Source organism: Thauera sp. 2A1, from assembly GCF_009469595.2.
In the GTDB taxonomy this organism is placed as follows: Bacteria; Pseudomonadota; Gammaproteobacteria; order Burkholderiales; family Rhodocyclaceae; genus Thauera.
In genome coordinates this window covers 281,686-392,890 of sequence record NZ_SSXV01000001.1, presented here as the reverse complement: position 1 = coordinate 392,890, position 111,205 = coordinate 281,686, and the positions used below count along the sequence as shown (strand labels likewise).

The following is a 111,205-nucleotide window of genomic DNA, read 5'->3' as shown; positions in this document are numbered from 1 at the left end:
GCGCGCGTGGCGCGGGTAAACAACCGGGGAAACTGCGCCAATCCCAGAACTGGATTGGCGGGACGAGGCCGGGCAACGCCATTTTCGTCCCGCCGCCGCCTGAGCAGGTGCCCGACTTGCTTGCGCACCTGGAACGCTTCATTCACGAGCCGTCCTCGGACCTGCCGCCCTTGGTCAGGGTGGCGCTGATCCACGCCCAGTTCGAAACCATCCACCCTTTTCTGGATGGCAACGGGCGCATTGGCCGGCTGCTGATTGCAGCACTGTTCGAGCATTTTGGATTGCTGTCCGAACCGTTGGCGTACCTCAGCGGCTACCTGAAGCAACATCAAGCCGAGTACTACCGCCGACTATCGACCATCCGCACCGAAGGTGACTGGGAGTCGTGGGTGTCCTTCTTTCTTGAAGGAGTTGCGACCGCCGCAGCCGACGCGGAGAAGAACATCATCCAGGTTGCAAGCCTCGTGGCGGCCGACCGCCGGCGACTGTTGCAATCACCCAGGGCCGGCCCTGTCAGCTATCGGTTATTCGAGATGCTGCCGATGATGCCCCGCTTCACCATCGAGCGCGTGCGACAGCAGTTGGCAACCAGTTTTCCCACCGCCACCGCGGCCGTAAAGGCCCTTGAAGCGCTGGGCATCGTGACCGAAATGACCGGGCAGAAGAAGAACCGCAGTTACAGCTATCAGGCGTATGTCGAGCTGCTGAGTCGCTGATACGAGCTTAGCAGATGTACTAATGACGTATATACTTAAGCAGTACATCCAGTATCAAAGGTCGCGCCATGTCCAAAGAAGCCGTCTTCACCATGAAGCTGGAGCCAGAGCTGCGCGCCGAGTTCATGGCCGAGGCAGCGGCCACCCATCGACCCGCATCACAGATACTGCGTGAATTGATGCGCGAGTTCGTGCAGCGCCAACGTGAGGCGCGCGAGTACGACGAGTTCCTGCGCACCAAGGTGGCGGATGCGCGTGAGCAGATCCGTGCCGGTGACTACGCCAGCGCTGACGATGTTGAAGCCCGGTTCGCTGCACGACGCGCGCAGTTGCTCGCCAAAGCAGAAAGTAACGGCGAATGAGGGTGTTCTGGGCCTCTGCCGCTGAGCAAGACCGCGCCGACATCATCGACTACATCAGCCGGGACAACCCGCTCGCAGCCGTCCGGATGGATGAGCTTTTTTCCGACGCAGCCAGGCGCCTGGCTACCCACCCACTCCTTGGGAAATCGGGCCAGATTCCGGGCACTCGCGAGTTGATCCCGCACGAAAGTTACAGGCTGGTGTACGAAGTGCAAGGCGACGCCGTGTGGATTCTGGCGCTGGTGCACACCGCACGACTGTGGCCCCGACGTATGCGATAGCGGGGGCACCGGCTGGGCTGAGGCGACTCAGACACCCCAACCCCGCACCAGTGCCATCCAGCTCGGGACGCCCGTCGGCGCCCGGTCAATCATCCGCCACCAATAGACAAGGACTCGGGGCCCGTCCGGTCACTGCCCCCGCCTGGAGATGCAAGGATGACGAAAAAGCCAACGCGGGATGACGACCGACGATGATCGCCGGCCTCCTCTCCGCGCTCGGCGCCGGCCTGCTGTGGGGGTTGGTCTTCGTCACCCCGCTGGTGCTGCACGACTACCCAGGCCTGATGCTGTCGATCGGCCGTTACCTCGCCTTCGGCGTCCTGGCGCTGGGCCTGGCCTGGTTCGACCGCCGTGCGCTGGCCGAACTTACCCGCGCCGACTGGACCGAAGCGTTCAAGCTCGCGCTGATCGGCAACCTGCTCTACTACGCGACGCTGTCGAGCGCGATCCAGCTTGCCGGCGCGCCGCTGCCGACGCTGATGATCGGCACGCTGCCGGTGGTGATCGCGCTGTGCGCGAACCTGATCGACCGTCGCGCAGGCGACGACGAGGGGGTGCCGTGGCGGAAGCTCGCGCTGCCGCTGGCGGTGATGCTGGCCGGCCTGGCGATCGTGCACGCGGACACCCCCTCGTCAGCCACCTCCCCTGCGGCCGACAGCGCCCGCTATCTATCGGGCATCGCGCTGGCGGTCTGCGCGCTCGCCTGCTGGACGTGGTATCCGATCCGCAACAGCCGCTGGCTGCGCGCCCGCGGCGCCGGCCTGTCGCGCGCGTGGGCAACGGCGCAGGGGCTGGCGACGCTGCCGCTCGCGCTGCTCGGCGGGCTGGCGTACGCGCTGTGGGACGGTCTCGGCGCCGCACCCGGCGGCGGCTTCGACTGGCCGCTGGGGCCAAGGCCGACGGTCTTCATCGGCATGATGGCCTTGCTCGGGCTGTGCGCCTCCTGGCTCGGCACGCTGCTGTGGAACCATGCCAGCCACCGCCTGCCCGCCGCGCTGGTTGGCCAGTTGATCGTGTTCGAGACGCTGTCCGCGCTGCTCTATGCCTTCGTCTGGTATCGCCGCTGGCCCAGCGTCGCCGAGGCGACCGGCATCGCGCTGCTGGTTGCCGGCGTGCTGCTCGGCGTGCGGATCTTCCGGCGCAGTTGAAACGCTACGGGCTGGCGCACGACAGCTCCAGGGCACAGCGATCGACGCCGCGCAGGCGAGGCTCTAATATGCCGCACTGCACCAATCCTCATCCCCACGGCAATCCATGGATCTCATGACGCAGACCATCCTTCAGGCCGGCCGTTCGGCCATCGAACTCGCGCTCTTCGTGCTGCTGCCGATCATGGTGGTGATGCTGACGCTGATGCGCCTGCTCGAGGCGCGCGGCGTGCTCGACTGGATCGTGGTGCGCCTGACCCCGCTGCTGCGCCCCGCCGGGCTCACCGGGCTGGGTGTATTCGCCGCGCTGCAGGTCAATTTCGTGAGCTTCGCCGCGCCGGTCGCCACGCTGACGATGATGGAAGGCCGTGGCGCGTCGGACCGCCACCTCGCCGCCACGCTGGCCATGGTGATGGCGATGGCGCAGGCCAACGTCACCTTTCCGATGGCAGCGATGGGTCTGGCTTTCGGCCCCGCGCTGGCGCTTTCGGCGATCGGCGGGCTGATCGCCGCGGCGGCCACCTACCACGGTTTCGGCCGCAGCCTGTCGGCGGAGGAAGGCCGGCTCGACGAAACACTGCAACACCGTGTCGCCGACGATGCCAAGGGCGTGCTCGACGTGATCAACCGCGCCGGCGCCGAAGCCTTCAAGATCGCCGTCAGTGCGATCCCGATGCTGGTCATCGCGCTGGTGGTGGTGATGGTGCTGCGGGCGTCCGGGGCGATCGACGCCCTGACTGCGGCGCTCACGCCCTTGCTGAGCGCGCTCGGCATCCATCCCGCAATGGTGCTGCTCACGCTGACCAAGACCATCGCCGGCGGCACGGCAATGATGGGCGTGATGGAAGGCATGCTGAAGGACGGTACGGCGAGCGTGGCCATGCTGAACGCCAACGCCGGCTTCCTGATCCACCCGCTCGACGTGGGTGGCGTGGCGGTGCTGATCTCCGCCGGGCGGCGCGTGGCCTCGGTGTGGAAACCCGCCGCGCTCGGCGCGATGCTCGGCATCCTGGTGCGCATGGCCGGCCATGCGCTGCTGTGACGCCGAGAGGGGCTCCGCAGCGCGCCCCTGCCGCGGTAGCCTGCAAGCCTTGCCCTGCACATCCCTGATCTGCCTGGTGGAGTCCCGACCATGATTGCCGCCCTCACCCTGCTCCTCGTCTTCCAGTTGATCGGAGAAGTGATCGCCCGTGCCCTGGCACTGCCGATTCCCGGGCCGGTCATCGGCATGGCGCTGCTGTTCCTGACGCTGCTGGTGCGCGGCGGCCCGGACGAAGACCTGCGCCAGACGGCCGGCAGCCTACTGCAGCACCTGTCGCTGCTGTTCGTGCCGGCCGGCACCGGCATCGTGCTGTACGGCGACCGCCTGGCCAACGAGTGGCTGCCGCTGCTGGTGGCGCTGGTCGCCAGCACTGCGCTGGCGATCATCGTCACCGCAGTGGTGCTGCAAGCGCTGACACGCCGCCGCGCCTCGTCGAAGGGAGCGCAACAATGACGCCGAGGCTGGAAGAAATCTGGGTTTACCTGTCGGCGACGCCGCTGCTCGGGCTCACGCTGACCTTGCTCGCCTACCAGGCGGCGTTCCGCATCTACCAGCGCGCCGGCTTCCACCCCATCGCCAATCCGGTGCTGCTCGCCGTCACCATGCTCGCCAGCGTGCTGCTGCTCACCGGCACGCCTTACCAGACCTACTTCGACGGAGCGCAGTTCGTGCACTTCCTGCTCGGCCCGGCGACAGTAGCGCTCGCCATTCCGCTGTACGCCCAATGGCCGCGGCTGAAGGCGATGGCGGCACCGCTGGCGATCGCGCTCGTGGCCGGCTCGCTGACTGCGGCGCTCTCGGCCTGGGGTATCGGCGCGCTGCTCGGGGCCAGCCGCGAGTCGCTGATGTCGCTCGCCCCCAAGAGCGTCACCACGCCGATCGCGATGGCGGTCGCCGAGCGCCTCGGCGGCCTGCCTTCGCTGACCGCGGTGCTGGTGATCAGCACCGGCATCCTCGGCGCCATCGGCGCGCGCTACCTGTACCGCTGGCTGCACATCTCCGACCCCGCGGTGCGCGGCTTCGCCATCGGCCTCGCTTCGCACGGCATCGGCACCGCGCGCGCCTTCCAGACGGGCGAACAGGCAGGCGCCTTCGCCGCACTGGCAATGGGCCTGAACGGTCTCGTCACCGCGCTGTCCCTGCCATGGATCATGCCCTGGGTCGAGCGTCTGCTGGGGCGCTGATCCTGACTGCAGAGCGGCTCGGGCACCTGGAAACGCCGGCACCCGCCTCCCTGCATCCCCCTCCAGTTCGTCGGGAACACCGCCAAGTGCTGACTACCCTTTACCGCTGGATCGACCGCAACATCCTCGAACTCGGCCGCGAGTTGCGCCTGTCCTACCTGCCGCCGCTGATGGTGTATTGCGCCGCTGGCGTGTCCGGCCTCACCGGCATCGTCGGCACCTTCTTCGTCAAGGACTACCTCGGCCTGTCGGCGGCCTTTCTCGCCGCGCTCGGCTTCTGGGCGGGGATCCCGTGGGCGCTCAAGATGCCGATCGGCCACCTCGTCGACCTGATGTGGCGGCACAAGGCCGGCCTGGTCTACCTCGGCGCGGCCCTGATCGCCACCAGCCTGGCGATCATGATCGGCCTCATCGGCCAACCGGAGGTAATGCGTGCGGTGATGCCGGTAGAAGCCTGGTTCGTGCTCTCCACCCTGCTGTCGCCGGTGGGCTACGTGATGCAGGACGCGGTGGCCGACGCGATGACGGTCGAGGCAGTACCGCGCCTCGACGAGCACGGCAGGCCGCTGCCCGACGACGCAGTGCGGCTGATGCATACGACGATGCAGATGCTGGGGCGCGTCGCCATCATCGGCGGCACCGTGCTGGTGTCGATCGCCAACGTGGTGATGTTCGCGGGCGCAGCCTCTCTGGCTGAGGCGCAGAAGGTGGCGATCTACCTGCGCATCTACGAATACGCCATGATCATCCCGCTGCTGTCGGTCAGCGGCGTCATGCTCGCCGGCATGCTCAAGCGACGCGAGGCGCGACGGCTCGCCGCACTCGGACGCGACCGCGCCGAGATCGACCGCCTGCTGCACGAGCCGCAGGAGAAGACCGCCCCCAACTGGTGGATCCTAGGCGGCAGCGCAGCCTTCATCGCGATCACGCTGGCAGTGGGCCTGTCGGGCATCGACTACGGCGAGGAGCTGATCTTCACCGCCTCGTTCGCCGTCATCGGCTTCATGATCGTGCGCCTGGTGCGTGAGCTCGCGCCCGACGCGCGGCGCATGCTGCTGGGCACCATCATCGTCATCTTCGTGTTCCGCGCGCTGCCCGGCCCGGGCGCCGGCGCGAGCTGGTGGATGATCGACGAGCTTGGTTTCGACCAGTCCTTCCTGTCGCGCCTCGACCTCATCACCAGCGGCCTGACGCTCGCCGGCCTGTTCCTGTTCCGGCGCTTCATGGCGGAAAAATCCATCGCGCAGATCGTCGTGTTCCTGACCGTCACCACCACCTTGCTGTCGCTGCCCATCATCGGCATGTTCCATGGCCTGCACCACTGGACCGCGAACCTGACGGGCGGCATGGTCGATGCACGCTTCATCGCCATCGCCAACACCGCGCTCGAATCTCCGCTCGGCCAGGTATCGATGGTGCCGATGCTGGCGTGGATCGCGAATTCGGCGCCGCCGCACCTGAAGGCGACCTACTTCGCGGTCATGGCCTCCTTCACCAACCTCGCGCTGTCCGCAGCCCAGCTCGGCACCAAGTACCTGAACGAGATCTACGTCGTCAGCCGCGCGGTGAAGGACGCTGCCACCGGCGCGATCACCACCCCGGCGAACTATGGCGAGCTCGGCGCACTGCTGGTCACCGTGACCGTGCTCGGCCTGGTGCTGCCGCTCGCGGCGATCGCGCTCACCCGTCTGCTGGGGCTGCGCAGCGCCTGAACCGCCGAAGTGACAATGGGGCGCCGGACCACGCGCCGACGACGTGCCGGCTTGATCTGATGCATTGCCATCGGCCTGCGGCAGGCGGAAACTTGGGGCGATCGCATACACAAACACAGGGAGCACAGCGATGACACCCAGCTCGGTTCACGACATCCGCAACCTGAGCCTGCTCGGCCATGCGGGCAGCGGCAAGACCACGCTCGCCGAGGCGCTGCTCGCCGCGGCCGGCGAGATCGGCGCGGCCGGCAGCGTCGAGCGCGGCGACACGGTTTCCGACTACGACCCGCAGGAAAAATCGATGGGTCACTCGCTGCACGCCGCCCTCGTCCATCTGGAGTGGGCCGGCCACTGGATCAACCTGCTCGATGCACCGGGCCTGCCCGACCTTGCCGGTCGCGCGCTGGCCACGCTGCCCGCGGTGGAGACGGCCGCGGTGGTGGTGAACGCCGCCGCCGGCGTGGAAAGCGGCACGCGCCGCATGATGACCGCGGCCAGGGGCAAGTGCCGCATGATCGTCATCAACAAGATCGATGCCGCCGGCGCCGACTTTGCCGGACTGCTGGAGGCCATCGCCGCCGAGTTCGGCCGCGAGTGCCTGCCGATCAACCTGCCGGCACAGGGCGGCGGCAAGGTGGTGGATTGCTTCTTCGCGCCGGACACTGCCGCGACGACGGCGATCTCGAGCGTGACCGCCGCGCATAGCGCGATCGTCGACCAGATCGTCGAGCTGGACGAGGATCTGATGGCGAAGTACCTCGAGCAGGGCGAGTCGCTGGACCCCGAGCAACTGCACGCGCCCTTCGAGCAGGCGCTGCGCGAGGGCCATCTGGTACCGGTGTGCTTCGTGTCCGCGCGCACCGGCGCCGGCGTGCGCGAACTGCTCGACATCCTCGGCAAGCTCGCGCCCGATCCCACCGAAGGCAACCCGCCCGCCTTCCTGAAAGGCGACGGCGCCGCGGCCGAGTCCGTCGACGTGGCACTTGACGCCGGGCGCCACGTCGTCGCCCACGTGTTCCAGGTTTCCAACGATCCCTACCGCGGCAAGCTCGGCCTGTTCCGCATCCATCAGGGCCAGGTGAGCCCCAGTTCGCAGCTCTTCATCGGTGACGGCCGCAAGCCCTTCAAGGTCGCCCACCTGTTGCGCATGCAGGGTCGCAACGCAGTCGAGACGCCGCTGGGCGTGCCCGGCGATCTGTGCGCCGTGGCACGGGTGGACGAAATCCACCGTGACGCGGTGCTGCACGATTCTCATGACGAGGACTACTTCCACCTCGCCGCCCCCGCCTATCCTCAGCCGGTCTATGGCCTGGCGCTGATCACGAAGAAGCCCGCCGACGAGCAGAAGCTGTCCGAGGCGCTGGCCCGCCTCAGCGACGAGGATCCCTGCCTCGAAGTCAGCTACGACGTGCGCGGCCGCCACACGGTGGTGCGCGGGCTGGGTGAGCAGCACCTCAAGATCGTGCTCGAGGAGCTTTCCACGCGCTGGAACCTGCAGCTCGACACCGCACCGCCAGCCATTCCCTACCGCGAGACGATCTCTATCGTTGCCGAGGCGCGCTACCGCCACAAGAAGCAGAGCGGCGGCGCGGGCCAGTTCGGCGAGGTCGCCCTGCGCGTCGAGCCGCTCGAGCGCGGCGCGGGCTTGCAACTGGGCGACGAGGTCAAGGGCGGCGCGATTCCCACCAACTTCATGCCGGCGGTGGAAAAAGGCGTGCGCCAGGCGCTTGGCGAAGGCGCCTTTGCCGGCTTCCCGATCCAGGACCTGCGCGTGGTGGTGACGGACGGCAAGCACCACGCGGTCGACTCCAACGAAGTGTCCTTCGCCACCGCCGCGCGCCATGCGCTGATCGAGGCGGTGCTCGCCGCGAAACCGCAGGTGCTGGAGCCGATGCTGGACGTGCAGGTCAAGATGGCCGACGCGCTGTTCGGCGAAGTCAGCGGCGAGCTGTCGGCCCGTCGTGGCCGCCTCACCAGCACCGACAGCCCGTCGGCCGGCTGGATGCTGATCTCGGCGCGCGTGCCGATGTCGGAGATGGACGGCTTCGAGAGCCGACTGAAGGCCATCTGCGCCGGCGAAAGCGAGTTCGTGCTCGAGGCCGGCGGCTACGAGCCCGCGCCACAGGAAGTCCAGGCCGAGCTGTCGCGCAACTTCGCCGCGACGGGTAACGGAAACGGCGGCTGATGCGGCCTGCAGGCGCATCCCGCCCGCCCCGGTGGAAGACGGCCGCAGCGATGGGGCCGCCTTCCACCGGCATCAAGGCTGTGGCGCAATGAAACTGACGGATGGACACCGCGCCTACTGGCGCCGCAACCTGGTCCTGACCTTCAGCCTGCTGGTGGTCTGGTTCTCCGTCACCTTCGTCGCGGGCTACTACGCTCGCGAACTCAACGCCTTCAGCTTTCTCGACTTCCCGCTCGGCTTCTACATCTTCGCGCAGGGCTCGCTGATCGTGTACCTCGCGATCATCGGCATCTACGTGTTCGTGATGAACCGCCTGGACCGGCGCTACGGCGTCGGCGAGCGGCGCTGATCATCGCGACCTGCGCCGCCGTTTCCTCGCTACAGCGGAGCGAACCGTTGGCGGGCCGTGGCAATGGCATTCGATCACCAGCCGCGCAACGACAGATCACGCGATGGCCACCTCGTCGTTGCGGCTCTCCCCGAGGTTGTCGGTCCAGCTAACGCGCACCCGTTCGCCGGGAGCGCCGCCACGGAACTTGAAGACCAGATAGGGATTGGCCGAGACCGACGGGCCGAACTGGGCGCTCAGCACGACGCGGTCGTTATTGAACACGGTGAGATCGGTGATGAAATGGGCGGGAATCAGCGCCCCCGCGGCGTTCTTGCGCATCCCCGTCTCCATGACGTGGGACAGTCGGGCACGCACTTCGGTGATGCCGTCCCTGACGGTGGCGCGGATGCGAGTCGGATTGGTCATGTTCGCGCTCTCCGTGATCAGCCGCAGCCACCGATGGTGACCTGCACGTCCTTCCTGACGCTGTAGAAGCGCCCGCCCGCCTTCACCAGCACATGGATGGGGCAGGATTCGCTCACTTTCACCTCGGTCTGCAAGTCGGCGAGCGTCCCCTCGGGAATGGTGAAGATCGCTGCCAGCGGGCTCGGATTCTTCTCGATCAGGATCGCCACCTGCTCGGTCTTCGGCAGGCGGCTGACGATGCCCAGCCGCACCGCCGCGCCGTTGTCGTTGAGGTCGGGGACGTTGAGCTCGATGTCGGAACTGGCTGCGGGCTTGCCTGCGCCCAGTGCCGACAAGACCGCGTCGAGCGTGTGCGCATCAAAACCGGCGCGCGTCTGTGCGGCCTGCGCAAGTTCAGGGGTGATCAGACCGGCGGCCGTGAGCAGTGCGTAGAGGCCCAGGCCGCCGCCCGCTCGCAGCGCCTGCCTGCGTTGGTGATTCATGTTTCGTCTCCACAAGAATGAGGCCCCGCCGCGCTGGGCTATACTCCTCGCGCCCGATAGAGTGCCGCGCCGGCGAAATCGATGGTGAGGCCACGCCTCCGGCGCAAAAGTTCGCGCGCCCACGCGAAAAAGGAATCCAAGGTGAAATTGTCTCCCATCCTTGCCTCGCTGTGCCTGCTCGGCCTTGGCATCAGCATCGGCGGCGCGGCCGCGGCGGCCGACGCCAATCTTGCACGCAACCTGGCCGCCACCTGCGCCAATTGCCACGGCACCGACGGCCGCAGCGCCGGCGGCATGGACAGCCTGGCGGGGGAAGCGCGCGACCGCTTGATGCAGAAGCTGCTCGCCTTCAAGTCCGGCTCGCGTCCGGCCACGATCATGCACCAGATCGCCAGGGGCTACAGCGACGAGCAGCTCGCGCTGATCGCGGGCTACCTTTCGGCGCAGCGCGCGCACGAGTGAGGAAGGGACGAAATGCTGAATCGACGCAGCTTCATGAAAGGACTTGCCGGCGCTGCCACGTTGGGCGGACTCACTGCGTGCACCGGCACCACGACCCGCGCACGCGCCCATGTGCTGGTGATCGGCGGAGGCTACGGCGGCGCCACCGCAGCGAAATATCTGCGCATGTGGAGCCAGGGCGCAGTCGACGTCACGCTGATCGAGCGCAACGCGGCCTTCGTCTCGTGCCCCATGTCGAACCTCGTGGTGGGCGGCTACCGCGAGCTGGCCGACATCAGCGTGTCGTACGCCGCCCTGCAGTCGAAATGGGGCGTGCGACTGATCACCGACGAGGCGACCGCGATCGACCCCGCCCGACGCACGGTGTCCACCGCGGCCAATGGCGTACTGAGCTATGACCGGCTGGTGCTGTCGCCGGGGATCGATTTCATCACCACCGCGGTTCCCGGGCTCGAAGGCAACTTCGAGCGCCTCCCCCATGCGTGGAAGGCAGGACCGCAAACCGTGCTGCTGCGCCAGCAACTGCAGGACATGCCCGACGGCGGCGTGTTCGCGATGCACGTTCCCAAGTCGCCCTACCGCTGCCCGCCCGGACCCTACGAGCGCGCCTGCGTGGTGGCGAGCTACCTGCAGCGGCACAAGCCGAGGTCGAAAGTGCTGGTGCTGGACGCGAATGCCGAGATCCAGTCGAAGAAGGCCTTGTTCACGAAGGCCTTCCAGAGCTACGGAAAACTGATCGACTACGTCCCCAACAGCGACCTGCGCTCGGTGGATGCCACCAGCCGCAGTGCCGAACTGGAATTCGACCGCGTCCGCGCCGACGTGCTGAATGTCATCCCACCGATGCGCGCCGGCAGCATCGCAGTGCGCGCGGGGCTTCCGCTCGTCAATGGGCGCTGGGTGGACGTCGACTGGCTGACGATGGAAGCAAAAGGCGTGGCGGGCGTGCATGTGCTGGGCGATGCGCTGCTGCCGGCGCCGGGCATGCCGAAGTCGGGGCACATGGCCAACCAGCACGCCAAGCTGGCCGCCGCCGCGGTGCTGAACCTGCTCGCGGGCGAGCCGCCCAGCCCGACGCCGGTGCTGACCAACACCTGCTACAGCTTTGTCGACGAACGCAATGCCATCCACGTGGCTTCGGTGCATCAATACGATGCGGACAAGCGGCAACCGATGCCGGTCGAAGGCGCCGGCGGCCTGTCGACCGCCGCGAGCGACCTCGAAGGTCAGTACGCGTTTGCCTGGGCGAAGAACATCTGGGCCGACATGCTGGCCTGAGCGCGCACCGGGCGAGTGGCGCTGCTCAGCGCTGCCAGCCCAGCTCGAGCATCCAGGGGCCCGGCCCCGCGCGCAGCGCCTCGCGCACATAGGGCACCATGGACTCCGGAAGAGCTGCGCGATCGATCCACTCGAGGCGATCGCACTTCTCCGGCTCGCGGATCGCGGCCTCTCCGCGCCAGCGAGTGGCGCGCAGGAAGAAATCGATGCGGTTGGTGTCGGACAGACGGTGCACCACCCCCATCCATTCCAGCCCGTCGAAATCCAGTGCGAGGCCGGTTTCCTCCCGCATTTCGCGCACCGCGGTGTGCAGCACCGACTCCCCCGGCTCCACATGCCCACCCGGCAAGCTGTAGAGGCCATCGAAGAAGCCGGTGCCCGACCGCCGCATCAGCAGGATGCGGCCATCGCGCTCGCACAGCACATGGACGCCGGTCGGGATGCCCACATGCTGCATCAGTGCTGGCCCGTGCTGCCGAAACCGCCCTCGCCACGCTCGCTGGCGTCGAACTCCTCGACGACGTTCAGCGACACCTGCAGCACCGGCACGACCACCAGTTGCGCGATGCGCTCCATCGGCTGGATGGTGAAGCTGCCACGCCCGCGGTTCCATACCGAGACGAAGATCTGCCCCTGGTAATCGGAATCGATCAGCCCGACCAGGTTGCCTAGCACGATGCCGTGCTTGTGGCCGAGCCCCGAGCGCGGCAGCACCATTGCCGCCAGCCCGGGATCGGCGAGGTGGATCGCCAGACCGCTCGGCACCAGCGTGGTCTCGCCGGGATGCAGGGTGATGGCCGCCGGCAGGCAGGCGCGCAGATCGAGGCCCGCCGAACCGCAGGTGGAATAGGCCGGCGGATGGCTCCTGAGCCGGTCGTCCAGGATCTTGATGTCGATTCGGTGCATGTCAGCCCTCCGTGAGTCCTTGGCGCGTCGCGCTCGGTGGTGTGTGCGGCCGTGCCGATGTCGCCGCTCAGGTCGCGGGCGGCAGCATCGCGGCCAGGTGGTCGACGATGCCGCGCGCCACCTCCGCCTTCGATGCGCGCGGCAGCGGATGACGCCCTGCGTCGTCGTACAGGATCACCGTATTGTCGTCCCCGCCCATGCCGTCGCTCACCAGGTTGCCGACCAGCAGCGGCAGGCGCTTGTTGCGTCGCTTGCCCTCCGCGTAGGCGTCCAGATCACGGCTTTCGGCCGCAAAACCCACGCAGAACGGCGCCGCCGGCAAGGCGGCAACCTCCGCCAGGATGTCGGGATTCTGTGCCAGGGAGATGGACAAGTCCGCGCCCGTCTTCTTGATCTTGTGCTCGGCCGCCTGCACTGGGCGGTAGTCCGCCACCGCCGCCACACCGATGAAGACGTCGGCATCGGGGAGCGCCCGCAGCACCGCCGCGCGCATGTCCCGCGCGCTGGCAGCGGGCACGCACTGCACGCCCAGCGGCACCGGCAGCGATACCGGCCCGCTCACCAGCACGACTTCGGCACCCGCCTGCGCGCAGGCGCGCGCCAGCGCGTAACCCATCTTTCCCGAACTGATGTTGGTGATGCCACGCACCGGATCGATGGCTTCAAAAGTCGGCCCGGCAGTCATCACCACCTTGCGCCCCGCCAGGCGCTTGGGCACGAAATGCCCTTCGAGCAGTTCGAGAAGTTCCTCCGGCTCGAGCATGCGCCCCATGCCGACCTCGCCGCAGGCCTGGTCTCCCGCGGCGGGACCGAAGACCGTCACGCCGTCCTCGCGCAACTGCCGGACGTTGCGCTGGGTGGGCGGCGAATCCCACATCTGGCGGTTCATCGCCGGCGCGACGATGAGCGGCACATCGCGCGCCAGGCACAGCGTCGTGAGCAGGTCGTCGGCCAGCCCATGCACCAGGCGGGCGATGAAATCTGCCGTCGCCGGCGCCACCAGGATCACGTCCGCATCACGGCCGAGATCAATGTGCGCCATGTTGTTGGGCATCCGCGCATCCCACAGGTCCGACCACACGGTGTTGCCCGACAGCGCCTGGAAGGTGACCGGCGTGACGAAGCGCGCGCCGCCCTCGGTCAGCACGACATGCACATCGGCCCCCGCCTTCCCCAACAGGCGCACCAGTTCCGCCGCCTTGTAGGCCGCGACGCCGCCGGTGACACCCAGCACAATTTTCCTGCCCTGTAGACCGTTCATGACATTCGATTAAAATGGACACCCGCGCACCGACCTGACCTACCTCCTCGATGGCGCGAAAACCAAGGAGCCACCATGGCAATCACCGACTGGCCGGCGGACGAACGGCCGCGCGAAAAACTGCTCGCGCGTGGCACGCAGGCCCTGTCCGACGCGGAACTGCTCGCCATCTTCCTGCGCGTCGGCATCCGCGGCCACAGCGCAGTCGACCTTGCGCGCAGCCTGATACATCGCTTCGGCAGCCTCACCCGGTTGTGCAGCGCCAGCGCGGACGATTTCTCCGCCGTCCCGGGAATGGGGCTGGCGAAGTATGCCCAACTGCAGGCAGTGATGGAACTGGCCCGGCGTGCGCTCAGCGAGACGATCCGCGAACGCGCGCTGTTCGATTCGCCGCAGGCAGTGCGCGACTGGTTGCGCCTGCGCCTGGGCCACCTCCCTCATGAGACCTTCTGCGTGATGCTGCTCGATGCACGCCATTGCCTGATCGACGCGGTGGACCTGTTCCGCGGCACGCTGACACAAACCTCCGTCTATCCGCGTGAAGTGGTCAAGCTCGCGCTCGAGTACAATGCAGCAGCGGTCATCTTCGCGCACAACCACCCCTCCGGCGCCTCCGAGCCGAGCACCGCAGACGAGATGCTGACACGCGCCCTCAAGGATGCGCTGGCGCTGGTGGACGTCCGCGTCCTCGACCATTTCGTTGTTCCAGCGCATGGCGCGCCGGTATCATTCGCTGAACGTGGCCTGCTTTGAACACGGCTCGTCCGGCCGGAGTCGCAAGCAGGGCTTGCCATCGCCTGCTCTTCTACAGTATCCTCCACCGTTTCCCGAACTTAGAATTCCCTGGAGCAACGTATGGCTCGCGTCTGCCAAGTCACCGGTAAAGCACCGATGGTGGGAAACAACGTCTCCCACGCCAATAACAAGACCAAGCGCCGTTTCCTGCCCAACCTGCAGAACCGCCGTTTCTGGAGCGAGAGCGAAAACCGCTGGATCCGCCTGCGCGTTTCCAATGCCGGTCTGCGCACCATCGACAAGAAGGGCATCGACGTCGTCGTTGCCGAGCTTCGCGCCCGCGGCGAGAAGCTTTAATCCGCCCGAACTGAACGGAGAACGCCATGGCAAAAGGCATCCGCGAAAAGATCAAGCTGGAATCGACCGCCGGCACCGGTCATTTCTACACCACGTCCAAGAACAAGCGCACCACGCCGGAAAAGCTCGAGTTCAACAAGTACGACCCGGTCGCGCGCAAGCACGTGCCGTACAAGGAAATCAAGCTGAAGTGATGCTCGGGGCGGAGCCTTTCCGCCCTGTCCTTGCCACCCCAGCCGCAACCGCAGGTTGCGCCTGAGGATACGTCGGCGAGCGAAGCATACGGACTCCAGACAGCGAGAAGGCCATCGGTTTACCGATGGCCTTCTCGCTTTCCAAGGCCGGCCGGGGCTTTCGCTCCGGGCGGGCCTGGCTGCATCAAGCCTTTTGAATGTTCGAGGCCTGCTTGCCCTTGGGACCTTGGGTCACCTCGAAGGAAACCTTCTCGCCCTCCTTGAGGGTCTTGAAGCCACTCATGTTGATGGCAGAAAAGTGCGCGAAAAGGTCTTCGCTGCCGTCATCGGGAGTAATGAAGCCGAAACCCTTGGAATCGTTGAACCACTTCACGGTGCCAGTTGCCATATTGCATCTTTCCTTCAAGGTTGCTTGATACGATCGGCCCCCCGGCCGATACATCGGCGCCAGCCCCCTGTCGTTATCTTCGACAAGCCTGAAACCGGCGCACAGCTTGGCTTTTACGCACTTGCCCGCATACCGTCAACGACTTCTTCGGATGCTTTTTTGGCGCGTCGCAGCATTCGGTTAAAAGGACAGTTCTGGAACATGTTAAATAGACAGGCACTTTCCTGGATTCCAGGCATGCCGCACCGCACGAGCCGCTCTTGAAATCACGCAACACTCCCCCATCTGCACACTGAATTCGACTTGTTGCACTCTGCCCGGAGTTCTTTAGAATGAATTTCATGGGTACCCGTAAACAAGACGAATTCCTGCTGGAGGCGAAGCGGACACGCACCAGGCCGCCGCCCCTATATAAGGTGCTTCTGCTGAACGACGATTACACGCCGATGGACTTCGTGATAATCGTGTTGCAGAAATTTTTCGGCATGGATCGCGAACGTGCCACGCGAGTCATGCTCCAAGTGCACAGAGAGGGCATGGGGATATGCGGAGTCTTTCCGCGTGACATTGCCTCGACGAAGGTCGAACAGGTCGTATCCTTTGCTCGTCAGCATCAACATCCGCTGGCATGCGTGATGGAGGAAAATTGAATGATCGCGCAAGAGCTTGAAGTGAGCCTGCACATGGCCTTTGTAGAGGCGCGCCAGAAGCGACACGAGTTCATCACCGTGGAGCATCTGCTGCTCGCCCTGCTCGACAATCCCTCGGCGGCAGAAGTGCTGCGCGCCTGCGCCGCCAACATCGACGAGTTGCGGCGCGAGCTCACCAACTTCATCAACGAGCACACGCCGACCATCGAAGGCAGCGGTGAAATCGACACCCAGCCCACGCTCGGATTCCAGCGCGTGATCCAGCGGGCCATCCTGCATGTCCAGTCTTCCGGCAAGAAGGAAGTCACGGGCGCGAACGTGCTGGTCGCGATCTTCGGCGAGAAGGATTCCCACGCGGTGTATTTCCTGCAGCGCCAGAACATCTCGCGGCTGGACGTGGTCAATTTCATCTCGCATGGCATCGCCAAGACGCCGCAGCAGGGCGCCAACCAGCCGAACCGCAGCGACTCGGAGCAGAACGAGCCCGAGCAGGAGGAGAAGCAACCTGGCGGCGCACTCGAGAACTACACACAGAACCTGAACCAGCAGGCCCTCGTCGGCAAGATCGATCCGCTGATCGGGCGCGAGAAGGAGGTCGAGCGCGTCATCCAGACGCTTTGCCGCCGTCGCAAGAACAATCCGCTGCTGGTTGGCGAGGCCGGTGTCGGCAAGACCGCCATCGCCGAGGGACTGGCGCACCGCATCGTCGAAGGCCGCGTTCCGGAGATCCTCGAGAACGCTCAGGTCTTCGCGCTCGACATGGGCGCACTGCTTGCCGGCACCAAGTATCGCGGCGACTTCGAGCAGCGCCTGAAGGCGGTGCTCAAGCAGTTGCTCGAGAACCCCAATGCGATCCTGTTCATCGACGAGATCCACACGCTGATCGGCGCCGGCGCCGCATCGGGCGGCACGCTGGACGCGTCCAACCTGCTCAAGCCCGCGCTGTCGTCCGGTCAGTTGAAGTGCATCGGCGCCACCACCTACAACGAGTTCCGCCAGATCTTCGAGAAGGACCACGCGCTGTCGCGCCGCTTCCAGAAGGTGGACGTCGTCGAGCCCTCGGTGGCCGAAACGGTGGAAATCCTGAAGGGACTCAAAAGCCGCTTCGAGGAACATCACGGCGTGAAGTACTCGACGTCGGCGCTGTCGAGCGCGGCGGAGCTGTCGGCGCGCTACATCAATGACCGTCACCTGCCCGACAAGGCAATCGACGTCATCGACGAGGCCGGCGCAGCGCAGCGCATCCTGCCAAAGTCCAGGCAGAAGAAGACCATCGGCAAGAACGAGATCGAGGAAATCGTCGCCAAGATCGCCCGCATCCCGCCGCGCACCGTCTCCAACGACGACCGCGCGGCACTGAAGACACTGGAGCGCGACCTCAAGAACGTGGTGTTCGGCCAGGACGCAGCCATCGACGCGCTGGCGCAGGCAATCAAGATGTCGCGGTCCGGGCTCGGAAATCCGCAGAAGCCGATCGGTTCCTTCCTGTTCTCTGGGCCGACGGGTGTGGGCAAGACCGAGGTCGCACGTCAGCTCGCCTACGTGCTGGGCATCGAACTGGTGCGCTTCGACATGTCTGAATACATGGAGCGCCATGCGGTGAGCCGTCTGATCGGCGCCCCCCCGGGCTATGTGGGTTTCGACCAGGGCGGCCTGCTCACCGAGCAGATCACCAAGAAGCCTCACTGCGTGCTGCTGCTCGACGAGATCGAGAAGGCGCATCCGGACATCTACAACATCCTGCTGCAGGTCATGGACCACGGCACGCTGACTGACAACAACGGTCGGCAGGCGGACTTCCGCAACGTGATCGTGATCATGACCACCAACGCGGGAGCGGAGACGATGCAGAAATCGGTCATCGGCTTCTCCGCCAAGCGCGAAGCCGGCGACGAGATGGAAGACATCAAGCGCATGTTCTCGCCGGAGTTCCGCAACCGGCTGGATGCCACCATCTCGTTCAAGGCGCTGGATAACGAAATCATCCTGCGCGTGGTGGACAAGTTCCTGATGCAGCTCGAAGCGCAACTGCACGAGAAGAAGGTCGAGGCGCACTTCACCGAAGACCTGAAAGCCTGGCTCGCCGAAAAGGGCTTCGATCCGCTGATGGGTGCACGCCCGATGGCCCGCCTGATCCAGGACACGATCCGCTCCGCACTCGCCGACGAACTCCTGTTCGGGCGGCTTGCCAACGGCGGCAAGGTCACCATCGACCTCGACGAGGAAGACAAGGTGAAGCTGCTGTTCGAGCAGACCGAGGATGCGACGACCGTCTGAACCGCTCTCGCCAGCCCGTGCATGACGCCTCCCGCACAGGGAGGCGTCTTTCTTTGTACGGCCCGGATCGCTTCAGCGACGCCCCGCCGCCCCGCGCCCGCGCAGGCATGCCGCACTCGGCTATCATGCGCGGGCCCGCAGGTACCCGCCCTGCACGTTTTCAGCGAGGAGCTTCCATGACCATCCAGACCACCGATCTCTGCGACGCCAACGAAGACAAGGTGAGCGTCGTCAGCCCGATGTTCCGCAGCTTTGGCGGCCGTAGCGCGTTCGGCGGGCCGATCACCACGCTGAAGCTGTTCGAGGACAACGCGCTGGTGCGCAAGACGCTGGAGACGGCAGGCGAAGGCCGGGTGCTCGTCATCGACGGCGGTGGCTCGATGCGCTGCGCGCTCGTCGGCGACCAGTTGGCCGAGCTCGGTGTGCGCAACGGCTGGGGCGGCATCGTCGTGTACGGTTGCATCCGGGATTCGAAAGCGATCGGCGGGATGAATATCGGTGTGTTCGCCCTCGGCACCCATCCGCGCAAGACGGTCAAACGCAATACCGGCGAGACCGATCTGCCCGTCACGTTCGGTGGCGTGACCTTCATTCCCGGCCACTACCTCTACGCAGACGAGGATGGGGTCATCGTCTCCCCGACCGCGCTCTTCTGACGCCGGCTGTGCATCAGGTTCCAACAGGGTCGCCGGAATCGGCCTGCAGGGCGCCGCAGCGCAACACACGCCGTACCGCATTCCATTTCACGACGTCGATTCCTTTCTCATATCGTGAAACGAAAAACACAAGACCTTGTTTTTATTGGAAAACTTTTTTCTTATATCTTATATAAGACATATTGCTGCTGCGCACGATGCAGCCTATACTTTCTCTCAACCGCAACACCTCTCTCCCTCGAAGATGTTCCGGCTTGGACCTCTGCCGGCGGGCGCAACGCCGGCGGCTGAGGTTGAATCAACTCCCGAATCAGACAAGGAAGCATCATGACCCTGACCCGCGAACAGCAAATCGCCGCCCTCGAAAAAGACTGGGCCGAGAATCCCCGTTGGAAAGGCATCAAGCGCGGTTACGCCGCCGCCGACGTGGTTCGCCTCCGCGGCAGCCTGCAGCCCGAATACACGCTGGCCCAGCGCGGTGCAAAGCTGCTGTGGGAGCGTGTCAATGGTGGCGCCAAGAAGGGTTATGTGAACGCCTTCGGCGCGATCACCGCCGGTCAGGCGATGCAGCAGGCCAAGGCCGGCCTCGAGGCGGTCTATCTGTCGGGCTGGCAGGTCGCCGCCGACGGCAACACCTCCGAGACCATGTACCCCGACCAGTCGCTGTACGCCTACGACTCGGTGCCTACCATGGTCCGCCGAATCAACAACACCTTCAAGCGCGCCGACGAGATCCAGTGGTCGCGTGGCATCAACCCGGGCGACAAGGAATTCATCGACTATTTCCTGCCGATCGTCGCTGACGCTGAAGCCGGTTTCGGCGGCGTGCTGAACGCCTTCGAACTGATGAAGAACATGATCGCCGCCGGCGCCGCCGGTGTGCACTTCGAAGACCAGCTCGCCGCGGTGAAGAAGTGCGGCCACATGGGCGGCAAGGTGCTGGTGCCGACCCAGGAGGCGATCGAGAAGCTGATCTCGGCCCGCTTCGCCGCCGACGTCATGGGTGTGCCGACCATCATCCTGGCCCGTACCGATGCGGAAGCCGCGAACCTGATCACCTCCGATCACGACGCCAACGACAAGCCCTTCCTCACCGGCGAGCGCACGCAGGAAGGCTTCTACCGCGTCAAGAACGGTCTTGAGCAGGCCATCAGCCGCGGCGTCGCCTACGCGCCGTACGCCGACCTGGTGTGGTGCGAGACCGGCACGCCGGATCTCGGCTTCGCCCGCGAGTTCGCCCAGGCCGTGCATGCCGCCTGTCCGGGCAAACTGCTGTCCTACAACTGCTCCCCGTCCTTCAACTGGAAGAAGAACCTGGACGATGCCACCATCGCCAAGTTCCAGGACGAGCTCTCGGCGCTGGGCTACAAGTACCAGTTCATCACCCTGGCCGGCATCCACATCAACTGGTTCAACACCTTCAAGTTCGCTCACGCCTACGCTCGCGGCGAAGGCATGAAGCACTACACCGAGATGGTGCAGGAGCCGGAATTCGCCGCGCGCGAGCAGGGCTACACCTTCGTGTCGCACCAGCAGGAAGTCGGCGCCGGCTACTTCGACGACGTCACCACCGTCATCCAGGGCGGCTCTTCCTCGGTGAAGGCCCTCACCGGTTCGACCGAAGAAGAGCAGTTCCACTAAGAGACTGCGTCCCCGGATAATAGGGGAGGAGACAGGAAGGCCACCCCACGGGGTGGCCTTCTTCCATTTCGGCAGCCGTCCATCAGCCGCGACAGTTGCTCGAGCCGAGCCGCCTTGCAGGCGCGGTTCGAGCGGATCGCACGCGGGGTGACCGACTGCGTTCTGCGGCTACTCCGCCTCAGCCGCGGCCCGGCCCCATGCCCCGACCAGGCCCCATTCCCTGCCCCGCGCCGTCCGCGGGCCCCTGCCGCATGCCCGGCCCGCGGTCCCCCTTGCCGCCGCGCGGCCCCATGTGGAAGTCGGCGTCGAAGACTTTCTTCTGCGCATCGCTCAGGTGCGGATAGAAGGCCTCCACCGCGCGTCGCGTTTCAGCCAGCTCGGTCTGGTGGATGCGGCTCATCTCCTCCATGCGCTGCAGGCGTTCGGTGGCAGTGGCGGGCCACGGCGCGGCACGGTGCGCCGCCATGCGCTCGCCGACGTCCCTTGCCCGCACCAGCATCGCGCCCTTGAACTGCGACCACGCGCCCTGCTGATCCGGTTTCAGCGCCAGCGCCAGTTCCAGGCGCGCAAGCTGCGTGTCGGCGCGCTGCACGATGCGCTCGCTCATCTGCGCGGGATCCAAGCGCTGCATCATCGGCCCCGGGCTATAACCGTCGCAGTGTCCGCCGCGCGCCATCGCTGCCGATGCGCCGAAGGCCGTGCTGGCAACAAGCGCGGCGGCAAGAGTGCTCTTCATCCAGGTCTTCATGATGTTTCTCCTCGTGGGGCAGTGCCCGTCCGTTCGGGCGACGGAACCATTGAAGCACCCGGGTGTAAGCGGGATTTGTCCGCAAGCCTTCGTTTTGCAGCCTCGTGTCTCTGTGACCGGGCTGGATACGCTGGGATACAAAGCACGTTCGTGTCCGACATAAGATGCCGGCCATGGAGAGATCGCCATGAGCAACCAGACCGACCACATCCTCATCGTCGATGACGATCGCGACATCCGCCAACTGCTGGCCGACTACCTCGAGAAGCAGGGCCTGCGCTGCACGACCGCGGCTGACGGTCGCGACATGAAGGCCAAGCTCGAGACCCACCGCGTCGACCTCATCGTGCTCGACATCATGATGCCCGGCGAGGACGGCCTGAGCCTGTGCCGCAACCTGCGCGCCAGCGGCAGCCTGCAGGCCAACACGCCGATTCTGATGCTCACCGCGCGCGGCGAGGACATGGACCGCATCCTCGGCCTCGAGATGGGCGCCGACGACTACCTGCCCAAGCCCTTCGTCCCACGCGAGCTGTACGCGCGCATCCGCGCCATCCTGCGCCGCGCCCGGGCACTGCCGCCCAACCTGGAGGCTGCGCCGCCGGCCAATGCACGCGAACTGCATTTCGCCCAGTGGCGCCTGGACACGGTGAACCGCCACCTGATCGACGGCTCCGGCACGGTGGTCGCGCTATCGGGCGCCGAATACCGGCTGCTGGGCGTGTTCCTCGCCCATCCGCAGAAGGTGCTGTCGCGCGACCAGTTGATGGAGCTGACGCAGGGCCGGGAGGCGGATGTGTTCGACCGCTCGATCGACCTGCTGGTGAGCCGGCTGCGCCAGCGCCTCGGCGACAACGCGCGCGAACCGGCGATCATCAAGACGGTGCGCAATGAAGGCTATGTGCTCGCCGCCGAGGTCAGCACCGTGGGCGACGAGCGGGGATCCGCATGAAACTGCCCGCGCCGCGCAGCCTCTTCGCACGCCTGATGCTGATCTGGCTGATCGGCATTGCGCTGGTGCTGGCGCTGAGCTTCATGCTCTTCGCGGGCGAACGCGAGCGCGTCGGGCGTGCGGCGCTGCTGGCCGGCATCGCGCAGGAGATCGCCACCGCGGCCGATGTCCTCGATCGCATGCCACCGACCGACCGGGAGCGCTGGATCGACGAGTTCGGCCGCCGCCGGCTGCGCTTCGCACTGCGCGCTCCAGGTGAGGCCATGCCGCCCGAGCAGGCGAGCCACCCGCTCCTGCAGGCCTTGCGCGAAGCCATGCCGGAGCGCACGGTGAGCTTGCATCGGCTTGAGCGTCCCACCATGCCCCACCCGCTGCTGCTGGCGTCGGTGAGCCTCGCCGACAGCACCGCGCTCCTCGTGCGCCTGCCTGGCTTTCCGCCGCCGCCCGGCCTGCGACTGCCGCCCCCGGACCGGCTGTTCGCCGCGCTGTTCGCACTGATCGGCGGCGTCAGCCTGCTTGCCTGGATCGCGGTGCGGCTCGCCACCCGGCCGCTGTCACGGATGGCCGCCGCAGCTCGCGCACTTGGCGACGACCCGGAGCGCGCGCCGATGGAAACGTCGGGCCCGACCGAGGTGGCGCAGGCAGCCATCGCCTTCAATCAGATGCAGCAACGCATCCGCGAGCATGTCGCCGAACGCACCCGTATCCTGGCCGCGATCTCGCACGATCTGCAGACACCGATCACCCGCCTGCGGCTGCGCGCCGAGCTGGTCGACGACGAGGGCCTGCGTGCGCGCATCCAGTCCGACCTCGATGCCATGCAGGCGCTCGTCAAGGAAGGCCTGGCGTATGCACGCAGCCTGGACGAGCGCCAGCCGGCGCAGCCCATCGACCTCGCGGGCCTGCTGTCGGCCCTGCGCGCCGACGCCGAGGACATGGGCTGGCAGGTCAGCGTGGCCGGCAGCACACGGCATCCCTGCGTCGGTCAGCCGACGGCGCTGCGCCGCGCGCTGTGGAACCTGATCGAGAACGGCATCAAGTTCGGCGGACGGGTCGAGATCCTGCTGGTCGAGCGGCGCGACGAATTCGAGATCCGCATCCGCGATCACGGCACCGGCTTGCCCGACGAGGAACTCGAAAAGGTGTTCGAGCCTTTCTATCGCACCGAGTCCTCGCGCAGCCGGGAGACCGGCGGCACCGGACTGGGCCTTGCGATCACGCGCAACCTGCTGCGCGCGCAGCGTGGCGAGGTGAGGCTGCGCAATTACCCCGAAGGCGGTCTCGAGGCCGTGGTCAGCCTGCCGACGGGGCCTGCGGCACACTGAACACGAGCGGTGCCGACACCGGGCCCGCCTGCGGACACAAGGGCTCGGCCAGGTCTGCCGCCACCTCGGCGCGCAGCCACGCGAGAAAATCGGTCAGCAGCGGGGTGTCTGCCTGGCGCTCCGGCAGCACGATCCAGTAGTGCCAACGCGGACGGGCGTCGAAGTCCGCCGGGTAATCGAAGCTGCAGCCACTCTCGCTGTGCGGCGCATGCGCGGCCGGGATACCGATCATGAACGGCCGCGCCAGCTTGCCCGCGCGCAGCGCCAGCGCGGCGAGGCTGCGACGCGCCAGTGCGACGCCGCGGCCCTCGATGGCCGCCTGCACCACGAGGGCGGAGTCCGAGATCATCAGTCCGGTCGACGGCTCGGGCCAGTCCAGGCCGGCCGCGCGAAACCACGGCAGCCAGTCCTCGCCTTCCGAGCGCAGCAACGGCAGGCCGGCGAGGTCAGCCGGCTCGGCGATGCATCGGTTCGCCACCAGGGTCGGGCTGAGGACGGGAAAAAGCTCGTCCTCCATGAGCAGCGCCGCGCGCACTCCCGAATAGCCGCCCGGTCCCCAGCGGATGCAGACATCGACGGCGTCGCGCGCGAAATCCGCGAGTTCGTTGGTGGCGGTGATGTTCACTTCGGCATCGGGATGGCGATCGATGAAATCGCCGATCCGCGGCGCCAGCCAGCGGCCGGCAAACGACGGCATCGTGCTGACGGACAGGCGGTTCCGATTCATTCGTCGACGCAGCGCAGAGACCGTGTCCGACAACTGTCGCAGGGCCGCGTTGGTGCCCTGCAGCAGTTCCATTCCAGCCGGCGTCAGGCTGACCTGCCGCCCCTGCCGCAGGAACAGCGGGAAGCCGAGTTGCTCCTCCAGCGCGCGGATCTGGTGACTGACCGCCCCATGCGTGACGAACAGTTCGTCGGCCGCACGCGAGAAACTGCCCAGCCGCGCAGCGGCCTCGAACATGCGCAATGCGGATAGCGGCGGGAGCCTGCCAGGACGTTCCATTTGTTAGCCCTACTCACAAATCCGAGAGATTTCATCGTTTTGAAGTCGCCGGCCGCTCGACCACAATGAATCCACACAACCGATCGAGGAGAAGCGACATGGAAGCCAGACTAGCATCGTTGGTGCAGACATTCGAGGTCGATCGGCTGCTGTCCGTGCGCGACGCGGAAGGCTGGACGGTCATCTGCGAAGCCGGGCGCGCCTGGCTGACGCTTGAGGGTCATTCACAAGACAAGTGGCTGGCAAGGGGCGAGCGTTTCGTCTTGCCCGGCAGCGGGCATGTGCTCATCGAGGCCGATGGCGCCGCCCGCATCAGGCTGCAGCCGCCACGCGAGGGCAGCACCGGGCGGCTGACTGCAGACGCATGGTCGCGCGGCCGGCAATGGCTGCAGGCCGTAGCCAGCACCGCGATCGTACGACCCGAGGCGCTGGGCTGCGCGGGACGAAGCTGAGGCGCGCGCCGCCGCCGCACCCGACAACGGCGGCGACGCCCGACGACGGCTACACACCCATGCCCAGGTCGCGATAGCGCGCCGCCAGCGCGGCAAAACGCGTGCATTCGGCCGCGCACCAGTCGGCGCCCACGCCCCGCTCCTGCGCGAGGATGGACGCCACCGCGGGGGCGGCCGCAGCCGCCAGCGTGGCATCGAGGAAAAGCGCCCGATGCCGGCGGGCGAGCACGTCGTCCACCGTACGGGCGAACTCGGCGCGAAACGCGTAGCGCACCTCGGCCTCGGTCAGCGTCAGCCCCTCGACCAGACGGCGGCCTGCCCCCGCGAGGCGATCCACCTGGTCACGGTCGGTTCCGTAGCAATCCGATGCGGACGCGGCGCCATGTGTCGAAGGCGCGCCATGCAGCGGCAGGCATGCGGTCTGCGAGTCGCGCCGCGGCAGCCCGGCCACCGACTGCGCCGCGTCCACCGCGTCAGCCGCCATCAGGCGATACGTGGTCCACTTGCCGCCGGTCACGCTGACGAGCCCGCGCGACGACACCTCGACGACATGCTCGCGCGACAGATTGCGTGTGGCCGACGCATCGCCGGCACCGATCAGCGGCCGCAGGCCGACGAAGGCGCTGCGCACGTCGGTGCGCGTGGGCGCACGGGCCAGATGGCGCGCGGCGGTGGCGAGGATGAAGTCCACCTCGCCGGGCAGCGGGCGTGGTTCGAGCGGGGTGTCCCGGCGCGGCGTATCGGTAGTGCCGAGCAGCACCCTGCCCTGCCACGGAATGGCGAACAAGACCCGCCCGTCGGCGGTGCGCGGCACCAGCATTGCATCGGAGCCGGGCAGGAATTCGTGGTCGACGACCAGATGCACGCCCTGGCTCGGCCGCAGCAGCGGCGGGACGGCGGGATCGGCCAGGCGGCGGACGGCATCCGCCCACACGCCGGTGGCGTTGATCACCACTCGCGCAGCCACCCGGCATGCCTCGCCCGTTTCGCGATCACGCACGCGCACGCCGCGGACGCGGCCGTCCTCGACCACGAGTTCGCAGACCTCGCAATGGTTGATCGCAGTGCCGCCAAGGTCGAACACCGTGCGCGCGAGCGCCAGCGCGAGGCGTGCGTCGTCGAACTGCGCATCCATGTAGGCGATGCCGCCGCGCAGACCTGCCGTATTGACGTTGGGCAGCGCCGCTACCGTGCGCGCGACATCGAGCGACCGGCTGCGGCCAATCGCACTGCTGCCGCTGGCCAGCAGGTCGTACAGGCCCAGCCCGACGCCCATAAGCGGCCGGTCGTACCAGCGGTAAGCCGGCACCACGAAGCGCAGCGGGCGCACCAGATGCGGTGCGTTCTTTAGCAGGTGGGCACGTTCGGCGAGCGCTTCGCGCACCAGCGCGAGCCGCCCCTGCGCCAGATAACGCACCCCGCCGTGGACCAGCTTGGTGGCGCGCGAACTCGTGCCGGCGGCGAAGTCCTGCGCTTCGACCAGCAGCACGGAATGGCCGCGTGCAGCCGCATCGACAGCGCAGCCCAGGCCGCTCGCGCCACCGCCGATGACGACCACGTCCCAGATGCGGGCCTCGCGCAGGCGCGCGATCAGCGCCGGCCGGGAAAGATCCGCTGCATGCATGCCCGCTCCCGCCGGATCGCGCCCTCCCTCGTCACGGCTGCGCCCAACCCGCCGCCCGCTCCACCGCGCGCTGCCAGCGAGCGCACGCCGCCTCACGCGCGTCGATCGGCAGCGACGGGGAGAACACGCGGTCGACCTGCCACTGCGCGGCCAACTCGTCTTCCCCGGTCCACATGCCGACACCCAGGCCGGCAAGAAAAGCGGCCCCCAGCGCAGTGGTCTCGAGCATGCGCGGCCGCAGCACCGGCACGCCAAGCAGGTCGGCCTGGATCTGCATCAGCAGGTCGTTCGCCGCCGCGCCGCCGTCGACGCGCAGCTCGCGCAGCGGCGCGGCGCCGTCGCGCTTCATCGCGTCGACGAGATCCACCGTCTGCAAGGCGATCGCCTCCAGTGCCGCACGCGCGATATGGCCGGCACCCGTGCCCCGCGTCAGCCCGATCAGGGTTCCTCGCGCGTAAGCGTCCCAGTGCGGCGCCCCCAGGCCGGTAAAGGCCGGCACCAGGACCACACCCCCGCTGTCCGGCACGCTGGCGGCGAGCGCCTCGATATCGGCTGCGCGCTTCACCAGGCCGAGCGCATCGCGCAGCCACTGCACCGTGGCGCCCCCCATGAACACGCTGCCCTCGAGGGCATAGCGTGTCGCGCCCCGCCCGGCCCATGCGATCGTGGTAAGCAGGCGGTTACGCGAGTCCACCGGCACGTCGCCGATGTTCATGAGGAGGAAGCAACCGGTGCCGTAGGTGTTCTTGGCCATGCCCGAAGCGAAGCAGGCCTGGCCGAAGGCGGCTGCCTGCTGGTCGCCCGCAATTCCCGCAATCGGCACTGCAGCGCCGAGCACCGCGGCATCGGTCTCGCCGCAGATGCCGCTGCTGTCCACCACCACCGGCAGGAGCTGCGCCGGAATGCGGAAGCGCTCGAGCAGCAGCGGATCCCAGTCCCGCGTGTGGAGGTTGAACAGCAGCGTGCGCGACGCATTGGTCGGATCGGTGACATGCAGCCGCCCGCCGGTCAGGTGCCACGCCAGCCAACTGTCCACGGTGCCGAAGGCGAGCTCGCCGCGCTCCGCACGCTCGCGCGCACCCGGCAGATGGTCGAGCAGCCAGGCCAGCTTGGTGGCGGAGAAGTACGGATCCAGCTCGAGGCCGGTGCGCGCGCGAAGATCGTCCGCCCAGCCTTCTGCCCGCAGGCGGTCGCAGTCGGCCGCGGTACGCCGGTCCTGCCAGACGATGGCGGGCGCCAGCGCACGACCACTGGCACGCTCCCACAGCACTGTCGTCTCGCGCTGGTTGGCGATACCGAGCGCGGCGAGCCCGCTGGCGTGCACACCCGCATCGGCAAGGGCCGCACGGGCACACTCGAGCTGCGTCTGCAAGAGCTCGTGCGCGTCGTGCTCGACCCAGCCGGGATGCGGGTAGTGCTGGGCAAAGCCGCGCTGCGCTGCGCCGCGCAGTCGGCCCTCCGCATCGAACACCATCGCCCGCGAACTCGTCGTCCCCTGGTCCAGCGCCAGCAGGTAGCTCATCGCCTTCTCCCGTCATGTGGGTGCGCCATGCGGGCGTCAAGCCTAACCCGATTCGACGCTGTCGCGCGACCGGCCGGCAGCGCGATCTCGGATGGTCCCTAGCGCCCGGCCAGAACCTTGCAGTGGCGCGGCGCTGCGATTGAGCCGCACCGGCGCGAAGGCTATAGTGGTAAGCACCTCATTGCCGAGCGGAGACTGCCATGATCACCACCGACCACAGCGATAAACGCGTTGCCGTCACCGTATTCGGCGAATTCACGCTGTCGGACTACAAGGAGTTCGAGGAGCTCGTGAACTTCAAGGTCCAGTTCGAAGGGCAGGTCGACCTGCTCATGGATCTGCGCGAGATGGTCGGCTTCACGCTCGATGTAGCCTGGGAAGAGATCAAGTTCTCTCGCCAGCACGCGCACGATTTCCGCCGCATCGCCATCCTCACCGAAGACCAGTGGCTGACCTGGAGCGCGTGGGTATCACAGCTCTTCGTCGATGCCGAAGTGCAGGTCTTCAGCGAGGAAGCCGAGGCACGCGACTGGCTGGCGGAAACGGCCGAGGCCGCACCGTGAACGCTTCGTTCGCCACGCTGATCGGTGCGCTCGACCTGGCGCAACGATTGCGCGACGCCGACTGGGTGGTCATCGACTGCCGCTTCGACCTGGCGAATCCGGATTTCGGCTACCAGGCCTGGCGCCGCAGCCATATTCCCGGCGCGTTCTTCCTCGATCTCGATACCGATCTATCGGGCTTTCGCTCCGGCACCAACGGCCGTCACCCGCTGCCCGATCCGGCGCAGCTCGCCGCCCGCCTTGGCGAGTGCGGCATCGACAACCACAGCCAGGTCGTCGCCTACGACGACACCGGCGGAATGTTCGCCGCACGCCTGTGGTGGCTCATGCGCTGGCTTGGTCATCACCGCGTGGCGGTGCTCGACGGCGGCCTGCAGGCATGGTGCCGCGCCGGACAGGCCCTCGACGCCGAAACGCCCGAACCGATACAGCGCAGCTACACGTTCTCGCTGCAGCCCGGACGGGTCGACGCCGATTACGTTGCCGCGCATCTGGGCGGGACGGACATGCTGCTGCTCGATGCGCGCAGCCCCGACCGCTTCCGCGGCGAAAACGAGATGCTGGATCCTGTCGGAGGCCACATCCCCGGCGCAATCAACCGTTTCTTCCGCGACAACCTCGTCACGGACGGCTGCTTCAAGCAGGCCTCGGTGCTGCGCGAGGAGTTCGGCGCCCTGCTCGCCGCGCGCAACCCGCATCAGGTCGTGCATCAGTGCGGGTCGGGCGTCACCGCCTGCCACAACCTGCTCGCGATGGAAGCGGCCGGCTTTCACGGCTCGCGCCTGTACGCCGGTTCGTGGAGCGAGTGGTGCGCCGACCCCTCGCGTCCGGTCGCGAGCGGTCCGGCCTGAACGCCCTACCAGTCGACTTTCTCGACCTGCCCCAGAGAGCGGCCGAGGAAGCGCTCGCCTATCGTCTGGAAGCGCAGCGGCACGTCGCTAACCACATAGTGGTAGCTCGCCGGCGCACCGCCACGCTGCGCCAGCCCTTCATGATGCAGACGCTGCGCAGCAAACTCCGCCGTGGTCACGGCGGAATCGATGAGCTTCACCGCCGGTCCGGCGACGTCGCGCAACAGCGGCTTGAGCAGCGGGTAATGCGTGCAACCAAGCACCAGGCTGTCGACCTCTTCCGCCAGCACCGGCCGCAGGTATTCCTGCGCAGTCAGGCGCGTGACCTCGTGGTCCAGCCAGCCCTCTTCCACCAGCGGCACGAACAGCGGGCAGGCCTGCGAATACACCCGTGCGGTCGGATCGAGCGCATGGATGCGACGCGCGTAGGCATTGCTGTTGATCGTGGTGGGCGTGCCGATCACGCCGATGCGTCTGCCCGACGACTCGGCCACGGCAGCGCGCGCGCCGGCCTCGATGACGTCCAGCACCGGTACGTCCCGCGCCAGCCGGTGCACCACATGCGCCGCCACCGCCGCCATGGTGTTGCAGGCGATGATCAGCATCTTCACGTCACGCTGCAGCAGGAAGCGGGTGATCTGCTCGGTGAACTGCTCGATCGTGGCAACCGACTTCACGCCGTAGGGCACGCGCGCGGTATCGCCAAAATAGATGATGTTCTCGAGCGGCAGGCGCTCCATCAACGCCCGCACGACGGTCAGCCCGCCGACGCCGGAATCGAACACGCCGATCGGGCGCGCGGCATCGGCCGTCGTCAGCATGCAGCCCCCCTGCCCGTGCGCGGCGCGGCCTCGCTCATTCCAGCACCACTGCCGCGAACTTGCGCTTGCCGACCTGCAGCACGACCGTGGCACCGGCCGCCAGCACCTGGCCCTTGTCATCCACCCGCTCGCCGTTCAGCTTCACCGCGCCTTGCTCGATCATGCGCATGGCTTCTGAAGTCGATCCGGTGAGGCCGGCCTGCTTGACCACCTGGAACACCGGCAGCCCCTCGGCGCCCACCTGCACGCGCACTTCGGGCAAGTCCTCGGGAATGGCATTGCGCTGGAAGCGCGCCTCGAAGTCGGCGAGCGCCTCTTCGGCGGCCTTCTGGCCATGGAAGCGGCCGACGAGTTCCATCGCCAGCATGACCTTGACGTCGCGCGGATTGCGCCCGCCCTCGACCTCGCTCCGCAGTTGCGCGATCTCGGCCGTCGAGCGGAAGGACAGCAGATCGTAGTAGCGCCACATCAGCGTGTCGGACACCGACATCGTCTTGCCGAAGATCTCCTTGGGCGCCTCGGCGATGCCGATGTAGTTGCCGAGCGACTTCGACATCTTGTTGACGCCATCCAGGCCCTCGAGCAGCGGCACCATCACCACGCACTGCGGCGCCTGCCCGTAGTGCTTCTGCAATTCGCGGCCCATCAGCAGGTTGAAGCGCTGGTCGGTGCCGCCGAGCTCGACATCGGCCTTCATCGCCACCGAGTCGTACCCCTGGCACAGCGGGTACAGGAACTCGTGGATCGCGATCGACTGGTTGTTGGCGTAGCGCTTGGAGAAATCATCGCGCTCGAGCATGCGCGCGACCGTCTGCTGCGCCGCGAGCCGGATCATGCCGGCCGAGCCGAGCCCTTCCATCCAGGCGGAGTTGAAGCAGATCTCCGTCTTCGCGGGGTCGAGGATCTTGAACACCTGCTCCTGGTAGGTCTTCGCGTTGTCGGCGATCTGCTCACGCGACAGCGGCGGCCGGGTGGCGTTCTTGCCGCTGGGGTCGCCGATCATGCCGGTGAAGTCGCCGATCAGGAACATCACATGGTGCCCCAGCTCCTGGAAATGGCGCATCTTGTTGATCAGCACGGTGTGGCCCAGATGCAGGTCGGGGGCGGTGGGGTCGAAACCGGCCTTGATGCGCAACGGACGCCCGCTCTTCAGCTTCTCGATCAGTTCAGCCTCGATCAGCAGTTCATCCGTGCCACGCTTGATCAGGTCGATCGCGGCCTGAACATCACTCATTCGACTTCTCCAAAAACCTTTTCAGGGCAGGGGAAATATTTGTTAGAATTCAACGCGTTTTTTTGTCCACTTCTGGAGCCGGACGCCCCGATGCAGACCAGAAAGACCCGAATTCTAGCCGATCTACCGACCCAACTCCTCACCCGGCCGCGTGCCTGGGCGTTGACCGGGGTCGTCGGCCTCTCCCTGATGGGCGTCGTGGCCGCCGTCGCCGTTCCCCAGCAGGGCCCCTCACAGGTTCCCACCGTCGCCGTCATCGAGACCCTGCCGCCGCCGGTCGCGGTGTCCTCCGCCGCCACCGACCTGCCCTTCGTCAGCGAATTGCGCGTGCAGGGCGGTGACACCGCGCAAACCCTGTTCCGCCGCCTGCGCATCGACGATCCGCAAGCGCTCGCGATGCTGACCGAGTCCCCTGACGGCCGTCAGGCCCTGCGCCAATTGCGCGCTGGCCGCACGGTCACCGCAGTGGTGCATGGCGACGGCAGCATCTTGTCCTTCCGCCTGCCGGTCGGCCAGGACGGCGAGCGGATCGTGCTCGAGCGTGGCAACGACGGACGGCTCACGCTGCGCACGGACCGCGAGGCCACGACGACGACGCTGGTGGAGATGCGTTCCGGCGTGATCCGCAGCTCGCTGTACGCGGCGACCGACGCTGCAGAATTGCCCGACGAGGTCGCGAACAAGCTCGTCGAGTTGTTCGGCACCGAGATCGACTTCCACACCGACCTGCGCAAGGGTGATCGCTTCAACGTGATCTATGAGGCGGTCTACGACCGCGGCGCACCAGTACGCGCCGGCCGCGTGCTGGCGGCCGAATTCGTGAACCAGGGTGAGAGCCACGTCGTCGTGCTGCACCAGCGCGCCGACAAGGAGCAGTACTACACCGCCGACGGTCGCAGCCTGGGGCAGGCCTTCCTGCGTTCGCCGCTGGAATTCTCGCGCGTCACCTCGGGCTTTGGCGGGCGCATCCATCCCATCCTGAACCGCGCGCGCGACCATAAGGGGGTCGACTTCGGCGCCCCGACCGGCACGCCGGTCAAGGCGACTTCCGATGGCGTCGTCGAATTCGCCGGCACCCAGCGCGGCTACGGCAACCTCATCGTGCTGCAGCACCGCGGCAAGATTTCCACCGCCTACGCGCACCTCAGTGGTTTCGCCTCCGGCCTCAGGCAGGGCCAGGCGATCAGCCAGGGGGATCTCATCGGTTACGTCGGCACCACCGGCATGTCCACCGGCCCGCACCTGCACTACGAAGTGCGCATCGACGGCGAAGCACAGGACCCGATGTCGGTCGAGCTGCCGATCGCCAACGCACTCGAAGGGCGCGAACTGCAGGCCTTCAGGCGCGACACGGCGCCGCTGCTGCACCGCTTCGCGCTGCTCAATCGCGACACGCAACTGGCCCGCGCCAACTGAGCCGGGCTGGCGCCACGATCGGCGCGCACCAAAAGACGCGGGGCGCCGATGGCGCCCCGCTTTTCATTCCACGCTGCCGCTGAGAGAATCAGACGGAGAAGGAAGAACCACAGCCGCAGGTGCTGGTGGCGTTAGGATTGCGAATCACGAACTGCGAGCCTTCCAGGCCTTCGGAGTAATCGATCTCGGCACCCAGGAGATACTGGTAGCTCATCGGATCGATGAGCAGCGTGACGCCGTTCTTCTCGTAAGCCGTATCGTCCTCGTTCACTTCCTCGTCGAAAGTGAAGCCGTACTGGAAGCCGGAGCAGCCACCGCCGGACACGAACACACGGAGTTTCAGACCGGGATTGCCTTCCTCTTCGATCAGCTCGCGAACCTTGTTCGCGGCGTTGTCGGTAAAGACGAGAATTTCGGGGGTTTCGGCTACAGCGTTCATATTTTCTCCTCTGCAGGGGTATGGGGCGGATGATGCGCCATCCGACCCTTTATCGTCAAAATCTGATTGTCCCGGACGTGACAAGTTCCCGTCACGGGCTGACCGGCACGATGTCGAGCGCGGTGCTCTCTTCGAAGCCGAACATGATGTTGAGGTTCTGCACCGCCTGGCCCGCCGCGCCCTTCACCAGGTTGTCGATCACCGACAGCACCACCACCGTGTCCCCGCCCTGCGGCCGGTGCACCGCGATGCGGCAAAGGTTGGAGGCGCGCACCGAGCGCGTCTCGGGATGGCTGCCCGCCGGCATCACATCGACGAAGGGCTCTCCGGCAAAGCGCTGCTCGTAGAGCGCCTGCAGGTCGATGTCCTGCGTCAGGCGGGCGTACAGCGTGGCATGGATGCCGCGGATCATCGGCGTGAGGTGCGGCACGAAAGTCAGCCCCACCGGCTGGCCGGCGAAGCGCGTCAGCCCCTGGCGGATTTCGGGCAGATGGCGGTGGCCCGCCACGCCGTAGGCCTTGAAGCTGTCCGCCGACTCGGAAAAGAGGGTGTGCACCTCCGCCTTGCGCCCGGCACCGGATACGCCCGACTTGGCGTCGGCGATGAGGTGGGAAAGGTCGACCGCACCGGCCTCGACCAGCGGCAGGAAGCCGAGCTGCACCGCAGTCGGATAGCAGCCGGGGTTGGCCAGCACACGCGCATTGCGGATCTGCTCGCGGCTGGTCTCGGGCAGGCCATACACGGCCTCGGCGACGAGTTCGGGTGCGGCATGCTTCATGCCGTACCATTTTTCCCACTCGGCAATGTCGCGAATGCGGAAGTCTGCCGCGAGGTCGATGATACGCACGCCAGCCGCCACCAGTTCAGCCGCCTGCTGCATGGCGATGCCGTTGGGCGTGGCGAAGAACACCGCGTCGCACTTGTCCAGCGCCGCTTCCTGCGGCGTGACGAACTTCAGATTCACGCGTCCGCGCAAGCTCGGGAACATGTCCGACACCGCCATCCCGGCTTCGCCGCGCGAAGTGATCGCCACCAGTTCGACCTGTGAATGGCGTGACAGCAGTCGCAGCAGCTCAACGCCGGTGTACCCCGTCCCGCCAACAACGCCAACCTTGATCATGTCGCTTCCTTGCCTGAGTCGAGAACAGAGCCGCGATTATCGCATCCCGCGACCGGCAGGGGAGCATGCACCGGCGCTCAGTGCATGCGACCGAGCTTGCGATAGAGCGTGTTGCGGCTGACCCCCAGGCGGCGCGCGGCCGCCGAGATGTTGCCGCCGACCTCGCGCATCACCGAGGTGATCGCCTCCAGCTTGATCTCGTCCAGGCTGCGCGGCTCGGCTTTCAGCCGGCCTCCCGCGTGTTCCGGCTCCTCGACGGGTGCCGGCTGTGCGGCACCTGCGCCACTGCGGGGACGCGCCGGCGCGTCGTCGAAGGGTTCGCTGCCGAACAGGTCCTCCGGCAGATGGATGGCGCGCAACTCGTGCTCGTCCTCGTCCATCAGCGCCACCGCCAGGCGCAGCACGTTGTGCAACTGGCGCAGGTTGCCGGGCCAGGCGTAGCGCTCGAAGAAGTTCATCACCTCGTCGCTGATCGAAACCCCGGAACGCCGCACTTCCGCCAGTTCTGCGCCGAAGATGCTCTCCACCAATGGCCGGATGTCGCTGCGCTCGCGCAGTGGCGGCAGCGTGACGGTCAGGCCGTTGATGCGGTAGTAGAGGTCTTCGCGGAACTCACTTGCCGCCACCGCTTCGCGCAATGCACGGTGCGTTGCGCAGACCAGCGAGATATCCACCGGGATCGACTTCGTCGAGCCGATCGGCGTCACGCAGCGCTCCTGCAACACGCGCAGCAGCCGTGTCTGCATCGCCAGCGGCATGTCACCGATCTCATCCAGAAACAATGTGCCGCCGTGCGCCAATTGCACCTTGCCGACGCCGCCTTCGCGACGGGCTCCGGTAAAGGCGCCGCCCACGTAGCCGAAGAGCTCGGACTCGATCAGGTTCTCGGGAATGGCCGCGCAGTTGACCGCCACGAAAGGACCGTCGGCACGCGGGCCGCTGTTGTGGAATGCGCGCGCGAAGAGTTCCTTGCCCACGCCGGATTCGCCCTGGATCAGCAGCGGGATGCCCTTTCCCTCAATGCGCATCGCCCGGTCCAGCGCACGCTGCAGCCGTTCGTCGCCAGTCGAGAGGCTGGCGAGCGAGACCTCGCCGCTGCGCTTGCCACCGCCTGCCGCCTTGCCCCTCGCAGCCGCCTCGGCCACTGGTGTCGGAGCGGTCACGGAGGCCATCGCCTGCATGCCGGGATTCGACACCATCAACGGACGCAGCGAACGCACCTGGAGATAGAGCTCGCCGCCCTGGCGCAGGTCCAGCTTGAGCAGCGCATTGGGCGCCATCGATGCGCGGTCGAGGATGGCACCAAAGCCGATCTTGAACAGGCTCGCGAAGCTCGACACCGGCGCGCTGCGGCCCGCCCGCGCCAGCCACTCGCGCCCTGCACCATTGGCGCCCAGGACGGCCCCATCCGCACCGAGCGCGATGAGGCCCTCCTGCAGGCTGCCGAGATACTCCGGGCGCGGATGAAAAGCGATCAGGATGTCGTTCGGATAACGCGCCTCGAACAGGCGCTTTTCCAGCAACTGCACCGACAGCCGCACCAGCCCCAGAGTGTGGCGCTGCGGGTTGCGAAAATCGCCCGAGATGTCGAGTACCCCTGCCAACTCGCCGTCGGCGCCGATGATCGGCGCCGCACTGCAGGTCAGGAAGCTGTTGCGGTCGAGGTAGTGCTCCGAGCCCAACACCTCCACCGCCAGGCGTTCCTCGATCGCAGTGCCGATGCCATTGGTGCCGCGCAAACCTTCGCTCCAGCATGCCCCGGGCTGCAAGGCAACCCGGCCGGCGCGATCGACAAAGGACGGATCGCCCAGGCTGTGGATGATCGTGCCGTCCACATCGGCCAGCAGCACCATGCTGCCCGAGGCCCGGATCTGGTCGAACACATGCTCCATGACGCCGCCTGCGTGCGCCAGCAGCGTGGCGTTGCGTTCCCGGGACTCCGCCAGTTGCAGACGCCCCACCGGCTCCATCGGCCGGCCATCCTGATGGTCGAGGCCGCTGTCCATGCAGCGCTGCCACGAGCGCACAATGAGCGGTGGAACGTCTTCTTCCGGAACGATTCCCTCATCGAAGAACTTCTGGCGCGCGATCACGATGCCGTGATGCCGTGAATCCTTTGGCTGGAGCAACACCCTTCTCCTCCTTCCCTCGTCGTCTGCCGCGACGCTGCGAAAGCCCTGTTTCAGGCCTTGCTTATAGTGATGTCCCAAAAACTAGCACCTGCACCACATTGAAGCAACTCGTCGGACAACAATCTCCGCATTTTTGACTGGAACGGCATTGCCGAGGTTCAGCCCCGCGCGTTAGCCGCGGACGCGGCCTCGAGATTGTCGAACACCGGCCAGCCCTTCAACTCGGCGTGCCGACGAAGAACGTCGTCTGGAGAGATCGCCACCGGATGGCTGACCGCCCCGAGGAGAGGAAGATCGCTTCCTGAATCGGAGTAGAAGATCGTGCGCGAGAAGTCGCACCAGTCCTCGCCGCCGGATCGCAGCCATGCCGTGACGCGATCGACCTTGGCCGCGCCATGGCACAACCCGCCACAAATCTCGCCGGTGTGGCGATTCCCGGGACCTTGTTGCGCCTCGCTGGCGACCAGGTGCTCGATGCCGAACAGCTCGGCGAACGGGGCGGCGATCGCGCGCGTCGTGGCGGTGACGATGCAGCACACATGACCCGCGTCCCGATGCCGCGCCACCAGCGCATGCGCCGCGGCGGGCACCACCTCGGGCAGGGTCGCGGCGAAGCGGTGTTGCCAGGTGGCGAGCTCGTCGGTCTGCAGCCGCGTCAGGCTGCGCAGCACGAAACGGTGCAGCGTTGCCGCATCGCCCTCCCCCGCGACATAGCGCTGGCAGAGCGCGAGATAGGCCTCGTCGACGCCAGCTTCCAACACGCCGCCGGCGATCAGGAAGCGGAGCCACTGCATGCCGCTGTCGAACGGCACCAAGGTGAAGTCGAGATCAAACAGCGCGAGCGCGCGCTCAGCCGGCAAAACCCGTCCTCCGCTCGACCAACCGCGCCTCGCGCGCCCCGCGCAAGGCGTTGCACACCACGATGCGCTCGGCGCGGAAAAGATCAGCCAGTGTCACCCGCGCCTCGCGGGCCTTCCAGGACGCATCCTCGAGCAACACGCTGCGCATCACGCCCGGCAGCACGCCAGTGGCAAGCGGCGGCGTCACCCACTCGCCGTCGAGCAGCAGGAAGACATTGCTCCGCCCGCCCTCGGTCAGCTCCCCCGCGCGATTGTGGAACAGCATGTCGAATGCGCCCTGTCTCGTCGCCTCGGCCACCGCGGCGTCGTAGCGGTCGCGCAAGGTCGTCTTGTGCCGCAACAGGGGGTCGGCCTCGTCCATCGCGTCGGCAGCGACGATCAGCGACACCGGGCCGTCGGCCAAGGCATCGAGCGGTGCGACGACGAGGTCGAAATGTCCGTCCTTGCGCAGCGCCAGCCGCAGCCGGAAGGCCCGACCGGCAGCCAGTGCGGCAGCCTGGCCGACCAGATCGGCACGGATGTCGTCGGCGGGCAGCGCGAAGTCGAGCTCCGCGGCGCTGCGCGCGAGACGCGCCAGATGGCGCTCGAGATGACGAACGCCCTCCTCGCGCGTCGCGTGCATCGTCTCGATCAGACTGAAGCCGGGGTCCAGCCCGGTGAGGAAGCGCGCCTTCAGCCGACACTCCTCGTACTCGTCGTCGGCGCGGCTGTCGATCACGATGCCGGCGCCGATGCCCAGCCGCCCCCGGCGCAGGCCCCCTGGGCCCGCGGCATCGAGGGTCAGAGTGCGGATCGCCACCGACAGGCAGAAGTCGCCGCATGCTGCATGCGCCCGATCGCCGGCCGGCGCATCGATCCAGCCGATGCTGCCGGTGTAGAGGCCACGCGGGGTGGTCTCCAGGCCGGCGATGAGCTGCATGGTGCGATGCTTGGGCGCGCCGGTGATCGAACCACAGGGAAACAGCGCACGCAGCAGATCGGCGAAGCCGACGTCATCGGGCAGTTCCGCCGCGATCGTCGACGTCATCTGGAACACCGTCGGATAGGCCTCGACCGAGAACAGCGCCGGCACTCGGACGCTGCCGGTGCGCGCGATGCGGCCCAGATCGTTGCGCAACAGGTCGACGATCATCAGGTTCTCGGCGCGATTCTTGGTGTCACCGCCGAGCATGCGCGCGATCTCGCTATCGCCTTCGGGCACGCTCGCGCGCGAGGCCGTGCCCTTCATCGGCTTCGCTTCGAGCCGGCCGCCGCGGTTGCGCAGGAAAAGCTCCGGCGAACACGACAGCACATGCGTCGGACCGCCGCCCGCCGACGGCGGCAGCGCGATGAAGGCACCGAAGCTCACCGGCTGGCGCGCGCGCAGCCGCCGATACAGGCTGATCGGCGCGCCGAAGCCGCGCAGATCCAGGCGGTAGGTGTAATTGACCTGGTAGGTCTCGCCTTCGCGGATCGCCGCGTGGATGCGATCGATGGCACGGCGAAATGCGTCGCGATCCACGCTGGGCTGCAGGTCGAGCACGCCCGCCGGCGCGGGCGTCGCAGACGCCGCGTCCAGGTTGAGCGCGGCACGCTCACGTTGCGTCAGCCAGGCATCGACCTGAGCTGCGGACAAGTGTTGCAGCGACTCGAAGAGCAGCACGCGAAGTGCTCCGCCGTCCTCCGGCGCCAGGGCCTCGTCGCCCGCATGCTGCAGGCGCGCGCCCCACTCGTAGTCGGCCAGGACCACCGCATGACGGCCGGCGCGAAGCTCGCGTTCCACCTCGGCCCACGTTTCATCGAGGCGCGCCGGGTCGTCGCAGCGGCATTCGCGCACGAAACCCTTGTAGAGACGGCTCGTCGGCGCCGCCTCGGTGGCGGCGCAGTCGTCGAGCAGGGCGAAGCACTCCATCGCAGCAGGGGGCAGAAGCTCAGCTCCAGTCGTCGTAGTCGTGCTTGATCGTGTGCCGGTTGGCGATCAGCTCGTCGATCGTGGGCTCGTTGTTCAGCGCGCGCTTGATCGCGAGCTTGGTGGCCTCGTAGTTGGTGCGGTACATGTCCTTCTTATCGAGGTTCGGGTCGGTCGCGCAGCGCGGGTCGATCCAGACCAGGCTGATGATGCACAGATCGTCGACGAGGTCTTTCGGGATGATGCCGTCGATCACGCAGTCGAGCACTGCATCGGCTGTGGCCGATTGCACGACACCACCGAACAGCTCGATGTTGGGCATGTCCTTGAGCGTGACCTTGGGCACGGTGATCGTGGCCGGGCGCACCAACTGGTTGCAGGCGCGGATGGCGAACATCGCGGTGTGACCCTTGGTCTGCGCCATCATGTTGGCGAAGGCCTGGCCGACCGGGCCGTCGGTACGGCCGATCAGGATCTCGGGCATCGCGTCGGTGAATTGACCTTCTGCGGCGAGGACGGTGGCTTCGCCGGCATGGAAAACGTACTTGCTCATGAGGACTCCGGAAGAGACGTCTTGAAGAATCGGCCAGGCCGCATTCTAGGGCCTGCCGGGGGAAGAAGGAGTCACGGACGCGACGTGTGTTGGCTTGTTGCCGACAATCCGGTCGGGTGGCGGGGGGCAGCAAAGTTGTCGCCGAGAACCCGGTCTAGCGGCGGAGGATGTGCTCCGTCGGGCTGCCGCTACGCGGCAGCAGCGCTGCGGAGTTCACGCAAATGCGCGCCCTTGATTCGCTCCGGACTCGGACAGTGCTCGTGCGCTCCTCGCCTCCTCCACCGCCAGACCTGCCATGCTGCCAGCCCCGAGGGCGTGAAGCCTAAGGCATGAAAGGCGCAGTGAATTGGGACGGCTTACCCCCAGCCTGTCAGCCGACGATCAGCCACTCGCCCTTGCCATCCGCCGCCAGGTCGCCGACGACGCGACGCGGAACGCGGCCAGCCAAACTGTCGAAGGCGGGATGCAGCTTGCCGAGGCTGCGCGACAGCAGCGCCCACGTCACGCGAATGTCGTGGCTCGTTTCGGCAAACGTCGCCGGCACGTCGGGTGCCGACCCGCCGAACACCAGTGTGCCGCGCCGCATGCCGTAGCCGCAGTGGGCACCGACCCGCCCCGCCAGCGCGATCGTTCCTGCCACCATGCGCGAGGCGCAGAAATCGCCGGCATCGCCCAGCAGCAGCACGGTGCCGCGCCGCATGCGGTCGCCGAAGCGGGCGCCGGCGTTGCCACGCACGACCAGCGTGCCGCCGCGCATGCCGTCCATGCTGCCGGGCAGCGCGCCGGCGGCGAAGTCGCCGATGTCGCCGCGCACTTCCAGCCGGCCGCCGGCCATTTCGCAGGCAGCCAGATGACCGGCGCGCCCTTCGACGACGATGTCGCCACTGCGCATCGCCGCGCCGAGGTAATCGCCGACCTCACCGGTCACGCTCAGGCACCCGCCGTCCATGGCCTGGCCGATGCGGTCGAAGCGGCGCAGGTCGCCCTCGAGGCGCAGCTCGGGCGCCTCCGACGACAAGGCGTCGACATCGAACAGTTCGCCCAGCTCCACATGCGCGTTGGCATGCCGCAGTTCCAGCCGCGCGACCTCGCCGACGTCACGGCCGGCCAGCGCCGCAGGCTGCAGCGGACTCAGATCCACGCGGAAGTCAGGCTGCGCGCGCAGGCGCAGGCGGAAACCCTGTGCTGCGCTCATACGCTTGCCTCCGCGCCCAGCAGCTTGTGAAGATGGAAATGGAAAGGGCCGAGCTTGCCGCCGTAGTTGCCGGCAGAGATACGCGTCACGCCGGCCTCGCCGCCACGGGCGACGATGGCATCGATGCCGGCGCGCATCGCCGCCGAAACGTCGGCTTCGGTCAGCCCGTCGATGACGATCTCCATCACGCAGCGCGTGCCGGCGTCGAGCTCGGTCTTCTTCGCCAGAGGGATCAGCGCCGGGCAGAAGGCGTCGTTGGTGGAGGCCATCAGTGACGCGTACTTGCTGCCGACCTTGCTCCCCGAGCGCACCACCCCGCCTGGGAAAGGCATGATCACGCCGGGCACCGCCCGCATCGCCTCGACCGCCGCTTCCGCACCGGCCAGCGCGGCGTCGGTGTCGCGCGCCAGCAGCAGCAGGTTGCCGCCGCCCACCGCCTTCACCACCGCCGTCGTCTCCTGCGCGACGAACTCGCCGTCCATCACCGGCACGCGCCAGTAGCGCTTGCCGTCGATCATCTTGGAGATCTGCCAACCGTCGCCGAAGAAGCGCAGGTTCTTGCCCAGCGCGACGGCCTCGCCCTCGTCGAGCCCGGCATACACGGCGGTGGTCGGGCAGGTCAGCACGCACTGGCCGACACGGCGTTCGAGCTGCTTGGCGAGTTCCTTGCCCGACATCGAGAACAGCAGCACCGCCACGCCCGGCCGGCCGTCCGGCGTTTCGATGGGCGACAGCATGCGCTCGATGCCCGCTTCGCAGCCGCAGGCGATCACCGAGGTGGCGAAGCCGGTCATCGCCACTGCCGCGTTACGCGCCCAGGTGTCGTTGTGCGCGGTGATCAGCACGCGCGTCGCCTTCATCGGAAAGGCCTCGGCGAAGGTCGGGTCGATGCTCACGCCGTTGCGCACCACCGCCTGCTCCCCGGCGCCAGATGTCGTCTCTGCCTGTGCGCTCATTTGCCCCCCCGACCGCCATGCACCTTGCACGCCAGCAGCGCACCGCCGTTGGCGCAGGAGCACAGCTCGTCCTTGCCGATCTTCGCGTTGCGGTAGCTCACGCTGAGGTGGCGCTGCGCGTATTGCTCGATGGTCTTCTCGATGCCGGGATCGAACTCGGTCTCCAGGAAGTGGGTGCCGCCCACTGGCACCGCCTCCAGCCGGCCCTGGCGCGCCACCAGGCGGCCGTCCTTGAACACGTATTCCGGCGTGGCGAACATCGCCTCGCGGTCGGCGTCCTCGCGATACACCGCGATGTCGGCCGCGGCGCCGACGCCGAGCTGGCCGCGGTCGGCCAGCCCCAGCAGGCGGGCCGGCGCGGCGCGGGTCATGATCGCGATGTCGTACAGGCTCAGCTCGCGGCCGATCTCACGCAGGTCGACCGACGCCGCCACGTCCGGATGCAGGCGCGCCAACTGCTCGTCGCGGAAGGACTTGTCCATGAGCAGCCTGATCAGGTGCGGGTAGCTGGTGAAGGGGCCGCCGTTGGGGTGATCGGTGGTCAGCACCACCCGCCACGGGTCGTCCATCAGCAGGAAGATCTCCAGCCCGATCGCCCACTGCAGGGCATTCACGTAGCTCTGCTCGCGATAGCGGAAGGGCACCACGCCGCAGCCGGCGTCGCACTCGATGTCGCCACCGACGTATTTGCGCGGGCTGCCGAGGTCGGCATTGGCGAACTGGCGCATGGTGTCGCCGGAGGCGGTGACCGTCTGGCCGAAGATGATCTGGCCGACGTCGATGCTGACATTGGGCGCGGCCTTCACCTTCTCGATCAACTGCCGCGCGGCCGACGAGAATTTCTTCGGCCCTTCCTTGCCATAGCTGTGGAACTGGATGTGCGTCAGGTGGCCGGGCAGGCCGTCGAGCGCGTCGATGGTCGCCAGCGTGGATTCAATGTTGCCGGCGACGCCGAGGTTGCTGGCATGGATGTGCAGCGGATGCGGCACGCCCAGCTCGGTCAGCGCGCGCGCCAGCGTGTGCACCACATGGCGTGGCGTGACCTGCCAATGCACGTGGTTCTCGTCGACGTCGAGCTTCCTCTGGTTGAACTTGAAGGCCGAGATGCCGCCCGGGTTCACCACCTTCACGCCCATCGCCTTGCTGGCGTCGATGGACCAGCCGACATAGTCGCGGATGCGCTCGAAGTCCTCGCCGCGCGCCAGCATCTCGAGGAACAGCTCCTCGTTGCCCAGCATCACATAGGCGCCATGGTCGAGGATGGGGGTGTCGCCCATCTCCATGTGCGCGTGGCGCGCATTGGCCGCCAGCATCGCCGGTTCGAAAGCAGCCGTGTAGCCCATCTGCGCGTAGCGGTAGCCGGTTTCCAGCGTGCCCGGTGTGCAGCAGCCGTTGGAGGCGAGTTCGAGCAGCGGGTCGCGCGCGCGGTTGGCGCGGTGGTCCTCGGGCAGCATCATGCGCGCGAGGTTCACCTTGCCGCCGCCGATGTGGGTGTGCAGGTCGATGCCGCCTGCCATCACCACGCAACCGGACACGTCGTACTCGTGGTCGACTTCTTCCTGCGGATGCAGCGCGACGATGCGTCCGTCGCGCATGCCGATGTCACGCGTCTCGCCATCCACACCGTTGGCCGGGTCGTACACCCGCCCGCCCTTCAATCGTATCGTGCTCATGGCGTGCCCTCCGTCGCCAGGCGACGCAGGGCCAGCCGTGCCTGCAGCGCATTCGCGATGTCCGCCACGGTCGGCAGGCCGTCATCGCGCAGCGCGCGCAGCGGCAGGGTGACGACGCCATCGGCGCGGAACAGGTGACCATCGGCGTTGATGCCGGGCGTGGCCACCGGGATGAACACGGTGCCCGCTGCGGCGCAATCCGCCGCCAGCGCGGGATGACCGAGCACGATGCGCGGCAGCACAGTCGCAGGCGGCACCGGCTTCGGCCCCAGGCTCGCCACCCACAGCAGCAGATCCACCGCCTCCTCCTCAAGCAGGCGGTCGGTGGCGTACTGCAGCGGGTCATGATCGAGGCCGAGCGGCCCGACGCGGCTGCGCAGCGGCAGGCCGGACATCCAGGTGGTGACGGCATTCGCGGTCTGCAGGCCGTCCGCGCCGCCGAGCATGAAGGCGCCGGCGCGCGTCTTGCGGTTGAGCGACATCACGATGCGCAGCACCGCCTCGGTGATCAGCGCGCCCTGCGCAGGCAGCCGGCCGGGCTCGAACACCACCACACAATACGTCGACGCTCGCATCGCCTGCGCCAGCCGTTCCAACGCAGCATCGGGGGCCGGCAGCCGGCGACCATCGACGAGCGCAGCGAGCATCGCCACCGCGTCGAACAGATCGCCTTGCAGCGCCACCTCGTCGACTTCACCCTGCAGCCCGGCAGGCGCACTTGCGCCGACGAATACGGTGCGGCGCGCGAAAGCCGCTTCGTCCACCGGCGCACAGCGGCGGAAGAATTCGGGGAAATTGCTCGCGGCGTCGGTGCCGATGCACACGACAAGGTCGGCCCGGTTGCGGATCTCGGCGAGCGTGGAGAACATCTGGCCGCGATCCTGCAGCGTGCGGAGCACCGGCATCAGCGTATCGCCGCGCGCGTGATCGAGGATGGCGCCGCGCTGGTTGGCCAGCCGGACCAACTGCCGCATGCCGCCGACGTCGGTCGCCAGCCCGCCAAACAGCGGCATGCGGCTGGCGGCGAGACGTTCGGCGGCGGCATCGAGCGCAGTATCGGGCGAGACTTCACGTCCATCCACGGTCGCCGATGGCGCGGCGGGCACCGGCCCGAAGCTGGCCAGCCCCTGTACCGCTTTGGAACAGTCGCTGCCGACGAGCTTCAGCCCGCCCTGTTGCGATTCGACACGGAAGCCGTCGCACAGCAGCGAGCAGAACGGGCAAGTCCAGTCCTGCCCAATGCTGCCGGACGGGTCCGGGTTCTGGGTTTGAGTGGGGGCATTCATGGCGCCTATCTCAGCAAATCATGTGCCAGAAGAACGGGCGGTTCTGCCCTCATTGCGTCATCGCGATTCGCGCCGGCCTCAGTCCGCGCGCGGCGCAAGGCGCCGATCGTGCAGCGCAGAGGCGGTCAGCCACGCCGCGGCGCCGGCTTGCTCGGCCAGGCGCAAGTCGGCCTCGTCGCGAATGCCGCCGGCGCCGATCAGCATTGCCCGCGGCGCGCGGCGGGCACAGTCGCGCAGCGTGGCCAGGTCCGGCCCGTCGAACGATCCGACGCGATCCAGCGTCATGACGATGACGCGCTCCGGCCACAGGCTCTCGTCGGCCCAACAGCCGGCCGGGTCCATCAATTCCCCGCCGCGGCGGTCCAGCGACAGGATGGCGCCGGCCTTGTCCGCCAGGCTGGTGCGCGCCACCTCAGCCGAGGCCAGCGCCTCGCTGGCAAAAACGGGTACGACCCTTGCTGTCGATTCCCCCGACGCGTCGTCCAACCCGGCGCCCAGTTCTGCACGCAGCCGGCCGAACGCCGCTGCATCCGCAAAACCCGCATCCAGCCACAAGCGCACGCGGGGCAAGGCCGCGAGCAGGTCGCGAATCACCGCAACCTGCACGGCGCCGCCGGTCAGTGCGTCCAGATCGGCGACGTACAACGTCTCGGCACGGACGTAATCAACCAATGCGCGCGCCACCGTCACCGGATCGCTGCCGGCGCACAGCCCGGACACGATGGGCTGATAGTCGCTGCGCTGGCCGCGCACCGCACGCACCACCTGGCCTTTCATCAGATCCAACACCGGTATGATTTGCATGACCATGACTGAACCGAAGCGCGAACGCGTCCTCGTCTACGAATTTATCAGCGCCGCAACCATCGACGCCGGACTCATCGGCACCGCAGCGTCGGGCGACGAGCTTAGCACCGCGGCAGCCCCGGCTTCGACCGGCGAAGGCGAATCGCTGCTGCAGCAGGGCATCTCGATGCGAAACGCGATGGTCGCCGACCTGATCGCCGCGGGCGGCTACAACATCGGCGTGGCGGCGAGCGACGCTGCACCCTTTGCGCCAGCAGACGATTCCGCTGCCATGTTGCCCTCGGCCCCTGCCTTGCTCTCTGAGGCATCCCAGCCGCCACGCCCATCGCGTTGCACCGCGCTGCGCGTGGCGGCCGCCGAGTCGCCCACCGCCCTCCTCGCGCGGCTTGCGCCCGCCTTCGACCGTGTCTGGGTGGTGGCGCCGGAGACGGACGGCGTCCTCGCCGAGCTCTGCCGCGTCGTCGGGCCGCGACGCTGGGTCGGCTGCAGCGAGGATGCCATCGTGTGCTGCAGCAGCAAGCGCGCCACCCGCGACGCCCTGGCCGCGCACGGCATTGTCGTCCCCGCCGCATGGCAATCCGGCGAGAGCGAGCCGCCGGCAGACGGCTCCTGGATCGTGAAGCCCGACGACGGCGCCGGCACCCAGGACACGCGCCGGCACGCGCACTTTGTCGACGCGCGCGAAGACTTCGAAACCCGACAGCAGGCGGGCCGCAGCGCGACACTGGAACAATTGGTGGCGGGCGAGCCCCTGAGCCTGTCGCTGCTGTGCCGCAGCGACCGCACCGAGCTGCTTTGCATCAACCGTCAGCGCATCGAGCTCGCCGCCGATGGCACCCTCGGCTACCACGGCGTCGATACCGGCATCGAGCCGACCGGCAGCCCTCGCGGCCGGCAACTGGCCGAACTGGCATGCAGGATTCGCGCCGCCCTGCCGGGCCTGGCCGGCTTCGTCGGCGTCGACCTCATATGGACGCCCGAAGGCCAGTCGGTCGTCATCGAGATAAATCCGCGCCTGACCTGCGCCTACGTCGGCCTGTCGCGCCGCCTCGGCCGCAATCTCGCCGCCGAGATCCTGGCGAGCCACGAGCCCGCGCCGACGTCGAGCCCGGCCGTTCGCGCCACCGAAGTCGCAATGACGGCACCGAGCACATGACGGCCACGACTCCTGCCCGCCCCGACACTGCCGCCGCACCAGCGGTGATCGGCTGGGACATTGGCGGCGCCCACGTGAAGGCGAGTCTGCTGGTAGCCGGTCGCATCGCCGACATCGCCCAATGGCCGACGCCGATGTGGCAGGGCCTCGAGCATCTGGACAAGGCGGTGGCCGCCACCCGCAAGCGCTGGCTGCAATTCGGCGCCGCACGGCACGCCGTGACCATGACGGCGGAAATGGCCGACCTGTTTCCGAACCGCGAAGCCGGCGTGCTCGCGATCGCCAGCCGGGTCGGCGAACAGCTCGGCAGCGAAGTCCGCTTCTTCGCCGGCGAGGCTGGCTGGGCGAAGCTCGACGCCGTGGCCGAGCACTGGGAAGCGATCGCCTCGGCGAACTGGCTCGCCACCGCCCGCATGGTCGCCCTCCGCCATCCCGACGCCCTGCTGGTCGACATCGGCAGCACCACCACCGACCTCATCCCCATCGCCGCCGGTCAGCCCTCACCCGTCGGCCGCAGCGATGCCGCGCGTCTGGCGAGCGGCGAACTCGTTTACCTCGGCGTGGTGCGCACGCCGCTGTGCGCACTGGCGCGGCGCATCCCGTTCGACGGCACCTACATCAACGTGATGAACGAGTTCTTCGCCACCACCGCCGACATCTTCCGCCTCACCGGCGAGCTAGATGCCGAGCACGACCAGTACCCGCCCGCCGACGGCGGCAGCAAGGACACCGCCGCCACCTGCCAGCGCCTCGCGCGGATGATCGGTCGCGACTCACGCGACGCGAGCGAGGCCGACTGGCGCGAATTCGCCGAGCACTGGCGACGGGCGATGACTGCGGAGATCGCGCGCAACGTGAGCCGGGTCGAGTCCAGACTCAACGCAACCCAGGTCTCCCCGCCGACTGCAGAATCGGACCGGCCCGCGGACTCGATCACGCGCGGCACGGACGCAGGCCACGCAAGCGCGGATGCCACACGCGTCCCGATCGTCGGCGCCGGCTGCGGCCTGTTCCTGGCGCATGCCCTCGCGCAGCGCCTCGACCGTCCCTTCCTGCCCTTCGACGCGCTGATCGACGCCGACCCCGCCTGCCGCAAGTGGGTCGCCACCTGCGCGCCCGCCGTAGCGGTCGCGGTGCTGCTCGAGCGGGAAATGCCGTGATCCAGGTCGTCAAGCTCGGCGGCAGCCTCGCCCGCGACCCGCTGCTGCCGCAATGGCTGCAGATGCTCGCCGAGCACGGCGGCGGCCGCATCGTCATCGTGCCCGGCGGCGGCCCCTTCGCCGACGCCGCACGCGACGCGCAGGCCGCCTGGCCGCTGAACGACCTCACCGCCCACAACGTGGCCATCCTCGGCATGGCGCAGTTCGGCTATGTGCTCCAAGGCCTGTGCCCCAGCCTCGTGACCGCGCGCAATGTGGCCGAGGTCGAGCGCGTGCTGAAATCCGGCAAGGTCGCCGTGTGGCTCCCGTTCGACCTGCTACGCGAAGCGCTGGACGAACTGACGAGCTGGGACGTCACCTCGGACAGCCTCGCGTTGTGGCTCGCCGCCCGCCTGGGCGCGTCTCACGTGGCGCTGGTCAAATCGTGCCCGATTCCGGCCAATCAGGATTGGGACGCGCTGTCGAATGCAGGCATCGTCGACCGGCGCTTCCCCGCGCTAGCACGCGATGCGCGCTGCACCGTCGAGTTGGTCGCGCGCGAAGACCTTTCAGCGCCGACTCGATGGCTTTCCCTGCCGATCTCCAGTGTGGAAGCGACCAACTCTAGGTTCCACCGCCCAACATACGAGGGCTGAGCGACAGGGAGCGACCCAATACGCCAATCAGACTTCTCGACTGGCTATTCCGAAAAGTTCGAATTCATCTGTGCCGGGAGTGAAAGGCCTGTTGGCTCAGCCTTTACGGGCTTCGGTCGCGAGTGCCATGTGTATGCCTCATGAACGCAGGCATCAGGGCAAATAGCACCAGCATTGCCAGATATGCGCCTCCAGAGACGGGATCGCGGCTGGACACATAGTCTGCAAGTGAGCGTTCCTGCAATACCGCGGCCAACACAAGTTCTGCAGCGAGCAACAGCACAAGGGCTAGCAGCCCTGTACCAAGGCGCGCAGGCATGGAAGGCGGCACGGCGAAGTGCCTGATCACGAATCTTGCCGCGACCAGAGTGACGACAAACATGATCGGCATCTCGCCCAATTCAGCAATGCGTTCGCCCACGCGGGGCACGACAAAAGTGATGCGAATCGCCCCCAACAGGAACCCAGCGCCAAACACCAGCGCGAAGTAGACCAGTCCGGCCTTGATCGCAGGCACTTTCAAGTCAGCACTGCGTCTACTGGCCTCCGCAGCGATGGCGGCAACTTCGGCCCGCGGCCGAAGCGAACAACGAGGTCGGGCCTGCGTCCGCCAACACCCAGGAAGGTTGCAAACTGTGGTCTCAGCGTGGGCACCTCCACCGGCTGATTAAGCATTGAGTTGCGGATTCCCAAGGCCGCCGACTGGAGTGCAAAGCGCTCGTAGCAACGCCCGACCTCGATCCATTGGGTGGGGCTCTCCCCCTCGGAGACGAAAACAGCGATTCCGGCCGAGCTGCGCACATGTTTCGCGTATTTTTCGTTCTCCGCTTCGGGCGTAAAGAACAGGCCGAAGAGCAGGCGGCCCAGCCAGGAAGGCACGGAGGGATTCCCCGACGACGCGGCATACAGACCGTCGCCCGTGCGGACTGCATCGTCAGCGTTGAAGCGAATCCACGCTTTCAACTCCTCGACGAAAGCCGGATCATGCATCTGCGCCGCATTTCCCTGCACGACATACTCGAGAACCTTCTCCAATGCCTCGCGGCCGGTGAGAAGAATGACACGAACGCCGTTGCCTTGGCTTGCTTTCTCCAGCAGCGCAAGCTCCCTCGTTGAAATCTGCTTGCCGTCGTACTCGGCGCGTGTGCTCTGGCGTTCAGGGATCGCGTTGAACAGACTGGTCGCAACAGCCTTGGTCGGCTCCAGGGCGATCCGCAGCACTTTGCCCGCAGAATCATCGACGACGAGGTTCCCGTAGAGTCCGTTGGCAAGTGCCGCCTGAAGCAGGTTCTCGGCGGCACAACCGATGGAAACGAACAGATGATGATCATCCGGGTCCACCGCGGGACAGCGTCGCGAAAAATCCGGCAGGATCGATATGGAGCGGTGTTCCGGCCGAAACTTCCAGCACTGGGTATTGTGACTGGATGGCGCCAAAGTCGCGCAGCGCACCAGTTCGCGCAGGAGCGCCGAGTTGTCGCCAGCGTCTGCCATACCGTGACGCCAAGTGTTGCTTACCGCATTGGCGTAGCCAGCGTCAGCGGTTTCCGATGAGCAGGACGCCACGGCAGCCAATGCGCCAAGGGTCGCCGATCCGGCAAGAATGAATTCTCGTCGAGTCACCATCACGCGCGTCATTCCGAAGTCAGAGGCAGGAACGCGGGATCGCCACCGCGCCCAGTGGTCGCCCTGCCGCCAAGCTGGTACCCATGGATACCTTGCACGCAACACAGCGAATCGCTATTGCGAAGGACTTGAGCCGATACGCCACCACCACACCTTCCCGGCGGTTCGACGACTCGGTGAACTCAACGACCCCCATCGGTGTCAAGTCGCCCAGCCCCTCGGGCGGCTGCGCGACGTAGAACTGCTGCTTGCCCCGGTATTCGCCCAACGCACGCAGCGTCGCCAGTTGCCGGGCATCAAAGCTCAGCTTGGCGAGATAGCCGGGCGAGCGTGACGGCATGAAGGGTCTCGGAGGCCGCCGATGCGGTAATCGTATCCGGTATTGGGAAAGATGAGTGCTTCATCACGCCAATCAACCAATGACTACCCGATTTGGCCGAGCCTGGTTTCTGGGTCGTTCAGCGCGTGCAAGCGGCCTGATCAATCAAGCCGGAGTACCCAGATGAACGCCAAGCCGACCGCCCTCGACAATGGGTTGCATAAGCGCGCGGCGCAAGGCCCTTACCTTGTCGCCAACCAGTTCCCCGGTCCGCGCACCGTCGCACACCGCGCTGCGAAAGCCGGCGAACTCCGGCTGCAGGGCGTGCAGTTTCGGCACGTCGACGTCTCGCAAGGCGCCGGCAAGGCCGATCAGCTTGCCGGCCGTGCGGGCCTGTCGAATCACTTCGGCGACGTCCTTCACCGGCATGAAATCGAACAGGCTGCCCGCGGTCTTGCCCTGGGTGTCGAGCATCAGCGCGGGGAAAGGCTGGGCACAAGCGGTTGCGAGCAGGTTCGCAGCGACGCCGGCGTCGGCGAGCAGCACCGGCACCACCTGCCAATTCGTCGCGCCGAGGCGACGCAGCAGATCGCACGCCGCGGCACCGCCCTGCCCCGGCACGCCGACCTTCACCAGATCGACGCCGCATTGCCCGACCGCATCCACCTGGCGCAGGATCGCGTCGGCGGCGTCGATCGGCAGGTCGCCGACGGTGGCGCTGATCGTCACCCGCGGCTGATGCCTGCGCAACACGGCGACGATGTCGCGGATCTGCGAGGGTTCCAGCCCACCCAGCGCGCCGGCGCGCGGCTCTTTCAGGTCGATGAAGTCGGCGCCCGCTTCGGCCGCGCGCAGCGCCTCGGAGCCATCGCGCACGCTGACCAACATGCGCATCACGCTGCCTCCGCCGCTGCCGACAGGCCACCCTGGTGCCGCTCCACCGCTTCCACCAGCCAGCGCCAGGCTTCCAGCTCAGCCGGGCCAGCGGCCTTGTCGATGGCGATCTGCAGGTAGACCATCTCGCGCTCGACCTTGTCGCGCGGCAGCATGCCGAGCCGGCTGACCAGCACTGCGCCCTCGATCACCGCCGCCTGCGCGCGGTTGAAGCCGGGGAACGCAGTGTGCGCGACTTCGCGCCGGCGCGCCATGTGCAGCACCGGGCGCAGTGCGTCGTCCTCAAAGCGCAGCAATTCGAGTTCGACATGCGCCAGCGTGTCGGCCAGCCTGCGTCCCGGGAAACCCTCCAGCGCCACGGTGGCGAAATCACGGCGACCGGTCACGCAACCGGCGAAGACGCGCACGTCGGTCGTCAGGTTCAGCACCGCGCAGCGGCTGGCAAGGATGTTGTCCAGCGTGGTTGAAGGCTTGAAGGGCATCAGCACCACCTCGTCGCCCTCGTAGCGCACGCCCATCGGCGCCAGATGCACCACGCCTGCGGCGGACTGCGTCGTCACCAGGGTTTCAAAGATCATCGGCATCGGCTTCGGTTTCCTTTGTGACGGACGGCGACGCATTCGCGGGCGCATCCGGCGCAACGGCGGCCGGCACCGTCGCCCCAGCCTCGGCCGAACGTGCGACCGGGCGCTTCTTCGTCGGCCCCGGTGCGCACTGATGCAGCAAGTCCTGGGCCGGGCGGTCGGCGGCACAGCCCCAGTCCAGCGGCTGGTCCTGGGTGTAGCGCTTGCCCAGCGTCCACGCGATCTCGGCGCGCGCGAGCTCCACGCCCATGTAGAAGGCGTGGCCGGCGTCACCCTCCAGGCCGAGATGCGGCCACAGCGCGAAGGGATCGGTGCCACGGCGGACGCCATCGCGGTTGTAGACGTGCAGGCCGGATTCCGACACCTGCACGCGGAAGTTGGGGTCGCGCACTGCCGCGGCGGTCTCGGCGATCTCGGCATCGCTGTCCGGGAAGGGGCGCTTGGCATGCACCGTCATCAACTCGTCGGTGTAGCCCTTGGGCAGGGACTGATGCTCGCGCGCCGCATACATCACGCGCCGCGCCACGTCCGCCTCCTTCACCGCGCGGCGCGCATGGCCGCTGACCTGGGTGGTGAGCACCGCGCCGGCGCGCAGCTCGGCGGCGATGCCGAACAGCACGGCGTTGATGCCGCTGGTGTCGGCCTCGGTCAGCTCGGTGACGTTGCCCACGCCCATCATGATGTCGATGTCCGCATAGCGCTCGCGCAGGCGCTGGTAGCGGCACAGGGAGGCAAGCAGGCCGAAGGGAATCGGATCGAGGATGGCGTCCGCGAGGAAGGGTTTGCCCTTCTGCCGCATCGCATCGATGGCGGCATGCAGCGAAGCCTCGTCGCTCGGCTCACGCGGGATCAGCACCGGCACCGCGGCAACCTCGTCCGCCACCCACAGCTTGTCGATGGTCAGGCTCAACAAGTAGTCGGCGCCGGCCCCGCCGCCACGCAACAACTCCCGCGCATCGAGCGAATCGACACTGACACGGAAGCCCTCGCTCTTGAGCGCCGCCACCGCGTCCTCGAGGTGGTCGAAGGCCGTGGCGGGCAGGCAGCCCAAGTCGATGACGTCGGCGCCGTCGGCCGCCAGCGCCCGCGCGCGCGCGACGATGGCCGACACCGTGAGACGGGGCGCGTCGACGATCTCGGCAAAGATGCGGATGTCGTGGGCGGAGAGGTCCACATGCTGCGCCATCTGGTTGAAGTGGCGCGGGATGTCCTTCAGCTCCTCCGGGCCGCGCTCCACCGGCAGGCCGAAATGCGCCGACAGGTCGTCGAGGTCGCCGCGGCAGCGCCCCGGCACCATGATGCGGTCGGCCCGCACCGGGCGCTCGACGCGGCGGCGGACCATGTCGGCGGTCATCAGGCCGGCGACCTGCAGGCCGATCTCGCGCACTTCCCAGGTGAAGGGCGGCGGCTGCATGGCCGCCAGCACCTTCTCGAGGTTGCGCTGCGCAAGCCGGCCGGTCAGGAAGACGATGTGTTCCATGCCAGTCCGAGTTCGTCGAGTCGCGCCTGCAAGGCCTCCTGCAGCGCCTGCGGGGTTTCCACCACCACTGCGTGGTCGATCGCGCGCAGCCGCTCGACATTCTGCAGCTCTATGTTGCGCGGCTTGAGCTCCACCCATTCGCGCGGCGCCTTGGTGATGACCACCGGTGCGGTGTCGCAGGCCAGCACGATGCCCGGGATCTCCAGCTTGCCCGCCTGGGCGAAGATGTTGGTGGGCAAGGTGTCGGAAATGCCGAAGGCGCACTTCGCCACGGTGTTGCTGGTGGCCGGCGCGACCACCACCGTGTGGTAGATGTCGTCGTACAGCATGCCGACCGGCACCGAGCTCGCCGTCTTGTCGCGGAACACCCGGCAGCGCGCCTTCAGCGCGTCGATACGGTAGTCGTAAAGCGGCAGCACTTCCTCCGCCGCGGCCGACAGGAACAGGTCCAGGGCCGGGAGGCGGAAAGCGAGCTCCATGCATTCGGTCAGGTAATGGCCGGACCCGGTGACAGCCCAGGCGAAGCGGCTGCGGCGATGGAAATCGCCCGCCGTGCCGCCGGTGGGGTGCAGTTCGTCCGAGTCGGGAATTTGTCGCAACATCGATGGGTTCCAGCGCTGATTCAGTGCTACCTTGCGCGCATGAGCTGGCGCGTAGGTCGCTGTCGATTAGACAGGATTACGCCCGCCCGAGGAACCCCGCCAACGCAACAAGCATGCCCATGCCCGGGGGGGCGGGCCTTGGCCCGTTTTTCGCTAAAGCCGTTGGCAAGCCGAATTTCCGATAAAGACCCAAGGTGCCGAGGAGCGCGCAGTGACCCACACCCCGACCAGCCGGCTGATGCCGCACTACCTGCCGGTTGATTCGGCATTCGCGACCCAGGCCGGCGACGCACCGCTCGACGTGATCTTCATCAACGGCTTCGTCGGTGAAACCGTCATCGGCATCGACCACGAAGAACTCCATCGCACCCAGCCTCTGCGCATCGACCTGGCCGCCGGCCTGCCGCGCAGCCTGGCATGCGACACCGATCGCATCGGCGACACGATCCACTATGGCGAGGTGCGGGCCGCGCTGCACGAGATGCTGCGCGAGCACCGCTACCAGTTGCTGGAGGCGTTCGCCGAAGGGGTGGCGAACCTGCTGCTGAACCGCTTCGGCGCGCATTGGGTGCGTGTGGGCATCACCAAGCCGCGCAAGTTCGACGACGTGGAGGGCGTGGGCGTGCTGATCGAGCGGCGCCGTGCCCCCCGCGAGCCGACCGAGCCGCGGCGCGATGCCGAAGTGCTGAGCCTGCTCGGCTCCGGCCTGGTGCCCGGCAGCCGCCAGCGCTGACCCCCTCCGCTCCCCGCCCCCGGTACGAACATCGGGGTGGGGGACAAGAAAATGCCGAAGCAACGCTTCGGCATTTTCTTGCGTCCTGACGCCGCACACGAGTGTGCCGCACACGGGTGCGGCACCAGAGACCTTACTTGGCCGCGAACGGGTGCGCCGAGCTGCCCTTCTTCGACTGCACTTCGGCGGCGGACGGCTCGCCATTGACCGCGCGCTTGATCGCCTCGCGCGTGGCGCGGTAGTTGTAGTCCTGGATCTTGGCGTCGTCCTCGGCCATCCAGTGGATGAACACGCCGACGCAGACGAAGATGTTGTCGGCTTCGGCGGCCGGGATGGTGCCGTCCTCGACACTGTCGGCCACCGCCATGGCGACCGCGCGCTGCGCCGGGCCGAACATCTGCACCGCCTGCTTGGCGCCCTTGATCGTGACCTTGTTGAACATGACCGTGGCCGGCTTGCACAGCAGGTTGGGCGCCACCACCGCGAGCAGCGAGGTGAAGCCGTCCTTGTTGTTGGTCAGCGTGTTCGCGAAAGCGGTTTCAGCCGCGCTGCCGCGGGGCCCCAGGATCAGGTCGATATGCGCCACTTCGTTGCCGTCGCCGACAAGAGACTCGCCCACCATCATCCGATCGATTTTCGCCATTCGTCTTCTCCTCGTTGAAATGTTCGGCCCCCCAAGGCCGGGAAGTCCGATATGCGGACGCCCGTCGGCAATCCGATACCCGTCCCTCTGATACAGGATTCGTGCCAGCTCGATCCATCGAGGCTGCAACCATGCCGGAACGAGCGAATCGACGCCGCGGCACGCCCTTCCCCAGCTCGCCCCCTTGCCCCTGCCCCAAAACGGAACAGGCGACTCAACACCTGTGGCGTTCCGTGACAAGGCTGCGATCGGATAAAAAAGGCCGGATCACATCACCGCGATCCGGCCAGGGCTCACTCCTGCGGTTCAGGCAGAGTCGTCAACCGGTGAGCGTCGTCGCCTCATGCACGTGCAGCACGCCGAGCCGTCGCTGCAGCAGATCGTCGACCAGCGCCTGGGCGATGTCGAAGGCCGTCACCTTCTGCAGGCCTCGCCAGGCCGCCACGCCATTGACCTCGATCACCTGCGCGCCCGCGGCCGCCGCCGGATCGGGCACCAGATCGACCCCGGCGTAATCCATGTCCAGCGCTGCCGCGGCACGCTCGGCGAGGTTCGCCAGGCCCAAGTCGAGCGCGCAAGGCGTGCAGCGCGCACCCTGCGCCACGTTGTGCACCCAGTGCTCGCTGACGCGCTTCATCGCCGCCACCGCGCGGCCGCCCACCACCAGCACGCGCCAGTCGAAACCGGGCACCTGCGCCTGCGGCACGAAGCGCTGCAGGTAGGCCAGCCCACCATAGCGCTTGAGCTCGGGCAGCGGCACCGACACCCCCTCGACCATGCCGACGCGCATCAGCCCCTTGCCCTGCGAGCCGAACATCGGTTTCAGCACCAGGCTGCGGCCCGCCGAGGCCTCGCGCATCAGGATGCGGCGCGCCTGCGCCTCGTCTTCCACCGCCCAGGCCGGCGGCGAAGCGACACCCGCCTTCTGCAGCAGGAAGCTGGTCATGGACTTATCCACGCTGCGCTCGATGGCCCGCGCATCGTTGTACACCGGCACGCCCAGTTCGCGCAGCGCATGCAGGATGCCCAGGCGCTTGGTGACCTGCTCCAGGCTGCCGCCGGCGATGCCGCGCACGATCGCGGCAAGCGGCAGTTCACGGCCAAAACCGGGGATCACCAGGCCATGGCCTGCACCGCCGGTTTCGAAACGGCCCTGCTCGAGATCCACGCAGCGCCCTTCGAAGCCGCGCCGCGCGAAGGCGCGCTGCAGCCTGCGCGTGTGCCAGCCCGTCTCGTCGGTGAAGATCGCGATGCGCCTGCGCGGCGCTATGTAGAGGCTCACCGCGGCCGCCTCAACGCGATTCCTCGAGCCACAGGTCGCGCAGCAAGGCCATGTTGAGGCTGCCGGCAGTCCAGGTGCGGCCGCTGTCCAGGTTGCTGACCCAGACTTCCGCCGGCGCGAACAGGGCAGGGTCGATCTTGTAGAAGTCGTATTCGTAGTCGCGGAAGATGTCGGCGAAGGAGCGGCCGTAGTCGCGCGAATTGAGCGACGGCAATCGCAACGCCAGATCGTGCACCGCCTCGTCGCTGCCGCGCACCGACAGATGCACCCGGCCGCCGTACAGGATCGCGTCGTTGGTGCGCCCCATGGCGATGCCGCCGTCCGGGCTGGGCGAAGGCAGCGGCGCCGAGGCGCTGCCGTCAACGATGTCCTGCAGCGCAAAGCCGAGCTCATGCGCCTTGTGCATCGCCACTTCCAGCACACGCGCCACCACCTGCGTCGTCCCGGCGAGGCTGGTGGTGGGGGTGAGGATCAGCACCAGTTGCTCCGCCGTCAGCCCGCAGTCGCGCAGGATCTTGTCGATTACCACCTGCGGCGGCCGGCGGTCGACCTCCAGCACCAGCGCGCCGCAATCGGCCTGGTCGCGGTAGCCCAGCTCGGTGAACAGGTCCTCGCGGCCGGCCAGCGCCCGCGCCGGGCCGGATCCGAGCGAGAAGAACTTCTTGCCGCCTGCCTCTTCCTTGCTCGCCGACAGGCTCCACCCCGCATACTGGCTCGCCAGGCAGGCCAGCACCGGTTGCGCGCTGGCCACTTCCAGCCAGGCAGGCCAGCCGTCGGAGGCACGCGTCGACAAGCGCACCGTTCCCAGGCCGCCCATGCAGATCTCGCCGATCGCCAGGCCGGCGGTCACACTGCCCGGCGCATCGATGCCGGCATCCACCAGCGTCACGCCATCGTCGAGCCGCTCCACCCGCAACCCGAGCGGCCCCGCCTGATCGAGCAGCGCCGCGACGTGCGCCGCCGCCAGCCGATTGACGCTGAGACCGCCCCACCTGTCCTGCCTGCCCTCGCTCATGTCCTTGCTCCCTGTCGGCGCGTTCAGCCCATTCGACCCATTCAACCCTTGGCGGCGATGATCTCGCGCGCCTTGGCGAAGGCCTCGCGAAAACCGAGGTAGAGCGGCTTTTCGGCATTGCGCATCGCGACCAGCAACTGATGCTCGGTCTGGTACTTGACGTTGCCCACCGCGAGCGCGCCGATGCCCACCGCCTTTCCTTCCGGCAAGGCCTTGCCGTCGTCCATCACCCCGACCCCGGCGATGCCCTCGGGCGGCACCGCATTGACGTCGGCCGCCACCAGCAGGCGGTTCGCCAGCGCACGCTCGTCCGCACTCACCACCTGCACGCCGGCCGCAGCCGTCGCCAGCACCACATCGGCCTCGGCGAGCGCCGCGCGCCGCGCCTCCCGCTCCGCGAGCCCGGCCCCCTCCAGCGTGCAGCCAAAGCGCTCGCCCGTCGCCCGCGCCGCTTCCCTGGCCGTGGCGGCGTCGCGGTGGCTGCCCAGCGTGACTTCCGCACCCAGCCCAGCCGCAAGCACGCCGGCGATGCGGCCGACGGTGCCGGTACCGCCCAGGATCAGCACGCGCTTGCCGGCCAGGTCGGTGCCATGGCTGCGCTGCAACTGGCGCTCCACGCAGGCCACGAGCGCCGCGGCGGTGGTGTAGGAGCCGCTCGGATCAGCGATCACCGACACCTCGAACGGGGGCACCATCGCCTTGCGCGCCGCCTCCAGCATGTCGGCCGCCAGCAGCACGTCGCGGCCGCCGATGAAGATGCCGGTCGCCTTCACGCCCTTGGGGCCGCGCGAGAAGATCGCGTCCTGCGTGAGCCCGGTGATCTCGCCCGCGCTTACGCCGCAGTACGGCACCACCACCTGGTAGCCGGCATCGACCGCCATGTTGATGTCGAAGGGGCTCATCTGTTTGCCCGGCGTGAACATGTGCAGGATGTAGCTGCGTTCCATCGTTGCATTCCTCTGGATTGGAAAGGGAGGGTCCGGTGGCGGCGCGTCGCGCCCGGCAGCGTCAGTCGCCCGGATCGGCCTGAAAATCCGTCACTGCATCGATCTGCGCGCCGCGATTGCGGCCGCCCACGACCAGGATGCGCAAGGCGGGATCGACGACGCCTGCATCCCGCGCGGCGCTGACCGCCTGTTCCGCTGCGTCGATGGCGGGCAGGATGGCAAAGCCGGTCGGCCCCCAGGAGCTCTGCCCGACGGCAGCGGCTTGGCGCGCCGCGATCCACTCGATCACCCGCTCCACCGCGGGGCTGGTGTACATCGAGCCGCCTTGCGCAGGCGCGAAATGACTGCCGACGAGGCGCTGGATGGCACTCACACCCTCGGCGAACGGCACGAAGTCGCGTTCGATGGCTCCGGGCAGCACGCGCATCAGCACCTGATGGCAGATGTCGGCCGCGCGTTCGCGCGGGAAGGGCGGCAAGGTGGCCATCGCTTCACGCTCCGCGCAACCGCTCAGCCCATTGGTGCGCTCGTCCATCACCAGGACGATGCGCCACGCCGCCGGAAATTCGATGCGCGTGATCAGGGGCGCTGCCGAACCGGCAGCACCCGGACCGCAATCGAGCAGCAGGCCGCCGCGATCGAAGCCGGCAATGCCCACCCCCGAGCGCTCGCCGCGTCCGAGCAGCCCGGCGATGTCGGCACTGCCCATGTCGAGCCGGTGGTAACGGGCGAAGGCGTGGCCGATCGCCAGCGCCAACTGGGTGCCCGAGCCGAAGCCGGAGTGGGCGGGTGGCGCGCGCAGCAGCGTCACCCGCAGCGGCAGGGCACGTCCGGTGCGCGCCTGCAGCGTGGCCAGATGACGCCGCAGCCGCTCGCCTTCGCCCGCATCGATGCCGTCGGCGACGACCACTTCGTTGCATGGGGCCGCGGTGATGCCGACTCGCGTGCTCAACCCGTCGATGACCAGGCCGAGGCTCGCGTATTTGCGCCCCAGGCTGCCGCTGGGGTCCATGAAGCCCAGATGCAGGCGCGCAGGCGCATCGACGACCAGCGCGTCAGGCCCCGGCGAGCGGGTTACCTGGCGGATCATCTCGCGGCTCTGTCGGCTAAGCGCGGCATGGGAAGACATCTCTCGGCAATCCTCGAACAATCCCGATTTCTTCGGCAACGAGGCAGGTCAGCAAGATCCAGGCCACGCGCAACTGCAGCGCAATCAGGGCGCCGCCCGCGCGCAACGGTCGGGGGCCTCATGCAGACCGCTGCCCGCCGCCCGTCAGCGCGGGTCGCACCAGGGCCGCCGTAAACAGCGTCGCCACCGTGAGATCCGCGCTGGTGCCGGGATTGAGCCTGCGCTGCTTGAGCGACGCATCCCAAGCCGCGAAGCGCGGCGACGCCGCGGCCATCCCGTCGTGCTCGATCGCCGCCAGCCAGGGTTTCGCCTCGTCCTGCACCTGACGCGCGGTCTCCCGGCCGAACTTGCGTGCGATGTGCGAGTCCGGAAATGCCGACAGAAAGCGCAGGAAGGTGCGCTGCACGCGCAAGGGCAGCGCATGGCCACGATCGGTCTCGCGCAGGAAAGGGTGCAGGCCCACCGTGACCAGGTCACCGAAACCGTACGCATACTGGCGCGCAATCAGGTCGCGATCGGCGGCGAGCGCCATCGCCGAGCGCAGGTCCACCGTCGGCGTGGCCGACACGTCCTGCTCGGCCGGCTTCCCCAATCCGCCGGGGTTCGCCAGCGCGATCGCGCGAAAGGTCGCACGCGCATCGGCGACATCGAGAGCCGCAAGCACCTTATGCAGCTCGGCGAGCAGGCCGGCTTCGTCGCCGAGCCCGGCGCGCTCGGCCGCCAGCGCCAGCGGCGCGCACAGCAACAGGATGCCGAGGTTGGTGTTGCAGCCGACGGCACGGCGGGTGGCGACGACGGCGCCCTCGACGCGCTCGCCCACCGGCGCGCCGGTACGCAACAACGGGCCTGCCGCCGCCGCCGCGCTGGACAGGAACTGCGCAGCGACCATGTCGTGCCCCGCGGAAGCGAGGCTGACATTGCCGGGCTTGAACACTTCCACGTCCAGCCGGCATGCCCAGCGGAACGCCGCCTCGGCGCGTGAGAGCGCAACCAGATCCGCAGCCAGATCGTTACCGACGAACGACATCAGCGATACTTGATGTAGCTGAAGCGGGGATCGTCGGGCGTGCCTTCAAGGGCACCGCCTTCCTTGCCCGGCTGCCACATCACGACCTCCTCGATCTTCTTCGCCAGTTCGAAATCCTTGTCGGTGACGCCCTTCGCCGCGTGGTTCATCAGCTTGACGATCACGAATGCGTAGGAAGCGGCAATGTCGGGATGGTGAAACGCCGCCTCCGCCAGGTGGCCGACGGTGTTGATCACCATCAGCGTGCCCTTCCAGCCGCTGGTCCTGTACTTGCGACGGATCCAGCCGTCCTCGTAGTACCACTCCGGCAGTTCTGCCGCGAGCCGGGCCTTGATCTCCTCCTCGGCATAGGGCTCGTCCTTCTGCTTGCTGCGCCATTGCGTCATGGTCCACCTCCGTTGGTTCGGGCGCGCACACCTCCGGGTTCGCGGATCGCCGCCCTGGGCGTCGATCAGCTTGCGGAGGCAGCGTGCGCCACTGCGTCCAGTACCGCGCGTCGGCGCTCGGCCAGCAGGCGATCGACCTCCGCCGTACTCTCCGCGCGCGCGCTCACGCTGCACACCGGGTCGCCCCATGCATGGGCCGTACCCGCCACAGGCAGGTCGTGACACCAGCCCTGCCCTGCCAGCCAGTCCGCCGTTTCATCGTCGATGCGGCCAGCGTGCGGCGCAAACACCACCTCGCTGCCACGCACCGCGCGCAAAGGCTGAAACCTCAGCGCGTCGAGGGCCGCGCCACGGCACACCGCCGCATGCGCCAGCAGCAGCTCACCGTGGACGCAATCGTCGAACAACGCAACGCTGGCGGTCGGACGGGGGTTGAGCTCGATCAGCAGCGGCCCATCCTCGTGCAGGATGAAGTCGATGCCATTGAGCCCGACGAGGCCGAGCCCGCCCACAATGCTGTCCACCATCGCCCGCAGCGCGTCCAGCGCGGCGGCCGGCAGATCGATCGGCCCGACGCCGCCGCGATGGACGTATTGATGTCCGCCAAGTGGGCGAATCGTCTGGCGCGCGATGCCCGCAATGTGCCAGCGATGCCCGTCGGCGAGAAAGAGCACCGACATCGGCACCCCTTCGATGCGCCGCTGAAAGTAATGTCCCGCGCCGCCGCCAGGCACCGCCGTCAGCGCGGGTCGCACATGCCAGCCGCCGCAGGCACGCGCGTCCTTCGACAGCCAGCCTTCGGGCTGCACCGGAGGCGCGACACTGACCGCCGCGTGCGGCACCCGGCGCGCCGCCAGCCAGGGGTAGAACCAGCCGGGCGTGCGGACCCGCCGCACCACCTCCGGCGGATTGCCCAGCAGCGGCAGCAGCGTGGCGCCGCGCGCAAGCAGGTCCGGCCGCGCCTCGAAGCCGCTGCCTGCGACCCACGCGTCGACGTCGCCCTCATCCGCGAGCCGGGCCAGCGCGTCGAGCAGGGCCGCACCATCCAGCGCGAGCTGGCCTCCGCTGCCGATGTCGTGCCAGGCCGCGGCCGCGGCGCGCGTGTCGACATCGCCGAACAGATCCAGCGCCACCGCCGTCGCACCGCCACTGGCGACCGACTCGGCCAGCATGCGTGCCGACAGGGCGGCGACAGCGATCGCTCGCCGTCCGGGTGGGCGAGTCTCAAGGGATACCAAAGCCGACACCTCATGTCCCAAAAAGTAGCACTTGCCCCACTTTGCAGCAGGGCGCCGAACAGTTCAGCCCTGCACGCGGCGCCCATGCCGCGGCCGGGCAATTTTCCCGGGCTTGTCAGTCACTTTTGCAGCAGGGCAGCCGGCGGCACATTCTGGCACAAGGTTTGCATTGACGTTTCCGCTGTCGTTAGGAACCCGCGCTCCGCATGCCGCGGCGGGGCCTCCGGTCTTTTCATGTGGCGAAGTCGCACGTTGTTCACAAAGAGAGAGGAGACAAAAATGAAACGTTCCGGAACACCCGCTCGATTCGCACCGACAGTCCTCGCCACCGCCCTGGCGTTTGCGCTGCCTGGTGTCGCGCAGGCCAACGCTGACCTCGAGTCGAAGATCGCCAACCCGAAGAACTGGGCGATGCAGGCTGGCGACATGTTCAACCAGCGTTACAGCAAGCTGAAGCAGATCAACGTCAGCAACGTCGGCAAGCTGCAGGTCGCGTGGACCTTCTCCACCGGCGTGCTGCGCGGCCATGAGGGCTCGCCGCTGGTCATCGACGGCATGATGTATCTGCACACGCCGTTCCCGAACAAGGTGTTCGCGCTCGACCTCGACACGCAGAAGATCGTCTGGCGCTACGAGCCCAAGCAGGATCCGTCGGTCATCGCGCAGATGTGCTGCGACACGGTGAATCGCGGCCTTGCCTACGCGGAGGGCAAGATCTTCCTGCAGCAGGCGGATTCGACCCTGGTTGCGCTGGATGCGAAGAGTGGCAAGGTGTTGTGGAGCGCGGTCAATGGCGATCCGAAGCTGGGCGCGGTCAACACCAACGCCCCCCACGTCTTCGGCGACAAGGTCCTCACCGGCATCTCGGGTGGCGAATGGGGTGTGCGCGGCTTCGTCGCCGCCTACGACATGAACACCGGCAAGCAGGTGTGGAAGGCCTACAGCACCGGCCCCGACAACGAGATGCTGATGGATCCGGACAAGACGATGACCTGGACCGACGGCAAGATGGCGCCGGTCGGCAAGGATTCGTCGCTCAAGACCTGGAAGGGCGACCAGTGGAAGACCGGCGGCGGCACGACCTGGGGCTGGTACAGCTACGACAAGGCCTCCAACACCGTCTATTACGGCACCGGCAACCCCTCGACCTGGAACCCGTCGCAGCGTCCGGGCGACAACAAGTGGTCGATGACGATCATGGCGCGTGACATGAGCACCGGCATGGCCAAGTGGGTCTACCAGATGACGCCGCACGACGAGTGGGACTTCGACGGCATCAACGAGATGATCCTTGCCGACATCGACGTCAAGGGCAAGCCGACCAAGGCGCTGGTCCACTTCGACCGCAACGGCTTCGGCTACACGCTGGACCGCACCACGGGTGAACTGCTGGTGGCCGAGAAGTACGACCCGCAGGTCAACTGGGCGACCCACGTCGACATGAAGACCGGCCGGCCGCAGGTGGTCACCAAGTACTCCACTCAAGCGGGCGGACCGGACGTCAACGTGAAAGGGATCTGCCCGGCGGCGCTCGGCTCGAAGGACCAGCAGCCGGCCTCGTTCGACCCGAACACCAAGCTCTTCTACGTGCCTACCAACCACGTCTGCATGGACTACGAGCCGTTCCAGGTCGATTACGTCGCCGGCCAGCCCTACGTCGGGGCCACGCTGTCGATGTTCCCGGCACCCAACAGTCATGGCGGCATGGGCAACTTCATCACCTGGGATGCGGGCAAGGGCAAGATCGTGCAGTCCAAGCCCGAGAAGTTCTCGGTGTGGAGCGGCTCGCTCAACACTGCGGGCGGACTCTCGTGCTTCGGCACGCTCGAGGGCTACCTGAAGTGCGTCGATGCCAAGGACATTAAGAAGGAGCTCTACAAGTTCAAGACGCCGTCCGGCATCATCGGCAACGTCTTCACTTATGAGCACAAGGGCAAGCAGTATCTGGGCGTGTTCTCGGGCATCGGCGGCTGGGCCGGCATCGGCATGGCGGCGGGCCTGGAGAAGGCGAACGAGGGTCTGGGTGCGGTCGGCGGTTATCGCGAGCTGGCCGATTACACGCAGCTCGGCGGCTCGCTCACCGTGTTCGCGCTGCCCAACTGAGCTCGACAGGGCCGGGCCTTTACGGTCCGGCCCGCCGCGGGATGACCCCGAGGGCTTCCCGCTATGGCTCCGATAGCTTCACGTGCATGGCGGATGACGAACTTCAGGTTCGTCATCCGACTCGAAGCCAGTGTGGAAAGCACCCGCTCCCCGGCGCAGATCCCTCTGCAGGTCACAGCGTCGCGAGCCTCCTGATTCATCATTCAACGAAAGGTGTCAGGCCAAAGCAGCCACGACACATCCGCCGCAAGCGAGGAGGATTCATTCATGAAGTACGCGATGTTGTTGTGTGCAGCCCTGATGGTCGTCGGTAGCCCAAGCCATGCTGCAGATGCACAGAAGCCGCTGTACACGGTGGTCGACGGCAACAAGGTCGACCCGAACACGCTGAAGGGATTCCATACCTGGCGCGCTGCGGCCTGCGATCGCTGCCACGGCGCGAATCAGGAGGGCATGGTCGGGCCTTCATTGATCGAGAGCCTGAAAGTGCTGACGAAGGAACAGTTCATCCAGACGGTGCGAGACGGCAGGCAGGACAAAGGCATGGTCAGCTTCGGCAACAACCCCAGGGTGATGGACAACATCGATGCCCTGTATGCGTATCTGAAGGGCCGTTCCGACGGCGCCATCACCCAGGCCAAGGTTCAGCCGATCGAGTGAGGTCGAGGAAGAAACGATGACCGCGACCAAGGAACAGGCCCGCCCGAGCGCCACGCGCAAGCGCGGCCGTGGCATCACCCTCATCGCCGGGCTGGCCGCCCTGCTGACGGCAGGCGCATCGCTGGCACAGGACAGTGGCGGCGCACCGGAGCGCAAGGCGCTGCGCGTGTGCCAGGATCCCAACAACCTGCCGTTCGCCAACGACAAGCAGCAGGGGTTCGAGAACCGCATCGCCGAACTGTTCGGCAAGTCGCTCAAGCTGCCGGTGACCTACTACAACTACCCGCAGCGTTTCGTCTTCATCCGCAACACCCTGCGCTACAAGTTGCCCGGTCAAGATTACCCCTGCGACATCATCATGGGGCTGCCGGTGGGCTTCGACCAGGCCTCGGTGACGAAACCCTATTTCCGCTCGCCCTACGTGCTCGTCTTTCCGGCTGGCAAGGGAATGGACGACGTGCGCACGAGCGACGATTTCCTCGCGCTGCCGCGGGAGAAGCTCGCCAGCCTGAAGATCGGCGTTTTCGACCACTCGCCGGCGTCGAAATGGATGGCGAGGCATGACCTGGTCGACCAGGGCGTGCCCTATCACACGATCAACGTGGAGATGGATTACTACCCGGGCCGGATCATCGATCAGGATCTTGCCTCCGGCAAGATCGACGTCGCCATCGTCTGGGGACCGGTCGGCAGCTACTACGGCCAGACGGCCGCGAGGCAGCCGATGCACGTCGTGCCGATCCGCCCCGAACCGGGGATTCCGCTGGAGTTCTCTGTCGGCATGGGCGTGCGCTATGGCGAGCCCGAGTGGAAGAAGCAGGTGGAGGAATTCATCGACACGCATCGCGCCGAGATCCAGTCCATCCTCGCCGAATACCGCGTGCCGCTGACTGACGAGCCGCCCGCATCAGCGGCGCTCTCCAGATGAGCGTTCGCACCCTTTGCCGGAGCGCACTCGACGCAGCACCCGCCTCCCTGAGTCTCTTTCACCGCTTGCACCCCTGGAGCATGGCCATCCGTCCGCCCATCCCCGCACTGTTCGCCCTGCTCGCGGGGCTCGCCGCCTGCCTGCCCTCATGGGCCGCGCAGGGTGAGCCCAAGCCCGACGCCAGGGCCGTCTCCACGCCCGATTATTCGGCCGCCGAGCGCCTGATCTTCATGGACGAGCATCTGTCGGCGGAGCATCCGCCGGCGACGCTGAAATATTCATTCCGCAAGTCGGGCAGCCTCGAACCGTCCTTTGAGGACTCGGTCAGCATCTCGCTCGGGCAGCGGCCCGACGGCACCTGCTGCACCGCAAGCGGATCCTTCCTGAGCGGCGAGCACAGGCTGGCGCTGCCCGAAATCGACGATGCACGCTCCAACCCGGTCATCCTGTATTTCCTCGAGCACGACGTGCGCGACATGCAGCGGCTCACCAAGGGTCAGCAGGCCCACTTCCGCAAGCGCATCCGCATGGCGGTGTACAACGGCGCAGAGGTGCGCGCCACCACTTTCCGCTATCGCGGGAAATCGATCTCTGGGCAGGAGGTTTCGATCGCGCCCTATCTCGACGATCCGTCCCGCCAGCGCTTCGCAAGCCTTGCCCGCAAGCACTATGTGTTCATGATGTCGGACGCAGTGCCGGGCCGGGTGTATGGCATCCGCAGCCGGATCGACAATGCGGACGCCTCCTCGCCACCACTGATGGTGGAAGAGATGTACATCGACGGCGCCGAGGTCGTCACCGCGTCCGCGCCGGGCGCCCGCTAAGGACAAAGGAAAGCCGATGACTCCCCGCCTCTTGCTGCCTGTCGCAGTCGCACTGCTCGCCGGTGTGCCCGCCCTGCCGGCCGCAGCCAATGATTTTCCGACCCAGGAACGCGTGCTGTACGTGCAGGAGTGCCTGCAGCAGCATCCGGGCAACAGCTACGAGATGATCAGCAAGTGCTCGTGCGCGCTAGACGCGCTGGCAACCGAACTGAGCTACGACGACTACACCACGCTGCACACCGCCACACTGGCGCAGCGCATCGCCGGCGACCGTGGCGCCGCCCTGCGCGAGAATCCATCGGTCGGCAAGGAGGTCAAGCGCCTGCGTGAAATCCAGGCGCGCGCCAACAAGCATTGCTTCATCGACACCGCGGCGAAATAGGCCCCAACATGATCACCCCGTCAGCGCCGCGCCGACATGCCAGGGTGCTGACCGCGCTGCTGGGCGCGTCGCTGCTGTTCACGTCGGGCGCACCGGCGAGGGCTGCTGCCGTCGAGCCATTGCCGACGAAGGAGATCGCTCCCGGGGTCCATGTGCACCAGGGCAGCCACCACGCCTGGGCCGCGCAAGACGGCGAGGACGTGGCCAATATCGGCTTCATCGTGGGCGCGGGATGCGTCGCCGTCATCGACACCGGCGGCAGCCCCGCGATCGGCCAGCGCCTGAAGGCAGCGATCGAGCGCGTGACTACGCTGCCGGTGTGCTACGTAATCAACACCCACATGCATCCCGATCACGTGCTGGGCAACGTCGCACTCGCCGCCGGCAGTCCCGGGCCGGCCTACGTGGCCCACGTGCGCCTCGGCCCATCCCTGTCGGCACGCGCGCCCTACTACCTGGAGGCCTTCCGCCGCGAGGGCGGGCAGGCACTCGCGCCCGACGCGGTGGTCTACCCGACGCAGACGGTGGCTGACCGGGCGGCCCTCGACCTGGGCGGACGCCAACTGGAACTGCGCGCCTGGCCCACGGCCCACACCGACAACGACCTGACGGTTTTCGACCAGCAGACGGGAACGCTGTTCACTGGCGATCTGCTCTTCATGGGCCACCTGCCGGTGATCGACGGCCAGTTGCGCGGCTGGCTGCGCGTCATCGGCGAGCTCAAGGCGCTGGATGTGAAGCGTGCCGTGCCCGGGCATGGCACGGTAAGCGAAGACCTGCGCCAGGCCATCGGTCCGGAGGAAACCTACCTCTCGACCGTATTGCGCGAGGTTCGCGCTGCCATCAAGGCCGGCGTGCCCATTGCACGCACGCTCGAGCAGTTGTCGGCCACCGGCACCGCCGGCTGGCAGCTTGCGGACGCGTTCCACCGTCGCAACCTGACCGCCGCCTACGCCGAGCTGGAGTGGGAAGACTGAAACGCCCGCAAGGAGGGCAAGCATGAATCCGAAACGCAGGATGCTGATTTCGCTGCCGTTGTTGCTCGCGGCCGGCAGGATGGCGCACGCCCAGCAGGCCGGCGCGACCGACCCCGCGCTCGACATCGACGCCAATCCGATGTGGCTGCAGTTCCGCGACAGCCTCTTCGCCGGCCGCCCGATCACCACGCCAGCCGACGACGTGTTGAAGCTCGAAGCACCCGCCCGTGCGGAGGATGCCGCAATCGTGCCGATCGCCCTGCGCGCGCAGTTCCCGCAGAGCGACACCCGCTACATCCGCCGGATCTACCTGATCATCGACAACAATCCCTCGCCGATGGGTGCGGTGTTCGACTTCACCCCGGCGAGCGGGCGCGCCGAGATCGAGACCCGCGTGCGCGTCGATGCCTACACCCACATGCGTGCGATCGCGGAGATGAACGACGGGAAGCTTTTCATGAGCACCCGCTTCGTCAAGGCGTCGGGCGGGTGCTCCGCGCCGCCGGGCAAGGATCCACAGGCCGCGCTCACCACCCTGGGCAGGATGCGGCTGCGCGTGGAAGGCGAACCAGTACTGAACAGGCCGTCGCTCGCGCAACTGATGATGAGCCACCCGAACCATTCCGGTCTTGCCATGGATCAGCTCACGCGGAACTACACGCCTGCACATTACGTGCGACTGGTCCGCATCAGCTATGCAGGCGAACCCGTGCTCACCGCGGAAGTGGATTTCACCATCAGCGAGAATCCCAACTTCCGTTTCTACTTCATTCCCAAGGGCCGCGGGGAACTGAAGGCGGAAGTGCTCGACAGCCAATCCCGGCGCTTCGAGGCGACGCTGCCGGTGCAACCGGTCAGCAATCCGGTCTGACGCGGTGAACGGCCGGGGTTGCCGTCGCAGGGCGCATATCGCATCAACTGCGGTTGCGACGGGAGACGTGAGGACCGATCAGCCGCCCGAGTCGATGCCGGGCGGCCGGCGCTCCACCAGTTTCCGCACCAGGAAGCGCATGCCCCGCGTCCACGACTCATCGGTATTGCCGCGGATGTCGACCGACTGCACGGCGAGCACCCGGCCGCTCGTCGCATCACTGACTTCCACGTTGATGTTCAGGATCAGGTTGCTGACCTTCTGCACCCATCCGACTGCCACCAGACGCACGCCGGTGGCCTGCCCCAGCTCGCCCTTGCATTGCGGGCAGTCGTAAAGGAATGCGTGCCGTGCCCGCAACTGGTCGACGACTTCCCGCGCTGATTCAGGCGCCACCACGCGATAGAGACCATGCGCCTGAATCTCGTCGATGAACTGGCTGCGGACGGCCTCGAGCCGTCGCTGCTGGTCGGCGGCGCGACTCGGGTCGGGGTGCTCCTCGATGAGGTCGAACGGCGCCACGACCAGCGGCGGCGCTTCGGCGCCAGCAGACTGCGCCCCCGCCAGCGCGACGAGCATCGACAAGCCCCCGAGGAATCGGGTCACCTTCTTCTTCGCATCGTCCATGGCCTGCTCTCCCTGGTTTCGTCCGGATTGAATGGGATCTTCAGGCTCGCGTGCGGCCTGGCTCTCTGCATGATCGCCGCTGCCCCGGGGCGCGCCTTCCCTGCCGATGATGCGGCGCTCACCGCGACCGCGCTCGGCAACGGCGTCTATGCCGTCTTCGGAAGCACGAATGAGGCCAGCCCGGAGAACCAGGGCCGCATCGGCAACGCCGGCTTCATCGTCGGCGCGGATGGCACCATCGTCATCAACACGGGCAGTTCCTATCGGCATGGCCGCGAACTGCTCGAGACGGCCGAGCGCGTCGGCGGCAAGCCAGTCGTGCTGGCGGTGATCACCCAGCCGCTGCAGGAGTTCATCATGGGCAGCGCGGCCTTCGCCGACCGCGACATCCCCATCCTCGCTCACGAGGCCGGGGCGCGGCTGATCGGCGAGCGCTGCGAGAACTGCCTGCGCAACCTCAGGCGCCTGCTCGGCGAGCAAGCGATGCTTGGCACCCGCGTGCTGATGCCCGCGCGCACCGTGTCGCAATCCATCGAGCTTGACGCCGGCGGGCGCAAGCTGCGCGTGCTGCACTTCGGTTGGGGCAGCACGCCGGGCGACCTCGCCGTTTACGACTCAACCAGCGGCATCCTGTTCGCCGGGGCGCTGGTTTCCATCAGCCGCCTGCCTGACCTGCGCGACTCGAACACCTCGGGCTGGCTCTCCGCCCTCCACGCCATCGACGAGCTGTCGCCACGCATCCTGGTGCCGGGATATGGACCGCCCGGCGCCGCTGCGGCGACAGCGCCGGTGCGGCACTACATCGAGCGGGTCGCAGAGCTCGCCCGTGATCGGCAACGCGGAGGAGCAAGCCTCTACGAGACGCTGCGGAACGTGCAGTTGCCCGAATTCCAGGACTGGGCCCTCTATGCCTTGCTGCACCCGCGGAATGTCCAGAAGCTGTATCTGCAATTCGAGAACGAGGAGTTCGACCATTGAGCGCGCGGATCCGACGCGACCGCCCGAGTGCGGCCAGGCTTGCGAGGTCGACTTCGAGCGACGCTCCGGCACCTGCGCGCAATATGTCATCGACACGAACACCCGCGCGATGCAAGGCTTCGGTAACATTCCAGCTTCGTGATCTGTCCGGGTCACACGTGTAGCACCTGCCGCCAAGAACAATGCCAGCCAGCAGCCCTCCTGCCGACCAAAGGCCCGACCCCTGCCCTTTCTGCCGCTCGCCCGAGACACACGTGGCGAGCGATGCAAACGGAAAGTGGGCCGCTCGCTGCGTCGAGTGTGGCGCGGTCGGTCCATGCGCGGACGAATGGGGCGACGCCCTGGCGAGTTGGGCGCGGGCGCGCGAAGGCGAGGAACTGCTGCGCACCGTCATCGACGAGTCGCCGGACATCATCCTGCTGAAGGACTGGAACGGTCGCTTCCTGCTCGGCAACGCAGCGCTGGCCACGCTCTACGGAACCACGCCGGATCAGCTCGTGGGCAAGGACGACGGTCATTTCAACCCGAATCGCGAGCAAGTCGAGTTCTACCTGCGGAACGTGCGCGGCGTCATGCTGGCGGGCGAGACGCAGTTGGTGCAGGAGAGCTCGACGAACGCCGAAACTGGCGAGATCCGGCATTTCCACTCGATCAAGAAGCCCTTGCACGGTCCGGACGGCGAGCGGCGCATCCTCGTCATCGCCCACGACGTGACCGACCTTCAGCGTGCGCACCAGGTCATCGAAGAGCGCGAGCGCAGCTACGCCTACGCAATGGCGGCCGCGGGCGATGGCATCTGGGACTGGGACATTCCGCGCGGCATCGTCACCCACAACGCGAGCTGGTGCGCGCTGCTCGGTTTCCCAACTGACGAACTTCAGCATCCGATCGAAGAATTCGCCGCGCAACTGCACGAGGACGATCGCGACACGGTGCTCGCCTCGATCGACGCCGCCTTGCGCCGGAGCGGGCACTACCGGCATGAACACCGCATGCAGCGCAAGGACGGCAGCGAAATCTGGGTACTCGACCGTGGCGAGGTCGTCGAGCGCGACCCCGCCGGCCGCCCCATCCGCATGGCCGGTTGCGTCACCGACATCTCTGCGCGCAAGCGCGACGAACAGGCGCTGCGCAGGGCGACCGAGGCGCTGGCGGAGATGAACGCCCAGCTCGAGCGGAAAGTTGCCGAACGCACCGAGGCGCTGGCGCGCGCCAACGAAGAGCTGCGCCTGCTGGCCCGTCACGATGCGCTTACCGGGTTGCCGAACCGGCTTGCCGGCAATGAGCGCCTGAGCGACGAGTTCATCCGCATGAAGCGCTCAGGCGTCGCCTATGCGGTGCTGATGATGGACCTCGATCACTTCAAATCCATCAACGACTCGCACGGCCATGCCGTCGGCGACGCCGTGCTGCGGCATGCCGCCGAGGTGCTCAGGCGATCCATCCGCGAAACCGATTTCGTCGCCCGTTTCGGCGGCGAGGAATTCCTCGCGGTCATCCCCGCAACCGACCTGACCGGCGCACAGATCGTCGGCGAGAAGATCCGCCAGGCCATCGAAACAAGCGTGGCACCGATCGTCGAGCGGCTGACGATGAGCCTGGGTCTGGCGCTCGCCACGCCGGATCACGACGACATCCACGTCGCGATGCGACACGCGGACCGTGGCCTTTACCGGGCCAAGCGCGCGGGGCGCAACCAACTGGTGATCGCGACACCCTCGCCCTGACGGTGCCCGCGCATGGCCTGAAGCACGTACGCGGTTGCGCGCCGTCGATCAGCGGACAGCAGCGTCCGGCACGTCGGCAACGAAAGCGCCGAAGGCGCGCGGACCATTGCCGGTGCGCACGCTTCCCGTCACCCGCAGACGGACGGTGTCGATACGCGAAAGCGTGTTGTCGAACCAGTTGGCCACATAGACGAAGCGGCCGTCGGCGGACGCCGCGATGCCCTCCGGGTATTCGCCGGTCTCGATCGTGGCGACCACTTTCAGGCTCTGCAGATCGAAAACCGACACCGTCCCGGCGTACTGGTTGGTGACGAAGGCGCGACCGCCCGCGACGGCCAGGGCATAGGGGCGGTCACCGACGGGCACCGAAGCCAGTACGCCACGCGAGTCCACATCGATCACCGTGACGGTATTGGAGCCGACATCGGCCGACATGAGACGACGTCCATCGGGCGTGAAACCGAGGCCAAACGGACGTTTGCCGGTGGCCACGGTCCCGATCAGGCGATGATCCGCGGTGCTGAACAAGGAAACCTGATCGCTGTCGCGATCCGCCGTCGCCAGCAGCGATCCATCGGGCGACACCGCCACGCCCGACGGCGACAGGCCGGTGGGCAATTCGTCGAGGATGTCGCCGCTCGCGACATCGACGACGAAAACGCGGTTTCCATACCAGTCCGCAACAAAGAGCCGCGCCCCGTCCGGATGCACGGCGATCCCCAGCGGCCCGCCCTGCAGCGCGATGCGGCGCAGCAGCGCGGGAGGTCGCGTGCCGAGCACGCTGACGTAGCTGCCCTCGGGGCTGGTGATATAAACGTGGCGGCCATCCGGCGACGCGGCCACCCCGGCGGGCTTGCCACCGACTTCGAGCGTGGCGGCGACCTTGTCCTCGCCCAGCGCGACGACCGACACCGAGTCGTCGGACTGGGTGGTGACGAAGGCCACCTCGGCAGCGCCGCCGCCCCTCGCGAGCAGGAGCGCGCCTGCCCACAGCAGCGGCTTCAGCGCCGCCATCCGGTGCGGAAATCGCTGCGGCAACAGACGCACCATCCCTTCGGCTCGCTCAGCGCCCGCCCTTTTCCATTTCCGCCTTCAGTGCGTCAAGGCCGGACTGGTAGATGCCGGTGACCGCCTTGATGGCGGCATCGTCGTTCAGGTTGGCGGGCGGATCGTTGTTCGGATAGCCGCGATAGAAACCTCCCCGCCACTCCACCTTGGACGACGAGGGGCCGGTGGAGGTGACGGTGATGGTTGCCGCGTAGTTGGTCACCGGCAGCACCGCCACGTCGACCTTGGTGATCTTGTACATGTAGCTCATGTGCTCGGCACTGTACTTGTTGAGTGCCTCCTCGATCGTCGCCTTGCCGTCGCCGCCCTTCAGCGTCAGCAGCCGGGTGGCATCCGGCACATTGCCGCCGCTGCCCTGGGTGCTGGCGATCGCCGGGTGCCAGGACATGTCGTGGAAGTTGGCGATGCGCGCCCAGACCTTGTCGGCCGGCGCCTGGATGTCGATGCTGTGCTCGACCTTGAGCCGTGCCGGGCCGTGGGCGCCCGCGGAGCCGGCGACGACGCCGCAGGCAGCCAGCAGCATGAAATGTTTGGTGCGGATGATCATTGCTCCTCCAGTGCCGATTCAAGGCCTTTTGGTTTGGTTCAACCGGGCTTTCCGGTCCGTTTCAGCATGCCACGCTGCGGGTCATACCCCCACGCCGCCAGCAAGAAAAATGCCACGAGGCACCCCACCACGATGGACAGCGACATCGCCGAAAACTGACCGTACAGCGCAAAGCGGATCGCCTCCACCGCATGAGTGAACGGGTTCCACTGCGCGACGAAGTGGATGATCTCCGCCCCCGACTCCTCCAGCTTCCACAGCGGATACAGCGCCGGCGACAGGAAGAACATCGGGAAGATGACGAAATTCATCGTGCCGGCAAAGTTCTCCAACTGGCGGATCTGCACCGACAGCAACAGGCCGAGGGCGCCCAGCATCATGCCGCCCAGCACCAGCACCGGCAGCACCTGCAGCCAGCCCATCCACGGCACGGTGACACCGAACAGTGCGGCGATGATCAGGAACACATAGGCCTGCAGCACCGAGAGCAGCGTGCCGGCGAGGAGCTTCGCGAACAGCAGGTACCAGCGCGGCAGCGGCGCCGTCAGCAGCAGGCGCATCACGCCCATTTCGCGGTCGTACACCATCGCCAGCGACGACTGCATGCCGTTGAACAGCAGCACCATGCCCAGCAGGCCGGGGACGATGTACACCTGGTACGGAATGTAAGTGTCGTAGGGCGGAATGATGGAAACGCCGAACACGTTCTGGAAGCCGGCGGCGAACACCACCAGCCACAGCAGCGGGCGCACCAGCGCCGACGCGAAACGGCCGCCCTGGCGAACGAACTTCGCCACCTCGCGGCTGGTGACGGCCTGGAGCGCAAGCAGGGCGTGAGCAAGTCTCATCTGGGGAAGCGATCCGGTTTGTCAGAACTTGCAGCGGCTGTCGCGCTTGTCGAAGCCCAGCGTGTCCATGTTGTTGGTCTGGTGCAGGAAGCCCTGGATGGGCGCGCGCTCGATGACGGCGTTGTGCGTGGCGAGCAGGATGGGCTGGCGCAACTGGCCGTCCCACTGGCGGAAGCCGAGGCGGTTGCCCTTGAAGCCGTCGATGGTGATGTCGTCGCTGCCGATGTACTTCGCCAGCGTGCGGAAATCGCCGTTGTTCGTCCTCACCACCGCCTCGACCACCGTCTTGATGGCGATCCAGGCGGCCCAGTCCGGACTGGACATGCGGCGCGACGCCAGCTTCTCCAGCCGGTTGTTGAGCTGCGGCGCGCCGTGGCGCTCCCACGACCAATGCCAGGCTTCGGCCACCAGCCCCTCGCTGCCCACCACCGGCCGCGGGCGCACGGTGCGGTAGGGCACGCTGCGCGCGAACTCGCCGTCGGAGTCGGCGACGAAGACAGCATCGTAATCGGGGCCGGCGGTGAGCAGGCCGACATTGCCCTGGTCACGCTGCCGTGGATCGTTGCTGAGCAGGAAGGGGCGCTTCTCCACGATCTTCAGGCCGAAGCGCTTCGCCGAATTCTCGAATGCCGCCGACACCAGCTTGTCTTCCGCCAGCGGCCCCTCGAGCATCAGCACCGAACGCCACTTGCGCGACACCAGGTACTGCGCCATGGCATCGGCCTGCATGGCGTGATTCGGGATCGTGTGCAGCAGGTTGGGCTGACATTGTTCCTGGCGTAGCGCGTCGTCCGCCGCGGAGATGTTGAACAGCAGCAACTCGCGGCCGCGCACCGCCTGGGAGACCTGCGCGACCACCGCGCCCGGCGCATCGATGAGGAAGAAGCGCACGCCCGCGGCGTTGAGCTTGCCGATCTGCTCGATCAGCCCCTTGGCGTCGTCGGCCTGCGCGCGCTCGAGCGCGAACTCTGCGCCGACCGCCTGGCCGACGAAGCGCGACTCGCGCAAGGCGACCTCGGCGCCGGCCAGCGGTCGACCGAGCGCGCGCGACATGGGGCGGAAGTAGAGTTTTTCCTCGTCGTAGCGGGCGTCGTGGTTCAGTTCCAGAAAACCGAACTTCAGGGCCACCGCGTGCAGCGGTGCGCCATGCAACAGGCCCGCTGCCGCAAAGCCAGCCACTGCCAGGGCGCGGGCACGGCGGGCAATGTGTCGGATCGGCATGCGATCAACTCCTTGTCGAATTCAGCAAACCGCGATGTGGTGCGATGCCCGGCGCTGCGGGCCGCGACACCTGCCTGCACTCAGTCGTCGGCCACCACACCATAGGGCACCCGGCCCACCGGCACCGACTTCAGCACCTTGAGTGCATTGGTATCGATGATGGACACATCGTCGGACAGGCCATTGACCACGTAGAGCAGGCTCTCGTCGCGGCTCAGTTGCACCCCCCAGGCGCGGTTGCCGACCAGCACGTAGCCCTTCACCCTGCGCGCTGGCACGTCGACCACGGCCACATGGTTGGCTCGCCCCAGGGTTACAAAGGCCGTCTTGCCGTCGCGCGTCATGACGATGCCCACCGGCGTCACGTCGTCCTTGCGAAAGCCCTTGGGCTCGAATGACACCGTGCCCTTCACCTTGTTGCTGGCGCCGTCGATGATGCTGATCGACGCGCCGAGCTCGTTGGTCACCCACACCTCGGCGCCGTCGGGCGTGATCGCGAAGCGGCGCGGACGGTTGCCGACGACGACGTTGGCGAGGATCTTGTTCGTCGCCGTGTCGATCACATGCACCATGTTCGCGACTTCCGAGGTCACGTAGACGCGGCGCCCGTCCGGGCTGAGCTTGACGCCCTCGGGTTCCTCGCCGACCTCCACCTTCGCCATGATCTTGCCGGTCGCGAAGTCCACCACCGAGACCTGCGCGTCTTCCTCGTTGGTCACGTAGATGAGCTTGCCGTCCTTGCCGAAGTCGAAGGCTTCCGGGTCCTTGCCCACTGGCAGGGTGCGCGTCACTGCCAGCCTGGCGATGTCGATCACTTCGAGCCGGTGCTTGTTGCTCGCGATCACGTAGACCTGGCTGCCGTCGGCACTGAGCTTGATGTCACGCGGCCGCTCGCCGGTCGGTATCGTCTTCACCACCGCGTAGGTCTTGCCGTCGAGCACGGTCACGGCGTTGTCGTTCTCGCTGCTGACGAACAGATAGCCTGTCCCCTTCGCCAGCGCATCGGCGCCTGCCAGCGCCAGGACGGCCGGCGCCAGCATCGCCACAAGCATCTTCCTGTTCATGTCTCGCCTCTCCTCGCGTCCATCGACGATGGCCACTTATCGTCTCTTCTGGTCAGTGTCTCTTGGGCAATTCTTTGCGCGTCGCTGCCGCGTGCCGTGGGCCGCAGCTCACGCCGCGAGCTCCGCATTGCGCCCGGTCATGCCGAGGAACGCCGCTGCCAGGCTGCCGCCACCCGCTGCCGCGACCAGGCTCGCCGGCGTACCGTCGGCCAGCACCTTGCCCGCGTTGAGGACCACCACCCGGTCGGCTTCTTCCGCCTCCTCCACCAGATGGGTGGCCCACAGCACGGCGACACCGCCACTGCGCAGGGCGAGGACTTCGTCCAGCAACTGGCGGCGCGAGGCCGGGTCGAGGCCGACGGTGGGCTCGTCCATCAGCAGCACCGATGGCCGGTGCAACTGCGCGCGCGCCAGTTCCACCTTGCGCCGGTTGCCACCCGACAGCGCGCGCACCGGATCGTGCGCGCGCTCGGTCAAGCCAAGCCGCGCCAGCGCCGCTGCGATGCGTTCGCCCGCCTCGCGCCCGGCGATGCCGTGCAGGCGGGTGTGAAAGCGCAGGTTCGCCTCCACGCTCAGGTCCATGTCCAGCGTCGTCTGCTGGAACACCACCCCGATCGATGCCAGCGCCGCGACCGGGCTGTGGCGGATATCGTGGCCGCAGACCCGGATCTCGCCTGCGTCGGCGTTGAACAGGCCGGTGAGCAACTGGAACATGGTGCTCTTGCCGGCGCCGTTGGGCCCCAGCAGGGCGACGAATTCGCCCGGTCGGATCGCCAGGCTGACGCCCTTCAGGGCTTCGCGGGGCCCATAGGATTTGCGCACCTCGCGCAGGCGCAGGATCGCATCGTCGGCAGTTGCTTCAGGCATCGTTCGGAGGCTCCGTGGTGACGAGTCCAGCCAGCAGGTCGGGGTGCTGCGCCAGCAGGCGCGCCTGCAGTTCGAGCACCGCGACATCGTTCGGGGCGCGCGGGCGCGGCAGCTCGACCGGCATCTCGAGCACGACCCGCCCTGGCGCCGCCGACAGGAAGCACACCCGGTCGGCCAGCGCGAGCGCCTCGCGCAGGTCGTGCGTGACGAAGACGATCGTGGACCGCCGGCGCTGCCACAGGTCGACCAGCATCGAGCGCAGCCGGTCTGCTGTCGGCGCGTCGAGGGACACGAAAGGCTCGTCCATCAGCAGCAGTGGCGGCTCGATGACGAAGGCGCGCGCCAGGGCCACACGGCGCTGCATGCCGCCCGACAGCCGGCCCGGATAGGTGTGCAGCACGTCACCCAGTTCCATCGCCCGCAACAGCTCGATCGCTCGTGGCCGCGCCTGCTGCGGATCGTCGGCCACCAGCAGCACGTTGTCGAGCACGGTCAGCCACGGCATCAGCCGCGGCTCCTGGAACATCACGCCGATGCCCTTGTCAGGTACGCGTCCATCCAGCGTCACGCGCCCGTCCATGTCGCGGTCGAGGCCGATGATCAGGTTCAGCAAGGTGCTCTTGCCGCAGCCCGAAGGGCCCACCAGGCAGAGGAATTCGCCGGGCCAGGCCGCCAGACGCAACCCCTGCAGGGCCACATGGCTGCGGCCGCCGCGGTCGGGGTAGGTCTTGCGGGCGATGTCGATCTCGAGCACCTTCAGCCTCTCCATTCGGTGAGGCGGCGCTCAAGCGGACGCAGGGCGATCGCCTCGATGAGCAGCACGACGGCGGCGAACACCAGCGTGTAGGCGAGGATGCCGGCGATGTCGAAGAACTGGAAGAACACGTTGAGCTGGAAGCCGATGCCATTGCTGCGTCCGAGCAGCTCCACCACCAGCACGATCTTCCAGATCAGCGACAGGCCGGCGCGTGCAGCCGCCATCAGGTAGGGATAGAGCTGCGGCAGGTAGACCCGCACGAAGGTGCGCCCACGCGTCAGGCGATAGGCCGCTGCCACCTGCATCAGGCGCGGATCCACGGCGCGCGCACCCTCCCGCACGGTGACGACCACCGTGGGGATCTTGTTGATCGCCACCGCGACGATCGCCGCCCAGTCGTTGAGACCGAACCACACGTAGCACAGGATGATGGTCACCAGCGCCGGAATGTTGAGGCCGAGCACCAGCCAGGTGTCGAGGAACATGTCCAGCCGCCGCCAATGCCCCATGGCGATACCGATCGCGGTGCCGATCACCATCGCCAGCAGGAAACTGACGCCGACGCGCGCCAACGTGATGGACAGATGCCAGGGCAAGGTCAGCGACGAGATCTCGGCGAGCAGGCGCTGGAAGACGACCGCCGGCGCCGGAAACGTCGCGCTCTGCAGCGTCACTGCGAGCAACTGCCACAGCAGCAGGAAGACCAGGATGGAGCCCAGCCGCAGGCCGGCGCCGCCGGGCTGGCGGGAGCGCGGCGCAGCGCTGGCGCCACGCAGTCCCTCGCCGGACCCTCCTTGCCCTGTCACATGCGCGGCGCCCCGCGGAGTCCGCGTTTCGCGCACGCCCTGCCCGCTCCCCGTCACCGCTCCGCGCCCGCCTGCCAGAAGGTACCCGGCGCCAGGGCCTGGGCCTCACCCACGAGTTCCCTGCCGCCGACCGAGGCAAGGATGGAGAAGACCTGCCGCGCAGTGGCCTCGGCCTCGGCGACCGGTCCCCGCGGGATGCCTGCGCGGTAGCCGGCGCGCAGGGCCTCGAAGGTGGCCTGGTCCTCGGCCCGCATTACCGGGCGCAGGGTGGTGTTCCAGATCTCGTCGGATTCCAGCATCAGCTTCTTCGCCGCCGCCGATGCGCGCAGGAAGCCCCTGATCGCCGCAGGATTGGCCCTCGCCCAATCGTCGCGAAACACCCAGCCGACCATGGGCAGTTCGGACTGTATGCCGAGGCCCGCGAGGATGTCCTGCATGCTCAGCATCTCGCGCAACCCCGCCGCCTGCAGGCGCGCGTTGTAGTGCCAGTAGTTGAGCACCGCGGGAATGTCCCCACCGAGCGTAAGCTGGTTGAGCAGCGGCGGTGCAGCGAAGTCGGTGCGCACGAAGCTTGCCGCATCTTCGCCCACCGTCTTGCGCGAGTAGGCCCGCAGCAGCAGCCAGCTCTTGCCCAGGGCCCCGCCGGCAATGCCCAGGCGCTTGCCACGCAGGTCCGCGAACGTACGCAGGCCGGCGTCGGGCCGCACCATCACGCCGCCCACCGCCAGCGAGTAAGGCACGAAGGTGTAGCCGCGCCCTTCCGAGCGCTGTCGGGACACCCAGATCCAGTCATTCACGATGACGTCGACCGCGTTGCCCTGGAAGGCGACATTGGCCGCGTCGTTCACCGCCAGCGGCACCACTTCGACGCGCACACCCTCGCGCTCGAGCAGACCCGCCTTCTGCATCGCCTCGATCTCCCAGCTCACGGTGCCGAATTGGAGCACGCCAACCCTGACGACCGGAGTGGCCGCGTGGGCAGTCATCAGGATTGGAGAAAGGACGAAAGCGAGCCACGCCAGGGCTCGCGCGAGTCGGGTCATCGAATATGTCCTCGATCGAATTGCAGGCTGCAGCCCGCGTACTCCAAGTTGGTTAGCAGCCTCCATGCCACCGGGCGTCTTCAGCCCTTCGTCCGGGCTATCGCCGGCGGGACGGAGCGGCCGGCGGGCCGCCTTCGCCTGCTCGGCTGTATCGATTGAGAGCAACTGTTCCGTAGTGGAGCACCCGATCGCCGTCAGAACAGCATGACGCAGCGCCGCAATGCAATGCCAAAAAGTTGGGCATGAAACATGCGACACCCGCTCGCAACCTCGGCCGCCCGTCGTAAGGATGTGGCACACATGAAGCCTCCCAAGGCCCCTGTAGAAGACCCGCTGCGCACGATGCCACGTGACGCTGTTCCATTGTTCGCCTATTCCGGCAGATCGAGCGGGCACATGCGCCTGATGACGCTCGCCATGCCGGTGATGGCCAACCTTTACCAACAGTTCGCGAGCCCGTCCCTCGAAGTCCAGCTGGCCAATCGCGACGGTGAGATCCTTCGCATCATCGGCACGGCGGCGGAACGGCAGTCCGGCAACGGCGCGCCCGCGCTGTCGCTTGCCGCCCCCATCCATGGCACCGATGGCTGCCTTCTGATCCTGACCGACCACGCCTCGACGTCGCGCGAGAAATGTGACCACATGCAGGCGGTGCTGCAGACGACCGTCGAGATGATCGAGCACCGGCTCGTGGAGACCGATGAGCGCGGCTTTCTGCGCCTGCATTTCCACACTCGCCAGGCCCTGCTCGGCGGCCCCCTCGAGGCATTGGCGGTGTTCGACCAGGACAGCCGCTTCGTCGCGGTGAACCGCACGGCAGCGGCCTTGCTGTCGCTGGACGGTAACCTCGCCCATCTGCGCTGCGCGGACTACTTCGACGTGCAATGGCTCACTCTGGTGGGCTACGCCTCCCTCCACCTGATGGAGCCCTTTCCATTGCGCACCTTCGGCGGGGCCCACGTCTTCGCGCGGAGCACTCTCAGCCAGGGTATCGCCTGACCGGTCCGCAGCGCCCGTTGCGTGCCCCATTGCCGCCACCGCACGCGTCGGCGCGCACGCACGCGGCAGGATGCTCGCGAAGCACGAAAATTGCTCCCTCGCCTGCTAGATTGAAATCGACCGCCAGCGGGTCTGGCGCCGACGAACCATCCTCCCGGGCGCAACCGCTTCCCGCCATGACGCATCCCCAATCACCCCGGCCTGCCACGCACAAGACGCCCCCCCCATCCCCCGGGGCGACGGCCAGGCGCGACAACACCCTGAGGGGCCGGGTCAGCAAGGTGCTGACCGGCCTGTTGCTGCTGGTCATCACCATCGCCACCTTGGGCTGGATGCACGAGACGCGGCGTGCCATTCACGAGGAGATCAACGCCGCCAGCCGGGTCGCCGAGCAATGGGTGGGCGTGCTGGTCGCCGAAACGCTGCGCGACCGCGAACAGGGCCCGGACCGCCTGATGGCCTACCTCACGGCGGTGGGCAGGCTGCGCGCCAACCGGCTGGAAGTTCTCGACGCCACCGGCCGCTTGATCTACGTGTCGCCGGAGCCCACCTACAAGGCGGGCCGATTTGCGCCGGAGTGGTTCGCACGCCAGCTCACGCCGGAAGTGCCGACCCACATCTTCGACGCGGGTGATCGCCAGATCGTGCTGCGGCCCGATGCCTCGCGCTCAGTGCTGGACGCCTGGGATTATTTCGCCACCGGCATGGGCTGGGCCTTTGCCGCGATGCTGCTGGTCGGGCTGGCGGTGCGCCTGGCGCTGGATCGTGCGCTCGCGCCGCTGGCACAGATCAACAGCGCCCTCGACCGCGGCGCCGCCGGATTGTTCGACACCCGGCTGCCGACCTATGGCGCGGCCGAACTGGACCGCCTCGCCGACAGCTACAACCGTCTCGCCGACAACCTCGACCAGAGCCGGGCGCTGAACCTGCGGCTGGAGGAAGACCAGGCCTTCGCCCGCGCACTGCAACTGCGCCTGGAGGAAGAGCGCCGCTTCATCGCGCGCGAGCTGCACGACGAGCTCGGGCAAGGCATCACCGCGGTGCGTGCGATCGCCGGCGCGATGATGCAGCGTTGCGAGCAGTTGCCGCAGCTCCACGGCAGCGCCCAGGCCATCCTGGCGATGACCGACCAGATGCAGGATGGCGTGCGCACGATCCTGCATCGCCTGCGTTCGGCGGCGGCAGGCGCGTCGCTCGACCAGGTGTTGCGCGACTATTGCGCACTATGGAGCGGGCTGCATCCGGAAATCGAGTTGCAGTGCGAAATCGACCCGATCGGCTCGCCCACCGACGAGACGACCTCGCTCGCCCTGCTTCGCCTGCTGCAGGAGAGCCTCACCAACGTCGCCCGCCACGCCCGTGCGAGCCGCGCCGAAGTGAGGTTTCGCACCGAAGGCGACATGCTCGTGCTGCGCGTGAGCGACAATGGCCGCGGACTGGCTGGCCCTGACGGCGAGCGCGACATGGCGAACCGTTTCGGCATCACCGGCATGCGCGAGCGGGTGGCGGCACTTCGTGGCAGCCTGACGATCGACGCGGCACCCGCGGGCGGCCTGAGCGTCAGCGCGAGCCTGCCGAAACACAGGAATCAGACGGAATTTCAGCATGGCGCAGACACTTGAACGAGTCCGCATTCTTCTGGCCGACGATCACGCCGCAGTGCGGATGGGGTTACGCCTGCTGCTCGAGGGCGCGGGTGGCATCGTGATGGGCGAGGTCGACAGCGGCGAGGCCGCGGTGGCGGCGTATGCGCAGCATCGCCCGGACGTGCTGGTGATGGACGTATCCATGCCGGGCATCGGTGGGCTGGGCGCGCTCGAGCGCCTGCTCGCGCATACGCCCGACGCCCATGTGCTGCTGCTGTCGGCGCACGACGATGCGCAGATCCCCGCTCGCGCGCTACGCAGCGGCGCCACCGGCTACCTGTCCAAGCGCGCCCAGCCGCAGGAGCTGATCCGCGCCGTGGCCCAGGTCGCGCGTGGCCAGCGTTATGTCGATCCGGAACTGGCGCCGCAACTGGCACTGGCGCAGTTGGGCGGCGCTGGCGTCGACCCCGCCACGGCACTGACCGACAAGGAGTTCGCCATCTTCCTGCAGCTCGCCCAGGGCCGCTCTGTGAGCGACATCGCCGTCGCGCACAAGCTGAGCCCCAGCACGGTGGGCACCCACCTCTACCACATCAAGCAGAAGCTCAATGCCAGCAACGCCGCCGAACTGGCGCTGATCGCGGTGCGCAGCGGGCTGATCGAGGTGTGAGCAGCACGGCCGTCCTCGTAGGGCGGGTTTCAACCCGCCAACGCTGTTGCCCCTGAGTCTCACGAGCGCGCGGCTTCGCGGGCCTCCGCGATCAGGCGCTTCGATTCCGCCGGACCACGAAACACCAGCGGCGCCTCGCGCAATGCGTGACTGTCGGCACGTTGCGCTCGATCCACCGCCTCGAGCACGACGTGATGCGCCGACGACTTGTCGCACACCGGATCAGCCGCAGCGGCATCGCCGGCGAGCATGAAGGCCTGGCAGCGGCAGCCGCCGCGGTCCTTTTCCTTTTCCGGACAACTGCGGCAGGGTTCCTGCATCCAGTCGTCGCCGCGGAAGCGGTTGAAGCCCTCGGAGTCGTACCAGATCTCGCGCACGCCCATGTCGCCCACGTTGGGGAAGGAAAGACCCGGCAGCATCTTCGCGGTATGGCACGGCAAGGCGGTGCCATCGGGCGTCACCGTGAGGAACACGCTGCCCCAGCCGTTCATGCATTTCTTCGGCCGCGTCTCGTAGTAGTCGGGCACGACGAAGAAGATGCGGATGCGATCGCCGTAGCGCTGGCGCCGCTCATTGGTGATGCGCTCGGCGCGTTCGATCTGCTCGCGCGACGGCAGCAACTGGTCGCGATTGAGCAGCGCCCAGGAGTAGTACTGGCTGTTGGCCAGTTCGAGGTATTCCGCGCCGAGCTCGACCGCCATGTCGATGATGTTCTCGATGTAGTCGATGTTGAGGCGGTGGATCACGCAGTTCATGACCATCGGCCAGCCGTTGGCCTTGATCATCGCCGCGACCTTCTGCTTGAGATCGAAGGTGCGGGTGTGCGACAGGAAGTCGTTGAGTTCGCGGGTGGAGTCCTGGAAGGAGAGCTGGATGTGGTCCAGCCCGGCTTCCTTCAGCGCCGCGGCGCGCGCCTCGGTGAGACCCACGCCCGAGGTCAGCAGGTTGGTGTAGAAGCCCAGCCGGCGCGCCTCGGCCACCAGCACCTCGAGGTCGTCGCGCGCCAGCGGCTCGCCGCCCGAAAAGGCGCACTGCACGCTGCCGGCGGCGCGCGCCTCGCGCAGCACTCGCAGCCAGTCCTCGGTGCCGAGCTCCTCGGTGGTCGCGGCCAAGTCGGTCGGGTTGTAGCAGAAGGCGCAATGCAGCGGGCAGCGATAGGTGATCTCGGCCAGGAGCCACAGCGGCGGGCCGATCGAGGTAGCCGGTGCCTGCGCGGGGGCGTTCACGTCACACCTCGATCCAGTGCTGGGCGCGCGCCATGTCGAGGAAGCGGGCGACGTCGGCGTGCAGGCCGCGGGTGTCGAAGGCTTGCTCCAGCTCGGCGACCAGTTCGTCCACGCTGCGGCTGCCGTCGCAGCGCTTCATGATCTCGCCGGCGCTGGCGTTGAGCTTCACCATGCCTTCGGGGTAGAGCAGCACCCAGGACTGTTGCGCCTCCTCCCACTGCAGGCGGAACTTGGCCGACACCCTGGGTTTCGCCGTCGCGACGATGCTGGCCGCCTCACTCATTTGCGCGGTCCCTTGATCTCGATTTCGCACTGGCTGAGCATGATCGCGTCGGCCAGCGCCCACAGCACGTCGAGCTTGAACTGCAGGATCTCGAGCGCACGCTCCTGCATCGCCCGCGTCTGGCTGAAGTAGTCCAGCGTGAAGCGCAACCCGTGCTCGACGTCGCGCCGCGCCTGCGTCAGGCGGTTGCGGAAGTACTGCAGCCCGGCGGTATCGACCCAGGGGTATTTCTCCGGCCAGGTGTCGATGCGCTGCTGGTGGATGTGCGGCGCGAACAGCTCGGTGAGGCTGGAAGCCACCGCCTCCTGCCACGGCCGCTGGCGCGCGAAATTGATGTAGGCGTCCACCGCAAAGCGCGCCGCCGGCGCCACGAAACGCAGCGAGGTGACGTCGTCGCGCGACAACCCCACTGCTTCGCCCAGCCGGATCCAGGCCTCGATGCCGCCGGGGTCGGAGATGCCGCCGATCTCGTAGCCGTCGTGGTCCAGCATGCGCTGGATCCAGTCGCGGCGGATCGCGCGCTCCGGGCAGTTCGACATGATTGCCGCATCCTTCACCGGGATTGCGATCTGGTAGTAGAAGCGGTTGGCCACCCAGCCCTGCAACTGCGCGGGCGTCAGCTTCCCTTCGGCCATCATGATGTGGAAGGGATGGTAGATGTGATAGCTGGTGCCCTTGTCGCGCAGCTTGGCCTCGAATTCCTCCTTGCTCCAGGGCGGCAGTTCGGAGCGGCGCGTCAGGTCTGCGATGTGCTCGATGCTGAGGGCGTTGCTCACAGGCGTATCTCCATGCCGTCGTGGGACACCTCGATGCCGTGCGCGGCCAGTTCGGCGCGCTGCGGGCTGTCTTCGTCGAGGATCGGGTTGGTGTTGTTGATGTGAATCAGCACCTTGCGCGTCGTCTTGGGCAGGCGGCCGAGCCATTCGATCATGCCGCCAGGCCCGGATTGCGGCAGGTGACCCATCGCACGCGAAGTCTTCGACGAGGCGCCGAGGCGGATCATCTCGTCGTCGGTCCACAAGGTGCCGTCGACCAGCACGCAGTCGGCCTGCTGCATCGCCTCCCACACATGCGGTTCCATCTCGCCGAGTCCCGGGGCGTAGAACAGACGCTTGGCGCTGCGCGGGTCGATCAGCGTCACGCCGATGTTGTCGCCGGGCTGCGGCCTGTCGCGGTGCGGCGAGTACGGCGGGGCGTTGCTGGTGAGCGGCAGCGCCGCAAAGCGCAGCCCCGGCGCGCCATCGATGGCGAACTCACCCATCAACGGCACTTCGTTCCAGGCGATGCCGGCATAGTGGCCTAGCACGCCGAACAGCGGATTGCCCACGGAGAGATCCTCGCGCACGCAGGGCGTACACCACACCTGCCAGGGCTGGCGATGCTCGCGCAGCATGTAGAGGCCGGTGGTGTGGTCGATCTGCGCGTCGATCAGCACGATCGCCGCGATCGCCGTGTCGCGCAGCGCGCGTGCGGGCTGGAGTTCGGGGAAGCTGCGGATCTGCTGCAGCACATCGGGCGAGGCGTTGAACAGCACCCAGTGCTCGTCGTCGCCGCTAACCGCGATGGAAGATTGTGTTCGCGGCACGGCACGGATGCGTCCGCTGCGTACTCCGGCGCAGGTGGGGCAATTGCAGTTCCACTGCGGAAAACCACCGCCTGCGGCGGAACCAAGGACTCGGATTCTCATGGGCGGTCGGCCGAGGACGGAAGCGCTGGCTCAGCCGCTCCCGCCTCGTGGCTTCAGTGATCAGCGCGTTGCGATGTACATCGTGATTTCAAAGCCGAAGCGGAAATCGCAGGCTGCCGGGGTTTCCCATTTCATGATTTGTCTCCTGTCGTCTCGTGGGTTGGAAGCGTGCCCGCCATATGCCGGGACGGACACACGGTGGCACGCCCATACGATAGCGATCCACCCGCTGGGCCAGCGTCCCGAAATCGACTGAAGTGACCTCATGATTTTCATGAGGCTTCGGCGACGGACATCCGGACGCGGCGCAAGGCTCCGGCCCGCTAGGATGTCGGCAATGAAAAACTCCGACCTTCGCGCCGGTATCACCGCCCGAGCGCGACCCGCCCCGCCGCAGGACACGAGGTCAATGTTTCCATGTCTTCTTCCATCCCTTCGCCTTCCCCCTCCCCCGTCCCGGCCTCGGTCGAAGACGATCTGCCATTTCCGCCGATCGAGCCCTTTGACGCAGGCTGGCTGGACGTGGGCGACGGCCACCGCATCTACTACGAACAATGCGGAACGCTGGACGGCCCGGCGGCGCTCTTCCTGCACGGCGGACCGGGCAGCGGTTGCAGCCCGCGCCACCGCAGGCTGCTGAACCCGGCCTGGCGCATCGTGCTGTTCGACCAGCGCGGCTGCGGGCGCAGCACGCCTGCCGGCGAATGCCTCGCCAACACGACTGCCGACCTGGTGGCCGACATCGAGCGATTGCGCGCACACCTGGGGGGGCTTCGCTGGCTGGTGTTCGGCGGCTCCTGGGGCTCGAGCCTCGCCCTCGCCTACTGCGCGCAGCACCGTGAAGCCTGCCTGGGCGCCATCCTGCGCGGCATCTTCCTCACCGGGAATGACGACATCGACTGGTTCTTCAACGGCGCCGGACAACTGCTGCCCGACCATTGGGCGGCCCTTGCCGTCCCGGCGCCGTCAGCACACCGTAGCGAGCTCGCGACGTGGTATTTCGATACCGTGCGGGGGGATGACAACGATGAAGCCGTCGAGGCCGTGCGCCACTGGATGGACTGGGAGGAAGCACTGTCGCGGCCAGGCCTTCCGCCCGCGCTCGCCGGCCGGACGAGCCGTGAAACCGCTGCCGGACAACTCGCCAAATACCGCCTGCAGGCGCATTACCTGCGCCACGAATGTTTCATCGGCAGGGCGCGCGCGCTCGACTTCGCGCGGGCACTGCGGGGATTGCCGACTGCAATCCTGCATGGCCGCCTCGACCTGGTCTGCCGTCCGTCGAACGCATGGGCCGTACATCAGGCGCTGCCGGACAGCCGGCTGTTGTTGGTCGATGGCGCCGGTCACAGCCCGTTCGACGCGCCCATGACACGGGCCCTGGTCGCCGCCGGCGACCATTTCCTCGCCCACGGCACTTTCGCCGGTTGGCCGAACGAGGACCGCGCGTAGCCGAAAGCGAAGCGCACAAACAAAAAGCCGCCCGAAGGCGGCTTCTTGTTTGTGCGACAAACGCGGATCAGCGCTTGGAGAACTGCTTCGCGCGGCGGGCCTTGCGCAGGCCGACCTTCTTGCGCTCCACTTCACGGGCGTCGCGGGTCACGAAGCCGGCGGCACGCAGGTCCGGCTTCAGCTCGGCGCTGTAGTCGATCAGCGCGCGGGTGATGCCGTGGCGCACGGCGCCGGCCTGGCCGGATTCGCCACCACCGACGACGTTCACCATGATGTCGAACTTGCCTTCGTTGCCGGTGAGCACCAGCGGCTGACGCACGATCATGCGACCGGTTTCGCGCGAGAAGAACTCGTCAACCGGCTTGCCGTTGACGACGATGTTGCCGGTGCCCGGCTTGATGAACACGCGAGCGACCGCAGTCTTGCGGCGACCGGTACCGTAGTTGTAAGTGACAGCCATCTATCGGCTCCTTCAGATCTCGAGAACTTGCGGCTGCTGAGCGGTGTGCGGATGCGACGGACCCGCGTAGCACTTCAGCTTCTTCAGCATGGCGTAGCCCAGCGGGCCCTTAGGCAGCATGCCCTTCACCGCCTTCTCGAGCACACGCTCGGGGAAGCGCTGCTGGAGCTTGGTGAAGTTGGTTTCGTAGATACCGCCCGGGTAGCCCGAGTGACGGTAGTACTTCTTGTCCTGCGCCTTGTTGCCGGTCACGCGCAGCTTTTCGACGTTGACGACGACGATGAAGTCACCGGTATCGACGTGCGGCGTGTAGATGGCTTTGTGTTTGCCACGCAGGCGGCGGGCCACTTCGGCTGCGAGGCGACCAAGCACCTTGTCCGTGCCGTCGACAACGAACCAGTCGCGCTTTACCTCGTGCGGCTTGGCAGAAAACGTCTTCATTTAAAACCTCGATCTTGTCAGGCCTTGCGTGCCGGCCACCAAACGGAAAGCTGGCAATGCTAAGGCGAAGCAGGCCCGTGTGTCAATCGAGTTGCACGCGCGGGCGAGACAGGCAAAAAAAACGCAGTCCGTTGGGACTGCGTTAAATCCACACCAAAGGAGGAGGGTGGAGGAGACACCGTTTGGATCCGGCACCCGTTTTGCGGTGCGACTGCGATCCGACTGAGACGGATTATCCATACGTCGCCGGGCTCGGGCAAGCAGATTTTGTGCGACGCACAATAAATCTTTGGATCATTCCATAAGTGGCTCTTATTTATTCTCAAAATATTGATTTGTCTCAATTTGCCTTCCTGGGATGGCCAAGCGACGGCCTCGGCCCGCTCCCCACTATATTTCTTTGCCATGTTGTGTTGCGCACTGCGGCCATACGCTTTGGTACAGAGCAGACGAATGCGATGGCGTGATTGGCCGCGACGACATTCGCGCCACTTTGCCACCGCCCCGGCTGCAACCGGCCGCTTGCGCGGGAAGCCTTCCGCCGTCTCCGGTAGAATGCCGCGCTGCTTTCCGCAGACCGGCTGCGAGGCCGGAAGTTCATGGAGACAAGACGCATGGAATGCACGATCAAGTGGGTGGACGGCATGACCTTCATGGCCGAGACAGGAACCGGACACCTGGTGGCGATGGACGGCGCACCCGACGCCGGCGGGCGCAACCTCGCGCCACGCCCGATGGAGCTGATGCTGGCCGGCGCGGGCGGCTGCACCGCATTCGACGTCGTGCTGATCATGAAGCGCGGACGCCACGACATCCGCGGCTGCGAAGTCCGGCTGGAAGCCGAGCGCGCGGAGACGGACCCCAAGGTGTTCACCCGCATCCGCTTCATCTACACCGTGACGGGCAGGAACCTCAAGCGCGAGGTGGTCGAACGCGCGATTCACCTGTCGGCGGAGAAATACTGCTCGGCGTCGATCATCCTCGCCAAGACGGCCGAGATCACGCACGAGTGCGAGATCGTCGACGTCGACTGAGCGCTCCGCCCGCCACCGGCCGGGACGAAGACGCGCCGCGCGGCGGAAGTGGCCGAGCGCGGCGCCTGCCGTTCACACCCAGTAGGTCGTGCGCGTCATCACGCGCGCGGCGAGCTTCATGACGCCCTTTACCGGCGCCGGCAGTTCCTGAGCGCCGAGCCGCAGCGCCGTTTCGGCGTGCTCGACTTCGTCGGCCTTCATCTGCTCGACGATGGCTCGCGACTTGCGATCCTGCGCCGGCAGGCTCTCGAGATGGCTCTTTAGGTGAGCCTCGACCTGGCGCTCGGTCTCCGCCAGGAAGCCGAGATTCCAGCGGTCGCCGAAGCGACCCGCGGCCATGCCGACCGCCAGCGCGCCGCCGTACCACAGCGGATTCAGCAGGCTCTTGCGACCACCCAGTTCGGCAATGCGCCGTTCGGTCCACGCGAGGTGCTCGGTTTCTTCGTCCGACGCCTGCTGCAGCGATTCGCGGATCGCCGGGTCGCGCGACATCAGCGCCTGGCCCTGGTAGAGCGCCTGGGCGCAGATCTCGCCGACATGATTGACGCGCATCAGGGCGGCCGCGTGGCGCCGCTCGTCGTCTTCGAGCGCCGCGTCGGGAAGCTCGTCACCCGGCACGGGACGCACGCTGCGCGCCGGAGCGAAGACGGTGCGCAATGCCTTGTCGAATTCGAGTATCAGTTGATCGATCATGGCCGGTTTCCTCCTGGCTCGCCGGGATCCCGCTCGCCCTGCAGCCGGCGCAGCGCATGGTTGCGGTCACGTGGCGCAGCGGGGCCATCACAGAAATAATCGTAAGCCAGCGCAGCGCGCGGCCGATTGTACGAATTGTCGCCGATGGGCTGCCACTCGCTCACCTTCATCGGCGCCCACTCGCCGCTCTTGCGGCCGCTGGCGTAGATGCGCCGCTCGCCGGTGGCGCAGCGTATGCCTTCGAAGGTGACGTTCTCGGCGCCACCCGGCGTGCGCACCACAAGCACGTAGCGCACGACACCGTCGCGCCCGACGCTCACGCTGCGCTCGTCGACGAAGAAGCGGTTGGGCGAGGCGCTGCTGACAAAGAACGCCCTCAGGCTGGCTTCAGCCGGCGCAGGCGGCAGCACGTAATCTTCCTCCTGCCAATTGGGGTCCGGATCGGTCAGCAGGCCGGCGGCGAAACTGCCGGCCGACAGCGCGAGCGCGGAAAAACAAGCGAGGGCCAACAGGCCCCCGCGGATGCTGGAACGCGATGAGTTTTTCAAACGCGCAGATCTCCACAGAGCGAGTTGCGAACCGTCGCCGGAACCGGCTCGACGACCGCCGCGTAGGCGGGATGGTCGATGCCGACGGCCAGAGCCGCTCCCAGCAGCATCGCGCGCGCCCGCTCGGCACCGAGTTCGAAGCGCAGGAAATGCACCGACGACGTCTTTTCGTCATTCTCCCGCTCGAGGTCCTCGTCGGCAATGGCAAAGACCGGTTCGAACCCCGCCACCTTCACCCACACCCGGCGCTCGATACCTTTCAGGCGACCGAGCCAGAGCCGGCGTTCGGTCTCGTCGGGGAATTCGATCAGCATCGTCGCCTTCCAGTTCAGCCCGTCGGGAACGAGCGGACTGTAGGCGTCGAGTTCGTCCCGGATGCCGGCCTCCTCGAAGATGCGCTCGATGCGCAGCATCTCCTGCACCTGGTAGCGGATGGTCAGCTCATCCTCGAACACCAGCGTCACGTGTTCGCCGACGTGCAGCGTGCGGGCCTTCTTGTGGGCCAGCACCCGCGCGCGAAACGCGGGCCGCTCGCGCGCGTACTGTTCGAGGCTCAACAGGCTGTCGCGTGCGATCGCCATCACGCAACCTCCTCCAGGCCATAGGCCATGCGCAGCAAGGTGAGTGGATGCGCCTTCTGCGCCGCCAGCGTGGTCCCCCCGTCGCGGATGCCTTGCTGGATGTGGCGGCCGGCGATCGGACAGTCGGAGCTGATGAAGTCCGGCTCCGCCTGCGCCATCTGCCGGAACACCGGCCGGCCGATCTTCATGGAAAGATCGAAGTACTCCTCCTTCACGCCCCAGGTGCCGTCGTGACCGGCGCAGCGTTCGACGGTGCTGACCTGGGTGCCGGGAACGAGCTGCAGGGTCTCGCGCGTCTTCTGGCCGATGTTCTGCACTCGGCCATGACAGGGGATGTGGTACGACACCTTGCCCAGCGGGCGCTTGAAGTCGGTCTTGAGCAGGCCGTCCTTGTTGCGCAGCACGAAGTACTCGAAGGGGTCGAACATCGCCTCCGCCACTGCGGCGACGTCCGCATCGTCCGGGAACAGCAGCGGCAGTTCCTGCTTGAACATCAGCGCGCAGGACGGAACCGGCGCGAGGATGGCATAGCCTTGCCGCGCCAGCTCGACAAGCGGCGGAATGTTGCGCTGCTTCAGACGCTCGACGCCCTCCAGGTCGCCAAGCTCCAGCTTGGGCATGCCGCAACAGGCTTCCTGCCGCGCCAGCACCGTCGGGATCTCATTGTGGTTGAGGATCGCGACCAGATCGTGGCCGATGCCCGGCTCGTTGTAATTGACGTAGCAGGTGGAGAAGATCGCCACCTTGCCCGGCGTGCGCTCGCCATGCCTCACCGGCCAGTGCTCGGCCACCCTGGCCTTCGAGCGGAATTTCGCCGGTGCGTAGGGCGGCAGCTCGCGCCGCTTGTCGACGCCCAGCACCGACTGCAGCACGCCGCGCGCGGCGCCATTGCGGTTGGCGGCATTGACCGTCTGCGCCACCACCGGGATCGCGGCGAGCTTGCCCAGCGCGTCGGTGCTGGTGAGCAGCTTGTCGCGGAAGCGGATCTCGCCCTTGCGGAACTTCACCGCCTTGGCGCGCAGCATGAGGTGCGGAAAATCCAGATTCCACTCGTGCGGCGGCACGTAGGGGCATTTGGTCATGAAGCAGATGTCGCACAGGTAACACTGGTCGACGACCTTCCAGTAGTCCTTCTTCGCCACGCCGTCGACTTCACCGCTGCTGCTCTCGTCGACGAGATCGAACAGGGTCGGGAAGGTGGTGCACAGATTCACGCAGCGGCGGCAGCCATGGCAGATGTCGAACACGCGCTCCATCTCGCCCAGCAGCGCCGCTTCATCGTGGTAGGCGGGGTCACGCCACGCAATCGCATGTCGCGTCGGCGCCTCGAGACTGCCCTCACGCTTGGTCATGACAACTCCCCCTTCGCTGCAAGGATCGCCATCAGCCAGCCATTGGCAGAACGGGCGGTTGCACCGCCCGTTCGTCCTTGCTCCGTCGCTCAGTCGGTCAGCGCATCGAGCGCCTTCTGGAAGCGGTTGGCGTGCGAGCGCTCCGCCTTGGCCAGTGTCTCGAACCAGTCTGCGATCTCGTCGAAGCCCTCGTCGCGTGCGGCTTTTGCCATGCCCGGATACATGTCGGTGTATTCGTGCGTCTCGCCGGCGATGGCTGCGCCGAGGTTCTGCCGGGTGCTGCCGAACGGCAGGCCGGTGGCCGGATCGCCGCAGGCCTCGAGGTATTCGAGGTGGCCGTGCGCGTGGCCCGTCTCGCCTTCAGCGGTGGAGCGGAACACGGTCGCCACGTCATTCTGGCCTTCGACGTCGGCCTTGGCAGCGAAGTAGAGGTAGCGGCGGTTCGCCTGCGACTCGCCGGCGAAGGCGGCCTTCAGATTGCCTTCGGTCTGGGAACCCTTCAGTTGCATGTCTCCTCTCCTTGTCGTCCGTTGGATGAACGCCCCTGTCGCCGGGACATCTTCAGCCTAGACAACGGGCGCAGCACGCCCAAATAGCGGAGCGCTATTTCATGCATTGGCCGAGCCTATCCGCGCCGTCCTGTCCGCCCCAAGTTCGACGTTCCGGGCGGAACGGGCGGCGTTCATGCCGCCAGCGCAGCCTCGATCTCGGCGAAATTGCGCGCGACCTCGGTCGCCGCCGGCAGGGGCTCGCCCAACTGGCGGGCGATCTGCGTCATCGAGAAGATGCCACGGATGCGGGCGCGGCCGGCCGCCACCGTCTCGATCACCAGCGCGTGCTGCCTGCCCGAACGCCTGAGGGTCGCGATGACATGCCCGACCTCCGCCCGCAGCACGTCCTCGAGGCGAACCGCCTCCATCGCCACGAGCGGGGTCATGACCTGCGCCACGCTCACTTCACCCACGCGCAGACCGCGCTCCTGCGCGGCACGCAGCGGACGCTCGCCGAGAAAGTCGGCTGCCGTCACCAGGCCGACCACGCCGCGCGCCGCATCGGTCACCAGGAGCAGCCTCACGCCACGCGCCTGCATTGCGCGGTGGGCTTCATCCTGGCTCATGCCGGCATCCACGGTGGCCGCCGGTACCTGGCGCAGGTCGGTCATCACCTCCAGCGCAGGCGAGTCGAGTCGGACGCGACGTTCGGCCGACACGTCGGCGATGTCGCATTGCAAGCCGTCGAGATGGGCCTGCGGAAGAGGTGAAAAGCGATCCCGATGCATGATGAGCCTCCCGTTGCGATATGGAGCAAGGCTCGCCCTCTTGCATACGGCGATGCGGCGATGCGGCGATGCGGCGAGCCCCTGCATCGAGTAAAGATCACACCGGCAGGCACGGCAAGCGCCGTGCGGGGAGGATCAACGCGGGGGTCAGCGGGGACTGTTGAGCACCACCTTGACCGGCTCGGCTGTGGCTGGCGTCGTCAGCCGGTAGCTCTCCGGCATCTCGAAGCTGCGGGAGCGGAAGAGGACGCGGGCGAGCTCGACCAGCGCCAGTTGATACACCTGCCGCTTGAACTCGATCACCGCGTCGAGCGGCACCCAGTAGTCACTCCAACGCCAGGCATCGAATTCCGGATGATGGCTCGCGCGCAGACAGACGTCGGAATCACGCCCCACCAGGCGAAGCAGGAACCAGATCTGCTTCTGACCACGGTAGGTATTGCGCCATTCGCGGCGTATCCAGTGCTTGGGCACTTCGTAGCGCAGCCAGCCTCGCGTGCGGCCGAGAATCTTCACGTGCTCAGGGCGCAGCCCCACTTCCTCGAACAGCTCCCGGTACATGGCCTGCTCCGGTGATTCGCCATGCTTGATGCCACCTTGCGGAAACTGCCAGGAGTGTTCGCGGATCCGTTTGCCCCAGAAGACCTCGTTGCGCGCGTTAACCAGAACGATGCCGACGTTCGGGCGAAAGCCTTCACGGTCGAGCATGCTGAACCTTCAGATTTTGGTGAGTTGTCAGGATTTTTTCACACTTGCCTGCCATTTGAAAGCGCGCATGGGCGCACGTTCCATCGTCTGGCGGTTCGTGCTGCGGTGCCATGCGCTAAAATCGGGCGCTCGACAAACGCTTTTCGACTCCTTCCATGCGCGCCAGCCAGTTCCATCTCTTCACCCTCAAGGAAGCCCCCTCCGACGCTGAAGTCGTCAGCCAGAAGCTGATGCTGCGCGCCGGCATGATCCGCAAGACCGCAGCCGGCATCTACAGCTACATGCCGCTGGGCCTGCGTGCGATCCGCAAGGTGGAAAACATCATCCGCGAGGAGATGAACCGCGCCGGCGCCATGGAGCTGGTGATGCCTCTGGTGCAGCCCGCCGAGCTGTGGCAGGAAAGCGGGCGCTGGGACAAGATGGGCGAGGAGATGCTGCGCATCAAGGATCGGCACGAGCGCGACTTCGCGCTGCAGCCCACCTCCGAGGAAGTCGTCACCGACATCGCGCGCCAGGAGCTCAAGAGTTACCGGCAACTGCCGAAGAACTTCTACCAGATCCAGACCAAATTCCGCGACGAGCGCCGGCCTCGCTTCGGCGTCATGCGCGGGCGCGAATTCGTCATGAAGGACGCCTACTCGTTCGACCGCAGCGCCGAAGCCGCAGGGCGCAGCTACGACACCATGCATGCTGCCTACCACCGCATCTTCGACCGGCTGGGCCTCGAATACCGTGCGGTCGCGGCAGACACGGGCGCGATCGGCGGCGACCGCTCGCACGAGTTCCAGGTCATCGCCGACACCGGCGAAGACGCCATCGTGTATTGCCCCGCCTCCGACTATGCAGCCAACATCGAGCTGGCCGAAGCCGTTTCGCTGTTGCCGGGCCGCGCTGCCCCCGAGCAGGGCCTCGAGAAGACGCCGACCCCGGGGCGCGAGACCTGCGCCGATGTCGCCACCCTGCTCGACCTGCCGCTGGCACGCACCGTCAAGTCGCTGGTGCTGGCGAGCGACGATGTGGACGAAGCCGGCCTGCCGGCCGGCACCACCATCTGGCTGCTGCTGGTGCGCGGCGACCATGGGCTCAACGAAGTGAAGGCCGGCAAGATCGAAGGCCTGAAGGCGGGCTTCCGCTTCGCGACCGAAGCCGAGATCCTCGAGTACTTCGGCTGCCGCCCCGGCTACCTCGGCCCGATCGGCACGAAGAAGCCGGTACGCGTCATCGCGGACCGCACCGTCGCCCACATGGCGGACTTCGTCTGCGGTGCCAACGAGGCGGATTTCCACTACACCGGCGTCAACTGGGGCCGCGACCTGCCCGAACCCGAGCTGATCGCCGACATCCGCAACGTCGTCGAAGGCGACCCGTCGCCCGACGGCAAGGGCTCGCTGGCGATCCAGCGCGGCATCGAGGTCGGCCACGTGTTCTACCTTGGCAACAAGTACTCGAAGGCGATGAACGCGACCTTCCTCGACGAGGACGGCAAGCCCAAGCATTTCGAGATGGGCTGCTACGGCATCGGCGTCACCCGCATCCTGGGCGCGGCGATCGAGCAGAACAACGACGCCCGCGGCATCATCTGGCCTGCTTCCATCGCACCGTTCGAAGTGGTGATCTGCCCCGTGGGCTGGGGCAAGTCGCAGGCGGTGCGCGAGGAAGCGCAGAAGCTCTACGACACGCTGCTCGCCGCCGGCGTGGACGTGATGCTGGACGACCGCGACGAGCGCCCCGGCGTGATGTTCGCCGACTGGGAGCTGATCGGTGTGCCGCACCGCGTCACGCTGGGCGACCGTGGCCTGAAGGAAGGTATGGCCGAATACCAAGGGCGCCGCGACACCGAGGCGGCGAAAGTACCGGTGGCCGGGATCGCCGACTTCGTCATCGAGCGCCTGAAAGGCGCGCGGAGCTGAGCATGCCGCGTCTGGCCACTGCCCTCGCCACCGTTGCCACCGCGATCCTGCTCGCGGCGGCAAGCGGCGCCGCACGGGCCGGCGCGCAACAGTACGAGCCGCTGGCAGCGAGCGTGCGCGCCGCGCTGCATGCGGCAGTCAGCGACGCGGCAGCGCCCACGTTGCCGATTGCCGATGCGGGCGAACGTTCCCGCTGGCTTAACGAGATGTCGCGCCGGCTGGAGCGGCGCATTCCCGACCCGGCCTACCGCACCGAGTTGCTCACCTCCATCCATTACGAAGCGACCCGCGCCGGACTGGATCCACAGCTCGTCCTGGGCCTGATCCAGGTGGAGAGCAACTTCCGCAAGTACGCCATCTCGCAGGCCGGCGCGCGCGGATTCATGCAGGTGATGCCGTTCTGGCTGAAGGTGATGGAGCGCCCGGACGACAACCTGTTCCACCTGCGCACCAACCTGCGCTACGGCTGCACCATCCTGCGCCACTACCTCGACATCGAGAAAGGCGATCTCTTCCGCGCGCTCGGACGTTACAACGGCAGCCTGGGCCGCCCGGAGTATCCGAACATCGTGCGCACTGCCTGGGAGCGAAGCTGGAGTTGGCGACCGGAGCAACTTGCCGCGGGCACGCTGACCGCCAGCGCGCGCAACTGACCCCGGCGGAAGCGGATGCGCTCATCCCGCAGCCGCGTGCGCAGGCCACGGACAGCGGGCGCGTGCCCGCTTCCTCCGGTCAGCCGGCTACGGCCGCCAGCGGCTTGGCCTCGACGGTGAATTTGTCGCCGGTACGGCTGCCCTCCTTGCTTGCAGCCGCCAGCGACTTGACGTCACCAGAGATCTCGCCGCCCTCCTCGATCAGTATCTTGCCGTAGCGGATCTTGCCGCTGACGCGGCCGGTGGCGTGGATGATCAGTTGCTTGCGTGCCGTCAGCTCGCCGTCGAAGACGCCATGGATCTCGGCCACGTCGATGCCCACGGTGCCGGCGTAGGAGCCGTTCTGGGCGATGCGGATCACACGGCTGTCCATCGTCGCCTCGACGCGCCCCTCCACCACCAGCGTGTCGCAATCCAGGATCTCGGCGCCTTTCAGCTTCACGTCCGGGCCGACGATCAGGCTGCTGCCGGTCGCCTGCGCGGGCTCGGCAGCCGACGGAGTGGATGTCGATGCGGAGCTGTCCGCCGTGTCGGAGGGCGCAGTGTCCCGCACCGTGCTGACGGTGCTGGCGGGAACGGAGGACAGCGTCGCGCCGCCGGTCAGGCTGCTGGCGCTCTGTCCTGGCCGCAAACCGCGATCGGCCGGGGTTTCGCCATTCTTCGGGAACAGGGTGGGCTTGTTGAACATGGTTTCTCCTTGAGCATGGACCGGGTCGTCCGACGCGACCCGGCGCCAGCACATCGCAAGCCACGTGCCATGACTCGATATCTGATTTGATATCAATGACTTGTTCGAATGCAGGGAGCCCCTGGGTGTTCCCGCCGATGCGTCGTCCACGCCCGGGCTGTCGCCTCAGCCCGACAGCCCGCCCGGGCGAAACGCCCAAGCCATTGACGCAAAGGTCTTAATCCTTGTCGCCGCGGCACGACGGAAGATGCTGCCAGGTGACACATCAGCTTGCACTTGCCATGCCCACTGTGGTCCGCGCACGCCTAAACTTCATTCCCGCAAATCGAATTCCGACTGCCGCCACGATGCCTTCCCCCTCCTTCCGCCTCACCCTGCTGGCGAGTTTCACGCTGATTGCCGGCATCCTGGGGGCGGCTGCGGCAGGCGGATGGCTGAGCCTCGAGCGCTTCTCGCGCATGAGCAGGGATGGCGGCCGGGTGGCACTCGGCCTGACCAGCGCACTGCGCAGCCTCGACGAGCGCACGGTGGATCTCGCGCGCAGCGGGCGCCAGTACCGTGTGCTGCGCGCACCTGCCCTTTTGGCGAACTTCGACGCCGCGCATGCCGAGGCGCTCGCCGCCCTGGCGGTGCTCGAGGGTGCGGTTCCCGAACTCGCCGACTCCGCCGCCGAATGGCGCCGCCTCGCAAGCGAGACACGCAACGGCCTCGAACCGGCCGCGACGGACGACGAGGCTGCGCAGGATCCCCGGCTGCCACGCCGGCTCGCCCGGCTCGCCGCCCTCAACAAGAGCATCTCGCAGCGCGCAGAGGCCTTCCTCGCCGCAAGCAATACGGCGCTGCTCGACACCCTCGACCGCAGCCGCGAACGGCTCGCCCTCCAGCTTGCCGCGGCCTTCGTCGCCGCCCTATCACTCGCGCTGCTCGCCGCCTGGTGGACCCTGCGCCCGCTGCGCCGGCTCGAGGACGCCGTCGTGCGTCTCGGCGACAACCGTCTCGACGAGCCGGTGCCCGCCGGCGGGCCATCCGACCTGCGGCAGTTCGGCAAGCGCCTCGACTGGCTGCGCCTGCGCCTCGCCGAGCTGGAATCCGAGCGCAACCGCGTGCTTCGGCATGTCTCGCACGAGCTGAAGACGCCGCTGGCGTCGCTGCGCGAGGGCGTTGCGCTGTTGCGGGACGGCACCCTTGGTCCGCTGCAAAGCGAGCAGGGCGAGGTGGCTGCCATCGTCGAGCAGAATGCACGTCTGCTACAGCTCCGCATCGAGCAACTGCTCGATTTCCACGCGCTGCAGTTCGACGCCGGCCGGCTGGTACGCGCGCCGGTGGAAGCGGGACGGCTTGCCGCGCGGGTCGTCGACGCGCAGCGGCTGACGGCGCAGGCGAAAGGCATCCGCATCGAGATCGACGGCGACATCGGCGCGATCCATGCGGACGCGTCGAAGCTGGAAGCGGCTCTGTCCAACATCCTCGCCAATGCGATCGCCTATGCGCCTGCGAACTCCGCGGTGCGGCTGAGCCTGCGCTACGAAGCCGGCAGGGTCCTGATCGACTGTGTCGACGAAGGCCCCGGCATCCCGGCGCACGAGCTGGAACGGATCTTCGAGCCCTTCTATCGCGGCAGCGTCGCCACTTTGCGTCCGACCAAGGGCAGCGGCCTGGGGCTGGCCATCGCGCGCGAGGCGATCACGGCCCATGGCGGCCACATCGCCGCCTTGCCAGCATCGCACGGCGCACATTTTCGGCTGGAGCTGCCCGATGCGCGCTGACCGATCCCTCCCCTTGACCGCAAGACGATGCCGCGCGCTCTGCGTCACCGCCGCCCTCGTGCTCGCCGCCGGCTGCAGCGCCCTCCCTGGCGACCCCGTCGCGGCGCCGGCATACGACGGTGCAGGCGCCGCCCGCCTGCTGGCCTTCCATCGCAGCCTGGCCGCGCTCAACACCGCCGACCTTGCGCGCGAGCGGCGGCAGCTCGGCGGCGAGCGCAGCGCGGAGGCGAGGATGCGCCTCGTCCTGCTCTCCCTCCACCCGCGCACCCTCAACCTTCCACGCGCCCGCACGCTGCTCGAATCGGTGCTCGCCGCGCAGGATGCCGATGCACAGGCGATGCACGACCTCGCGCGGCTGCTGCTCGACCAGGTGAGTGAGCGCCTGCGCCTGGATACGCTCAACGATCGGCTCGCCCAGCAGGTCGAGCGCAACGGCGCCCAGTTCGAGCTTTCTGCACGGCAGCTCGACGAAGCCCGCGCGCGGGCCGACGCGCTGCAGCGCAAACTCGACGCGCTCGCCGAGATCGAGCGCGACCTCTCCGCCCCGCCCCGCGCCCTGCTGCCCGCAGGCGGTGCCACACCTCCGCCAGCCGACGACCACTGGACACGATGAACCGCCCCGCCACCCCGCCACCGCCCTGCCCGCCAACGTCCGGCCGCACACCACGCCTGCTGGTCGTCGATGACGATGCCGACCTGCTGCGGCTGCTCGAGATGCGGCTGCGCGCCAACGGCTATCGGGTGACGACGTGCGCGCGCGCCGAATCCGCGCTCGCCCATCTCGCAGCAGAGCGCTTCGACCTGGTGCTGAGCGACGTGCGCCTGCCCGGCCGCGACGGCCTCGCGCTGTTCGGCGACATCCACGCGCAGTTTCCGGCCCTGCCCGTCATCCTGCTGACTGCGCACGGCACGATTCCCGATGCGGTGGAGGCCATGTCGCGCGGCGTCGCCGGCTATCTCACCAAGCCGTTCGACAGCCAGGAACTGCTCGAGCGCATCCGCCTGGCGCTGCATGATGCACCGGCGCCAAGCGTGCGCGGCATGGGCGCCAGCAGCGGCGGCATCATCAGCCGCAGCGCGCTGATGCACGCCTTGCTGGACGAAGCCGGCCTCATTGCCGCATCCGACGTCAGCGTGCTGATCCGTGGCGCCAGTGGAACCGGCAAGGAGATGCTGGCGCGTGCCATCCACGCCGCCAGCCCGAGGTCGCTGGCGCCTTTCGTCGCCATCAACTGCGGCGCGATCCCCGAGCCGCTGCTCGAATCCGAGCTCTTCGGCCATACCCGCGGCGCGTTCACCGGCGCTACCAGCCATCACACCGGCCTGTTCCAGGCGGCGCATGGCGGGACGCTCTTCCTGGACGAAATCGGCGACATGCCGCTGGCGCTGCAAGTGAAGCTGCTGCGCGTGCTGCAGGAGCGGACGGTGCGCCCGGTCGGCGCGACCCGCGCGGAGCCGATCGACGTGCGCATCATTTCGGCCACCCATCGCGACCTGGACGCGCTGCTCGCCAGCGGCGAATTCCGCGACGATCTCTACTACCGCATCAACGTCGTCAGCCTGGCGCTGCCCACGCTGGCCGAGCGACGCGAGGACATCCCGCTGCTCGCCGAGCACTTCCTCGCCGCGCTGGCGCGCAAGTACGGCAAGAAGGTGCGCGGCTTCGCGCCGGAGGCGCTGGCGCTGCTCACCACCGCGGCCTGGCCCGGCAACGTGCGGCAGTTGCATAACGTGGTCGAGCAGGCCTGCGCGCTCGCCACCATGCCGCTGATCCCTCGCGCGCTGGTCGAGCGGGCGCTGCGCGTCCCGCCACTCGAGGCCCTCAGCTACGCCGAGGCCAAGCAGCGCTTCGAGCGAAACTACCTGATACAGCTCCTGAAACTCACCGCGGGTAACGTTAGCGACGCTGCACGGCTGGCAAAGCGGAACCGCACCGAGTTCTACCGCCTGTTGCAGCGCCATGGCCTGGAACCCGGCCTGTTTCGCAGCGACACCGCCGAGCCCGCGCCAGAACGACAACAACGACACCCCTGACAAGGAGCACACATGATCAAGCGCCAGACAGTTGCCGCCGTCCTGACCACCACTGCCATCGCATTTTCGATCTGCGCCCCGGCGCGCGCCGCCAGCCTCGCCGAAGCCTATGCCGCGCGCAGCGCCGCCCACGCCGATAGCCGCAACGACAAGCTTGGCGGTGCGCCCACCGGCGAGACCGGGGCCCGCCCTCACGGGTGCAAGTGACGAATTCCCGCGGTCCGTCGTCCTGCCTCGCCCTCACGGGCGGGGCTCAGCTTCCCCGCAGCAGCGCCAGCAGGTCGGCGATGATGGCGCCCGCTTCGCCGTCGACCCTGGCGGCGCGGCGCTCGATCTCGTTGGCGATGTCGAGCATGAGCCATTTCAGCTCGTCCATGGTTGCAGCAACCTCGGAAGCGACTTCCGGATCGTTGTGGATCATGTCCACCAGCGTGTCGTGATACTCGGGGCTCATGCCGGAGTTATGCACGAGCGTCTTCAGCATCGCGATTCGCTCGCGCACGAAAGCAAGTTCGCGCATGCCAGCCCCTTGCGCATGCAGTCTTTCCAGCAGACCAGGCGAGTCGGCAAACAGCCGCTCGAAGCGCGTCAATTGACTGATGGCCTCGACCGCCGCCAGCCCGCTGTCCGGGTGCTTATGCCCGATCAACAACAGTTCGCGCAGGGCGTGCACCACTGCGGCATCGAAGCGCTGGTGGTTGAGCCGCAGCAGCACGTCCACACGTTGCGTGTCACCGCGCCGCACCAGCCCTTCGACGACTTCGGCTACGCACAGGATGCGGGCCAGGCTGTGGATGTGGTCGCCGGCCAGGCCGGCGGGGTAACCGCTGCCATCCAGCCGCTCGTGATGTTGCAGCACCGCCTGCAGCGTCGCGTTGGAAACGGAAGGGACATCGCTCAGCAGCACGTAGCCGGTCACCGGATGCACATGGATGAAGCGCCGCTCATCGATCGTGATGCGATGGCCGGGCGCCAGCAGCTCGGGGTCGGTGTGCATCTCGCCGAGATCGTGGCACAGCGCCGCCACCAGCAGCTCGTTCAGCTCCCGCTGCGGCAGCTTCATGCGCACCGCCAGCGCATAGGTGATCAGGGCGATACGCAGCGTGTGCTCGAAAAGCGCGTACCGCATCTCGCGCATGACCGTCAGCCGGAACATGATGGGCGCCGGCAGCGGCAGCGCGCCCAGGCACTGGCGAAAACCCAGCCGGTCGCCGGACCGCTCGGCCAGCGCCGCCATGATCGGATCGGCGGCAAGCAACTTGTTCGCCTCGAAAGCCAGTTGCGTGGGGTCAACCTGATTTTCGGCCGCCAGCGCGAGGTCCAACGGCGCGCGCAGCTTGTGCCGGCTGAGCAGGTCGATGTGGCTGCAATCCACGCTCGAGCCGCGCGCCAGCAGCTTCATGCCATTCGAGGCGTAGATGTCCTGATGGGCGACGATCGCCTGCGATTCCCCCAGCTCGGCCACCGAGCGCACGTAATGGGGACGCTGGTCCATGGGTTCGGGGAGGCCGGCAGGATGCGCGTCAGAAGACATGAGCTCAGGGCAGGAAAGAGTTGTCGTCGAGGGTTGACCGCAATACTACATCAGGGCCAACCGCGGTCGGCCGGCAGTCCCTCGCCCGATGGGGCAAACCTCACGGATCGAGTACCCTGGACGCCGCCCTCCCGCTCAGGCCGTGCCACCCACTGTCAGGCCGTCGATGCGCAGCGTGGGCTGGCCCACGCCGACGGGAACGCTCTGCCCGTCCTTGCCGCAGGTGCCCACGCCGGGGTCGAGCGCCATGTCGTTGCCGATCATGCTGACGCGGGTCAGGACGTCCGGCCCGTTGCCGATCAGCGTCGCGCCCTTCACCGGGCGGGTGACCTTGCCGTTCTCGATCAGGTAGGCCTCGGCGGTGGAGAACACGAACTTGCCCGAGGTGATGTCCACCTGGCCGCCGCCGAAGTTCACCGCGTACAGCCCCTTCTTGACCGACTTGATGATCTCCTGCGGGTCGCGGTCGCCGTTCAGCATGTAGGTGTTGGTCATGCGCGGCAGCGGCAGGTGGGCGAAGGATTCGCGCCGGCCATTGCCGGTCGGGTCCATGCCCATCAGCCGCGCATTCATCATGTCCTGCATGTAGCCGGTGAGGATGCCGTCCTCGATCAGCACCGTGCGGCGGGTCGGATTGCCCTCGTCGTCCATCGTCAGCGAGCCGCGACGGTCGGGCAAGGTGCCGTCATCCACCACGGTGACGCCCTTCGCCGCCACCTGCTGGCCGATGCGACCGGAGAAGGCCGAGCTGCCCTTGCGGTTGAAGTCGCCTTCCAGGCCGTGGCCGATGGCCTCGTGCAGCAGGATGCCGGGCCAGCCCGGACCCAGCACCACCGGCATGGTGCCGGCCGGCGCCGGTGCGGCGGCCAGGTTCACCCGTGCCTGATGCACTGCTGCTCGTGCGTAGTCGTGCAGGCGGTCATCGCAGAAATAGCCGTAATCGTAACGCCCGCCACCGCCCGCGCTGCCCTGCTCGCGGCGCCCGTCATCTTCCATGATCACGTTGATCGACACGCGCACCAGCGGCCGCACGTCGGCAGCCATGTGACCGTCGCTGCGCGCCACCAGCACGACTTCCCAGGAGCCGGCGATGTGGGCCATGACCTGGGTCACGCGCGGGTCCTCGGCGCGTGCCATCGCCTCCAGGCGCTCGAGCAGGCGCACCTTGGCGGTGTCGTCGAGCGAGTCGAGCGGATCGTCGCCACGATAGAGCCGGGGTTTGGCGCGTTTCGCCGCGATCGCAACCTTGCGCTTGCCGCCGGCGTCGGCGATCGCGCGCGTGGCCGTCGCCGCATCCACCAGTGCGTCGAGCGAGATGTCGTCCGAATAGGCAAAGGCGGTCTTGTCGCCGCTGATGGCGCGCACGCCCACACCCTGCTCGATGTCGAAGCTGCCCGACTTGACGATGCCCTCCTCCAGGCTCCAGGCCTCGGAGCGCTGGTACTGGAAGTACAGGTCGGCGTAGTCCAGGCGATGCCTCATCAACTTGCCGAAGACCTTCTCGAGATGCGTCGGATCGAGGCCGTAGGGAGACAGCAGGTAGCGGTCTGCCACCTTGAGGGGGTTCTTTGTCTTGCTCATGAGAATTCCAAGGTCACGTTGCCCGATTGGACCGGGTTCGCCCAAAAACGATCTCGATATGCTCGCGCCGCCTGCGGGCATCCGCCTCCGCGGCTCACAGGCAGCGATGGCGCAGGGCCGGCAGGCTTTCACGCACTGCGGCAATGCGCGCCGGGTCGAGGTCTGCCAGCACCACGCCGGGGCCTTCGTCGCGGCAGGCGAGGATCTCGCCCCAGGGGTCGATGATCATCGTGTGGCCCCAGGTCACCCGCCCGCTGGGATGGCGCCCACCCTGCGCCGGCGCCATCACGTAGCACAGGTTCTCGATGGCGCGTGCGCGCAACAGCACTTCCCAATGCGCGCGGCCGGTGGTGTAAGTGAAGGCGGCGGGCAGGATGATCAGGTTGATCTCGCCGAACGCCCTGAAGAGTTCGGGAAAACGCAGGTCGTAACACACCGACAGCCCGGTCGGACCGGCCGGCGAATCGAAGCGCACCACCTCGTGGCCGGGCTCTATCGTCACGGATTCGTCGTATCGCTCGCCACCGCGCTGGAAACCGAACAGGTGGATCTTGTCGTAGCGCGCCACCCGCCTGCCCTGGTCGTCGAACACCAGGGTGCTGTTGCGCACCTTGTCGGCATCGTCCGCCACCAGCGGCAGCGTGCCGCCGACCAGCCACACGCCGTGCCGGCGCGCCGCATCGGCGAGGAAGTCCTGGATCGGGCCGTCACCGTCCGCCTCGCGGATGCGCACCTTCTGCTGCTCGTCGCCCGAAATCAGCGGGAAATACTCGGGCAGGGCCACCAGCCGTGCGCCTTCCGCCGCCGCCTCGGCGATGAGGCGGCCCGCGGTGGCGAGGTTCTCGGCCACATCGGGGCCGGACACCGTCTGGATCGCGGCGATGCGGACCGTACGGCCGGGCGCCGCGCTGTCGCTTGGAGTCTGCTGCAAACTCATCGTCTCGCTGTGTGCTTCGGCGCGCCCATCAACGCGCACGGGTTGGGGGAACGCTGGTGAAATTCATTTGCGCGCTGGCTGGCCGTCGTCCCGCGTCGCGGCGGCGCCACCGGCCACGCTGCCCGACTTGGTCACGACCGGATCGTCCCACGTGCCGGTGATCGTGTATTCGTAGCTGAAGAATTTCTCGATCGGGTCGCTCAGCACCTTCTGCGCGACGTAGGCCACGACGCCGGCCACCGGATTCACCAGGCCCGCAGCAGCCCCAACCGCCACCGATTCCGACAGCGTGGGTTGCACCGACACCTTGATGTCCTGCGTCTCAGCGTCGATGTCGGCCGCGCCGCGCATGTGGATGCGTGCCGCCGGGCCGCGGATCTCGAGGTCGTCGGTGTGCAGCACGCCACGGGCGACATCGATGCTACCGGAAATGCGATCGAAGGCGAAACCGGAAGAAAAGACATCGCGGAAATCCAGCGTGATGCGCCGTGGCAGGGACTGCAGGCTGAGGATGCCGAGCAGACGTCCGACACCCGGCTCGAGCTTGTTGAACTGGCCTGAGCCCGCCTCCAGCGTCATCTTCCCCGACAGCGACGGGAAGTCGATGCGCGTCGGCGCACCGCGCCAGCTCAGCTTGCCCGCCAGGGTAGCCTGTCCGCCGCGCACCGCGTCCGGGTAACCCAGGCGGCGCGAGAAGCGGCCGACGTCGGCGGTCTCCAGGGTGAAGTCGAGATCGGTGAGCTGGCGTCCCGCCGCCTGCCAACGCCCCGAGCCGGTCAGCTTGCCGTCGGCGTTTGCCACCGACAGGCGCTCGAGTTGCCACAGTCCGCCCCGGTTGCGGGCGACGACCTCCAGGCGCCCCAGGTCCTTGCCGCGCAGCGAGAAGCGATCGGCGACGACGTCCAGCCCGGGCAGGCTGCGCGGCGGCGTCTCGTCCGCAGCGGCTGCCGCCTTCGCGTGCTCTTCCCCCTCGCCGGCGAGCGCCAGGTGACGGAAGTGCGCATTCAGCGTGCCATCACCGGCGTGTCGCCAGTCGAACTCGCCTGCCGCCAGGTCGCTGTCCAGGCGCGCCCGCCAGCCGCCTTCGTCGGGCAGGGCGCGTAACTGGACCCCTTTGAGCATCTGGCCGAATGCCCGCATCTCGCGAGCCTGCAACGCCACCCCGGCCAGCGCCAGCGGTGGCGGGCCGGCCGGTGCCGCGGGGGGAGCCTCCGCTCCTTCGCCAGCCCCGGCGAGCACGCGCCTCCAGGCGTCGACGTCGAGAGTCTCGAACTCGGCCGCGACCATCACGCCCTTTTCCGCCATGCGTACCTGCTGCAGCACACCGACGCCGCCACGCCATGTCGCATCGCTCGCAGCGTCCCGTTGCAGTTGCGCCGCCACCCGGTCGGCAAGATTCACGTCGAGCTTCAGCGCGCCGTCGCCCGGCGGATGCGCGAACTCGACCCGCAGCGGCCAGGATTCGTTCGCGGACTTGTTGAAGGGCGCAGGCAGGCTGGTGCTGATTCCGTCCAGTTCCGAGCTCACCAGCACGCGGGTGCCGCCCCGGCCGACGCGGATGTCCGCTTTCCAGGGCGTGCTGCCGGACAGGTGATCCAGCACCGGCCAGCCTTCGGCCTGACGCCATCCGGCACGCGCCGCAGACACACTGACTGCCCCGGCCGCCTCGAAATGCACGCTGCCATCGGCCTCGGTGCGCGCAACCAGGCGCATCGGCTCACCCAGCGCCTGTGCGCGCACCTCGGGAACGGCCAGCGACTTCTCGGTGAAGCTCACCCGTCCGCTCGCAGCATCGAGCGGCGGCACGCCGTCCACCAGCCACAGCCGATTGCCGCTGAAGCGGTACTCCCCCTTCACCGTCGTGTCGGCCACCTTGCGCAGCGGCATCACCAGGCGCAGGTCCAGTGCGCCACTGCCTTCGGCGCGCATGCCGTCGGTGAAGTGGTCGATATGCCCGGACACCGGGCTCTCGGCGACGAAGCGCAGGAAATCCGCCGTGGTACCGCTCGCCTTGCCGTTGATGGTCATGATCTCGCTCGGCAGCGCATCGAGGTCGGGCACGTCGGCGACCACGTCGAGCAGCTTGACGTCGAACATGCGCGCAGCAGGCGCCTCGATGCGCATGCCCGGCCCTTCGAAGCGCACTTCGCCATGGATGCCGTCGATCACCGGCCAGCCCGGCGCGTAGTCGAGCAGCCCATCGGCCACCTTCACCGACACAAGGAACTGGCCCTTGCCGTTACGGAACGGGAAATCGTCCAGCCGGCCCTTCAAGCGCAGCCGCGCATCGGGAACCGCGGCGCGGCGGATGGCGGTACGCACCCACTCCTGCGTGTCGTGATTGACCACGCGCGGCAGGTAGCGCCACACGGAAGTGCCTTCCGCCCGCGTCAGGCGCGCCTGCATGTCGATCTCGCCCGCTCCACCGGGCTCCGGCCAGTAGCGGCCCGACGCGGTGCCGGCTGCATCGGCGTTTTCGAAAGTCGCCGTATCGAGCGAGATTTCGAGGCGCCCGCCATGGCGCTGCCAGCCGCCCTCGGCGCGTAGCGCCGCAAAGGACAGCATCGACGATTCGAACACCTGCGGCAGGTCGACGTGGGCATCGCGGCTGTCGATGCGATAGCGTCCGCCACGTTCATTGCCTTCGATGTGCCCCGACATTCCCCCCAGACCGGGCAGCCCGTCGCGTGCGGCGACCCCCATGCGGGCGAAATCCCCCGCCAGCGACCAGCTCTCCGGCGCGGCGGCGTCGCCCTGCCACTCCAGCCGCAGACCCGACAGTTCGCCACGCGGATCGAAGCCGGCCAAACCCGCCCGCACTGCGTCGTCGAACGGCAGGTAGGCCGCCAAGGCTGCCAGTGCGGCAAAGTCGAGGCGGTTCGCGCGCAGGTTCCCCTGCAGCATCCGGCCGTCCGACGCATGACGGACCTGCAGCGAGAAATCGGTGGGCACCACCCGCAATCCGTCGCCGGTCTCGAGCGCCAGTTGCCGCGTGCCCACGTCGAAGCCGTCGGCACGCCGCGACGCGCTCAGGCGGCCCACGAGGTGGCTGAGCCGCAGCTCCGGCAGGCGCTCCCCAAGCCGCGTATTGACCGCGTTCAGGGCGACATCCGCGGTGACGGAAACCGCCCGCGGCTGCGTGGCCGGCTGTTCGCCGAAATCGACCCACGCGCGCAGCGCCCCCTCGCCCTGCAGCGGCAAGGGATAATCGACCCAAGGCCGCCAGCCACCCAGATTGGCCCGGTCGAGCGACAGATACAGCCTGCCCGCCGCGCGCAGCGGCTCATCGGCCGACAGGCGCCGCAGTTCGCCGCGCAGATCCAGTGTCGACGCCAGCTCGGCCGGCGGCTGCGCCAGCAGCGCGAAGCGATGCACACCAAAGTGGCGCTGCAGGCGGAATTCGAGATGCTGCAACTGCAGCCCGGGCGCACCGCGCAGCGCGTCGTCCCAGGACACCGAGGCGTCGCGAATGACGATCTGCCCCTGGCGCAGCAGCCAGTCCAGCGTGCCGCTGCCGCCCGCCTCCGTGCCGACCCGCAGGCCGGCGACGAACAGGCTGCCGTCGGCATCGCGCCGCACGGCCAGCGTCGGCGACCGAATCTCCAGACGGCTGAAATAGGGTGACAGCCGCAGCAGGGACATCCACGAAAAGCTGGCATCGATCCGCGGCAGGCTCAGCGCAGGCCGTCCTTCGGCGTCGGAGACGACGACGTCGTTCAGGTGCAGTCGCGGGCGCAGCCTGCTCCAGTCGCCATCGATGGCACCGATCGACACCGGCAGTCCCAGCGCCCTGCTCGCGATCGCTGCGATGTCTTCGCGATGCTCGCCGACACGCGGCAACAGCACGTCGCGCAC

The 111,205-nt window shown here is 67.4% G+C and carries 116 protein-coding genes (2 of these 116 running past the window's edge); 49 read left to right on the top strand and 67 right to left on the bottom strand.

Features of this window, described 5'->3' with window-relative positions; all coding sequences use genetic code 11:
- The 10 genes from GH664_RS01980 to GH664_RS01935 form a co-directional block, all read left to right on the top strand.
- On the top strand, window positions 1-716 hold the 3' portion of the coding sequence (locus GH664_RS01980) for a Fic family protein (RefSeq protein ID WP_153166444.1). 433 nt of this gene lie to the left of the window's left edge; the window shows 716 of its 1,149 coding nt (coding positions 434-1,149); its start codon lies beyond the left edge, outside the window; the stop codon is at window positions 714-716.
- 68 nt (window positions 717-784) lie between these two features.
- Window positions 785-1,078 (top strand): antitoxin of toxin-antitoxin stability system, encoded by a 294-nt coding sequence (locus tag GH664_RS01975; protein ID WP_153166443.1) that lies wholly within the window; start codon window positions 785-787, stop codon window positions 1,076-1,078.
- The gene (locus GH664_RS01970) at window positions 1,075-1,359 is read left to right on the top strand and encodes a type II toxin-antitoxin system RelE/ParE family toxin (RefSeq protein WP_153166442.1); all 285 of its coding nucleotides are present in this window, start codon (window positions 1,075-1,077) and stop codon (window positions 1,357-1,359) included. The genes GH664_RS01975 and GH664_RS01970 overlap by 4 nt, the downstream gene beginning before the upstream one ends.
- A 191-nt stretch (window positions 1,360-1,550) precedes the next feature.
- Window positions 1,551-2,507, top strand: a complete 957-nt coding sequence (locus tag GH664_RS01965; RefSeq protein WP_153166441.1) for a DMT family transporter — start codon at window positions 1,551-1,553, stop codon at window positions 2,505-2,507.
- Window positions 2,508-2,613: 106 nt separating this feature from the next.
- Window positions 2,614-3,549: a nucleoside recognition family protein gene (locus GH664_RS01960; protein WP_153166440.1), complete on the top strand. Its 936-nt coding sequence runs from the start codon at window positions 2,614-2,616 to the stop codon at window positions 3,547-3,549.
- A 90-nt stretch (window positions 3,550-3,639) separates the two neighbouring features.
- Window positions 3,640-4,002, top strand: a complete 363-nt coding sequence (locus tag GH664_RS01955) for a CidA/LrgA family protein (RefSeq protein ID WP_153166439.1) — start codon at window positions 3,640-3,642, stop codon at window positions 4,000-4,002.
- A complete protein-coding gene (locus GH664_RS01950) occupies window positions 3,999-4,733 on the top strand; it encodes an LrgB family protein (RefSeq protein WP_153166438.1) in 735 nt (244 codons plus the stop codon). The genes GH664_RS01955 and GH664_RS01950 overlap by 4 nt, the downstream gene beginning before the upstream one ends.
- Window positions 4,734-4,819: 86 nt before the next feature.
- The gene (locus tag GH664_RS01945) at window positions 4,820-6,445 is read left to right on the top strand and encodes a hypothetical protein (RefSeq protein ID WP_153166437.1); all 1,626 of its coding nucleotides are present in this window, start codon (window positions 4,820-4,822) and stop codon (window positions 6,443-6,445) included.
- 130 nt (window positions 6,446-6,575) lie between these two features.
- A complete protein-coding gene (gene fusA, locus GH664_RS01940; protein ID WP_153166436.1) occupies window positions 6,576-8,630 on the top strand; it encodes an elongation factor G in 2,055 nt (684 codons plus the stop codon).
- A gap of 88 nt (window positions 8,631-8,718) precedes the next feature.
- Window positions 8,719-8,979, top strand: a complete 261-nt coding sequence (locus tag GH664_RS01935) for a DUF4212 domain-containing protein (protein WP_153166435.1) — start codon at window positions 8,719-8,721, stop codon at window positions 8,977-8,979.
- A 96-nt stretch (window positions 8,980-9,075) separates the two neighbouring features.
- Here the strand turns inward: GH664_RS01935 and soxZ are convergent, their stop codons facing one another.
- Both soxZ and GH664_RS01925 read right to left on the bottom strand, forming a co-directional pair.
- Window positions 9,076-9,387 carry a thiosulfate oxidation carrier complex protein SoxZ gene (gene soxZ, locus GH664_RS01930; protein ID WP_153166434.1) on the bottom strand — a complete coding sequence of 104 codons (312 nt, stop codon included), beginning with the start codon at window positions 9,385-9,387 and terminating at the stop codon, window positions 9,076-9,078.
- A gap of 17 nt (window positions 9,388-9,404) precedes the next feature.
- On the bottom strand, window positions 9,405-9,869 hold the full coding sequence (locus tag GH664_RS01925; protein ID WP_153166433.1) for a thiosulfate oxidation carrier protein SoxY: 465 nt from the start codon (window positions 9,867-9,869) through the stop codon (window positions 9,405-9,407).
- Between the two features lie 141 nt (window positions 9,870-10,010).
- Here GH664_RS01925 and GH664_RS01920 point away from each other — a divergent pair, with 141 nt between their 5' ends.
- Together GH664_RS01920 and GH664_RS01915 are read left to right on the top strand one after the other, a co-directional pair.
- Complete coding sequence (locus GH664_RS01920) at window positions 10,011-10,331, top strand: c-type cytochrome (RefSeq protein WP_228111334.1); 321 nt, start codon at window positions 10,011-10,013, stop codon at window positions 10,329-10,331.
- Window positions 10,332-10,343: 12 nt separating this feature from the next.
- Window positions 10,344-11,609: an FCSD flavin-binding domain-containing protein gene (locus tag GH664_RS01915; RefSeq protein ID WP_153166432.1), complete on the top strand. Its 1,266-nt coding sequence runs from the start codon at window positions 10,344-10,346 to the stop codon at window positions 11,607-11,609.
- A 25-nt stretch (window positions 11,610-11,634) separates the two neighbouring features.
- On the opposite strand, the gene GH664_RS01910 is transcribed toward GH664_RS01915, so the two are convergent.
- From GH664_RS01910 to coaBC, 3 genes are all read right to left on the bottom strand, one after another.
- Complete coding sequence (locus GH664_RS01910; RefSeq protein WP_153166431.1) at window positions 11,635-12,066, bottom strand: NUDIX domain-containing protein; 432 nt, start codon at window positions 12,064-12,066, stop codon at window positions 11,635-11,637.
- Window positions 12,066-12,515, bottom strand: a complete 450-nt coding sequence (gene dut / locus GH664_RS01905) for a dUTP diphosphatase (protein ID WP_153166430.1) — start codon at window positions 12,513-12,515, stop codon at window positions 12,066-12,068. Before dut ends, GH664_RS01910 begins: the two co-directional genes overlap by 1 nt.
- A gap of 67 nt (window positions 12,516-12,582) precedes the next feature.
- Window positions 12,583-13,776, bottom strand: a complete 1,194-nt coding sequence (gene coaBC, locus GH664_RS01900) for a bifunctional phosphopantothenoylcysteine decarboxylase/phosphopantothenate--cysteine ligase CoaBC (RefSeq protein WP_153166429.1) — start codon at window positions 13,774-13,776, stop codon at window positions 12,583-12,585.
- Window positions 13,777-13,851: 75 nt separating this feature from the next.
- Between coaBC and radC the strand changes: the two genes are divergently transcribed.
- The 3 genes from radC (at window position 13,852) to rpmG (ending at window position 15,062) form a co-directional block, all read left to right on the top strand.
- On the top strand, window positions 13,852-14,529 hold the full coding sequence (gene radC, locus GH664_RS01895) for a DNA repair protein RadC (protein ID WP_153166428.1): 678 nt from the start codon (window positions 13,852-13,854) through the stop codon (window positions 14,527-14,529).
- A 102-nt stretch (window positions 14,530-14,631) separates the two neighbouring features.
- Window positions 14,632-14,868, top strand: coding sequence for a 50S ribosomal protein L28 (gene rpmB, locus GH664_RS01890; RefSeq protein WP_153166427.1), 237 nt, complete (start codon window positions 14,632-14,634; stop codon window positions 14,866-14,868).
- Between the two features lie 26 nt (window positions 14,869-14,894).
- Window positions 14,895-15,062 (top strand): 50S ribosomal protein L33, encoded by a 168-nt coding sequence (rpmG, locus tag GH664_RS01885; protein ID WP_068636144.1) that lies wholly within the window; start codon window positions 14,895-14,897, stop codon window positions 15,060-15,062.
- Between the two features lie 184 nt (window positions 15,063-15,246).
- Here the strand turns inward: rpmG and GH664_RS01880 are convergent, their stop codons facing one another.
- Entirely contained in the window at window positions 15,247-15,450 is a 204-nt protein-coding gene (locus tag GH664_RS01880; RefSeq protein ID WP_107493706.1) for a cold-shock protein, read from the bottom strand.
- Window positions 15,451-15,791: 341 nt separating this feature from the next.
- On the opposite strand from GH664_RS01880, the gene clpS reads away from it, so the two are divergent.
- The 4 genes from clpS to aceA all read left to right on the top strand — a co-directional run bounded on the left by clpS (window position 15,792) and on the right by aceA (window position 20,674).
- A complete protein-coding gene (clpS, locus tag GH664_RS01875; RefSeq protein ID WP_153166497.1) occupies window positions 15,792-16,100 on the top strand; it encodes an ATP-dependent Clp protease adapter ClpS in 309 nt (102 codons plus the stop codon).
- On the top strand, window positions 16,101-18,377 hold the full coding sequence (gene clpA, locus GH664_RS01870) for an ATP-dependent Clp protease ATP-binding subunit ClpA (protein ID WP_153166426.1): 2,277 nt from the start codon (window positions 16,101-16,103) through the stop codon (window positions 18,375-18,377). It begins immediately after the preceding gene.
- Between the two features lie 176 nt (window positions 18,378-18,553).
- Window positions 18,554-19,033 carry a ribonuclease E activity regulator RraA gene (gene rraA, locus GH664_RS01865; protein ID WP_153166425.1) on the top strand — a complete coding sequence of 160 codons (480 nt, stop codon included), beginning with the start codon at window positions 18,554-18,556 and terminating at the stop codon, window positions 19,031-19,033.
- A gap of 327 nt (window positions 19,034-19,360) precedes the next feature.
- Complete coding sequence (gene aceA, locus GH664_RS01860) at window positions 19,361-20,674, top strand: isocitrate lyase (RefSeq protein WP_153166424.1); 1,314 nt, start codon at window positions 19,361-19,363, stop codon at window positions 20,672-20,674.
- A gap of 178 nt (window positions 20,675-20,852) precedes the next feature.
- Here the strand turns inward: aceA and GH664_RS01855 are convergent, their stop codons facing one another.
- Window positions 20,853-21,422: a Spy/CpxP family protein refolding chaperone gene (locus GH664_RS01855; RefSeq protein WP_153166423.1), complete on the bottom strand. Its 570-nt coding sequence runs from the start codon at window positions 21,420-21,422 to the stop codon at window positions 20,853-20,855.
- A gap of 187 nt (window positions 21,423-21,609) precedes the next feature.
- Between GH664_RS01855 and GH664_RS01850 the strand changes: the two genes are divergently transcribed.
- Together GH664_RS01850 and GH664_RS01845 are read left to right on the top strand one after the other, a co-directional pair.
- A complete protein-coding gene (locus GH664_RS01850; protein WP_153166422.1) occupies window positions 21,610-22,374 on the top strand; it encodes a response regulator in 765 nt (254 codons plus the stop codon).
- Window positions 22,371-23,699, top strand: coding sequence for an ATP-binding protein (locus GH664_RS01845; RefSeq protein WP_153166421.1), 1,329 nt, complete (start codon window positions 22,371-22,373; stop codon window positions 23,697-23,699). The genes GH664_RS01850 and GH664_RS01845 overlap by 4 nt, the downstream gene beginning before the upstream one ends.
- Here GH664_RS01845 and gcvA read toward each other — a convergent pair.
- Window positions 23,668-24,702, bottom strand: a complete 1,035-nt coding sequence (gcvA, locus tag GH664_RS01840; RefSeq protein ID WP_153166420.1) for a transcriptional regulator GcvA — start codon at window positions 24,700-24,702, stop codon at window positions 23,668-23,670. The two genes, GH664_RS01845 and gcvA, sit on opposite strands and share 32 nt — an antisense overlap.
- 98 nt (window positions 24,703-24,800) lie before the next feature.
- Between gcvA and GH664_RS01835 the strand changes: the two genes are divergently transcribed.
- Window positions 24,801-25,154, top strand: coding sequence for a DUF2917 domain-containing protein (locus GH664_RS01835; RefSeq protein ID WP_194270299.1), 354 nt, complete (start codon window positions 24,801-24,803; stop codon window positions 25,152-25,154).
- Between the two features lie 49 nt (window positions 25,155-25,203).
- Here GH664_RS01835 and GH664_RS23870 read toward each other — a convergent pair whose 3' ends face one another.
- Both GH664_RS23870 and glpK read right to left on the bottom strand, forming a co-directional pair.
- Entirely contained in the window at window positions 25,204-26,778 is a 1,575-nt protein-coding gene (locus tag GH664_RS23870; RefSeq protein ID WP_153166418.1) for a glycerol-3-phosphate dehydrogenase/oxidase, read from the bottom strand.
- 31 nt (window positions 26,779-26,809) lie between these two features.
- Entirely contained in the window at window positions 26,810-28,300 is a 1,491-nt protein-coding gene (gene glpK, locus GH664_RS01820; RefSeq protein WP_153166417.1) for a glycerol kinase GlpK, read from the bottom strand.
- Between the two features lie 200 nt (window positions 28,301-28,500).
- On the opposite strand from glpK, the gene GH664_RS01815 reads away from it, so the two are divergent.
- Complete coding sequence (locus GH664_RS01815; protein ID WP_153166416.1) at window positions 28,501-28,863, top strand: STAS/SEC14 domain-containing protein; 363 nt, start codon at window positions 28,501-28,503, stop codon at window positions 28,861-28,863.
- Window positions 28,860-29,714, top strand: a complete 855-nt coding sequence (locus GH664_RS01810) for a sulfurtransferase (protein WP_153166415.1) — start codon at window positions 28,860-28,862, stop codon at window positions 29,712-29,714. Before GH664_RS01815 ends, GH664_RS01810 begins: the two co-directional genes overlap by 4 nt.
- A 5-nt stretch (window positions 29,715-29,719) precedes the next feature.
- On the opposite strand, the gene murI is transcribed toward GH664_RS01810, so the two are convergent.
- The gene (gene murI, locus GH664_RS01805) at window positions 29,720-30,535 is read right to left on the bottom strand and encodes a glutamate racemase (protein WP_153166414.1); all 816 of its coding nucleotides are present in this window, start codon (window positions 30,533-30,535) and stop codon (window positions 29,720-29,722) included.
- A 34-nt stretch (window positions 30,536-30,569) separates the two neighbouring features.
- Window positions 30,570-31,769 (bottom strand): tyrosine--tRNA ligase, encoded by a 1,200-nt coding sequence (tyrS, locus tag GH664_RS01800; protein ID WP_153166413.1) that lies wholly within the window; start codon window positions 31,767-31,769, stop codon window positions 30,570-30,572.
- A gap of 90 nt (window positions 31,770-31,859) precedes the next feature.
- Here tyrS and GH664_RS01795 point away from each other — a divergent pair, with 90 nt between their 5' ends.
- The gene (locus GH664_RS01795; RefSeq protein ID WP_153166412.1) at window positions 31,860-33,185 is read left to right on the top strand and encodes a peptidoglycan DD-metalloendopeptidase family protein; all 1,326 of its coding nucleotides are present in this window, start codon (window positions 31,860-31,862) and stop codon (window positions 33,183-33,185) included.
- An 88-nt stretch (window positions 33,186-33,273) separates the two neighbouring features.
- On the opposite strand, the gene erpA is transcribed toward GH664_RS01795, so the two are convergent.
- From erpA to GH664_RS01740, 11 genes are all read right to left on the bottom strand, one after another.
- Window positions 33,274-33,624: an iron-sulfur cluster insertion protein ErpA gene (gene erpA / locus GH664_RS01790; RefSeq protein ID WP_153166411.1), complete on the bottom strand. Its 351-nt coding sequence runs from the start codon at window positions 33,622-33,624 to the stop codon at window positions 33,274-33,276.
- Between the two features lie 91 nt (window positions 33,625-33,715).
- Window positions 33,716-34,744: an N-acetyl-gamma-glutamyl-phosphate reductase gene (gene argC / locus GH664_RS01785; protein ID WP_153166410.1), complete on the bottom strand. Its 1,029-nt coding sequence runs from the start codon at window positions 34,742-34,744 to the stop codon at window positions 33,716-33,718.
- A gap of 77 nt (window positions 34,745-34,821) precedes the next feature.
- Complete coding sequence (locus tag GH664_RS01780) at window positions 34,822-36,750, bottom strand: sigma-54-dependent Fis family transcriptional regulator (protein WP_194270304.1); 1,929 nt, start codon at window positions 36,748-36,750, stop codon at window positions 34,822-34,824.
- 284 nt (window positions 36,751-37,034) lie between these two features.
- Window positions 37,035-37,736 (bottom strand): HAD family phosphatase, encoded by a 702-nt coding sequence (locus GH664_RS01775; RefSeq protein WP_153166408.1) that lies wholly within the window; start codon window positions 37,734-37,736, stop codon window positions 37,035-37,037.
- Complete coding sequence (pabB, locus tag GH664_RS01770; RefSeq protein ID WP_153166407.1) at window positions 37,726-39,627, bottom strand: aminodeoxychorismate synthase component I; 1,902 nt, start codon at window positions 39,625-39,627, stop codon at window positions 37,726-37,728. Before pabB ends, GH664_RS01775 begins: the two co-directional genes overlap by 11 nt.
- Before the next feature lie 19 nt (window positions 39,628-39,646).
- Window positions 39,647-40,177, bottom strand: a complete 531-nt coding sequence (gene fae / locus GH664_RS01765) for a formaldehyde-activating enzyme (protein ID WP_153166406.1) — start codon at window positions 40,175-40,177, stop codon at window positions 39,647-39,649.
- Between the two features lie 370 nt (window positions 40,178-40,547).
- Window positions 40,548-41,372: a formylmethanofuran dehydrogenase subunit C gene (locus GH664_RS01760; protein ID WP_153166405.1), complete on the bottom strand. Its 825-nt coding sequence runs from the start codon at window positions 41,370-41,372 to the stop codon at window positions 40,548-40,550.
- The gene (fhcD, locus tag GH664_RS01755; protein WP_153166404.1) at window positions 41,369-42,328 is read right to left on the bottom strand and encodes a formylmethanofuran--tetrahydromethanopterin N-formyltransferase; all 960 of its coding nucleotides are present in this window, start codon (window positions 42,326-42,328) and stop codon (window positions 41,369-41,371) included. Before fhcD ends, GH664_RS01760 begins: the two co-directional genes overlap by 4 nt.
- Complete coding sequence (locus GH664_RS01750; protein ID WP_153166403.1) at window positions 42,325-44,001, bottom strand: formylmethanofuran dehydrogenase subunit A; 1,677 nt, start codon at window positions 43,999-44,001, stop codon at window positions 42,325-42,327. Before GH664_RS01750 ends, fhcD begins: the two co-directional genes overlap by 4 nt.
- Window positions 43,998-45,287, bottom strand: a complete 1,290-nt coding sequence (locus GH664_RS01745; protein ID WP_153166402.1) for a formylmethanofuran dehydrogenase — start codon at window positions 45,285-45,287, stop codon at window positions 43,998-44,000. The genes GH664_RS01750 and GH664_RS01745 overlap by 4 nt, the downstream gene beginning before the upstream one ends.
- Window positions 45,288-45,365: 78 nt before the next feature.
- A complete protein-coding gene (locus GH664_RS01740) occupies window positions 45,366-46,091 on the bottom strand; it encodes a HisA/HisF-related TIM barrel protein (RefSeq protein WP_153166401.1) in 726 nt (241 codons plus the stop codon).
- A 4-nt stretch (window positions 46,092-46,095) separates the two neighbouring features.
- On the opposite strand from GH664_RS01740, the gene GH664_RS01735 reads away from it, so the two are divergent.
- Genes GH664_RS01735 through GH664_RS01725 form a run of 3 tightly spaced genes read left to right on the top strand, consistent with a single transcriptional unit; the run spans window position 46,096 to window position 49,045 of the window.
- Window positions 46,096-47,250 (top strand): ATP-grasp domain-containing protein, encoded by a 1,155-nt coding sequence (locus GH664_RS01735; protein WP_194270298.1) that lies wholly within the window; start codon window positions 46,096-46,098, stop codon window positions 47,248-47,250.
- On the top strand, window positions 47,247-48,410 hold the full coding sequence (locus tag GH664_RS01730) for a hydantoinase/oxoprolinase family protein (protein ID WP_153166399.1): 1,164 nt from the start codon (window positions 47,247-47,249) through the stop codon (window positions 48,408-48,410). The genes GH664_RS01735 and GH664_RS01730 overlap by 4 nt, the downstream gene beginning before the upstream one ends.
- Complete coding sequence (locus tag GH664_RS01725; protein ID WP_228111333.1) at window positions 48,407-49,045, top strand: aspartate kinase; 639 nt, start codon at window positions 48,407-48,409, stop codon at window positions 49,043-49,045. Before GH664_RS01730 ends, GH664_RS01725 begins: the two co-directional genes overlap by 4 nt.
- 103 nt (window positions 49,046-49,148) lie before the next feature.
- Here the strand turns inward: GH664_RS01725 and GH664_RS01720 are convergent, their stop codons facing one another.
- The 7 genes from GH664_RS01720 to GH664_RS01690 all read right to left on the bottom strand — a co-directional run bounded on the left by GH664_RS01720 (window position 49,149) and on the right by GH664_RS01690 (window position 54,550).
- On the bottom strand, window positions 49,149-49,568 hold the full coding sequence (locus GH664_RS01720) for a hypothetical protein (protein WP_153166398.1): 420 nt from the start codon (window positions 49,566-49,568) through the stop codon (window positions 49,149-49,151).
- Window positions 49,565-50,683, bottom strand: coding sequence for a Tat pathway signal protein (locus GH664_RS01715; protein ID WP_228111332.1), 1,119 nt, complete (start codon window positions 50,681-50,683; stop codon window positions 49,565-49,567). Before GH664_RS01715 ends, GH664_RS01720 begins: the two co-directional genes overlap by 4 nt.
- Window positions 50,684-50,690: 7 nt before the next feature.
- Window positions 50,691-51,011: a hypothetical protein gene (locus GH664_RS01710; RefSeq protein ID WP_228111331.1), complete on the bottom strand. Its 321-nt coding sequence runs from the start codon at window positions 51,009-51,011 to the stop codon at window positions 50,691-50,693.
- Window positions 51,012-51,155: 144 nt separating this feature from the next.
- Window positions 51,156-51,884, bottom strand: a complete 729-nt coding sequence (locus GH664_RS01705; protein ID WP_153166494.1) for a (5-formylfuran-3-yl)methyl phosphate synthase — start codon at window positions 51,882-51,884, stop codon at window positions 51,156-51,158.
- On the bottom strand, window positions 51,884-52,468 hold the full coding sequence (locus GH664_RS01700; protein WP_228111330.1) for a DUF447 domain-containing protein: 585 nt from the start codon (window positions 52,466-52,468) through the stop codon (window positions 51,884-51,886). Before GH664_RS01700 ends, GH664_RS01705 begins: the two co-directional genes overlap by 1 nt.
- The gene (locus GH664_RS01695) at window positions 52,452-53,948 is read right to left on the bottom strand and encodes a DUF6513 domain-containing protein (RefSeq protein ID WP_228111329.1); all 1,497 of its coding nucleotides are present in this window, start codon (window positions 53,946-53,948) and stop codon (window positions 52,452-52,454) included. Before GH664_RS01695 ends, GH664_RS01700 begins: the two co-directional genes overlap by 17 nt.
- The gene (locus GH664_RS01690; protein ID WP_153166397.1) at window positions 53,927-54,550 is read right to left on the bottom strand and encodes a flavoprotein; all 624 of its coding nucleotides are present in this window, start codon (window positions 54,548-54,550) and stop codon (window positions 53,927-53,929) included. Before GH664_RS01690 ends, GH664_RS01695 begins: the two co-directional genes overlap by 22 nt.
- A 211-nt stretch (window positions 54,551-54,761) precedes the next feature.
- Between GH664_RS01690 and GH664_RS01685 the strand changes: the two genes are divergently transcribed.
- The gene (locus GH664_RS01685; RefSeq protein ID WP_228111328.1) at window positions 54,762-55,283 is read left to right on the top strand and encodes a dihydroneopterin aldolase; all 522 of its coding nucleotides are present in this window, start codon (window positions 54,762-54,764) and stop codon (window positions 55,281-55,283) included.
- A gap of 133 nt (window positions 55,284-55,416) precedes the next feature.
- On the opposite strand, the gene fae (GH664_RS01680) is transcribed toward GH664_RS01685, so the two are convergent.
- The 8 genes from fae (GH664_RS01680) to GH664_RS01645 form a co-directional block, all read right to left on the bottom strand.
- Window positions 55,417-55,926: a formaldehyde-activating enzyme gene (fae, locus tag GH664_RS01680; RefSeq protein WP_153166396.1), complete on the bottom strand. Its 510-nt coding sequence runs from the start codon at window positions 55,924-55,926 to the stop codon at window positions 55,417-55,419.
- Between the two features lie 319 nt (window positions 55,927-56,245).
- Window positions 56,246-57,208, bottom strand: coding sequence for a RimK family alpha-L-glutamate ligase (locus tag GH664_RS01675; protein WP_228111327.1), 963 nt, complete (start codon window positions 57,206-57,208; stop codon window positions 56,246-56,248).
- 10 nt (window positions 57,209-57,218) lie between these two features.
- The gene (gene mch / locus GH664_RS01670; protein ID WP_153166395.1) at window positions 57,219-58,223 is read right to left on the bottom strand and encodes a methenyltetrahydromethanopterin cyclohydrolase; all 1,005 of its coding nucleotides are present in this window, start codon (window positions 58,221-58,223) and stop codon (window positions 57,219-57,221) included.
- A 41-nt stretch (window positions 58,224-58,264) separates the two neighbouring features.
- On the bottom strand, window positions 58,265-59,170 hold the full coding sequence (locus GH664_RS01665) for an NAD(P)-dependent methylenetetrahydromethanopterin dehydrogenase (protein WP_153166394.1): 906 nt from the start codon (window positions 59,168-59,170) through the stop codon (window positions 58,265-58,267).
- A 61-nt stretch (window positions 59,171-59,231) separates the two neighbouring features.
- Window positions 59,232-60,299 (bottom strand): beta-ribofuranosylaminobenzene 5'-phosphate synthase family protein, encoded by a 1,068-nt coding sequence (locus GH664_RS01660; protein ID WP_228111326.1) that lies wholly within the window; start codon window positions 60,297-60,299, stop codon window positions 59,232-59,234.
- Window positions 60,300-60,417: 118 nt separating this feature from the next.
- A complete protein-coding gene (locus tag GH664_RS01655) occupies window positions 60,418-61,326 on the bottom strand; it encodes a triphosphoribosyl-dephospho-CoA synthase (RefSeq protein ID WP_153166393.1) in 909 nt (302 codons plus the stop codon).
- Window positions 61,326-61,712, bottom strand: a complete 387-nt coding sequence (locus GH664_RS01650) for a 4a-hydroxytetrahydrobiopterin dehydratase (protein WP_153166392.1) — start codon at window positions 61,710-61,712, stop codon at window positions 61,326-61,328. Before GH664_RS01650 ends, GH664_RS01655 begins: the two co-directional genes overlap by 1 nt.
- 65 nt (window positions 61,713-61,777) lie before the next feature.
- The gene (locus tag GH664_RS01645; RefSeq protein WP_153166391.1) at window positions 61,778-62,884 is read right to left on the bottom strand and encodes an ATP-grasp domain-containing protein; all 1,107 of its coding nucleotides are present in this window, start codon (window positions 62,882-62,884) and stop codon (window positions 61,778-61,780) included.
- Window positions 62,885-63,229: 345 nt separating this feature from the next.
- Between GH664_RS01645 and GH664_RS01640 the strand changes: the two genes are divergently transcribed.
- From GH664_RS01640 to GH664_RS01610, 7 genes are all read left to right on the top strand, one after another.
- Window positions 63,230-65,053: a methanol/ethanol family PQQ-dependent dehydrogenase gene (locus tag GH664_RS01640; RefSeq protein WP_153166390.1), complete on the top strand. Its 1,824-nt coding sequence runs from the start codon at window positions 63,230-63,232 to the stop codon at window positions 65,051-65,053.
- 267 nt (window positions 65,054-65,320) lie between these two features.
- Entirely contained in the window at window positions 65,321-65,713 is a 393-nt protein-coding gene (locus GH664_RS01635) for a cytochrome c (RefSeq protein ID WP_153166389.1), read from the top strand.
- A 16-nt stretch (window positions 65,714-65,729) separates the two neighbouring features.
- Window positions 65,730-66,641, top strand: coding sequence for a quinoprotein dehydrogenase-associated putative ABC transporter substrate-binding protein (locus tag GH664_RS01630; protein WP_153166388.1), 912 nt, complete (start codon window positions 65,730-65,732; stop codon window positions 66,639-66,641).
- A gap of 80 nt (window positions 66,642-66,721) precedes the next feature.
- Window positions 66,722-67,465, top strand: a complete 744-nt coding sequence (locus GH664_RS01625; RefSeq protein WP_153166387.1) for a hypothetical protein — start codon at window positions 66,722-66,724, stop codon at window positions 67,463-67,465.
- A gap of 16 nt (window positions 67,466-67,481) precedes the next feature.
- On the top strand, window positions 67,482-67,847 hold the full coding sequence (locus GH664_RS01620) for a hypothetical protein (RefSeq protein ID WP_153166386.1): 366 nt from the start codon (window positions 67,482-67,484) through the stop codon (window positions 67,845-67,847).
- Window positions 67,848-67,855: 8 nt separating this feature from the next.
- Window positions 67,856-68,824: a quinoprotein relay system zinc metallohydrolase 2 gene (locus tag GH664_RS01615; RefSeq protein WP_153166385.1), complete on the top strand. Its 969-nt coding sequence runs from the start codon at window positions 67,856-67,858 to the stop codon at window positions 68,822-68,824.
- Window positions 68,825-68,846: 22 nt separating this feature from the next.
- Window positions 68,847-69,695 carry a quinoprotein dehydrogenase-associated SoxYZ-like carrier gene (locus GH664_RS01610; RefSeq protein ID WP_153166384.1) on the top strand — a complete coding sequence of 283 codons (849 nt, stop codon included), beginning with the start codon at window positions 68,847-68,849 and terminating at the stop codon, window positions 69,693-69,695.
- 78 nt (window positions 69,696-69,773) lie between these two features.
- On the opposite strand, the gene GH664_RS01605 is transcribed toward GH664_RS01610, so the two are convergent.
- Window positions 69,774-70,322, bottom strand: a complete 549-nt coding sequence (locus GH664_RS01605) for a DUF3280 domain-containing protein (RefSeq protein WP_194270297.1) — start codon at window positions 70,320-70,322, stop codon at window positions 69,774-69,776.
- 69 nt (window positions 70,323-70,391) lie between these two features.
- On the opposite strand from GH664_RS01605, the gene GH664_RS01600 reads away from it, so the two are divergent.
- Complete coding sequence (locus tag GH664_RS01600) at window positions 70,392-71,300, top strand: MBL fold metallo-hydrolase (protein ID WP_194270296.1); 909 nt, start codon at window positions 70,392-70,394, stop codon at window positions 71,298-71,300.
- Window positions 71,301-71,554: 254 nt separating this feature from the next.
- Window positions 71,555-73,027: a sensor domain-containing diguanylate cyclase gene (locus GH664_RS01595; RefSeq protein ID WP_228111325.1), complete on the top strand. Its 1,473-nt coding sequence runs from the start codon at window positions 71,555-71,557 to the stop codon at window positions 73,025-73,027.
- Window positions 73,028-73,075: 48 nt separating this feature from the next.
- On the opposite strand, the gene GH664_RS01590 is transcribed toward GH664_RS01595, so the two are convergent.
- The 9 genes from GH664_RS01590 to GH664_RS01550 all read right to left on the bottom strand — a co-directional run bounded on the left by GH664_RS01590 (window position 73,076) and on the right by GH664_RS01550 (window position 81,248).
- A complete protein-coding gene (locus tag GH664_RS01590) occupies window positions 73,076-74,077 on the bottom strand; it encodes a beta-propeller fold lactonase family protein (RefSeq protein ID WP_228111324.1) in 1,002 nt (333 codons plus the stop codon).
- A gap of 13 nt (window positions 74,078-74,090) precedes the next feature.
- Window positions 74,091-74,642, bottom strand: a complete 552-nt coding sequence (locus GH664_RS01585) for an SRPBCC family protein (RefSeq protein ID WP_228111323.1) — start codon at window positions 74,640-74,642, stop codon at window positions 74,091-74,093.
- Between the two features lie 38 nt (window positions 74,643-74,680).
- Complete coding sequence (locus tag GH664_RS01580; RefSeq protein WP_153166380.1) at window positions 74,681-75,490, bottom strand: ABC transporter permease; 810 nt, start codon at window positions 75,488-75,490, stop codon at window positions 74,681-74,683.
- Between the two features lie 21 nt (window positions 75,491-75,511).
- Window positions 75,512-76,711, bottom strand: a complete 1,200-nt coding sequence (locus GH664_RS01575) for an ABC transporter substrate-binding protein (RefSeq protein ID WP_153166379.1) — start codon at window positions 76,709-76,711, stop codon at window positions 75,512-75,514.
- An 80-nt stretch (window positions 76,712-76,791) separates the two neighbouring features.
- A complete protein-coding gene (locus tag GH664_RS01570) occupies window positions 76,792-77,763 on the bottom strand; it encodes a PQQ-dependent catabolism-associated beta-propeller protein (protein ID WP_228111341.1) in 972 nt (323 codons plus the stop codon).
- Window positions 77,764-77,883: 120 nt separating this feature from the next.
- Window positions 77,884-78,642, bottom strand: a complete 759-nt coding sequence (locus GH664_RS01565) for an ABC transporter ATP-binding protein (protein WP_153166377.1) — start codon at window positions 78,640-78,642, stop codon at window positions 77,884-77,886.
- Window positions 78,635-79,396, bottom strand: coding sequence for an ABC transporter ATP-binding protein (locus GH664_RS01560; RefSeq protein WP_153166487.1), 762 nt, complete (start codon window positions 79,394-79,396; stop codon window positions 78,635-78,637). The genes GH664_RS01565 and GH664_RS01560 overlap by 8 nt, the downstream gene beginning before the upstream one ends.
- 2 nt (window positions 79,397-79,398) lie before the next feature.
- Entirely contained in the window at window positions 79,399-80,205 is an 807-nt protein-coding gene (locus tag GH664_RS01555) for an ABC transporter permease (RefSeq protein ID WP_194270295.1), read from the bottom strand.
- Window positions 80,206-80,258: 53 nt separating this feature from the next.
- Window positions 80,259-81,248 (bottom strand): ABC transporter substrate-binding protein, encoded by a 990-nt coding sequence (locus GH664_RS01550; RefSeq protein ID WP_153166375.1) that lies wholly within the window; start codon window positions 81,246-81,248, stop codon window positions 80,259-80,261.
- Window positions 81,249-81,548: 300 nt separating this feature from the next.
- On the opposite strand from GH664_RS01550, the gene GH664_RS01545 reads away from it, so the two are divergent.
- From GH664_RS01545 to GH664_RS01535, 3 genes are all read left to right on the top strand, one after another.
- Window positions 81,549-82,247 (top strand): hypothetical protein, encoded by a 699-nt coding sequence (locus GH664_RS01545; protein WP_153166374.1) that lies wholly within the window; start codon window positions 81,549-81,551, stop codon window positions 82,245-82,247.
- Between the two features lie 176 nt (window positions 82,248-82,423).
- Window positions 82,424-83,869 carry a sensor histidine kinase gene (locus tag GH664_RS01540; protein WP_153166373.1) on the top strand — a complete coding sequence of 482 codons (1,446 nt, stop codon included), beginning with the start codon at window positions 82,424-82,426 and terminating at the stop codon, window positions 83,867-83,869.
- Window positions 83,853-84,503, top strand: a complete 651-nt coding sequence (locus GH664_RS01535) for a response regulator (RefSeq protein ID WP_153166372.1) — start codon at window positions 83,853-83,855, stop codon at window positions 84,501-84,503. The genes GH664_RS01540 and GH664_RS01535 overlap by 17 nt, the downstream gene beginning before the upstream one ends.
- Before the next feature lie 59 nt (window positions 84,504-84,562).
- Here GH664_RS01535 and pqqE read toward each other — a convergent pair whose 3' ends face one another.
- From pqqE to pqqA, 5 genes are read right to left on the bottom strand one after another with little or no spacing between them, the layout of a single operon-like run.
- The gene (pqqE, locus tag GH664_RS01530) at window positions 84,563-85,729 is read right to left on the bottom strand and encodes a pyrroloquinoline quinone biosynthesis protein PqqE (RefSeq protein ID WP_153166371.1); all 1,167 of its coding nucleotides are present in this window, start codon (window positions 85,727-85,729) and stop codon (window positions 84,563-84,565) included.
- Window position 85,730: 1 nt separating this feature from the next.
- Window positions 85,731-86,012 (bottom strand): pyrroloquinoline quinone biosynthesis peptide chaperone PqqD, encoded by a 282-nt coding sequence (gene pqqD, locus GH664_RS01525; RefSeq protein ID WP_153166370.1) that lies wholly within the window; start codon window positions 86,010-86,012, stop codon window positions 85,731-85,733.
- Window positions 86,009-86,788, bottom strand: coding sequence for a pyrroloquinoline-quinone synthase PqqC (gene pqqC / locus GH664_RS01520; RefSeq protein WP_194270294.1), 780 nt, complete (start codon window positions 86,786-86,788; stop codon window positions 86,009-86,011). The genes pqqD and pqqC overlap by 4 nt, the downstream gene beginning before the upstream one ends.
- Window positions 86,785-87,699 carry a pyrroloquinoline quinone biosynthesis protein PqqB gene (gene pqqB, locus GH664_RS01515; RefSeq protein WP_153166369.1) on the bottom strand — a complete coding sequence of 305 codons (915 nt, stop codon included), beginning with the start codon at window positions 87,697-87,699 and terminating at the stop codon, window positions 86,785-86,787. Before pqqB ends, pqqC begins: the two co-directional genes overlap by 4 nt.
- A gap of 60 nt (window positions 87,700-87,759) precedes the next feature.
- Entirely contained in the window at window positions 87,760-87,834 is a 75-nt protein-coding gene (gene pqqA, locus GH664_RS01510; protein WP_108951310.1) for a pyrroloquinoline quinone precursor peptide PqqA, read from the bottom strand.
- A gap of 282 nt (window positions 87,835-88,116) precedes the next feature.
- On the opposite strand from pqqA, the gene pip reads away from it, so the two are divergent.
- The gene (pip, locus tag GH664_RS01505) at window positions 88,117-89,151 is read left to right on the top strand and encodes a prolyl aminopeptidase (protein WP_153166368.1); all 1,035 of its coding nucleotides are present in this window, start codon (window positions 88,117-88,119) and stop codon (window positions 89,149-89,151) included.
- A gap of 67 nt (window positions 89,152-89,218) precedes the next feature.
- On the opposite strand, the gene rpsI is transcribed toward pip, so the two are convergent.
- Both rpsI and rplM read right to left on the bottom strand, forming a co-directional pair.
- Window positions 89,219-89,611 carry a 30S ribosomal protein S9 gene (gene rpsI, locus GH664_RS01500; protein ID WP_153166367.1) on the bottom strand — a complete coding sequence of 131 codons (393 nt, stop codon included), beginning with the start codon at window positions 89,609-89,611 and terminating at the stop codon, window positions 89,219-89,221.
- Between the two features lie 12 nt (window positions 89,612-89,623).
- Window positions 89,624-90,052 (bottom strand): 50S ribosomal protein L13, encoded by a 429-nt coding sequence (gene rplM / locus GH664_RS01495; protein ID WP_004258894.1) that lies wholly within the window; start codon window positions 90,050-90,052, stop codon window positions 89,624-89,626.
- A 614-nt stretch (window positions 90,053-90,666) separates the two neighbouring features.
- Between rplM and GH664_RS01490 the strand changes: the two genes are divergently transcribed.
- Entirely contained in the window at window positions 90,667-91,086 is a 420-nt protein-coding gene (locus GH664_RS01490; protein ID WP_153166366.1) for an OsmC family protein, read from the top strand.
- Window positions 91,087-91,158: 72 nt separating this feature from the next.
- On the opposite strand, the gene coq7 is transcribed toward GH664_RS01490, so the two are convergent.
- The 7 genes from coq7 to GH664_RS01455 all read right to left on the bottom strand — a co-directional run bounded on the left by coq7 (window position 91,159) and on the right by GH664_RS01455 (window position 96,247).
- A complete protein-coding gene (gene coq7 / locus GH664_RS01485; RefSeq protein ID WP_153166365.1) occupies window positions 91,159-91,779 on the bottom strand; it encodes a 2-polyprenyl-3-methyl-6-methoxy-1,4-benzoquinone monooxygenase in 621 nt (206 codons plus the stop codon).
- A complete protein-coding gene (locus GH664_RS01480) occupies window positions 91,776-92,327 on the bottom strand; it encodes a CNP1-like family protein (protein ID WP_228111322.1) in 552 nt (183 codons plus the stop codon). Before GH664_RS01480 ends, coq7 begins: the two co-directional genes overlap by 4 nt.
- Complete coding sequence (locus GH664_RS01475; RefSeq protein WP_194270293.1) at window positions 92,324-92,908, bottom strand: DUF3501 family protein; 585 nt, start codon at window positions 92,906-92,908, stop codon at window positions 92,324-92,326. The genes GH664_RS01480 and GH664_RS01475 overlap by 4 nt, the downstream gene beginning before the upstream one ends.
- Window positions 92,908-94,260: a heterodisulfide reductase-related iron-sulfur binding cluster gene (locus tag GH664_RS01470; protein WP_153166363.1), complete on the bottom strand. Its 1,353-nt coding sequence runs from the start codon at window positions 94,258-94,260 to the stop codon at window positions 92,908-92,910. The genes GH664_RS01475 and GH664_RS01470 overlap by 1 nt, the downstream gene beginning before the upstream one ends.
- An 89-nt stretch (window positions 94,261-94,349) precedes the next feature.
- Window positions 94,350-94,769, bottom strand: a complete 420-nt coding sequence (locus GH664_RS01465; protein ID WP_153166362.1) for a rubrerythrin family protein — start codon at window positions 94,767-94,769, stop codon at window positions 94,350-94,352.
- 173 nt (window positions 94,770-94,942) lie between these two features.
- A complete protein-coding gene (locus GH664_RS01460) occupies window positions 94,943-95,539 on the bottom strand; it encodes a CBS domain-containing protein (RefSeq protein ID WP_153166361.1) in 597 nt (198 codons plus the stop codon).
- Between the two features lie 147 nt (window positions 95,540-95,686).
- Complete coding sequence (locus tag GH664_RS01455) at window positions 95,687-96,247, bottom strand: RNA pyrophosphohydrolase (RefSeq protein WP_153166360.1); 561 nt, start codon at window positions 96,245-96,247, stop codon at window positions 95,687-95,689.
- A gap of 155 nt (window positions 96,248-96,402) precedes the next feature.
- Here GH664_RS01455 and GH664_RS01450 point away from each other — a divergent pair, with 155 nt between their 5' ends.
- Both GH664_RS01450 and GH664_RS01445 read left to right on the top strand, forming a co-directional pair.
- Window positions 96,403-98,157: a proline--tRNA ligase gene (locus GH664_RS01450; RefSeq protein ID WP_153166359.1), complete on the top strand. Its 1,755-nt coding sequence runs from the start codon at window positions 96,403-96,405 to the stop codon at window positions 98,155-98,157.
- 2 nt (window positions 98,158-98,159) lie between these two features.
- The gene (locus GH664_RS01445) at window positions 98,160-98,810 is read left to right on the top strand and encodes a lytic transglycosylase domain-containing protein (protein WP_153166358.1); all 651 of its coding nucleotides are present in this window, start codon (window positions 98,160-98,162) and stop codon (window positions 98,808-98,810) included.
- A gap of 79 nt (window positions 98,811-98,889) precedes the next feature.
- Here GH664_RS01445 and GH664_RS01440 read toward each other — a convergent pair whose 3' ends face one another.
- Window positions 98,890-99,498, bottom strand: coding sequence for a polymer-forming cytoskeletal protein (locus GH664_RS01440; RefSeq protein WP_153166357.1), 609 nt, complete (start codon window positions 99,496-99,498; stop codon window positions 98,890-98,892).
- A 347-nt stretch (window positions 99,499-99,845) separates the two neighbouring features.
- On the opposite strand from GH664_RS01440, the gene GH664_RS01435 reads away from it, so the two are divergent.
- The 4 genes from GH664_RS01435 to GH664_RS01420 are packed head-to-tail and all read left to right on the top strand — an operon-like array spanning window position 99,846 to window position 103,505.
- A complete protein-coding gene (locus GH664_RS01435; RefSeq protein WP_153166356.1) occupies window positions 99,846-101,264 on the top strand; it encodes an ATP-binding protein in 1,419 nt (472 codons plus the stop codon).
- A 13-nt stretch (window positions 101,265-101,277) separates the two neighbouring features.
- A complete protein-coding gene (locus tag GH664_RS01430; RefSeq protein ID WP_153166355.1) occupies window positions 101,278-101,877 on the top strand; it encodes a hypothetical protein in 600 nt (199 codons plus the stop codon).
- Entirely contained in the window at window positions 101,874-103,298 is a 1,425-nt protein-coding gene (locus tag GH664_RS01425; protein WP_153166354.1) for a sigma 54-interacting transcriptional regulator, read from the top strand. Before GH664_RS01430 ends, GH664_RS01425 begins: the two co-directional genes overlap by 4 nt.
- A 12-nt stretch (window positions 103,299-103,310) precedes the next feature.
- Window positions 103,311-103,505 carry a hypothetical protein gene (locus GH664_RS01420; protein WP_153166353.1) on the top strand — a complete coding sequence of 65 codons (195 nt, stop codon included), beginning with the start codon at window positions 103,311-103,313 and terminating at the stop codon, window positions 103,503-103,505.
- 46 nt (window positions 103,506-103,551) lie between these two features.
- Here the strand turns inward: GH664_RS01420 and GH664_RS01415 are convergent, their stop codons facing one another.
- The 4 genes from GH664_RS01415 to GH664_RS01400 all read right to left on the bottom strand — a co-directional run.
- Window positions 103,552-104,793 (bottom strand): HD-GYP domain-containing protein, encoded by a 1,242-nt coding sequence (locus GH664_RS01415; protein ID WP_194270292.1) that lies wholly within the window; start codon window positions 104,791-104,793, stop codon window positions 103,552-103,554.
- 174 nt (window positions 104,794-104,967) lie between these two features.
- Entirely contained in the window at window positions 104,968-106,413 is a 1,446-nt protein-coding gene (gene tldD / locus GH664_RS01410) for a metalloprotease TldD (protein ID WP_153166351.1), read from the bottom strand.
- Window positions 106,414-106,507: 94 nt separating this feature from the next.
- A complete protein-coding gene (locus GH664_RS01405) occupies window positions 106,508-107,350 on the bottom strand; it encodes a carbon-nitrogen hydrolase family protein (protein WP_153166350.1) in 843 nt (280 codons plus the stop codon).
- Between the two features lie 63 nt (window positions 107,351-107,413).
- Window positions 107,414-111,205, bottom strand: partial view of a YhdP family protein gene (locus tag GH664_RS01400; RefSeq protein ID WP_153166349.1) — the 3' portion only. It continues 153 nt past the right edge of the window; only the last 3,792 of its 3,945 coding nucleotides appear in the window; its start codon lies beyond the right edge, outside the window — the gene reads right to left on this strand; its stop codon occupies window positions 107,414-107,416.

Coding starts and splice junctions, on each gene's coding strand:
- GH664_RS01975 (WP_153166443.1), top strand. CDS start 785: ATGTCCAAAGAAGCCGTCTTCACCATGAAGCTGGAGCCAGAGCTGCGC.
- GH664_RS01970 (WP_153166442.1), top strand. CDS start 1,075: ATGAGGGTGTTCTGGGCCTCTGCCGCTGAGCAAGACCGCGCCGACATC.
- GH664_RS01965 (WP_153166441.1), top strand. CDS start 1,551: ATGATCGCCGGCCTCCTCTCCGCGCTCGGCGCCGGCCTGCTGTGGGGG.
- GH664_RS01960 (WP_153166440.1), top strand. CDS start 2,614: ATGGATCTCATGACGCAGACCATCCTTCAGGCCGGCCGTTCGGCCATC.
- GH664_RS01955 (WP_153166439.1), top strand. CDS start 3,640: ATGATTGCCGCCCTCACCCTGCTCCTCGTCTTCCAGTTGATCGGAGAA.
- GH664_RS01950 (WP_153166438.1), top strand. CDS start 3,999: ATGACGCCGAGGCTGGAAGAAATCTGGGTTTACCTGTCGGCGACGCCG.
- fusA (WP_153166436.1), top strand. CDS start 6,576: ATGACACCCAGCTCGGTTCACGACATCCGCAACCTGAGCCTGCTCGGC.
- GH664_RS01935 (WP_153166435.1), top strand. CDS start 8,719: ATGAAACTGACGGATGGACACCGCGCCTACTGGCGCCGCAACCTGGTC.
- soxZ (WP_153166434.1), bottom strand. CDS start 9,387: ATGACCAATCCGACTCGCATCCGCGCCACCGTCAGGGACGGCATCACC.
- GH664_RS01925 (WP_153166433.1), bottom strand. CDS start 9,869: ATGAATCACCAACGCAGGCAGGCGCTGCGAGCGGGCGGCGGCCTGGGC.
- GH664_RS01915 (WP_153166432.1), top strand. CDS start 10,344: ATGCTGAATCGACGCAGCTTCATGAAAGGACTTGCCGGCGCTGCCACG.
- GH664_RS01910 (WP_153166431.1), bottom strand. CDS start 12,066: ATGCAGCATGTGGGCATCCCGACCGGCGTCCATGTGCTGTGCGAGCGC.
- dut (WP_153166430.1), bottom strand. CDS start 12,515: ATGCACCGAATCGACATCAAGATCCTGGACGACCGGCTCAGGAGCCAT.
- coaBC (WP_153166429.1), bottom strand. CDS start 13,776: ATGAACGGTCTACAGGGCAGGAAAATTGTGCTGGGTGTCACCGGCGGC.
- radC (WP_153166428.1), top strand. CDS start 13,852: ATGGCAATCACCGACTGGCCGGCGGACGAACGGCCGCGCGAAAAACTG.
- rpmB (WP_153166427.1), top strand. CDS start 14,632: ATGGCTCGCGTCTGCCAAGTCACCGGTAAAGCACCGATGGTGGGAAAC.
- rpmG (WP_068636144.1), top strand. CDS start 14,895: ATGGCAAAAGGCATCCGCGAAAAGATCAAGCTGGAATCGACCGCCGGC.
- GH664_RS01880 (WP_107493706.1), bottom strand. CDS start 15,450: ATGGCAACTGGCACCGTGAAGTGGTTCAACGATTCCAAGGGTTTCGGC.
- clpS (WP_153166497.1), top strand. CDS start 15,792: ATGGGTACCCGTAAACAAGACGAATTCCTGCTGGAGGCGAAGCGGACA.
- clpA (WP_153166426.1), top strand. CDS start 16,101: ATGATCGCGCAAGAGCTTGAAGTGAGCCTGCACATGGCCTTTGTAGAG.
- rraA (WP_153166425.1), top strand. CDS start 18,554: ATGACCATCCAGACCACCGATCTCTGCGACGCCAACGAAGACAAGGTG.
- aceA (WP_153166424.1), top strand. CDS start 19,361: ATGACCCTGACCCGCGAACAGCAAATCGCCGCCCTCGAAAAAGACTGG.
- GH664_RS01855 (WP_153166423.1), bottom strand. CDS start 21,422: ATGAAGACCTGGATGAAGAGCACTCTTGCCGCCGCGCTTGTTGCCAGC.
- GH664_RS01850 (WP_153166422.1), top strand. CDS start 21,610: ATGAGCAACCAGACCGACCACATCCTCATCGTCGATGACGATCGCGAC.
- GH664_RS01845 (WP_153166421.1), top strand. CDS start 22,371: ATGAAACTGCCCGCGCCGCGCAGCCTCTTCGCACGCCTGATGCTGATC.
- gcvA (WP_153166420.1), bottom strand. CDS start 24,702: ATGGAACGTCCTGGCAGGCTCCCGCCGCTATCCGCATTGCGCATGTTC.
- GH664_RS01835 (WP_194270299.1), top strand. CDS start 24,801: ATGGAAGCCAGACTAGCATCGTTGGTGCAGACATTCGAGGTCGATCGG.
- GH664_RS23870 (WP_153166418.1), bottom strand. CDS start 26,778: ATGCATGCAGCGGATCTTTCCCGGCCGGCGCTGATCGCGCGCCTGCGC.
- glpK (WP_153166417.1), bottom strand. CDS start 28,300: ATGAGCTACCTGCTGGCGCTGGACCAGGGGACGACGAGTTCGCGGGCG.
- GH664_RS01815 (WP_153166416.1), top strand. CDS start 28,501: ATGATCACCACCGACCACAGCGATAAACGCGTTGCCGTCACCGTATTC.
- murI (WP_153166414.1), bottom strand. CDS start 30,535: ATGCTGACGACGGCCGATGCCGCGCGCCCGATCGGCGTGTTCGATTCC.
- tyrS (WP_153166413.1), bottom strand. CDS start 31,769: ATGAGTGATGTTCAGGCCGCGATCGACCTGATCAAGCGTGGCACGGAT.
- GH664_RS01795 (WP_153166412.1), top strand. CDS start 31,860: ATGCAGACCAGAAAGACCCGAATTCTAGCCGATCTACCGACCCAACTC.
- erpA (WP_153166411.1), bottom strand. CDS start 33,624: ATGAACGCTGTAGCCGAAACCCCCGAAATTCTCGTCTTTACCGACAAC.
- argC (WP_153166410.1), bottom strand. CDS start 34,744: ATGATCAAGGTTGGCGTTGTTGGCGGGACGGGGTACACCGGCGTTGAG.
- GH664_RS01780 (WP_194270304.1), bottom strand. CDS start 36,750: ATGGACAGCGGCCTCGACCATCAGGATGGCCGGCCGATGGAGCCGGTG.
- pabB (WP_153166407.1), bottom strand. CDS start 39,627: ATGGAGTGCTTCGCCCTGCTCGACGACTGCGCCGCCACCGAGGCGGCG.
- fae (WP_153166406.1), bottom strand. CDS start 40,177: ATGAGCAAGTACGTTTTCCATGCCGGCGAAGCCACCGTCCTCGCCGCA.
- GH664_RS01760 (WP_153166405.1), bottom strand. CDS start 41,372: ATGAGCGCAGCACAGGGTTTCCGCCTGCGCCTGCGCGCGCAGCCTGAC.
- fhcD (WP_153166404.1), bottom strand. CDS start 42,328: ATGAGCGCACAGGCAGAGACGACATCTGGCGCCGGGGAGCAGGCGGTG.
- GH664_RS01750 (WP_153166403.1), bottom strand. CDS start 44,001: ATGAGCACGATACGATTGAAGGGCGGGCGGGTGTACGACCCGGCCAAC.
- GH664_RS01745 (WP_153166402.1), bottom strand. CDS start 45,287: ATGAATGCCCCCACTCAAACCCAGAACCCGGACCCGTCCGGCAGCATT.
- GH664_RS01740 (WP_153166401.1), bottom strand. CDS start 46,091: ATGCAAATCATACCGGTGTTGGATCTGATGAAAGGCCAGGTGGTGCGT.
- GH664_RS01735 (WP_194270298.1), top strand. CDS start 46,096: ATGACTGAACCGAAGCGCGAACGCGTCCTCGTCTACGAATTTATCAGC.
- GH664_RS01730 (WP_153166399.1), top strand. CDS start 47,247: ATGACGGCCACGACTCCTGCCCGCCCCGACACTGCCGCCGCACCAGCG.
- GH664_RS01715 (WP_228111332.1), bottom strand. CDS start 50,683: ATGACGCGCGTGATGGTGACTCGACGAGAATTCATTCTTGCCGGATCG.
- GH664_RS01710 (WP_228111331.1), bottom strand. CDS start 51,011: ATGCCGTCACGCTCGCCCGGCTATCTCGCCAAGCTGAGCTTTGATGCC.
- GH664_RS01705 (WP_153166494.1), bottom strand. CDS start 51,884: ATGCGCATGTTGGTCAGCGTGCGCGATGGCTCCGAGGCGCTGCGCGCG.
- GH664_RS01700 (WP_228111330.1), bottom strand. CDS start 52,468: ATGCCGATGATCTTTGAAACCCTGGTGACGACGCAGTCCGCCGCAGGC.
- GH664_RS01695 (WP_228111329.1), bottom strand. CDS start 53,948: ATGGAACACATCGTCTTCCTGACCGGCCGGCTTGCGCAGCGCAACCTC.
- GH664_RS01690 (WP_153166397.1), bottom strand. CDS start 54,550: ATGTTGCGACAAATTCCCGACTCGGACGAACTGCACCCCACCGGCGGC.
- fae (WP_153166396.1), bottom strand. CDS start 55,926: ATGGCGAAAATCGATCGGATGATGGTGGGCGAGTCTCTTGTCGGCGAC.
- mch (WP_153166395.1), bottom strand. CDS start 58,223: ATGAGCGAGGGCAGGCAGGACAGGTGGGGCGGTCTCAGCGTCAATCGG.
- GH664_RS01665 (WP_153166394.1), bottom strand. CDS start 59,170: ATGGAACGCAGCTACATCCTGCACATGTTCACGCCGGGCAAACAGATG.
- GH664_RS01660 (WP_228111326.1), bottom strand. CDS start 60,299: ATGTCTTCCCATGCCGCGCTTAGCCGACAGAGCCGCGAGATGATCCGC.
- GH664_RS01655 (WP_153166393.1), bottom strand. CDS start 61,326: ATGTCGTTCGTCGGTAACGATCTGGCTGCGGATCTGGTTGCGCTCTCA.
- GH664_RS01650 (WP_153166392.1), bottom strand. CDS start 61,712: ATGACGCAATGGCGCAGCAAGCAGAAGGACGAGCCCTATGCCGAGGAG.
- GH664_RS01645 (WP_153166391.1), bottom strand. CDS start 62,884: ATGCTGGCCGAGTCGGTCGCCAGTGGCGGTGCGACGGCGGTGGCGCTG.
- GH664_RS01640 (WP_153166390.1), top strand. CDS start 63,230: ATGAAACGTTCCGGAACACCCGCTCGATTCGCACCGACAGTCCTCGCC.
- GH664_RS01635 (WP_153166389.1), top strand. CDS start 65,321: ATGAAGTACGCGATGTTGTTGTGTGCAGCCCTGATGGTCGTCGGTAGC.
- GH664_RS01630 (WP_153166388.1), top strand. CDS start 65,730: ATGACCGCGACCAAGGAACAGGCCCGCCCGAGCGCCACGCGCAAGCGC.
- GH664_RS01625 (WP_153166387.1), top strand. CDS start 66,722: ATGGCCATCCGTCCGCCCATCCCCGCACTGTTCGCCCTGCTCGCGGGG.
- GH664_RS01620 (WP_153166386.1), top strand. CDS start 67,482: ATGACTCCCCGCCTCTTGCTGCCTGTCGCAGTCGCACTGCTCGCCGGT.
- GH664_RS01615 (WP_153166385.1), top strand. CDS start 67,856: ATGATCACCCCGTCAGCGCCGCGCCGACATGCCAGGGTGCTGACCGCG.
- GH664_RS01610 (WP_153166384.1), top strand. CDS start 68,847: ATGAATCCGAAACGCAGGATGCTGATTTCGCTGCCGTTGTTGCTCGCG.
- GH664_RS01605 (WP_194270297.1), bottom strand. CDS start 70,322: ATGGACGATGCGAAGAAGAAGGTGACCCGATTCCTCGGGGGCTTGTCG.
- GH664_RS01600 (WP_194270296.1), top strand. CDS start 70,392: ATGATCGCCGCTGCCCCGGGGCGCGCCTTCCCTGCCGATGATGCGGCG.
- GH664_RS01590 (WP_228111324.1), bottom strand. CDS start 74,077: ATGGTGCGTCTGTTGCCGCAGCGATTTCCGCACCGGATGGCGGCGCTG.
- GH664_RS01585 (WP_228111323.1), bottom strand. CDS start 74,642: ATGATCATCCGCACCAAACATTTCATGCTGCTGGCTGCCTGCGGCGTC.
- GH664_RS01580 (WP_153166380.1), bottom strand. CDS start 75,490: ATGAGACTTGCTCACGCCCTGCTTGCGCTCCAGGCCGTCACCAGCCGC.
- GH664_RS01575 (WP_153166379.1), bottom strand. CDS start 76,711: ATGCCGATCCGACACATTGCCCGCCGTGCCCGCGCCCTGGCAGTGGCT.
- GH664_RS01570 (WP_228111341.1), bottom strand. CDS start 77,763: ATGCTTGTGGCGATGCTGGCGCCGGCCGTCCTGGCGCTGGCAGGCGCC.
- GH664_RS01565 (WP_153166377.1), bottom strand. CDS start 78,642: ATGCCTGAAGCAACTGCCGACGATGCGATCCTGCGCCTGCGCGAGGTG.
- GH664_RS01550 (WP_153166375.1), bottom strand. CDS start 81,248: ATGACCCGACTCGCGCGAGCCCTGGCGTGGCTCGCTTTCGTCCTTTCT.
- GH664_RS01545 (WP_153166374.1), top strand. CDS start 81,549: ATGAAGCCTCCCAAGGCCCCTGTAGAAGACCCGCTGCGCACGATGCCA.
- GH664_RS01540 (WP_153166373.1), top strand. CDS start 82,424: ATGACGCATCCCCAATCACCCCGGCCTGCCACGCACAAGACGCCCCCC.
- GH664_RS01535 (WP_153166372.1), top strand. CDS start 83,853: ATGGCGCAGACACTTGAACGAGTCCGCATTCTTCTGGCCGACGATCAC.
- pqqD (WP_153166370.1), bottom strand. CDS start 86,012: ATGAGTGAGGCGGCCAGCATCGTCGCGACGGCGAAACCCAGGGTGTCG.
- pqqB (WP_153166369.1), bottom strand. CDS start 87,699: ATGAGAATCCGAGTCCTTGGTTCCGCCGCAGGCGGTGGTTTTCCGCAG.
- pip (WP_153166368.1), top strand. CDS start 88,117: ATGTCTTCTTCCATCCCTTCGCCTTCCCCCTCCCCCGTCCCGGCCTCG.
- rpsI (WP_153166367.1), bottom strand. CDS start 89,611: ATGGCTGTCACTTACAACTACGGTACCGGTCGCCGCAAGACTGCGGTC.
- rplM (WP_004258894.1), bottom strand. CDS start 90,052: ATGAAGACGTTTTCTGCCAAGCCGCACGAGGTAAAGCGCGACTGGTTC.
- GH664_RS01490 (WP_153166366.1), top strand. CDS start 90,667: ATGGAATGCACGATCAAGTGGGTGGACGGCATGACCTTCATGGCCGAG.
- coq7 (WP_153166365.1), bottom strand. CDS start 91,779: ATGATCGATCAACTGATACTCGAATTCGACAAGGCATTGCGCACCGTC.
- GH664_RS01475 (WP_194270293.1), bottom strand. CDS start 92,908: ATGGCGATCGCACGCGACAGCCTGTTGAGCCTCGAACAGTACGCGCGC.
- GH664_RS01470 (WP_153166363.1), bottom strand. CDS start 94,260: ATGACCAAGCGTGAGGGCAGTCTCGAGGCGCCGACGCGACATGCGATT.
- GH664_RS01465 (WP_153166362.1), bottom strand. CDS start 94,769: ATGCAACTGAAGGGTTCCCAGACCGAAGGCAATCTGAAGGCCGCCTTC.
- GH664_RS01460 (WP_153166361.1), bottom strand. CDS start 95,539: ATGCATCGGGATCGCTTTTCACCTCTTCCGCAGGCCCATCTCGACGGC.
- GH664_RS01455 (WP_153166360.1), bottom strand. CDS start 96,247: ATGCTCGACCGTGAAGGCTTTCGCCCGAACGTCGGCATCGTTCTGGTT.
- GH664_RS01450 (WP_153166359.1), top strand. CDS start 96,403: ATGCGCGCCAGCCAGTTCCATCTCTTCACCCTCAAGGAAGCCCCCTCC.
- GH664_RS01445 (WP_153166358.1), top strand. CDS start 98,160: ATGCCGCGTCTGGCCACTGCCCTCGCCACCGTTGCCACCGCGATCCTG.
- GH664_RS01440 (WP_153166357.1), bottom strand. CDS start 99,498: ATGTTCAACAAGCCCACCCTGTTCCCGAAGAATGGCGAAACCCCGGCC.
- GH664_RS01435 (WP_153166356.1), top strand. CDS start 99,846: ATGCCTTCCCCCTCCTTCCGCCTCACCCTGCTGGCGAGTTTCACGCTG.
- GH664_RS01425 (WP_153166354.1), top strand. CDS start 101,874: ATGAACCGCCCCGCCACCCCGCCACCGCCCTGCCCGCCAACGTCCGGC.
- GH664_RS01420 (WP_153166353.1), top strand. CDS start 103,311: ATGATCAAGCGCCAGACAGTTGCCGCCGTCCTGACCACCACTGCCATC.
- GH664_RS01415 (WP_194270292.1), bottom strand. CDS start 104,793: ATGGACCAGCGTCCCCATTACGTGCGCTCGGTGGCCGAGCTGGGGGAA.
- tldD (WP_153166351.1), bottom strand. CDS start 106,413: ATGAGCAAGACAAAGAACCCCCTCAAGGTGGCAGACCGCTACCTGCTG.
- GH664_RS01405 (WP_153166350.1), bottom strand. CDS start 107,350: ATGAGTTTGCAGCAGACTCCAAGCGACAGCGCGGCGCCCGGCCGTACG.